Origin of the sequence: uncultured Pseudacidovorax sp. (assembly GCF_913773995.1) — a bacterium.
GTDB lineage: Bacteria > Pseudomonadota > Gammaproteobacteria > Burkholderiales > Burkholderiaceae_C > Xenophilus.
The window spans coordinates 56,186-144,983 of record NZ_CAJYES010000245.1 but is presented as its reverse complement, the minus strand read 5'-3'; the positions used below and the strand labels follow the sequence as shown (position 1 = coordinate 144,983).

Genomic DNA, 88,798 nt, shown 5'->3' with positions numbered 1-88,798 from the left:
GGGCCTGTGCCCCGTCGACACCTTCGACGACACGCCGCTCTATGTCGACCCGGCCGACCTGCCGCAGGAGGCCGAGATCGCCGCCCGCCGCGAGGCGATCTGGGTGCCCTACCACGCGAAGCTGGCCGAAGAGCTCGAACGCATCCGCGCCGCCCATGGCATCGCCATGCTGTGGGACGCGCATTCCATCCGCTCGGTGCTGCCGCGCTTCTTCGAAGGCACCCTGCCCGACCTCAACCTGGGCACCGCCCAGGGCGCGGCCTGCGACCCGCAACTGGCCGCGCAACTGCTGGCCATCGCCCGCACCGACACGGCACACACGAGCGTGCTCAACGGCCGTTTCACGGGTGGGTACATCACCCGCCACCACGGCCAGCCGGCACACGGCGTGCATGCGGTGCAGCTCGAGATGACCCAGAGCCGCTACATGCAGGAACGCCTCCCCTTCGACTACCTTCCCGACGTGGCCGCGCGCGTGCAGCCCACCGTGCGCCGCATGCTGGAGGCCATGCTGGCCTTTGCCGACGGAGCGCGCGCATGAGCGGCCACTCGGCGGCCTCGCAGGGCACGCCCACCGCAGGCGAGGGACCGGCGGGCGTCGGCCGCGCTGCTCCGCTGGCCTTCCTCGCCGCCCTGACCGAGGCCCTTGGCGCCGACGCCGTCACGCCCGGCGAGGCCGTGCCCGACCGCCACCTGGCCGACTGGAGCGGCCTGCCGCCCGTGCGTCCGCTGGCCCTGCTGCGCCCGCGCAGCACCGAGGCCGTTTCGGCCGCGCTGCGCCTGTGTTCCGAATACCGCGTGCCGGTGGTGCCCCAGGGCGGCCTCACCGGCCTGGCCGGCGCCGCCATGCCGGTCGAAGGCGCGGTCGCCCTGTCGCTGGAACGCATGAATGCCATCGAGTCGGTCGATGCCGCCACCCGCACCCTCACGGCCCAGGCCGGCGTGACCATCCAGGCCGTACAGGAGGCCGCCGCCGAAGCCGGCCTGCGCTTCGGCGTGGACTTCGGCGCCCGTGGCTCGGCCCAGGTCGGCGGCGCATTGGCCACCAATGCCGGCGGCAACGGCGTGCTGCAGTTCGGCATGATGCGCGAGCAGCTGCTGGGCCTGGAGGCGGTGCTGCCCGATGGCCGCGTGCTGCCCATGCTGCGGCCCATGCAGAAGAACAACACCGGCTACGACCTCAAGCAGTTCTTCGTCGGCGCCGAAGGCACGCTGGGCGTGGTCACCCGCGCCCTTTTCCGCCTGCACCCGGCCCCGCGCGCCCGGGCCACGCTGCTGGCCGCCCTGCCCGACTACGACGCCGCCCTCGCCCTGCTGGGCCGATTGCAGTCCCGCTTCGCCGGCGGCGTCGCGGCCTTCGAGCTGATGTGGCGCGATTTCGTGGCCGCCTCGCTGGCCTGGCAGCAACTGCGCGAGCCCTTCGACACGGAGCATCCTCTGCTGGCCCTGGTCGATCTGGACGGCGGCAGCGAGGCTGCCCTGCAGGCCGAGGTGGAAGAAGCCCTTGCCGAGACCATGGAGTCCGGCCTGGTGGTCGATGCGGTGCTGGCCCAGTCGCAGGCCCAGGCCGGTGCGCTGTGGAAGATCCGCGAGGCCACCGCCGAACTGCCGGCCAACCTGCATCCGCCGGTCAACTTCGACGTCAGCCTGCCCATGGCGCAGATCGGCCGCTTCGTGGAGGAATGCCGCGCCGCGCTGGAAGCCCGCTGGCCGGGCCACACCAGCGTCTTCTTCGGCCACATCGGCGACAGCAACCTGCACCTCTCGATCGACGGCGCCAGCATCGGCGGCGATGCCGAGGCGGCAGAGCGGCTGGTCTACGACATGGTCGGCCGCTTTGCCGGCAGCGTCTCGGCCGAGCACGGCATCGGTCTCCACAAAAAGCCTTACCTGGGTGCCAGCCGCACGCCCGAAGAACTCGACGCCATGCGCGCCATCAAGGCCGCGCTGGATCCGCTGGGGTTGATGAATCCGGGGAAGGTGTTCGGCTGACCTTCGCTGAGCTGGTCGGGTCAGCCCGCAGCTTCGGCATGCAGCCGCCGTACACCCGTCACGAAGGCGCGCAGGCTGTGCGAGCGATTGCGCTGGGCGTCCAGATGGGTGGCCATCGCGCGGGCCCCGCCGATCTTCTGGAAGGTCGGGATCAGTCGCTTGACCTCGACCGAGGGCTTCTGCCAGCCGTCCGGCGCATCGAAGCGCTTGCGGTTGGCGGGCGAGTCGATCCGCGGCGTATCGAAGGCCGCAGCGAGCGCCGCGAGGTCGCCGAGATACCAGCTTTCCAGTTCCTGGCAGACCAGCCGGATGAGACTGTCGGGGCGTCCAGCTTGTTCGCACAGTCTGCGCAGCCGAGCCTTCACTTCGATGCAGTCCGCGTTGTCGTTGTCGCGGACGATGACGAAGCGGTCGCCGGGGTGGCGCCATGCGGCGAGCTTGCGCGGGATGCTGCGGTCCAGGTCCGACTTTCCCTCGTGCGGCACGCACAGGAAATGCTCACCACTCACCCAACCGGGGACCAGACGAGGCAGCCAGCCTTCCAGCAGTGCCCGCATGGAAGGTTCCTCCAACAGGAACACCAGCCGGCCGGCCATCAGCGCACGTCCCGGTTGAGGCCTTCGAACAGTCCCTGCTTCCACAGATAGCCGGGCAGGTCGCCGGCTTCGAACAGCGCGCGCAGGTTCTCGGAGTCGCCAGCCCGGGACACCTGCGTGAAGCCGCCCTGTTTGCGCAGGCAGTAGATCTCGTCCAGCGACAAGGCGTTGAGGAAATCGGGTGAATGGGTGGAGATGAAGACCTGGCCTCCGCGTTCCGCGTAGCTGCGGAACTCCTCGGCAAGTTCGGGCAGCAGTTCGGGATATAGCTGGTTCTCAGGCTCTTCCACGGCCAGCATCGGATAGGGCTTGGGATCGTTCAAAAGCACCAGGTACGCGAACATCTTGATCGTGCCGTCGGACACATGTCGCGCGATGAACGGGTCCTTGAAGCTGCCGTCCTGAAAGCGCAGGACAAGGCGGCCATCCTCGGTCTGCCGCGGCTCCACCACCGAGATGCCAGGCACCCTGCGGCGCATCGCGTCCAGCACATGGGCAAAGCGGTCGGGATGATGCTCGTACAGGTAGTTGGCCACCAGGGGCAGGTTGTCGCCCCGCGTCGAGAGGTGCTCTGCGAAGCCCTCTTCCTGGCTGGGCCGCGCTTCGGACACATGGAAGTCGGAGATGTGCCAGTTTTCGATCATCAGCCGGAAGGCGCTGGCGGCCTTGAAGCGCTCGAACTGGCCCAGGCCCTTGATGGCGAGGATGTCTGGCGAATCCAGTTCCTGTTCCTCCCGGGTGAGGTCCTCGTCCGCCTTGGAAAAGTCCTCTTCGTTGGTGATCGCGTAGCCGCGCCCGGACGAAAAGTCCAGGAAGCGGAAGGGTGCGCCGTAGGCCCCCCGCTTGTAGCGCAGGACCTCGCGCTCCACGAAGGGCCGGCCCTCCGCGCCGGGCGAGATGCGCAGCAGGTATGTCACCAGGCGCTCCTTGCCCGTGATCTCCATGCGGAACTGCAGGGTGATCTCGATGGCCTCATGCGCGAAGCCGCGACTCGCGACTTCGCGGTAGCCGCCGCGCTTGGCGATGGCCTTGCCGACGTTCATCGACAGGGCGTCCTTGAGGAAGGACAGGACATCGAACAGGGTCGACTTGCCCGTTCCGTTGGCACCCACCAGCACGCAAAGACGGGGAATGTGGGTCAGCTTGGCGTCCCGGAACAGCCGGTAGTTCTTGATGGCGATGGATTCGATCTGCATGGCGCGTCCTGAACGCCCCGGCACTGCGCGGCCGGAGCAGTCGCGCATCGTGCCATACGCACGAGGTCGGCGGCTTGCGGCGCGCTTGTCGCGCCGCAGGGAATTCCGTTGTTGGGATTGTGCTGCGCGAGGGCAGCTTCAACGCCGCACCGGCCAGTCCAGACGCACCGTGGTGCCGCGCCCGGGCGTGGACGTCACGGCCAACGTGGCCCCGATGGCGGTCGCTCGGCTGCGCATGCTGGCCAGGCCCTGGCCGCCCGCGGCCAGCCCGTCGGCCGCGAAGCCGTGGCCGTCGTCGGCCAGCACGATCTCCATGCGCTCGGGCGGGCCGGCATGCCAGTGCGCTTCGAGGCGGATGCGCCGCGCCTGCGCATGGCGCAGCACGTTGGTGAAACCCTCCAGCAGGATCCGCTGGATCTGCATGGCCGTCTGCGGCGTGACGTCGGCGCGCGGCGGCAGGCTGTCCACCTCCCATTCCAGCGTCAGGCCGGCGGCTTCCAGGCGCGGCTGCAGCCGGTAGCGCAGGGTGGCCAGCACCACCGTGAGGTCGCCCTCCAGCGGCTGCAGCGAATCGACGGCCACGCGCAGCTCGTCCAGTGCCAGCTTGACCTGCGCCTCCATCAGCGCCGGGTCGGCGCCCGGGCGGCCCACCAGGTTGAGCAGGCCCACCAGCTGCGAGCCCACGCCGTCGTGGATCTCGCGCATCAGGCGCTGGCGCTCCAGCAGCACCGCCTGCTGCTCGCGCTCGGCCTGCAGCGCGTCCATGGCGGCGGTGAGCTGGCGCTCGCGCTCGGCAACGCGCGCGTCGAGCGAGCGGGCCAGGTCGCGGTACTCGCGCACCGAGCGGCTGTAGCGCTCGACCACCATGCCGGCCAGGATCAGCACGAACCCGAACATGGCGTGCGGCGTGAGGGGCACCCAGCTGGCGCTGCCAAGCCCGATGCGAACGCGCAGCAGGTCGTGCAGTCCAGCGGCGATGGCCAGGACGCCGGCCACGAGCAGCGCGTAGGCCGTGGGGCGCCGGCCCGCCACGACCTCGCGCACCACGCCCGGCAGGCTGACGATGCCGCCGGCGCACAGCAGCGCCAGCGCGGCCGTCCACATCAGCGGCTGGCGCAGCGCGAAGGAGGCGCCCGCCAGCAGCACCGAGGCCCAGAGGATCGTGGTCAGCCACTGCAGCACCCGCGGCGAGGGCCGTTGCAACGCGAGCGTCACGAAGCGCGCGAGCAGCGCGATGTGGACCGCGTAGCTCATGGCCACCAGTGCGCCCCACCAGGGCCAGGGCAGCGGCATCTGCAGGCCGCTCTGATCGAAGTTGCGCAGGGCGCCGGCGACCGCCGCCAGGCCGAAGCAGCCATAGAGCGGATCGCGCTGGCGCCACCACAGGCCCGCCGCCAGGCCGCCCATCAGCAGCAGGCCCGTGGCATACACCAGCGACAGCGTGTTGCGCCACAGCCGCTCCTGGGCCTCCAGCGCTTCCACCCGTGCCAGTGGTCCCCAGCGCACCGCCGAGACGCCGCCGCCGCGCTGCGGCTGGAAGCTCAGCTCGATGCGCAGGCGCAGTGGCGCGGCGGTGTCTTCGAGGAGGTCGGCGGGCAGCCGCACCAGCCTCGGGCCGCGGCCGGCATCGAAGCCGGCGTCGCCCAGCTGGCCCCAACGCGCCACCAGCCGGTCGTCCACATAGACGGCGGCCTGGTTGCCCAGCGCCTCGAAGAGCATGCCGTAGAAGTGGTCGTCGCCGCCTGGAGGCGGCACCGGCAGGTCGAACGTGACGGTGGCGCCGCCGGGCTGGCGCGGCGCCTGGTCGGCCCAGCGAAAGGGCAGCGAGACCGGGGCCACCGGCCGGGGCGCCTCGCCGGCCACGCGCACCACCGCTTCGGCGCTTCGCAGCGTCTGCAAGCCGGCCTCGGGCACCGCGCCGACGGCCCGCGCGGCGCACAGCAGGCTGCACAGCAGCATGAGGCCAAAGAACCCGGCCATCAGGCGCCGATACCAGGGTCCGCCCGCGCGGGCAGCGCCGCCGCAGGGGCGTGCGGCGGGGACCTCAGGGCAGCAGGCCAAGGTTGCGGGCTTCGTAGACGGCCTCGGACTTGTTGTGCACGTCCAGCTTGCCGTAGATGTTGCGCACATGGGTCTGAACCGTGCTCACCGACACGCCGATGCGTGCGGCGGTCTCGGCATAGGTGAAGCCGCGCGAGACGAGGTCCAGCACCTCGAACTCGCGCGGCGACAGCCGCTCGGCCGCGGGCGCCGTGCCGGCCTGTGCCGTACTGGCCGGTGCGGCGCCGCGCTCATCCGGGCCGGTGGTGCCGCCGGCCTGCTGCCAGCGCCGCAGCAGCTGCCGGGCAATGATGGGCGACATCGGCGAGCCGCCGGCGCGCAGCGAGCGGATGTGCAGGCCCAGGTCGCGCTCTGTGCCGTCCTTGAGCAGGTAGCCGCTGGCGCCGGCCTCGAAGGCCTGCACCATGTTGGCCTCGTCGCCGAAGATGGTGATGACCATCACCGCGCAGTCGGGCTGCAGCCGGCGCGCGGCGCGGATCACCTCCAGGCCCGAGCGATCGGGCAGGCCCAGGTCCACCAGCAGCACGTCGAGCGGATGCCCGGGCAACCAGTCGAGGATCTGCTGCGCGGTGGCGGCCTCGAACACCAGTGCCAGGCCGGCGTCGCCCCCCACGGCATGGGCGATGCGCCGGCGCATGCCTGCGTCGTCTTCGACCAGGGCGACGCGCGCGGGCTGGTCGTCGGTTTTCGGCGGTGGGGTGCTCATTGCCAATCGTCGCGGGGGAGGGTGTGGCGCTCGGCCAGGCCGTCGGAATGGTAGAGGCCCACCTCGACATGGTCGTCATGGACCGTCGCCAGGCCCCAGTGGTGCAGCGTGGTGGGATTGCGGCTGGTCATCATCCATGCGGGCAGGGCGGCGCCGGAGGCCGTGGCCTCGAACAGGCAGGTCTCGCCCGCATAGCGCTGATAGCGGCGGAAGGTGTTGCGATGGATGTCGCCGCTGAGCAGCAGCAGGCGCCGTTGCGCCGCCAGGGCCAGCAGCTGGTCGTGTTCCTGGCGGCAGTCGGCCCAGGTCTCTCCCCGGTCCGCGCTGTTGGCCAGCCAGGTGTCGCGCTCGAACACCACGCCCGAGGCGACGATGTGGATCGCCTGCGGCTCGGCGCAGCCCGCGATCAGCGCCGCCATCTGCGGCTGCCCCAGCAGCGCCTTGTGGCCGTTGCCGGCCTTGAAGCTGCGTCCGTCGGTGAGGTGCAGCACCACGCCGTCGGCCAGCGGCACGCGCTGGTAGCCGGGCGCGGGCGGCGGCCGGGTGTGGTCGATGGTCTCGAAGAGGGGCATGCGCCCCGGGCCCGGCCTGGCGGCCAGCGCCGCGCGGAAGGCATGGAACAGGCAGCGCGAATAGGCCAGATGGTCGCGCCACTGCGGATCGGCGGCGAGGTCGGCGCCGCAGGCGTTGTTCCAGAGGAAGTCGTGGTCGTCCCAGATTGCGGAGGTGGGCACCTGCGCGACCAGCGCACGGAACCCCGGACAGTCCAGTTGCTGCTGCAGGCGCCGGTGGGCATGGCGGCCGAACTGCTCGGCACTCATGGCCTGGACGCTGGCGGTGTCGGCGCCGTGCACGTCGTAGTAGGCCGCGTCGCCCAGCAGCACCAGGTGGTCGGGCGAAGCGTCGGCGATGCGGGTCCACACCGGCTGACTGGGGAACTGCGTGGCCTCGGCGCACGAGGTGAAGGCGATCTTCAGGCGAGTGGGCATGGGTGCTCCGCGGGCAGGTTGGACCGCGGCGAGTGTCGATTCTGGAGCGCCGGCCGCCGTCACATGAATGGGGGACCTGAGACCCGATCGGCCGGTCAGAGAGCCGCAAGGTGGCTGCTGCGCCAGGGCGCCGGCCCGCCTCGGGGTGGCCGCGCCTTCTCAGCCGCCCGGTGGTGCCATCAGCCCGCTGGCACGCAGCACCTGTCGCCCGATGGCCGCCTCCAGCACCCGTCGCCCGCGGCCGGCCGGCGCCGCCAGCGTGAACCAGCGCCGCGCGCGGGTGATGCCGGTGTAGACCAGCTCGCGCGTGAGCACCGGGCTGGAAGTGGGCGGCAGCAGCAGGGCGGTGTGCTCGAACTCCGAGCCCTGCGACTTGTGCACCGTCATGGCAAAGACGGTCTCCACGGCCTGCAGCCGCGCCGGCAGCGTCCAGCGCACGCCGCCCGAGCCGTCGGCAGCGGCAAAGGCCACGCGCAGGGCGGTGCCGGCCTCGGCCACCGGCCGGCCGGTGATGTCGTCGAAGCGGGCGGGCAGCTGCAGCGTCAGGCCCACGTCGCCGTTCATCAGGCCCAGCGCCGGGTCGTTGCGGGTGACCAGCACCGGCCGGCCGGCGTACCAGCCCTGGGTGGCGGCGATCCAGCCTTCGGCATGCAGCAGCTCGGCGATGGCGGCGTTCAGGCCCGCCACGCCCCAGGGGCCGTCGCGCAGGGCGCACAGCAACTGGAAGCGGCCGCTGGCCTGCAGCAGGCGGGCGGCCCAGGCGTCCCAGTCGGACCGGGGCGCATCGGAGTCGGGGCGCTCCTCATGGATGCGGCGCAGCCAGTGGGCGGGGCCGACGGGCTGGCGGCGGTCACCGGCCGGGGCCGCGGTCTGGGCGTCGTCGTCGATGCCGTCGTCGGCCAGCAGCAGGGCGCGCAGGGCGGCGTCCTGGGCCAGATGGCCGGGTGCAGCGGCCAGGCGGCAGCGGCGCAGATCCGTCAGGCCATCGTCGAACAGCGCCAGCGCGGTGCCGGCATCGCCGTGGTTGACGGCGGTTGCCAGCCGGCCGATGCCGCTGCCGGCATGGAAGCGTCGGCTCACGCGCAGCATGGCGATGGCCTGGTCCAGGGGATTGCCGCGCGCGTCCTGCAGCGCGGCGGGCGGCGCCTGGCCGGTGGCGGCCTGCAGCCATGCGAAGGTGGCGGCGTCGTAGTGGCCGTGGTCCGCGCGGCTGCACAGCTCGCCGAGCACGGCGCCGGCCTCCACCGAGGCGAGCTGGTCCTTGTCGCCCAGCAGCACCAGCCGCGCCTGCGGGGGCAGGGCGTCGAGCAGGGCGGCCATCATCTCCAGGTCGACCATGGAGGCCTCGTCCACGACCAGCACGTCCAGCGGGAGGGGATGGCCGGCGTGGTGGCGCAGGCGGCGGGTGTCGGGGCGGCTGCCCAGCAGGCGGTGCAGGGTGCGGGCCTCGGCCGGAACCTGGCTTCTAAGGTCGGCGCCGCCGGGCAACTGCTCCCACGGCAACTGGTCGAGCGCGCCGCGGATGGACTCGGTGAGCCGGGCCGCGGCCTTGCCGGTGGGCGCGGCCAGCTGGATGCGCAGCGGCCGTCCCGGGGTGCCGCCATGCATCGCCATCGACTGCAGCAGCGCCAGCAGCCGCACCACGGTGGTGGTCTTGCCCGTACCCGGGCCGCCGGTGATGACGGCGAAGCGCTGGCGCAGGGCCAGGGCGCAGGCCATCTTCTGCCAGTCGGGCGTGCCGTCGCCGGGGCCGAAGAGCCGGTCGAGCACCGGGCGGATGCGTTCGGCCGGCGCGACGGGCGCGGGCGGCAGCCGGTCTTCGATGCGGGCGCGCACCTGCTGCTCGTACTGCCAGTAGCGCCGCAGGTACAGGCGTGGGCCCTGCAGCACCAGCGGCGTCGCGCCCTCTGCTGGATCGCCGCGGCCGCACAGGCGGCTGGCGGCCAGGGCCTCGCGCCAGGCGGCCAGGCGCAGGGGCTGCAGCCAGCGCTGCGGGCCGTCGCCCACCGCGGCGGTGCCGGCCGTGTCGGGCGGCAGCGAGAGGCTGTGGCGGCCATCGGCCAGCGTGGCCTGCAGGTCCAGGCAGACATGGCCGCGGCCGAGCTGGTGGCTGGCCAAGGCGGCGGCCAGCAGCAGCTCGGCGCCCGCCTCTGGATCGCGCTGCAGGCAGAAGAGGGCGAAGCTGCGGTCCAGCTCGCGCAGCCAGCCCTGCTGCACCCAGCGGTCCAGGTCGGCGAGCAGGGCGTCGCGCCGCTGCCCGGCGGCGGCTTCGGCGGGCTCGGCGTCGAAGAGGTCGGTGGTGGATGTCACCGGCGTCCTCCCGGCTGTGCCAGGGTGGCGTCGGCGATCGGTGGCGGGCGCATGGCGCGACTTGGCGGGCAGGTTGCGCACGGGCTCATTCGGTCGTGCCTTCCTCGGGGCCGCGCAGCAGGGCGTCGAGTGCCTCAATCAGTTCGCACGGCGGCCGCACGGCCCAGATGCCGTGGCCCGGCGCATCGGCGCCGCGCAGGTAGACGGTGAGGGCACCGCCCAGGTGCGTGTCGGGGTCGTAGCCGGGCAGGCGGCTGCGCAGCAGGCGGTGCAGGGCCAGCGCGTAGAGGGCGGCCTGCACGTCGTAGCGGTGGGCCAGCAGCGAGGCCTGGATCGCCGCGTCGCCATAGGCCGCGTCGTCCGGGCCCAGCCAGTTGGACTTGTAATCGGCCACCCACCAGCGGCCGTCGTGTTCGAAGACCAGGTCCATGAAGCCCTTGAGCATGCCGGCCAGTTGCGTGGGCGGCAGGGGTGGGCGGTTCATCCCCGGCAGGATTTGCGCCTGGACCACCGCGTCGATGCTGCGCGCGTCGGCGCGGTGCACCGGCATCCAGAACTCCATCTCGGACTTCGGCCGCGCCAGGCCGGCCAGCGTGGCGGGCACGGCATCGGGCAGCGGCCAGGGCGTGCGCAGCCAGCGCGGCAGCCAGTCGCACAGCGGCTCGATCCAGGCCTCCCAGCCGCGCACGGTGCAGCGGCGGGCGACCAGGTCGCGCAGGGCCTCGGGGGTTTCGAGGACGCGGGCGAAGCCCTGCTGCGCGCACCAGTCGAGCAGGCCGTGCAGGAAGCTGCCGGCCTCGGCGCCCTGCGGGAAGGCATGCCAGCTGCCGCCACGCGGGGCGGTGGCGGGGCGTTCCTCCGGCGCGATGTCGGCGGGGGCGATGGCTTCTTCCAGGGCCTGGTCCTGGCGGGCATCTTCGGGCTCGGCGCTGGGCGCCGGCGCGTCCTGGGCCAGGGCACCGCTGCCGCCCAACTGCTGCACGAGTGCGGAATAGCTGGCGATCCACCACGGCGCATGGCCGTGGCGCAGCGGCGTGCGGGCGGCGCCGCGCGGGGGCGGGGCGGGCGGGTGCCAGACGCGGGCGTCGGGGGAGGGCGCGGGTTCGATGACGAGGATGGGCGGGCTGGATGCGGCAGGCGCGCCAGCCGCGGCGGATGCCTCGGATGGCGTGGCTGTCCGGGCTGCCCCAGATGCGCCGTCGGCCCCTGACGCGGAGGCCGCTCCGGCTGCCGTCGTCGCGGCGCGCGCCGCTGCGGCGTCGCCCGCATCGTCCGCCAGCGCCTGCAGCGCCGCCCGGTAGCCCGCCAGGCTGTCTATGGCCGCGCCCGCGCCCAGTACCTGGCCGAGCGCCCCCCGGTCGATCGCCACTTTCTTGCCGCTGCCGGCGGCGAGCGGCGCCACGCCCAGCCACAGCGCATGCCGGGCGCGGGTCAGCGCCACGTAGAGCAGCCGCATGTCCTCGGCCAGGCGCTCCTCGTCGGCCAGGGCGGCGGCCTGTTCATGCTTGCCATCCAGCTCGATCACGCGGGCATCGGCCTCGGCGTCGTGGAAGCCGATGGACTTGGCGGCCGAAGCCTTCTCCTCCCGCCATGCGGCGATGAAGGGCAGCAGCACCAGCGGGTATTCCAGGCCCTTGGACTTGTGGATGGTGACCACCTTGAGCAGGGCGGCATCGCTTTCCAGACGCAGGATCTCTTCCTCGCCGCCGGGTTCGGCCAGGCGCTGGGCCAGGGCGCGGATCAGGGCATGCGGGCCGTCCAGGTCGACGGCGCGGCGCTGCAGCCATTCGGCCAGGTGCAGCACGTTGGTGAGCCGGCGTTCGCCGCCGAGGGCGGTCGTGGCGGGTGCGGCGCCGTCGGGCGCATCCGCCTCATCGACGGGCGTTGGGCTGCGCGTGTCAGGCTGGGGGCGCACATCGGGCCCGGACGCCATCCCTGCGGGCGCTTCGGCTGGCAGCGCGCCCGCCCTGCCAGCCGTCGCCGCCAGCCAGCGCGCGGGCAGGTCGTAGGCATGCAGCAGCGCATGCACCATCGGCAGCACGCCGTGGCGCAGCCAGCAGGCGTTGAAGGCCTGCCAGCGCAGGGCGGTCTCTTCCCAGGCGAGTTCGTCTTCTTCCAGCCGGGCCAGCTCGGCCAGCGGCAGGCCCAGGCTGCGGCTGGCCAGGGCGGTGCGCAGCAGCCGGTCGTCGCCCGGCTCGGCAGCAGCGCGCAGCCAGCGCAGCAGGTCCTCGGCCTCGGGCGTGGCGAAGACCGATTCGCGGTCCGACAGGTAGACGCTGCGCAGCCCGCGCGCGGCCAGGGCGCTGCGGATGGCGGCGGCCTCGGTGCCGCTGCGCACCAGCACGGCGATGTCGGCCGGCCGCAGCGGCTGCCAGCGGCCGTCGGCGTGACGCAAGCCGCTGCGACCCTCGCCGGTGTCGGCCAGCCAGCGCACCACGGCGCTGGCGAAGACCTCGGCCATCTGCGCGCGGTAGTCGGCGGTGCCGATGCTGTCGCGGCCGGCGTCGGGCTCGGGCTCCTGCGACCAGAGGGTGAGGGCGGGGGCAGGCGCACCTTCGAGCCATAGCGCCTCGCCCCGGCCGCGGGCGCGCACCGGCACGAAGGGCACGGGGTCGCCGTCTTCCCGCGCGAAGCGGAAGGCGCCGCGCGGATGGCGGCTGGCCTGTTCGAAGACGCGGTTGACGGCCTGCACCACGGCGGCAGTGGAGCGGAAGTTGGTGTCCAGCGCGTAGATGGCGCCGCCGGCCGCGTCGGCCTCCGCGGCCGTGTCGCGGCGGGCGCGCAGGTAGGTGCGGATGTCGGCGCCGCGGAAGGCGTAGATCGCCTGCTTGGGGTCACCGATCAGGATCAGGCCGGTGGCGGAGCGCGCCGGCGCGTCGGGTGGCGCGGTGCCGCCGCCCGCATCGCTGTCGCCCTCGTTGGGGCCGCTGCTTTCCGCTTGGCCATAGATGCGCCGGAAGATGCGGTACTGCACCGGGTCCGTGTCCTGGAACTCGTCGATGAGCGCCAGCGGAAAGCGGGTGCGGATGCGCGCCGCCAGCGCCGCGCCGCCGGGGCCGGCCAGGGCGCGGTCCAGCTGCAGCAGCAGATCGTCGAAGCCCAGCTCGGCGCGGCGCAGCTTCTCGGCCGCCAGGGCTTCGCGCAGGGCGCGGGCCGCATGCACGGCGAGGTGGGCGCGCAGGCCGGCGGGCTGGGCCGCGACCTGCGCATGCTGCCAGGCGTCGATGGCGTCCAGCGCGGGATGGTCGGGCAGGGCCTGGCCCTTCTTGAGCTTCGCGCCTGCGCGGCCGAAGCGGGCGATGTTGTCGGGCGCCTCGGCGTCGGCGCTCCAGTCGGCCAGGGCCTGCAGCCAGCCGTCGAAGGTGGCGTCGTCGTCCTTGCCGCGGTAGCTGTTGCCGTTGAGGTGCGGACGCGCGGCGTGCCACAGCCGCTCCAGCGCGGCGCGGTCGGCGCGCCAGGCGGCGCGGGCCTGTTCCTGCAGGGCATCGGCCTCGGCCATGCTGCGGCCCAGCTGGCGCAGGGCGTCCAGCGCGTCGGCCTCGCCGTCGAAGGCGCTGCCCTGCAGGCGCAGTTGCGCATCCCCCTGGGCCAGCAGCGGGCGCACGGCCTGCCACAGCGCCTCGGGGTTCGCAAAGCAGCCCAGCAGCGCGCGCGAGGCGGCGGCGTCCAGCGGGTAGTAGTGGCGCCGCCAGTGGTCGTGCAGCACCTGTTGCTGCAGCGCCTGCAGGTCGGTCTGCAGGGTCTGGGCGAACAGGCTGCCGCTGCCCATGGCGTGCTCGCGCAGCATGCGCCAGGCCCAGCCGTGGATGGTGGCGATGGCCGATTCGTCCATCCACTGCGCGGCCACGCGCAGGCGGTGGGCGCAGCCGGGGCGGGCCTCGGGCGCGTAGTCGTCCAGCAGGGCGGCCAGCGCGTCGCCGGCCGGTGCTTCGGCCTCGCCGGCGAACACGCGGGCGGCCTCGTCCAGCCGGGCGCGGATGCGCTCGCGCAGCTCCTGCGTGGCGGCCTCGGTGAAGGTCACGACCAGGATCTCGGGCGGCGTGAGCGGCCGGCCGAAGGCGCTGCCGTGCTCGCCATGGCCCAGCACCAGGCGCAGGTAGAGCAGGGCGATGGTGTAGGTCTTGCCGGTGCCGGCGCTGGCCTCGATGAGGCGCAGGCCGTGCAGCGGGAAGCGCAGCGGGTCCAGGGGCTGGATGGACGGGACGGCGGTGTTCATGAAGCCGCCCCTGCGTCTTGAATCGCCGAAGACCGCTCGGTCCTGGCTTCCAACCGTTCGGGCTGAGCATCCAACCGTTCGGGCTGAGCTTGTCGAAGCCCTTGCCCGATTCGGACATGCGCGCCGTTCTGCCCTTCGACAGGCTCAGGGCGAACGGGTTTGGAGGGGCTGGCGGTCATGCTCACAGCTCTCACAGCTCTCGCAGCTCTCACGGCTCTCACGGCTCTCACGGCTCTCACGGCTCTCACGGCTCTCACGGCTCTCACGGCTCTCACGCCTCTCACGCCTCTCACGCCTCGGCCTCGCTCGTGGCGCCGCGGCGGGCGGCGGGCACGCTGCGCCACAAGGGGCCGTACAGCGCCCGGGCCCAGTCGAACAGGTCGCGGCCGTCGTCGGTGCGGGCGGCGGCGAGGGCGGCGAAGTCGGGATAGGCGCGGGCCAGGGCGGGCCGCTCGCATTCCCCCCGGCGCTGCATGCCGCCGTCGTAGGCCATGCGCGCGGCATGGCCGGCCATGTCCTCGGCCAGCGCGGCGAAGCCGGTGCGGCAGGCCAGCGGCAGTGGCTGGCGCAGGCCGGTGAGCCAGGCCTCGACGAGCTGGCCCAGCGCCTCATTCGCATCGGCGCGCGTCAGCGCCGGCAGCACCAGCGTGCCCGACTCACTGACCAGCACGGTGCGCGTGGGCCCGGCGGCCCAGTTGAGCGCCAGGTGGGCAGGCCAGTGGCGGACCACGTGGTGCCAGGCGAGTTCCTTGCCCTTGTGCAGGCGGCCCTGGGCCAGCACGAGGCGGGCGGGCTCGGAAGCCCCCGAGTCCGCCTGAGCATTTGCACGCGCAGCATCCAACGCGGCATCGGCGTAGCCAGTCGATTTGCTGCCACCACCGACTTCGCTGCTGTCATCGCGTCCGCCGCGCGACGCGCTGCCAGCCGGCAGCCGCCGCGGCGGCAGTGCGTCTTCGATCGCTACCCCGCTGTCCGCATGCCGCCAGTGCAGCAGCACCGGCTCGGCCTCGGCCTCGGGCCAGGCCTCGCAGGCCTTGAGGTAATGCTCGAAGGTGCGGGCCACGCGCTGCTGCAGGCCCTGGCCGGCCAGGGTGCCGAAGGCCTGCAGCGGCAACCGGCCTTCGCTCGCCAGCCGGTCGACCTGCTGCGCCAGCGTCGAACCCAGCGCCGCGCGTGCGGCGGCCGGGCTGGGCTGGTCGTCGCACCAGGGCTGCAGGGTCTGGCGCAGCTGCTGCTCCAGCGCCCAGTTGTCCAGGCCGCCCAGGGCGAAGAGCTCGTCGTCCAGTGCATCCTCGCTGCCGTCGGCGCCGGGGCCGAAGCGCACATGCAGGCGCTGGGCGAAGAAGGCCTCGATGGGTTGGGCGAGGAAGTCCTCCAGCGGGCGCAGGGCGATGGGCTCCTCGGGCTGCCAGGGCGGTAGGGACTGATCGTCGCGGTCGGGCGGTTGCGCGGAATGAGCCGCCTGCCATTCGCGGCCATAGGTGTAGAGGCCGTCCACGGCGGGCGCGCGTGGCGCCTCGGGCGCGAAGTAGCGCGGACTGAAGGGCTGCAGCGGATGCTCGGTGGTCAATGCGGCCAGCACCGCGTCGCGGTCGTCCTCGCGGCCGGCCAGGTGCCAGCCGGCGGCGAGGTGGTCGCGCAACTGGCCCACCAGCACGCTGGGTGCGCGGGCGCTGTGGTCGCGCACGTCGCGGCCCACCCAGCTCAGGTAGAGCTGCTCGCGCGCGGAGAGCAGCGCCTCCAGCAACAGGTAGCGGTCGTCGTCGCGGCGCGAACGGTCGCCGGGGCGCCAATCGTCCCGCATCAGGTCGAAGTCGGCCCGCATGACCGGGCGCGGGAAGTCGCCGTCGTTCATGCCCAGCAGGCAGACCACGCGGAAGGGAATGGCCCGCATCGGCATCAGCGTGCAGAAGCTGACGCCGCCCGAGAGGAAGCGCTGGGCCAGCCCGCCGCTGCCCAGCTGGCCGAGCCAGGTCTCGCGCACCACCGACAGCGGCAGCTTCCCGTCGAAGCCGGCGGCGGCGCAGTCGTCCAGCCAGCGGTCCAGACCCTGCAGCAGTTCCTGCACGCGCACCTGCTCGCGCGGCGTGACCGGCGCGAAGAAGCGCTGCAGCAGCGCGCGCAGGCGTTCGGCCCAGACGGTGGGCGTGTCATCCTGCGACAGCGTGTCCAGCGTGACCTCCATCGCGCGCAGCAGCGCCGCGAGCGGGCCGAGGGCTGCAGCGTCCAGCCCGCCCACCTCGTCGAAGGGCGCGATGCCGTCGAAGGCCTCGCCGTCGCCGGCGGCATAGCCCAGCAGCATGCGCTGCAGGCCGAAGCGCCAGCTGTTGGCCTCGCCCGCGGCGCCCAGGCCCTGCTGCGCGCGCTGATCGGCATCCAGGCCCCAGCGCACGCCAGCGCCCTCGATCCAGCGTTTGAGCACGGGCAGGGCGTCTTCCGTCAGGCCGAAGCGCTCGCGCACGGCCTGCACTTCGAGCAGGTCCAGCACGTCGCTGGCGGCGAAGCGGCTGTCGGGCAGGGCCAGCAGCGCTTCGAGGGCCACCAGCAGCGGCTCGCGCCCGCGCTGGCCCTGGTCGGCGACGGTGAAGGGAATGTGCCGTGGGTCGCTGCGCGTCAGCCGGCCGAAGACGGCCTCGATGTGGGGCGCGTAGGCATCCACGTCCGGCAGCATCACGATCACGTCGCGCGGCTGCAGCGTAGGGTCGGCATCGAAGCGGGCCAGCAGCTGGTCGTGCAGCACCTCCACCTCGCGCTGCGGCGAATGGGCGGTGTGGAAGCGCAGCGAAGCGTCGCGTGCGGGGTCGACGGCGGGCCAGCGCTCGCGCGTCTCGGCCAGCGGGCGCAATTCCAGGATGTCGTCCTGCAGCTGGCGCAGCAGGCTGTGCGCGGGCGGCGCGTCGTCGCTGAAGAGGTCGATGCGCCCGCCGCCGATGCCGGCCCAGGCGCCGCGGTAGCGGTCGGGTTCGTCGAAGCCGTCAATCAGGTGCAGGTAGTCCCGGCCCTGCTTGCCCCAGGCGGCCAGCAGCGGATGGGCATGCTGGTGCAGCGCGGCCTCGTCCAGCACGGCCGGCATGCCGGGGCGGCGCGCCTGGCGGCGGTAGGCGCCGCGCAGCAGGTCCTGGTCGGCCACGATGTCGGTCCAGTGGTGGCGGCAGGGGTTGTGCACGAAGAGCATCACCTGCGCATGCCGGGCCAGGGCGGCCAGCGCCTGCAGCGTCTGCGCGGGCAGGGCGGAGATGCCGAAGACGATCACCCGCCGCGGCAGGCCGATGGGCGGCGGGCCCTCGTGCGCGGCCAGGGCGTCGATGAAGCGCTGGTGCACGCCGGCGCGGCTGCCCGCCAGGCCCTGCGTCGCATCAGCCGGTGCGCGGCCGTCCAGATCGTCGAGCAGGGCGCGCCACAGGCGGGCCTGCCAGTGCTGGTCCTCGGGCAGCGGGCGGGTGCCGCCGCGCAGCGTCTGCAGCTGGTCGTGCCCGGCGGCCCAGTCCTGCAGCCAGTCGGCGCGGTAGACCTGGTACTGGTCGAACAGATCGGCAAGCCGCAGCGCGAGCTGGTGGCACTTGCGCAGGTCGGGGTCGTGGGCCAGGAAGCGGGCGAGCGGTGCGAAGCGGGCGTCGGTCTCGGCCGCGCGGGCGGTGAGCGCGGGCAGCAGGCGCATCAGCCGCCAGGCGAGCGGCGCCTCGTCGAGCGGCGAGCGCTCGGGCACGGTGCCCGCGCCCAGCACCGCGCGGTAGGCCCGCCACAGAAACTGCGCGGGCAGCTGCACGTCGAAGGCCGCCGTGATGCCCAGCCCGCCGCGCGCCGGATCGGCCGCCAGCGCCAGCTTGAGCCACTGCGCGATGCCGTTGCTCTGCACCAGCACCACCTCGTCCTCCAGCGGCGCCAGCGGATGCCGCGCCAGCCAGGCCACGAGCAGCTGTCGCAGGTCCTCCGGCCGGTTGCCGTGCAGGACCATCAGGCCGGGCTGCAGGGGGGGCGAGGAGGCGTGAGCGGACATCGGGCGGGCGGACGGGAGGCTCGTGAGTATCACCATCCGCCGCGACCCGGTGGCGGGTGCGCGTTTGTCCGGGTGGGGCGCGCAGCTCGAGGGCGCGCGCCTTTTCAGGCCAATGCGGTCCGGTTGCGGCCGTCGGCCTTGGCGCGGTACAGCGCGGCGTCCGCGGCGCGCAGCAGCCGGCCCATGTCCACCGAGTCATCCATCCGGGCCGTGTGCGCCACGCCAATGCTCAGTGTGGCGTAGAGGCTTTGGCCCTGTGCATCGAACGCCAGCGCCTCGGCTGCGACCTGGGAACGCAGGCGCTCCGCGATGGCCTCAGCCTCCGGGGGCGACACGCTGGGCAGCACCACGGCGAATTCCTCGCCGCCGATGCGGCCCAGACGGTCCTGTGGACGCAGGGCTGCGGCGGTCACGCGGGTGAGGGCACGCAGCACCTCGTCACCCACATGGTGGCCATGGCGGTCGTTGATCTGCTTGAAGTGATCCGCATCGATCATCAACACGGCCATGCCGGCGCCATCGGCCCGGGCGCGCTCCAGGCCGCGCTCGCCGTGCTCCATCAGGGCGTGGCGAGCAAGTGCCCCGGTCAGGCCGTCGTGCCGCACGGCATGGTCGAGGCGGCGCAGCGTCTCGGCCCCCGCCGCGTTGGCGCAGGCCACGGCAAGGGGGCCCAGGGCCAGCAGAGAGACGCCAACGCGCAGCGACAGCACCTCGTCGGCATGGGCGGGCGTGAAGTTGAGGTCGAAGAGGCCCAGCGCCACCGCGGCCAGTGTCCATGTACAGATGGTGGCTGACAGTAGGGAGGTGGTGAATATCCGGTAGTTCATGGCGCACCACAGCAGGCCGGGTACGGCGAATACCAATGCGCCGGGTCCGCCGACCAGTGCGCGGATGCCTTCGCCGGCCAGAAGAGCGGCAAGGGGGGCCGCTCTCAAGGCGCTGGACTGTCTGCGCGCAGGCACTACTGGCGCCGGATCGTCGGCATGCGGGGCGGCCAGGACCAGGGGCAGCAGCAGCAAGTAATTCATCAGCTCGGCGCTGAACCACAGTGCCGCCATTTCGGCCCATGGCGTGGAGAAGTACGCCGGCCCTGCGCCGCAACCGACCAGGGCCCCGGCCGCGCTGGCGGCCGTGGCGGCGAGCAGCAGATACAGCGGCGAGGTCGTGCGCTGCAAGCGGAGGGTCGGCTGGTCCAGCCGCCGCAGCAGGAGCCAGCCTACGGCGACGTCGAACATGTTGGCGCTGTTGAGCCACAGCGCCATAACGGGTGGAGAGCCGGTGCACAGGTCGGCCAGCACGAAGCCGGCGGCGCCCGCGACCCAGGACGACGCCCGCTGGCCGAGCTGCGGGTAGCGCACCAGCAGGCCCAGCAGCAGCGCATTGGCTGGCCAGAAGGCCGAAAGGAAGCCGATCGGCCGGGCAAGGATGCCCACGATGCAGCCCAGGAAGGTCAGCAGTGCGAGGCCGGCCCAGGCGGGGGGATGGGGCAAATGGCGGAGTCGGGACATGGGCCAGAGCATGGTCGGGGGGAAAGGGCAGCGTGGATGAGCCCTCCCTGCAAGCTCCGAGTGTTAGAGCGCTGGAATATCCATGTCACAAAAAGTTAACAAATAGCCACATAAGAATGTGAAGAAGTTGGCGCGCTGATCGGTTCGTCGCCGGGGGCGCCGGATTTTTACAATCATCCCCATGAATCTGCCCCCCTACACCCGCGCCCAGCAGCTGCCCGCCATCCTGGCCCAGCGCATTGCCATCCTCGACGGGGCCATGGGCACCATGATCCAGCGGTTCAAGCTCAATGAAGCGCAGTACCGCGGCGAGGGCTACAGCGGCCCCGGCGCCGTGGGCGACCGCTTCAAGGACTTCCACAAGGACGTGAAGGGCAACAACGAGCTGCTGTCCCTCACCCGCCCCGACGTCATCCGCGACATCCACGAGGGCTACCTGGCGGCCGGCGCCGACCTGATCGAGACCAACACCTTCGGCGCCACCACCATCGCGCAGGAGGACTACGACATGGCCGACCTGGCGCGCGAGATGAACCTGGCCAGCGCCTGGCTGGCGCGCGAGGCCTGCGACAAGTTCAGCACGCCGGACAAGCCGCGTTTTGTGGCCGGCGCCCTGGGCCCGACGCCGCGCACCGCCAGCATCAGCCCCGACGTGAACGACCCGGGCGCACGCAACATCGACTTCGAGACGCTGCGCGCCGCCTACTACGCGCAGACCGCTGCGCTGGTGGAAGCCGGGTCGGACGTGCTGCTGGTCGAGACCATCTTCGACACCCTCAACGCCAAGGCCGCGCTCTTCGCCATCGACGAGTACTTTGCGGCCAGCGGCGAATGCCTGCCGATCATCATCAGCGGCACCGTCACCGACGCCTCGGGCCGCATCCTGAGCGGCCAGACCGTCACCGCCTTCTGGCACAGCGTGCGCCATGCGCGTCCCCTGGCCGTGGGCCTGAACTGCGCCCTGGGCGCCGCGCTGATGCGGCCCTACGTGCAGGAGCTCAACCGCGTGGCGACCGACACCTTCATCAGCTGCTACCCCAACGCGGGCCTGCCCAACCCCATGAGCGAGACCGGCTTCGACGAAACGCCCGACGTCACCTCGCGCCTGGTGCACGAATTCGCGGCCGAGGGCCTAGTCAACATCGTCGGCGGCTGCTGCGGCACCACCCCCGACCACATCGCCGCCATCGGCGCCGCCGTGGGCCCCGTGACCCCGCGCGGCGTGCAGGGCGCGCGCTTCTATCGGGAAGCCGCCTGAGCGCCTGCCCGGACATCCCGACATCGGGCCGCGGAGCAGGCCACGCGGGAGCACCCGCGGAACCGGCTTTGCCAGGCCGCTGCGTGCGCCCCCTTGTGGGGGAGGCACCGCAGGCGCCACGGGGGTGGGCCTACTTCAACCAGCCTCTTTTACGGAAATAGAGCATCGGCCCGACGGCGCTGGCTGCCATCAGCAGCAGCACGTACGGATACCCCAGGCTCCACTCCAGCTCCGGCATGAACTTGAAGTTCATGCCGTAGATGCTGGCGATCAGCGTCGGCGGCAGCAGCGCCACGCTGGCCACCGAGAAGATCTTGATGATCTTGTTCTGGTTGATGTTGATGAAGCCGACCGTGGCGTCCATCAGGAAGTTGATCTTGTCGAACAGGAAGGCGGTGTGGCTGTCCAGCGACTCGATGTCGCGCAGGATCTGCCGGGCCTCCTCGAACTGGTCGGCGTTGAGCATGCGGCTGCGCATCATGAAGCTCACGGCGCGGCGGGTGTCCATCACGTTGCGGCGGATGCGGCCGTTCAGGTCTTCCTGGCGGGCGATCAGGCCCAGCACCTCGCCCGCGATCTCGTCGCTCACGTTGCCCTTGAGCACCAGGTTGCCGGCGGCTTCGAGCTCGTCGTAGATGCCTTCGAGCGTGTCGGCCGAGTACTCGGCGTCGGCGTCGAAGAGCTTGAGCAGCACCTCCTTGGCGTCCTCGATCAGCCCCGGTGCCCGGCGGGCGCGCATGCGCAGCAGGCGGAAGACGGGCACGTCCTCGTCGTGGATCGAGAACAGCACGCCGCGGCTCTTCAGTTCGGCGTTGTGCTGGTTGAGGATGAAGGCCACGCGCACGCTGCGCGGCTCGTCGGCGTCGGCGATCAAGAAGTCGCTGCGCACATGCAGGTCGCCGTTGTCCTCTTCGTAGAAGCGTGCCGATTCCTCGATGTCCTCGTCGGTCACGTCCTCGGGAATGGACAGGCCGTAGTACTGCTTGACCCAGCGCTTCTCGTCCGGGCTGGGCGACTCCAGGTCGACCCAGATCGGCTGGAAGCGGGACAGCTCCTCCAGCGACTCGATTTCCTCCTGGACGAGGCGGCCGTTGGCGAGCGTGAAGATGTTGAGCATGGCGTGCTCCCCTGAAAGCGAAGGCGTTGCGGGACGAGAGGCGGCGGTTGGGGGGTAGGGGGCGCTTTCAGCCCGCCACCCGCGCACCGGCCGGCACGCGCGACGCGAAGGTCAGAAGGGAGCTGAAAGCTGCCGAGACGGGGAGGTGTCCAAGGTCGGTACTCCGGTAAAGCAGCGGGCGCGATTATGCACCGCAGCAGGGCGTGGAATGCCCCGATCTGGATGGGCATCCAGTACATTTGTGGCTTCATGTCCACCCTTGTGAACGAAGCGTCGACGGGCGCCGCCGACACCGTGGCCGGGCGCCTGGAAGCGGCCCTGGCCGGGCTCAACGACGAGCAGCGGGCGGCCGTCCTGCACGGCGTCGGCGAGCGCGCGGCGCCCGGCGGGCCGCTGCTGGTCATCGCGGGAGCCGGCGCCGGCAAGACCAGCACCCTGGCCCACCGCGTCGCTCACCTGCTGGCGGCGGGCGCCGACTCGCAGCGCATCCTGCTGCTGACCTTCTCGCGCCGCGCGGCGCAGGAGCTGACCCGCCGCGCCGGCCTGGTCGCCGCCCGCGTGCTGGGCCTGGCCGAAGGCAGCCTGCCGGCGCTGCCCTGGGCCGGCACCTTCCACGGCGTCGGCGCCCGGCTGCTGCGGGACCATGCGGCCCAGCTTGGGCTGGACCCGGACTTCACCGTCCACGACCGCGGCGATGCCGAGGACCTGATGGGCTGGGTGCGTCACGCCCGCGGCCTGTCGCAGACGGCCCGGCGCTTTCCCCTCAAGGGCACTTGCTTGGCCATCTACTCGCGCGTGGTCAACACCCGGCTGCCGCTGGCAGAGGTGCTGCGCCAGTCCTTCACCTGGTGCGCCGAATGGCAGGAACAGCTCACCGCGCTGTTCGCCGACTATGTGGACGCCAAGGCCCAGCAGAACGCGCTGGACTTCGACGACCTGCTGCTCGCCTGGGCCACGATGATGGAAGAGCCGAGCCTTGCCGCACAGGTGAGCGCCCGCTTCGATCATGTGCTGGTGGACGAGTACCAGGACACCAATCGGCTGCAGGACGAGATCCTGCGCCGCCTCAAGCCCGACGGCCGCGGCGTCACGGCGGTGGGCGACGATGCCCAGGCCATCTACGGCTTCCGCGGCGCGACGGTGCGCAACATCCTCGACTTTCCGGCCGCCTTCGACCCGCCCGCACGCGTGCTCATGCTGGAGCGCAACTACCGCAGCACGCCGCCCATCCTCGACGCTGCCAATGCCGTCATGGACCATGCGCAGGAGCGCCATGCCAAGCGCCTCTGGACCGACCGTCCCAGCGCCGGCCGTCCGCAGCTAGTGCTGGTGCCGGACGATGCCCACCAGGCCACCTGGGTGGCCGACCGCGTGCTGGCCCACCGCGAAGGTGGTTTGGCGCTCAAGCGGCAGGCGGTGCTGTTCCGCACGGCCAGCCACAGCGCCGCGCTGGAGCTGGAACTGGTGCGCCGCAACATCCCTTTCGTGAAGTTCGGCGGCCTCAAATTCCTGGAGGCGGCGCACGTCAAGGACCTGCTGGCGCTGATGCGCTTCGTGCACAACCCGCGCAGCCGGCTGGCGGGCTTCCGCACGGTGCAGCTGATTCCCGGCGTCGGTCCCGCCACCGCCGGCCGGCTGATGGACACCATGCAGGCGGCCGCCGACCCGGCCGCCGCGCTGGCCGCCTTCGTCGCGCCGCCCATGGTGCGCGAGGCCTGGCAGGACTTCGCCCGCGCCTGGCAGGCGCTCAAGGCCGGCAGCGAGGGCTGGCCGCAGGAACTCGCCACTGCCATCGACTGGTACGCGCCGCACCTTGAGCGGCTTTACGAGGCCGCGCCGCTGCGACTGGGCGATCTGCAGCAGCTGGCCGAACTGGCCCGCGGCTACGCGTCGCGCGAGCGCTTCCTGACCGAGCTGACCCTCGACCCGCCGGACGCCACCAGTGACCGGCCCGGTCCGCCGCTGCTGGATGAGGACTACCTCATCCTCTCGACCATCCATTCCGCCAAGGGCCAGGAATGGAATTCGGTGCATGTGCTGAACGTGGTCGACGGCTGCATGCCGGCCGATGTGGCGCAGGGGGCGCACGAGCTGGAGGAGGAGCGGCGCCTGCTCTACGTCGCCATGACCCGCGCCCGCGAGCACCTGCACCTGCTGGTGCCGCAGCGCTTCCATGTGACGCAGCAATCGCGCTTCGGCGACCGGCATCTGTACGCCGGCCGCACCCGCTTCATCCCCGATGCGGACCTGCACCATTTCGACCGCGTGACCTGGCCGCCGCCACCGCCCGTCGTGCCCCATGCCCCTGTCCCGCCCGAGGTCTTGGACCTGCGCCAGCGCCTGCGCGCCGCCTGGCGTCCGGGCTCTTGAATGCGGGCCGCCGCGCTATCGAAGATGCAGCGCCGCGACCATCTTCTGACGCGGCTCAAGCATTCCTCCATTGCAATTCGATGACGCCGCGCGCATAGTGAATTCAACGCACCGACGCGCCTTCCTCCCACACCGCCAGACCGCTCCCGCCGACATTCCGCATTGCCTCGCGCACCCGTTTGAGTTCCGCCGGCCGGCGCCTTCCATCGAAGAACCGGCCATTTCCCCAACCGTCAATTCCAGGAGGTTTTTTCATGAATTTGACGATCAGCGGCCATCACCTCGACGTCACGCCTTCGCTGCGCAACTACGTCACCACCAAGCTCGACCGCATCACGCGGCATTTCGACCGCGTGGTGGATGTCAAGGTGATCCTCACCGTGGAGAAGCAGAAGGAAAAGGAACGCCGGCAACGCGCCGAATGCAACATCCACGTGAAGGGCAACGACATGTTCGCCGAGTCCAGCCATGCCGACCTGTATGCGGCGGTGGACGAACTCATGGACAAGCTCGACCGCCAGGTCGTCCGCCACAAGGACCGTCTCCAGGACCACGGACATCCCTCGCCCAAGCGGCTGATGTGATGTCCCGCAGGCGACATGCCTGCACCTGCCGCCGGGCGTCTGCTCGGGGCAAATCCTCTTGAAAAGCCGCCTGTGGGCGGCTTTTCCATGTCTGGTACAAGGGTTAGCCCGGGTGCATAATCGCGCCCCGATTCGCCCCCCACCATGAACCGACTCGCATCCATCCTGCCGTCCGCTCAAGTGCTCGTGAGCGTGGACGCCACCAGCAAGAAGCGTGCTTTCGAGGAAGCGGGCCTGCTGTTCGAGAACCTGCACGGCCTCGGCCGCGCGCTCATCACCGACAGCCTGTTCGCGCGCGAGCGTCTCGGTTCCACCGGCCTGGGCCACGGCGTGGCCATCCCGCACGGCCGCATCAAGGGCCTGAAGTCGCCGATGGCGGCGGTTTTCCAGCTGGCCCATCCCATCGGCTTCGACGCGCCGGACGAGCAACCGGTGGCATTGCTCATTTTCCTGCTGGTGCCCGAGACGGCGACGCAGAAGCATCTGGAGATCCTCTCCGAGATCGCCGAGATGCTGAGCGACGCGCCCCTGCGCGAGAAGATCAAGACCAGTTCCGACGCGGGCGAGCTGCATGCCCTGATCGCCGGCTGGCGCTCGGCCCAGGTGGTCTGACGGGCGTACGCGCGGGGACTCGCGCCCTTTCCCGCTTTCCCATGACGTCGCACGGGTGCGCCGATGGCGGTGCGCCTCTGTGGACAATGGCCGCATGAAGCCCACCGTCATCAGTGCCGATGCGATGTTCGAGGATTTCCGCGGCTCCCTGCGCTGGGAGTGGCTGGCGGGACTCGGCGCCTCGGAGCGGCAGTTCGACCCCGAAGTCATCAGCAACGCCCGGTCGGCCGCCGACCTGGTCGGCTACCTCAACTACATCCATCCCTACCGCGTGCAGATCATGGGTGCGCGCGAGGTCGCATATCTCACCCGCGGCACGCCCGAGGATTGTGCCCGGCGCGTGGCCCGCATCGTCACGCTGGAGCCGCCCATGCTGGTGCTGGCCGATGGCCAGGCCGCGCCGGACGAACTGCTGTCCATCTGCGAGCGGGCGCAACTGCCGCTCTTCGCCACCCGCGAATCCTCGGCCTTCGTCATCGACGTGCTGCGGGCCTACCTGTCCAAGCACTTCGCCGAGCGCACCTCGATGCACGGCGTGTTCATGGACATCCTGGGTATGGGCGTGATGATCACGGGCGAGTCGGGCTTGGGCAAAAGCGAGCTGGGCCTGGAGCTGATCTCGCGCGGCAACGGCCTGGTGGCCGACGACGCGGTGGACCTCTTCCGCATCAACCAAGCCACCATCGAGGGCCGCTGCCCCGACCTGCTGCAGAACCTGCTGGAGGTGCGCGGCATCGGCCTGCTGGACATCAAGGCCATCTTCGGCGAGACGGCCGTGCGCCGGAAGATGCGGCTCAAGCTCATCGTGCACCTGGTGCGCCGCGACTCCTTCGAGCGCGACTACGAGCGCCTGCCGGCGGAGCCGCTCACCCAGGACGTGCTGGGCGTGCCGATCCGCAAGGTGGTCATCCAGGTGGTCGCCGGCCGCAACATCGCCGTGCTGGTCGAGGCCGCCGTGCGCAACTCCATCCTGCAACTGCGCGGTATCGACACCTATGCCGATTTCGTCGCCCGCCACCACAAGGCGATGGAGAACGGTGGCGCGTGAGTTGCGAAGCAGCCGGGGGCGTTATCGGTTCTTGCAGTCGTTGCAGACACCGTAGAGCGACATGGCATGGTCCTGAAGGACCCAGCCCTTGTCCTTGGCGATCATCTGCTGGCGGCGCTCGATCTCGGCGTCGTAGAACTCCTCGACCTTGCCGCAGACGGTGCACACCAGGTGGTCGTGGTGCGTGCCCTCGTTGAGCTCGTAGACGGCCTTGCCGCTCTCGAAGTGGCTGCGCTCCAGGATGCCAGCCTGCTCGAACTGGGTCAGCACGCGGTACACGGTGGCCAGGCCGATATCGGAGCGCTCGTTCAGCAGCACGCGGAACACGTCTTCGGCCGTCATGTGGCGCTGGCCGCCGGTCTGGAAGATCTCCAGGATCTTCAGGCGCGGAAGGGTGGCTTTGAGGCCGGTGCTCTTGAGTTCTTCGATGTTGCTCATGGTGGAATCCGGCGTTGGCGCGGCGGGTGGCATGCCCGCGCAGCCTGTGGGTCGGAGCCGCCCTGGCAGAGGCCGGCCGCTACAATGCCCGGATCATATCGCCACGCTTTTTCCCTATGCCTGGACAACTTCCCCGCCCAAGCGGCTTTCGTCTGGCGGCCGTCCTGCTGGTCGGCGTCGGCATCGCCGGCTGCAGCAGCACCGGTGAGCGCATGCGCGGCGCCCTCAATGCGATCACGCCCTACAAGGTCGAAGTGGTGCAGGGCAACTTCGTCTCCAAGGAGCAGGTGGACGCCCTCAAGGCCGGCATGTCGCGCCAGCAGGTGCGAGAGATCCTGGGCACACCCTTGCTCACCGACGTCTTCCATGCCAACCGCTGGGACTACGTCTTCACCATCCGCCGCCAGGGCGTCGAGCCGCAGCAACGCCGCCTGACGGTGTTCTTCAACGGAGACACGCTCGCGCGTTTCGAAGGCGACACCATGCCCTCCGAAGAGGAATTCGTCGCCGCCCTGGACACCCGCAAGCGCAGCGGCAAGGTGCCCGAGCTGCAGGCCTCGGAAGACGAACTCAAAAAATTCAAACCGTCCGTGTCCGCGTCGCCTACGCAGGACCTGCCGCGCAGCACCCAGCCGCTGCCGCCGAGCTACCCGCCGCTCGAAACCCGCTGAGCCTTCTCTTAAGGCCGCCGGTCGCCGCCGTCGCAACGCGGCCGGACCGGCGGCCTTTGTTGTTTACGCCCCTCCGCACCGAAAGCGAACGCGCATGACCGCCGCTCCCGCCGCCTCCTCTCCGTCTTCCGTCTCCCACCGCATCGCCGTGGCCGGCGCCTCCGGGCGCATGGGGCACATGCTGATCGAGGCGGTGCGCGCCGCGGACGACTGCCAACTGGCTGGCGCGCTGGACCGTGAAGGCAGCCCCACGCTGGGCAGCGACGCAGGCGCCTTCCTTGGCTTCGCCTCGGGTGTGGCTGTGACGGCCGACCTGCGCGCCGGCCTCGGCGGTGCGCAGGTGCTGATCGACTTCACCCGCCCCGAAGGCACGATGGCCCACCTGGCCGTCTGCCGCGAGCTGGGCGTGCAGGCCGTGATCGGCACCACCGGCTTCAGCGATGCGCAGAAGGCCGAGATCGCCGAGATCGCCAAGGACATCGCCATCGTCATGGCGCCCAACATGAGCGTGGGCGTCAACGTCACCTTCAAGCTGCTGGAGATGGCCGCCAAGGCGCTGTCCACCGGCTACGACATCGAGGTCATCGAGGCCCACCATCGCCACAAGGTGGATGCGCCCTCGGGCACCGCGCTCAAGATGGGCGAGGTCATCGCCGACGCGCTGGGCCGCGACCTGAAGGACTGCGCCGTCTATGCCCGCGAAGGCGTCACCGGCGAGCGCGACCCCTCCACCATCGGCTTCGCCACCATCCGCGGCGGCGACATCGTGGGCGACCACACGGTACTGTTCGCCGGCACCGGCGAGCGCATCGAGATCTCGCACAAGTCCAGCAGCCGCGCCGGTTATGCCCAGGGCAGCCTGCGCGCGGTGCGCTTCCTGGCTGGCCAGAAGGCCGGCCTGTTCGACATGTTCGACGTGCTCGGCCTGCGCTGAGCGCGCCATCCCCTCCGACGCGACCGCGCGAGCAGACGATGGGTGCCCTTTCGCTGCTGGACCAGGCCGACGCCGTCGGCCGCGGTGTGGCCCTGCTGCTGCTGCTGATGTCGGTGGCGAGCTGGGTCACGCTGCTGTGGAAGGCGTGGGTGCTGCGCGGCGGCGCCGGCCGGCTGGCCCGTGCGGTGGCGCTCTTCTGGCAGGCACCGGACGTGGGCGAGGGCATGGCCCGTCTCGCAGGACTCGACCCGCGCCGCCATGTGCTGCCGCTGGCGCAGGCGGTGCAGTCGTTGCCTGCGCGCACCGTGTCCGAGACGCTGCAGGCCCTGGGCAAGCCGCAGGCACCGCTCACCCGGGCGCTGCGCGATGCGCTGCAGGCCGTGCTGCGCCAGCTGCAGGCGGGGCAGATCCTGCTGGCCACCATCGGCGCCACCGCCCCCTTCGTCGGCCTGCTCGGCACGGTGTGGGGCATCCACGGCGCGCTGGTCAGCATCGCCGGCCAGGCGGGTGGCTTCACCATCGACAAGGTGGCCGGGCCGGTGGGCGAGGCGCTGATCATGACCGCCTTCGGCCTGGCCGTGGCCTTGCCGGCGGTGGCGGCCTACAACGTCTTCGGCCGCATCATCGGCCACATGGAGGCCGAGCTAGAAGGCTTCGCGCACGACCTGCTGGCCGTGTTCGCGCCCGAGCCTGCGACGGCGCCGCTTCCCCCGGCGCGGCCGATGCCGGTGACCGCCTGATCGCCACTCTGCCGTTTCCGACCGCTGCGCGACCGCTCACCCCACCCCGCAGGACGAACTGTCACCATGGCCTTCGGCCGCAGCACCGACCGCCTGAACCCGCGCACCGGCCCCGCTGCGCGGCCCATGGCCGACATCAACGTCACGCCGCTGGTGGACGTGATGCTGGTGCTGCTGGTGATCTTCATCGTGACGGCGCCGCTGATGGCCAGTTCGATCCGCCTCGACCTGCCTGCGGCAGGGGCTGCCGCGCCGGTGGAGCAGCCGCGCGCCATCACCGTGGCGCTGGACGCGCAGGGCCACCTGTTCGTGGACGACCAGCCCGTTGCCGATGCCAACGCGCTGACGCAGCGGCTGCGCACCGCCGCCGCGGGCGTGCCGGACATCGAACTGCAACTGCGCGCCGACCGCAGCCGGCCCTATGGCGAGATCGTCACGCTGATGGATGCCGCGCGCGAGGCGGGCATCCAGCGCATCGGCTTCGTGGCCGAGCCGGCGTCCGCCGATCGCTCTGACGCGCCGCCACGCTGAGCAAAGCGTCGGCCGGCGCACCGGCCAGAAGGATGCATGGCCGCCCGGCCGTTAGCCGACCGCCTCTTGTCTCGCAGCGGCACCGGACGATGACCGCGTGCCGCCCTTCAGCCCGCCTTCCCCAGCACCACCGGCTTCGTCCGCCAGATGTCGTGCGCGTACTCGGCGATGGTGCGGTCGGACGAGAACGCGCCCATGCCCGCCACGTTCAGGATGGCCTTGCGCGCCCAGGCGTCGGCGTCGCGGTAGAGCGCGTCCACCTCGGCCTGCTTGGCCACGTAGGCCGCGTAGTCGGCCAGCAGCAGGTAGTGGTCGCCCCAGTTCACCAGCGTGTCGAACAGGCCCTGGTAGCGGCCCGGCTCGCCGGGCGAGAAGGCGCCCGACTGGATCGCGTCCAGCGTGCGCTTGAGCTCGGCATTGCCTTCGTAGAAGTCGCGCGGTCGGTAGCCCTTGGCGCGGATCTCGGCCACCTGCGGCGTGGTGTTGCCGAAGATGAAGATGTTGTCGTCGCCGACGTTCTCCTTCATCTCGACGTTGGCGCCGTCCAGCGTGCCGATGGTCAGCGCGCCGTTGATGCCGAACTTCATGTTGCCGGTGCCCGAGGCCTCGGTGCCGGCGGTGGAGATCTGCTCCGACAGGTCGGCCGCCGGCATGATCATCTCGGCCAGGCTCACCGAATAGTTGGGCAGGAAGACCACCTTCAGCAACTTGCCCACCCGCTCGTCGGCATTGATGACCGCGGCCACGTCGTTGATGAGCCGGATCACCTGCTTGGCGGTGAAATAGGCCGAGGCCGCCTTGCCCGCGAAGATCACGACCCGCGGCACATGGTTGCCGTGCGGATCGTCCAGGATGCGGTGGTAGCGCGTGATGACGTGCAGCACGTTCAGCAGCTGGCGCTTGTATTCGTGGATGCGCTTGACCTGCACGTCGAACATGGCGTCGGTGTCCACCACCACGCCCATGTGCTGCTCGATCCAGTTGGCCAGGCGCAGCTTGTTCTCGCGCTTGGCATGGCGGAAGGCGCGCACGAAGGTGGGCTGCTCGGCCATGGGCTTGAGGGCTTCGAGCTGCGACAGGTCGCGCCGCCAGCCGCGGCCGATGCGCTTGTCCAGCAGGGCGGCCAGCGGCGGGTTGGCCTGGGCCAGCCAGCGGCGCGGCGTGACGCCGTTGGTCTTGTTGTTGAAGCGCTCGGGAAACAGCCGCGCGAAGTCCGCGAAGATGGACTGCTTCATCAGCTCCGAATGCAGCGCCGACACGCCGTTGACCGAATGGCTGGCCAGCACCGCCAGGTAGGCCATGCGCACGCGGCGCTCGCCGGATTCGTCCACCAGCGACAGGCGGCGCATCAGGTCGGTGTCCTGGCCCACCTGGGCCGCCACCTCACCCAGGAAGCGGGCGTTGATGTCGAAGATGATCTGCAGGTGGCGGGGCAGCACCCGGCCCAGCATTTCCACCGGCCAGGTCTCCAGCGCCTCGTGCATCAGCGTGTGGTTGGTGTAGCTGAAGACCTTCTGCGTCTGCGCCCAGGCCTCATCCCAGCCCAGGTCGTATTCGTCCACCAGCAGGCGCATCAGCTCGGGCACGGCCAGCACGGGGTGCGTGTCGTTCAGGTGGATGCTGACCTTCTCGTGCAGTTGGTCGAAGCCGGTGTGGGTGCGCAGGTAGCGGCGCACCAGATCCTGCACGCTGGCGCTGCAGAAGAAGTACTCCTGGTGCAGGCGCAGTTCCTTGCCCGACAGGGTGGAGTCGTCGGGATAGAGCACGCGCGAGACGTTCTCGGAGTGGTTCTTGGTCTCCACCGCCTCGAAGTAGTTGCCGCGGTTGAAGGCCGACAGGTCGATCTCTTCGGTGGCGCGGGCCGACCACAGGCGCAGCGTGTTGGTGGCCTGCGTGCCGTAGCCCGGGATGATGGTGTCGTAGGCGATGGCCAGCACGTCGTGCGTGCCCACCCACTTGGCGGTGCCGTAGGCCTGGCGGCCTTCCACATGGCCGCCGAAGCGCACCCGGTACTTGACCTCCGGCCGCTGGAATTCCCAGGGGTTGCCGCGGGTGAGCCAGTAGTCGGGCGTCTCCACCTGCTGGCCGTCGATGATGCGCTGGCGGAACATGCCGTATTCGTAGCGGATGCCATAGCCCATGCCCGGCACGCCCAGCGTGGCCATGGAATCGAGGAAGCAGGCCGCCAGCCGGCCCAGGCCGCCGTTGCCCAGCGCCGCATCGGGCTCGCGCTCGGCCAGGGCGCTGACGTCGATGTCGAAGTCGGCCAGCGCGGCCTTGACCGTGTCGTACAGGTCCACCGCCAGCAGGGCATTGGTGAAGGTGCGGCCGATGAGGAATTCCATCGACAGGTAGTACACGCGCTTGACGTCCTGCGCATAGCTGGCGCGGGTGGTGGCCATCCAGCGCTCGACCAGCTGGTCGCGCACGGCCAGGGCGGTGGCGGCGAGCCAGTCGTCCTGGCTGGCGGCCACCGGGTCCTTGCCGACGGCGTACATGAGCTTGGTCGCCACGGAGCGCTTGAAGGCGGCAACGTCACGATCGGGATGGTCGTATTCGAAGTCGGCGGGAGTCATGGCGTTCTTGGAGGTTTTCGTGGAATGGAAGGGGCCTGGCGCCGAAGGTTCCCCAGCATTTAATGGGCCAGGGCCTTCTGGTAGACCGTGAGATAGTGCTCGGCGGCGCTGCCCCAGTCGGCCGGGCGGCGCATCGCGGTGGCGCGCACGCGGCGCCAATCGGCGGGTCGCTCGTACAGGGCGAAGGCACGGCGCAGGGCGCGGGCGTAGTCCTCGCCGTCGAATCGGTCGAAGACGAAGCCGGTGGCCGTGCCCTCGGCCATGTTCTCCAGCGCGCAGTCCACCACCGTGTCGGCCAGGCCGCCCACCCGGTGCACCAGCGGCAGGGCGCCGTAGCGCAGGCCGTACATCTGCGTCAGGCCGCAGGGCTCGAAGCGCGAGGGCACCAGCACCACGTCGGCGCCGCCGAAGAGGCGGTGGGCCAGGGGCTCGTCGTAGCCGATGCGCGCAGCGATGCGCTTGGGCTGCGCGGCGGCGCGCTCGCGGAAGGCCTGCTCCATCCAGGCGTCGCCGCTGCCCAGCACGGCCAGCTGGCCGCCACGTTCGAGCAGCGCGTCGATGCCGCCCAGCACCAGGTGCAGGCCCTTCTGCTCGGTCAGCCGGCTGACGACGATGAACAGCGGCGCGCGCTCGTCCACCGCCAGGCCCAGCTCATGCTGCAGGGCCGCCTTGCAGCGGGCCTTGCCTGCCATGCGCCGGCCTTCGGGCATGGAAAAGCGCTGTGCCAGGTGGCTGTCTGTGGCGGGGTTCCACACCGCCTCGTCCACCGCGTTGAGGATGCCGTGCAGCACACCGCTGCGCGCGCGCAGCAGGCCGTCCAGGCCGAATCCCTGCTCGGGCGTCTGGATCTCGCGGGCGTAGGTGGGGCTGACGGTGGTGATGCGGTCGGCATAGAACAGGCCGGCCTTCATGAAGGAGACGTCACCGTGGTATTCCAGCCCCTCGACCTGGAAGGCTTCGGGCGGCAGACCCAGCTCGGCGAAGGCCCAGCCGCCGAACTGGCCCTGGTAGGCCAGGTTGTGGATGGTGAAGACGCTGCGCACGTCCGCGCCCTGGCCGCGTTGGCGCGCGAAGGCCAGGTAGGCCGGCGCCTGGCCGGCATGCCAGTCGTGCGCATGCATCACCTCGGGGCGCCACAGCGGGTCCAGCCCCTGGGCCAGCAGCGCGGCCGCCCAGCCCAGCATGGCGAAACGGCGGTGGTTGTCGCCGTAGGGCTGCTTGCCCGGGCCTTCGTAGGGATTGCCGGGGCGGTCGTACAGGGCGGGCGAATCGACCAGGTAGGTGGGCAGCAGCCGGCCGGCACCGCCGTCGATGTAGCCGAAGCGCAGCAGGGCCGGCTCGCCCCAGGGCGCGTGGAAGGGGGCCACCGGCCGGGCATCGGCCACGCCGGCCGCAATGGCGGGAAAGGCGGGCAGCAGCACGCGGGCGTCGGCGCCCGCGGCCGCCAGGGCCAGGGGCAGGGCGCCGGTCACGTCGGCGAGGCCGCCGGTCTTGAGCAGCGGGAACAGCTCCGCACTCACTTGCAGGATGCGCATCAGGCCGAGCCACCCTTGCCGTAGCTGGCGAGGTTCTCCACCGGCTGCTGCAGACCGAGCCGGCGCAGCATCTCGCGCGTGATCAGCACCACCCCGCCGGCCGTGCGCTCGAAGCGCTCGGCGTCGGCCACCGGGTCCTCGCCCACGATCAGCCCGTCGGGCAGCACGCAGGCGCGGTCGATCACGACCTTGCGCAGCTTGCAGCCGCGGCCGATGGTCACGTCGGGCAGGATCACCGCCTCCTCGATGTCGCAGAAGGAATGCACCCGCACGCCGGAGAACAGCACCGAGTTGCGCACGCCGGAGCCCGAGACGATGCAGCCACCGGAGACGATGATGTTCACCGCCTGCCCCGGGTTGCCGTCGCGGTCGGGCACGAACTTGGCCGGCGGCAGCTGGCGCTGGTAGGTCCAGATCGGCCAGTCGTCGTCGTAGATGTCCAGCTCGGGCGTGATGGAGGCCAGGTCGAGGTTGGCCGACCAGAAGGCGTCGATCGTGCCCACGTCGCGCCAGTACGGCACGACGCCCTGCACCCGGCTCACGCAGGACATGCCGAAGGGATGCGCCAGCGCCCGGCCCTCGGCCACGGCGCGCGGGATGATGTTCTTGCCGAAATCGTGCTCCGACTCGGGGTTGTCGGCGTCCTCCTCCAGCAGGCGGTAGAGGTACTCGGCGTCGAAGATGTAGATGCCCATGCTGGCCAGCGCCACATCGGGCTTGCCGGGCATCGGGGGCGGGTCGGCCGGCTTCTCGATGAAGGCGGTGACGCGGCGGGATTCGTCCACGGCCATCACGCCGAAGGCCGTGGCCTCCGCGCGCGGCACCTCGATGCAGCCGACGGTGCAGCCGCCGCCGTTGGCCACGTGGTCGCGCAGCATGATGGAGTAGTCCATCTTGTAGATGTGGTCGCCGGCCAGCACCACCACATAGTCGTGGCGGTGCGAGCGCGAGCGGATGATGTCCGCGTTCTGGTAGACGGCATCGGCCGTGCCGCGGTACCAGCGGTCTTCGCTCACCCGCTGCTGTGCCGGCAGCACTTCCACCATCTCGCCGAACTCGGCACGCAGGAAGTTCCAGCCGCTCTGCAGGTGGCGCATGAGCGAATGCGACTTGTACTGGGTGACCACCGCCACCCGGCGGATGCCGGAGTTGATGCAGTTGGACAGCGCGAAATCGATGATGCGGAACTTGCCGCCGAAGAAGACGGCCGGCTTGGCGCGGCGGTCGGTCAGCTGCTTGAGCCGCGAGCCCCGGCCGCCGGCCAGGACCAGCGCGATGCTTCGTCGCACCAGCTGATGGGTTTCGAGGGAATGGTCCATCCCGTGAGTCTCCTGTGGGGTCGGTATCGGTCTTGAGGAAAGCAAAGTCAGCCGTCGTCAGGCCGGCCCGGCCAGCCAGAGCGTGCCGGGCGGCAGCGTCTCGTGGGTGGACAGGCGGCGCGGCGCGGTGGGTGTCTCGTCGTCGGTGGCCAGGTGCAGGTGCCAGTCGCCAGGAGGTAGCACGAACGGTGCCGGGCCATCCCCGGCGTTGACCAGCAGCAGCCAGTCGCCCTCGTGCGCCTCGCCCTCGAAGCGTATGGCCATGGCGTGGGCCTGGCCGCGTTCCCAGTCGGCGGGCTCCATGGGGCGGCCCTCGGGCGCCAGCCAGCGCAGGCGGGGCTCGCCCGCGGCCGGCTCGGCGGGCCACCAGCGGGTGCGGCGCAGCGGCGCCGCCCGGCGGCGCAGGGCGGCGAGGCGGGCGGTGAAGTCCACCAGCGCGGCATCGGCGCGGGTCCAGTCGATCCAGGTGGTCTCGTTGTCCTGGCAGTAGGCGTTGTTGTTGCCGCCCTGGCTGTGGCCCAGCTCGTCGCCGGCCAGCAGCATGGGCGTGCCCTGCGCGCACATCAGCGCGGCCAGCAGGGTGCGCGCGAAGTGCCGGCGGCGGGCCAGCACGGCCGGGTCGTCGGTGTCGCCTTCCACGCCCTGGTTGTGGCTGAGATTGTGGGCATGGCCGTCGCGGCCCTGCTCGCCGTTGGCCAGGTTGTGGCGCTCGTTGTAGCTCAGCAGGTCGCGCAGGTTGAAGCCGTCGTGCGCGGTGATGAAGTTGACGCTGGCCGTGGGCGCCCGGCCGTCGTGGTGGAACTCGCCGCTGGAGCCGGCGAGCCGGTGGGCGAACTCGCCGCGGCCGACGGCACGGTGCAGCCAGAAGGCACGCTGCGTGTCGCGGAAGCGGTCGTTCCATTCCAGCCAGCCGGGCGGAAAGGCGCCCAGCTGGTAGCCGCCGGGGCCGATGTCCCAGGGCTCGGCGATCAGCAGCGCCTGCGAGAGCACCGGGTCCTGCAGGCAGGCGGCCAGGAAGGGCGCGCGGGCGTCGAAGCCGCCGCCCACGCCACGACCGAGCATGGGGCCCAGGTCGAAGCGGAAGCCGTCCACGCCCAGTTCGATCACCCAGTGGCGCAGGGCGTCCATGGCCAGCTGCACCACGCGCGGCTCGGAAAAGTCCAGGCAGTTGCCGCAGCCGCTCCAGTTTTCGTAGAAGGCCGCATCGTCGGCGCGCAGGCGGTAGTAGAGGGCGTTGTCGATGCCGCGCAGCGAGAGCGTGGGGCCCAACTCGTCGGTTTCGGCGCTGTGGTTGAACACCACGTCGATCACCAGCTCCATGCCGCGCGCATGCACCGCCTCGGCCAGGGCGCGGAACTCGGCCACGGGACTGCCGCCTTCGCTGGCATAGCGCGCCTCGGGCGCGAACCAGCCGATGGGGCTGTAGCCCCAGTAGTTGGCCAGGCCCAGCTTCTGCAGGCGCTCTTCGTCGGCGCGGTGCTGCACGGGCATCAGGCTCAGCGTGGTCACGCCCAGGCGCTGCAGGTGGTCGAGCACCGCCGGCTCGGCCAGGCCGGCATAGCGGCCACGGTGCTCCGGCGGCACCGCCGGGTGCAGCATGGTGTGGCCCTTGGGATGCAGCTCGTAGAGCACCCGTTCGCCCGCCGCGACGTGCGGCCGCGGCACGGCCAGCGGCGGCAGTGGGGCCGTCACCCGCGCCTTGAGCGCGACGGCGGCGTTGTCCCGCGCGTCGCGCCGGTCGGGCTGGCCGGGGACATGGCCGAGGAAGAGGTCTTCGCCCCGGTACTGGCCGACCACCTCGCGCGCGTACGGGTCCAGCAGCAGCTTGGCCGGATTGAAGCGCTGGCCCTCGTGCGGTGCCCAGGGCCCATGGACCCGGAAGCCGTACACCAGCCCGGCGCGCGCCGCCGGCAGCAGGCCGTGCCAGACGCCGTCGGTGCAGTGCGTGAGCGGCAGGCGCTGCTGCTCGTGCCGGCCCTCAACGTCGAACAGGCACAGCTCCACCACCTCGGCCCGCGGCGCCACCAGGGCGAAACTGACACCGCCGCCGGGCAGGAGCGTGGCGCCCAGGGGATGCGGCCGACCGGCGAGCAGGCTCATGCGAGGGTCCACCACGTCACCGCCAGCGGCGGCACGGTGATCGCCAGGTGCTGGGCCTGGCCGTGCATCGGCTCGGCCACCGTGTTGGCCATGCCGTTGATCACGCCGCTGCCGCCATAGCGTTCGCTGTCGGTGTTGAGCACCTCGCGCCAGGCGCCGGGGCGGGGTACGCCCACCCGGTAGTCGTGCCGCACCACCGGCGTGAAATTGGCCACCGCCAGCAGCAGGGCGCCATCGGGGGCGCGGCGCACGAAGGCGAAGACGGACTGCGCCTCGTCGTCGTGCACCATCCATTCGAAGCCCTGCGGCTCGCAATCCTGCTCGAACAGGGCCGGGAAGTGGCGGTACAGGCGGTTGAGTTCGCGCACCAGACGCTGCACGCCCTGGTGCGGCGTCTGGTCGAGCAGGTGCCAGTCCAGGTCGCGGTCGTGGCTCCATTCGCGGGTCTGCGCAAACTCGCCGCCCATGAAGAGCAGCTTCTTGCCCGGATAGGCCCACTGCCAGCCGTACAGCAGCCGCAGCCCGGCGAAGCGCTGCCATTCGTCGACGCCCGCCATCTTGTCGATGAGCGGCCCCTTGCCGTGCACCACCTCGTCGTGCGTGAGCGGCAGCACGAAGTTCTCGCTGTGGGCGTACATCAGGCCGAAGGTGATCTGCCGATGGTGGTGCCGCCGATGCAGCGGGTCGGTGTGCGAATACGCCAGCGTGTCGTTCATCCAGCCCATGTTCCACTTGTAGTGGAAGCCCAGGCCGCCCGCCTCGGGCGGTTGGGTGACGTGCGGGAAGCTGGTCGATTCCTCGGCGAAGGTGACGGCGCCGGGTCGCTCGGTGCCCACCACCTGGTTCATCCGGCGCAGGAAGTCGATGGCCTCCAGGTTCTCGCGCCCGCCCTGCGCGTTGGGCAGCCATTCGCCGTGCGGGCGGCTGTAGTCGCGATACAGCATGGAGGCCACGGCATCCACCCGCAGGCCATCGATGCCGAAGCGCTCCAGCCAGTACAGCGCGTTGCCGACCAGGTAGTTGCACACCTCGGTGCGCTTCCAGTTGTAGATCAGGGTGTTCCAGTCGCGGTGGAAGCCTTCGCGCCGGTCCTCGTATTCGTACAGCGCCGTGCCGTCGAAGCGCGCCAGGCCGTGCGCGTCGGTGGGAAAGTGCGCCGGCACCCAGTCCAGGATCACGCCCAGCCCGGCGGCATGGGCGGCCTGCACGAAATGGCGGAAGTCCTCCGGCGTGCCGAAGCGCGAGGTCGGCGCATACAGGCCGATGGGCTGGTAGCCCCAGGAGCCGTCGAAGGGGTGCTCAGTGACCGGCAGCAGCTCCAGATGGGTGAAGCCGAGCTCGGCGGCATAGGGCACCAGGGTGTCGGCCAGCTCGCGGTAGCTCAGCCATTCATGGCCGTTCTTGCGGCGCCAGGAGCCGAGGTGCACCTCGTAGATGCTGACGGGCGCATCGCGCCGGTTGGCCGCGGCGCGCTCGGGCGGCAGCGGCACGGGTGGCGGCAGTTCGCGCACCACGCTGGCAGTCTCGGGCCGCAGCCGGGCGCCGAAGGCATAGGGGTCGGCCTTGCGCAGCAGTTCGCCGCTGGCCGAGCGGATCTCGAATTCGTAGGCGTCGCCCGGCTGCACATGCGGGGCGAAGATCTCCCACACGCCGCATTCGGGCCGGCGGCGCATCAGGTGGCGGCGGCCGTCCCAGGTGTTGAAGTCGCCCACCACCGACACGCGCCGCGCATGCGGCGCCCAGACGGCGAAGGCCACGCCGTGCACGCCGCCCTCCACGCGCGGATGGGCGCCCAGCACCTCGAAGGGCCGCAGGTGCGTGCCCTCGGCCAGCAGCCAGACGTCCAGATCGGACAGCACCGGTCCGAAACGGTAGGGGTCGTGCAGCCGGGAGGCATGGCCGTCCTCCCATTGCACCTGCAGCACATAGCCCAGCTGCGCGGGCGCGGCAGGCACGAGCGCGGCGAAGACGTCGGAGCCGCCCTGGCGCTGCAGCACCGCCAGCGGATCGCCCGAAGCCGCGTGCAGCACCGCCACCTGCCGCGCACCCGGCAGCAGCACCGCGATGCGCAGGCCCTCGGGGAGGCGGTGCGGGCCGAGCACGGCAAAAGGATCGCCATGCTCGGCCCGCATCAGGGCCTGGATTTCGCCGTCGGAAAGCATTCAGGAAAGGGGTGTGCCGTAGAAGACGCCGTAGGGCTCCAAATGTAGCGAATACCCTGTGTCGTCCAGCCGGCCGCCGGTGCACGGATGGCCGCCGACGGCGCGCAGCGGCGCGGGCAGGGCCAGCGTCTGCGGTTCGGGCGACAGGTTGAAGAGGGCGTGCAGGTCCGGATCGGCGGCCGGGACGGTCCCGGCACTGCGCACCAGATGCAGCACGGGTTCCGGCGCATCGACGAAACGCTGGGCGCCGGTGCGAAGCAGCGGCTGGCTGCGCCGCCAATGCAGCAGGGCCCGGCTGTAGGCCAGCATGGAGCGCGCGTCGGCGCTCTGGCGGTCCACCGCCAGCGGCAGATGCGCGGCATCCACCGGCAGCCAGGGCGCGCCGGTGGAAAAGCCGCCATGCACGCCGTCGGTGTGCCAGGGCATGGGCGTGCGGCAGCCGTCGCGGCCCTTGAACTCGGGCCAGAAGGCGCGGCCATACGGATCCTGCAGCCGTTCGAAGGGCACGTCGGCCTCGGGCAGGCCCAGCTCCTCGCCCTGATAGAGGCTGGCGCTGCCGCGCAGGCTGACGAGCAGCGCCAGCCAGAGCCGGTCGCGCGCCGCGTCGGGGCCGCGGCCGGCGCTCCAACGGGTGGCGACGCGCGGCACGTCGTGGTTGGAGACGGCCCAGCAGCCCCAGCCGCCGGTGAGGGTCAGCGCGTCCTCCAGCGCCTGCACCTGCGCCCGCAGGTGGCGGGCGCTGTGCTCGCTGGTCAGCAGCGAGAAGCTGTAGGCCATGTGCAGCCGCCGGCCGGCTTCGGTGTAGCGGGCCATGATCGGCGGCGCGTTCTCGTCACCCACCTCGCCCAGGGCGACGGCGCCGTGGGCGTCGAGCAGGGCGCGCACCCGTTCGAGGAAGGCCAGGTTCTCGGGCTGGCTCTTGTCGTGCAGGTGGCGCTGCATGGCGTAGGGGTTCTCGGCCCGCACGGTGCTCACGCCGTCGATGTCGGCCTGCGCCGCCGGCGGGTTGTCGCGCAGCTGCGCATCATGGAACTGGTGGTTGCAGGCGTCGAAGCGGAAGCCGTCCACGCCGCGCTCGCACCAGAAGCGCACTTCGGCCAGCAGGGCGTCCTGCACGGCGGGGCAGTGGAAGTTGAGGTCGGGCTGCTCGGCCAGGAAGCTGTGCAGGTAGTACTGCCGCCGCCGGGCGTCCCACTGCCAGGCGCTGCCGCCGAAGACCGACAGCCAGTTGTTGGGCGGCGTGCCGTCGGGCCGCGGGTCGGCCCACACGTACCAGTCGGCGCGGGCGTTGTCGCGGCTCGACCGGCTCTGCGCGAACCAGGCATGCTGGTCGGAGGTGTGCGAGAGCACCTGGTCGATGATCACCTTCAGCCCCAGCGCATGGGCGCGGGCGAGCAGGGCGTCGAAGTCGGCCAGGGTGCCGAAGATCGGGTCCACGTCGCGGTAGTCGGCCACGTCGTAGCCGAAGTCCTTCATCGGCGAGCGGAAGAAGGGCGAGATCCACACCGCATCCGCGCCCAGCTGCGCCACATGGTCGAGCCGGGCGGTGATGCCGGGCAGGTCGCCGATGCCGTCGCCGTTGCTGTCCATGAAGCTGCGGGGGTAGATCTGGTAGATCACCGCGCCGCGCCACCAATTCGTGTCGTCGTTGCCGTGCATGGCCGGCCTCCTCGCCTTGTCCTCTTGACGGCGCCGCAAGCGAGAAACGGGCCACCCCGTGTGCCGCGCGCCGAGCCCTGATAATCGCCGGTCCCCGGCCCGCCCTGCGCCGGGCGCCTGTGCCAAGCCCATGAATCCCACCTACCAACCGAGTGAAGTCGAGTCCGCCGCCCAGGCCGACTGGACCGCCGCCGATGCCTACCGCGTGACCGAAGTCGCGGGCAAGAAGAAGTACTACGCCTGCTCCATGCTGCCGTACCCCAGCGGCAAGCTGCACATGGGCCATGTGCGCAACTACACCATCAACGACATGCTGGCGCGCTACCTGCGCATGAGCGGCTACAACGTGCTCATGCCCATGGGCTGGGACGCCTTCGGCCTGCCGGCCGAGAACGCGGCGCTCAAGAACGGCGTGCCGCCGGCCAAGTGGACGTACGAGAACATCGCGTACATGAAGGGCCAGCTGCAGGCCATGGGCCTGGCCATCGACTGGAGCCGCGAGGTCGCCACCTGCGACCCCAGCTACTACAAGTGGAACCAGTGGCTGTTCCTCAAGATGCTCGAGAAGGGCATCGCCTACCGCAAGACCCAGGTCGTCAACTGGGACCCGGTGGACCAGACCGTGCTGGCCAACGAGCAGGTGATCGACGGCCGCGGCTGGCGCACCGGCGCGCCGGTCGAGAAGCGCGAGATCCCCGGCTACTACCTCAAGATCACCGACTACGCCGAAGAGCTGCTCGACCACGTCCAGCACAAGCTGCCCGGCTGGCCCGAGCGAGTGCGGCTGATGCAGGAGAACTGGATCGGCAAGAGCAGCGGCGTGCGCTTCGCCTTCACGCACGACATCCGCGGCGCGGACGGCGCGCCGATCCAGGACGGCCGCATGTACGTCTTCACGACGCGCGCCGACACCATCATGGGCGTGACCTTCTGCGCCGTGGCGCCGGAGCATCCGCTGGCCACCCACGCCGCGCAGAGCGACCCGAAGGTCGCCGCCTTCATCGCCGAGTGCAAGGCCGGCGGCGTGACCGAGGCCGAGCTGGCCACGCAGGAGAAGAAGGGCGTGCCCACGGGCCTCACGGTCACGCACCCGATCACCGACGAGCAGGTGCCCGTCTGGGTCGGCAACTACGTGCTGATGAGCTACGGCGACGGCGCCGTGATGGGCGTGCCGGCGCACGATGAGCGTGACTTCGCCTTCGCCAACAAGTACGGCATTCCGATCGTGCAGGTGGTGCTGGTGGACGACGAGCCGCACTTCGACTTCCACAAGTGGCAGGACTGGTACGCCGACAAGGAGCGCGGCGTGACCATCAACTCCGACAACTTCAGCGGCATGCGCTACCAGGAGGCTGTCGACGCCGTGGCGCATGCGCTGGAAGAAAAGGGCCTGGGCGCCAAGAAGACCACCTGGCGCCTGCGCGACTGGGGCATCAGCCGCCAGCGCTACTGGGGCACGCCGATCCCGATCATCCACTGCCCCGACTGCGGCCCGGTGCCGGTGCCCGAGCAGGACCTGCCCGTGGTGCTGCCCACCGACTGCGTGCCCGACGGCAGCGGCAATCCGCTGAACAAGCGCGAGGACTTCCTGGCCTGCACCTGCCCTACCTGCGGCAAGCCGGCGCGCCGGGAGACGGACACGATGGACACCTTCGTGGACAGCTCGTGGTACTTCATGCGCTACTGCGACCCGGCCAACGACCAGGCCATGGTGGCCGACGGCGCCCGCTACTGGATGCGGGGCCAGGGCAATGCCGCCGGCGGCAGCGGCATGGACCAGTACATCGGCGGCATCGAGCACGCCATCCTGCACCTGCTGTACGCGCGCTTCTGGACCAAGGTGATGCGCGACCTGGGCCTCGTGACGATCGACGAGCCCTTCACCCGCCTGCTCACGCAGGGCATGGTGCTCAACCACATCTACTTCAAGCGCAACGCCAAGGGCGGCAAGGACTACTTCCCGCCCGCCGAGGTCACGCCCACGCTGGACGCCCAGGGCCGCATCACCGGCGGCACCACGGCCGACGGCACGGTGGTCGAGTACGGCGGCGTCGGCAAGATGGGCAAGAGCGAGCGCAACGGCGTCGATCCGCAGGAGCTGATCGAGAAGTACGGCGCCGACACCGCGCGCCTGTACACCATGTTCACCGCGCCGCCCGAGGCCACGCTGGAGTGGAACGACGCGGCAGTGGAAGGCAGCTTCCGCTTCCTGCGCCGCGTGTGGAACTTCGGCCAGGCGCTGGCCGCAATGCCCGTGGCCGATGGCGCCGCGCCCGGCAAGGCCGCCAAGGCCCTGCGCCGTGAGGTGCACACCGTGCTGCGCCAGGTCGACTACGACTACCAGCGCATGCAGTACAACACCGTCGTCTCCGGCGCGATGAAGCTGCTCAACGCGCTCGAAGGCTTCAAGGCCGAGGGCGAGGAAGGCGGCGTGGCCGTGCTGCGCGAAGGCTTCGGCATCCTGCTGCGCGTGCTCTACCCGGTCACGCCGCACCTGACGCACCAGCTGTGGAAGCAGCTGGGCTACGCCGATGCGCAGGGCCTGCTGCTCGATGCATCCTGGCCTGTGGTGGACGAGAGCGCGCTTGCGCAGGACGAGGTCGAACTCATGCTGCAGATCAACGGCAAGCTGCGCGGCGCCGTGGTGGTGCCCGCCAGCGCCGACAAGGCCGAGATCGAGGCCCTGGCCGTGGCCAGCGAGGCCTTCACCAAGCATGCGAACGGCCAGGCCGTGAAGCGTGTGATCGTGGTGCCGGGTCGCCTGGTCAACGTGGTGGTGGCATGACGCCGGGCGCGCGCGCTTCCGCGCAGGCGCAGGGCATGGCCACGGGCCATGCGCGTCGCCGACTGCTCGCGGCGGCGGCGACGCTGCCGGTGGCAGCGCTTCTGGCGGGCTGTGGCTTCCGGATGCGCGGCGCGGTGCAGTTTCCCTTCCGCTCCATCGCCGTGACCGGCGTGCCGGGTGTGGCGGCGGAATTGCGCCGAGCGCTGCGCGGACAGGGCGACCTGAAGGTGCTGGCCAACACCGACCCGGTGGGCGAGGCCGAGGCCGTGTGCGATCTCAGCGACGAGGCCCGCACCAGCGCGATCTTGTCGACCACCTCCACGGGCCAGGCGCGTGATCTGTCCATCACGCTGAGAGTCAGCTACCGACTGCGCACCAGGGACGGCCGCGAGCTGATCCCCAAGACGCCCATCACCCTGTCGCGCGACATCAGCTACAACGAGAACACCGTGCTGGCCAAGGAGGCGGAGCAGAACTTCCTGTACCGCGACATGATGCAGGACATGGCCCAGCAACTGGTGCGCCGTCTGGCCGCGGCCAAGCTGCCGGCCGCTTCCTGATCCTTCCGCCCCGATGCAACTGGCCGCCGCCCAGCTCGATGCGCACCTGGCCAAGGGCTTGCGCACCCTCTACACCGTGCACGGCGACGAGCCGCTGCTGGTGCAGGAGGCGGCCGATGCCATCCGCGCCGCGGGCCGCGCGGCCGGCTACACCGAGCGCAGCAGCTTCACCGTGGCCGGCGCGCATTTCGACTGGAGCAGCGTGCTGGCGGCCGGCGGCTCGCTCAGCCTCTTCGCCGACCGGCAGCTGATCGAGATCCGCATCCCCTCCGGCAAGCCCGGCAAGGACGGCAGCACCGCCTTGCAGCAGATCGCCGAGAGCGCGGCGGCCAGCGACGGCACGCTGACCCTGGTCTTCCTGCCGCGTCTGGACAAGATGACCAAGGGCGGCGCCTGGTTCGGCGCGCTGGAGTCGCACGGCGTCACGCTGCAGGTCGACCCGGTCGAGCGTGGCGCGCTGCCGCAGTGGATCGCCCAGCGCCTGGCGCGCCAGGGCCAGCGCGTGAAGGCGGGCGAGGAGGGCCAGCGCACGCTGCAGTTCTTTGCCGACCGGGTGGAAGGCAACCTGCTCGCCGCCCATCAGGAGATCCAGAAGCTCGCCCTGCTGCACCCGCCGGGTGAGCTGGGCTGGGAACAGGTCGAGGCCGCCGTGAACAACGTGGCCCGCTACGACGTGTTCAAGCTGTCGGACGCAGTGCTCTCGGGCAATGCCCCGCGCGTGGCCCGCATGCTCGGCGGCCTGCAGGCCGAGGGCGAGGCCGCGGTGCTGGTGCACTACACGCTGGCCGAGGACATCCGCGCCCTCAAGCGCGTGCGCGACGCCATGGAGGCGGGCCGTCCGCTGCCCATGGCGCTGCGCGAGAACCGCATCTGGGGCCCGCGCGAGCGCGCCTTCGAGCGCGTGCTGCCGCGCCTCACCCCGCGTGCCCTGGCGCGGCTGCTGCGCGCCGCGCATGTCACCGACGGCATCGTCAAGGGCCTCAAGCAACCCGACTGGCCGGCCGACCCGTGGCAGGCGCTGCAGCGGCTGGGGCTGATGACGGCGAAGCTGTGCGCGTGAGCGCTGCAGAAGACGCCCCCATCGCCATCGTCGGCGCCATGCAGGAGGAGCTGGCGGCCGTGCTCGCCGCCATGCCCGACGAACAGCCCGAACGCATCGCCGGGCGCGAGTTCTGGCGTGGTCATCTGGAGGGCCGGCCGGTGGTCGTGGTGCTCTCGCGCATCGGCAAGGTGGCGGCCGCGACCACGGCCACCGTGCTGCTCGCACGCTATGGCGTGCGGGCCGTGCTCTTCACCGGTGTGGCCGGCGGGCTGGGCGACGGCGTGGCGGTGGGCGACGTGGTGGTGGCGCACGAGCTGCTGCAGCACGACATGGACGCTTCGCCGCTCTTTCCGCGCCACGAGGTGCCGCTGACCGGCATGGCCCGCTTTCCGGCCGATGGCCCGCTGGCCGACGCCCTGGCCGATGCGGCGCAGGAGGTGCTGGCCGAGTTGCCCGCGCACCTGCCTGCCGAGGTGCAGGCCGAGTTCGCGATGACGCAAGCCCGGCTGCACCGCGGCCTGATCGTGAGCGGCGACCGCTTCGTCGCCACGGCGGCGGAAAGTGCGGCGCTGCGTGCCCTGCTGCCCGATGCGCTCGCAGTGGAGATGGAAGGCGCCGCCGTGGCCCAGGTCTGCCACGACTGGGGTGTGCCCTTTGCGGCGGTGCGCACCATCTCCGACCGGGCCGACGACGCGGCCCATGCCGATTTCGGTCGCTTCGTGGCCCGCGTGGCCAGCCCCTTCAGCGCGGCGATCGTGCGGCGGACGCTCGCGCGGCTCTGACCCTCACGGCAGCCCTGGGCGTTGCGGGCCTCCGGGCACCGCCACCGTCCTACATCCGCGGGCGACACCTTCCGCTTGGGCGCGGCATTCCCGCCGATAGGCTTCTGCCACTGGACGGTCGGCACGCCGCCTGGTTCTGCTGGCACCTGGAGAACCACCGACCGCCGCTCCGTCCGCTTTCACGCACCTCCGCGCACGTCACTCATTCCGTCGAAGGAATCGGCACCATGCCCCGCTTCTCGTCCTCTTCTTCCTCGCCCCGATCGCTGCGCCGCGCCAGCGTGCCCCTGGCCCTGGCGGCCGGCTCGGTGTTCCTGCCCCTGTCCGCCCTGGCCCAGCAGCAGACGACGATGGCCACCGACCCGGCCCTGCGCTCGACGGTCTCGCCGGCGCTGGACCGCATCAGCCTGTCGGTCGGCGCCTTCTACGCCGAGCCCAAGGTCAGTGCCACCGTAGGCAATGCCCTCGGCTCCCTGAACACCGGCGATGTGACCGCCGACCGCAAGGCGCTGCCGCGCATCGCCGGCGAGGTCCTGCTGGGCGACAACCACGGCATCTCCTTCGAGGCCTTCCGCTACAGCCAGAACTACTCCAACTTCGGCACCACGGGCTACACCAGCGGCCCGTTCGGCGTCACCGGCACCGCCGGCCTCAACCTGAACTTCGACCTGGACGTGGCGCGCCTGGGCTACCGCTACTGGTTCGGCTCGGGCAACACGGTGTTCGGCATCGGCGCCGGCATCGGCTACTACAAGGTCAAGCTGGAAACCAATGCCTTCGCCGCCGCGACCGCCAATCTGCCGGGTCTGGGCTTCTACGGCAGCAATGGCCGCTACAGCCGCCAGGACAGCGACGACGCCGTGGCGCCGATGCTGGAAGTGGGTGTGCGCCACGCCATCACGCCCGACCTGCGGCTGTTCTTCGATGCCTCGGGCATCCGCAAGGGCGGCAGCAGCGGCGTGCACGGCAGCATCTACAACGCGCAGCTGGGTGCGGAGTGGTTCCCGTGGCGCAACGTGGGCGTGTCGCTGGCCTATGCCGTCACCGACGTGGACCTCAAGCGCGACGACCCGGGCCTGCAAGGCCTGCGGATCAAGTTCCAGGGGCCGGTGGCCGCGGTCAAGGCCCGGTTCTGATCGCCAGCGCGGCGCACTCGCCTTCGCGAAAGGTGAGTGCTGCCGCAGCAGCCGGGTGCAGTGCTCAGGCCGGCATGCGCAGATCGCGGGCGGCTTCGGCCGCGATCTCGTACGAGCGCAGCCGCGCGGCATGGTCGTAGACGCCGCTGGCGACGATCACCTCCTGCACGCCCGTGCGGTCCACGAAGTCCTGCAGGCCGGCGCGCACCGTCTCCCTGGTGCCGATGGCCGCGCACGAAAGCACGCTGTCCAGCAGCATGTTCTCTGACGGGCCGATGCGCTCGCGGTAGCCTGCCACCGGCGGCGGCAGCCGTCCCGGCCGGCCGCTGCGCAGGTTGACGAAGGACTGCTGCCACGAGCTGGCCAGCAGGTGCGCCTGTGCCTCGTCGTCGGCCGCGAAGATGTTGAAGCCGGCCATCGCATAGGGCTTGGCCAGCTGCGCGGAGGGCTTGAAGGTTTCGCGGTAGATGCGCAGGGCCGGCATCAACTGCTGCGGCGCGAAGTGCGAGGCGAAGGCATAGGGCAGGCCCAGGTGCGCCGCCAGCTGCGCGCCGAAAGTGCTGCTGCCCAGGATCCACACCGGCACCTGCAGGCCGCGGCCTGGCACCGCCAGCACGGGCTGGCGGGGCTCGGGGCTCATGAAATCCATCAACTCCAACACGTCCTGCGGAAACTGGTCCGGGTCGCTGCCCAGGTCGCGTCGCAGCGCGCGCGAGGTGCGCTGGTCCGAGCCGGGGGCGCGGCCCAGGCCCAGGTCGATGCGGCCGGGGTAAAGCGACTCCAGCGTGCCGAACTGCTCGGCGATGACCAGCGGCGAATGGTTGGGCAGCATGACGCCGCCGGCCCCGATGCGGATCGACCGGGTGCCAGCGCCGATGTAGGCCAGCAGCGTCGAGGTGGCCGCGCTGGCGATGCCCGGCATGCCATGGTGCTCGGCCAGCCAGTAGCGACGAAAGCCCAGCGCCTCGCCATGCTGGGCGAGCGCGAGCGAATGGCGGAAGGACTGTCCTGCGTCACCGTCGTCGCGGATGGGGGACAGGTCGAGGATGGACAGGGGCAGCTGCTGCGAATCGGACATGCCACCGATCATGAACCGATCGGATTGATCCTGCCGGCGTGGGCCCTTGCGCGCTGGAGGCCGATGCGCCGCCCCATTCGTAGGGGCTTGGCACGGCTTCTTACAATCTGCCGTTTTTCGCCACAGCAAGCTGTGCTCCCCGCCGGGGAAAGCGCTGCCAGCCAGCCCTTTCATCCCCTGCTCCAGGAGCATCTGCATGCCTGCTTGCCACCGGTCGCGTTCGGCCGTCCCTTCCTCTTCCTCCTCCCCGCGTCTCCCGCTGCGTCCGCTGGCCCTGGCCGTGTTCGCGCTGGGTGCGTTGCCCGCCTGGTCGCAGACGACCGAGGAACCGGCCGCCCAAGCCGCCGAGGCGCCTGCCGCGCGGCGGTCGCCCCAGAAGTCCCTTGATGCGGTCACGGTGCAGGGTGCGCGCGAAAGCGCCACCACCCGCCTGCCGCTCACGGCCCGCGAGACGCCCCAGTCCGTCACCAGCATCACCCGCGAGCAGATCGAGCGCCAGTCACTCACCAGCATCGACGCCGTGCTGCGCAACGTGAACGGCGTGGCCGTGAGCTTCTACGACACGCAGCGCCCGCTGTACTTTGCGCGCGGCTTTCAGATCACCGACTTCCAGATCGATGGCCTGCCCAGCTACAGCAGCAGCACCAACCAGGAGTTCGACACCGCGCTGTACGAGCGCATCGACGTCGTGCGCGGCGCCAATGGCATCCTGACCGGCGTGGGCACGCCTTCGGCCACGGTGAGCCTGACGCGCAAGCGCCCGCAGCGGCAGTTTGCAGGCTCGGTGTCGCTGTCGGCCGGCTCGTGGGACTTCAAGCGCGCCGAGCTGGACCTGAACGTGCCGCTCAATGCCGACGGCAGCGTGCGCAGCCGCTTCGTCATCGCGCCGCAGAAGCGGGATTCCTTCCGCGACCGCTATTCGGAAGACAAGACCGCCATGCTGGCCGTGGTCGAGGCCGACCTGGGCAGCAGCACCGTGGCTTCCATCGGCTACCAGCGGCAGAAGAACGATCCCACCGCGCCCATCTGGGGAACGATCCCGCGCTTTGCCACGGACGGCGGCAAGATCGACCTGCCGGTCTCCACCAGCTTCTCACCCTCGTGGACGCGCTGGAGCCGCGAGTCCGAAACGCTGTATGCCAACCTGGAGCACCAGTTCAACGACGACTGGAGCCTGCGCGCGAGCGTTGCCCGCACCGAAGGCGAGACCTTCAGCCTGCGCACCTATGGCTATGGACGCACCGTGTCGTCGGCGCCCTTCATCAACCGCCTGACCGGTGCCGGCATCACGCTGTATGGCGCGGTGGGCGGTGGCACCGAGACGCAGAACGCCATCGACACCTACCTCTCGGGCAAGCTGCACATCGGCGGCCGCACGCACGACGTGGTGCTGGGCATTGCCGACTACCACACGGTGACGCGCACCGACGGCTACACCTCGCTGTCCAGCTGGCGCTACGACATCCCCAACATCTACGCCTGGAACGGCTACGCGCCGCAGCCCTACTACCGCAAGACGGGCGCCTGGAGCGAGCAGACGACCGACCAGACCGGCCTGTATGCCTCGGGCCGTTGGCGGCTGACCGATGCGCTGTCGTTGATGACGGGCGTGCGGCTGACCAACTGGGAGCGTGCGACGAGCAGCTTCAACACCGCGGGCCAGTACGTCAGCACCACCGGCGTGCAGAAGGTGGATCGCAAGAGCACGCCTTTCGTGGGCCTGATGTACGACGTGACGCCCGATGCGTCGATCTATGCCAGCTACGGCCGCATCTTCAACCCGCAGAACTACCGCGACGCCAACAACAACCCGCTGGCGCCGGTGACGGGCAGCAATGCGGAGATCGGCATCAAAGGCAACCTGCTGGATGGGCGCCTGACGGGCAACTTCGCCATCTACGAGACCAAGCAGGACAACTTCGGTGTGCGCGACAGCAGCGTGCCGGCCGGTACGTTGCCCGATGGCAGCTCGGCCTATCGGGCGGTGGATGGCACGCGCTCGTACGGCTTCGAGGCCGAGCTGTCCGGCTTCGTGACGCCGCGCTGGCGCGTGAGTGCGGGCCTGACGCGCACGAAGGTGGAGCGCAACGCGAGCGACCTGATCTACGCGAACTTCCCCGAGTACCTGCTGCAGTTGTCGACCGACTACCAGCTGAGCGGTGCATTGGCGCCGCTGTCGGTGGGCGGTGGTCTGCAGTGGCAGACCAAGATCGAGGGCTTCAACATTCCTCACCCGATCCTGGGTACGGTGACGGTGACCGATCCGCCGGTGGCCGTGCTGAATCTGCGGGCGACGTGGAAGTTCAACGAGCGCTTGAGCGCGACGCTGAACATCAACAACGCGACGAACAAGAAGTACTGGGCCAACCTGGACTACGCCAACTACGCGGATCCGCGCAACATCATGCTGACCTTGCGGGCGAAGTTCTGAGGGCTGGATGGGGCCATGCTCTTGAGCTCTTGAGCCCTGGTCTCTGGTGCTATCTGTGCTGTGCAAGTGCAAGTGCAAGTGCCCGGTGGTCCGGCCCTGGTGCCGGTGAGGGCGTGTCGGCGCTTCAAGTGGGGCGGTCGGCGCTGCGCGCCGACTCCCCTCCGGTGCTCGGACGAACGGGCCGCGGCAGAACTCGCTACGCGCTTCGCGCTGCGCTCAAACAACTGCCGCGAGTCAGTTCACGAAGCGGGCCTGTCCTTCGGCAGGCCCGCAGCCCGCCCGCCCTGCGCTCCTCGGCGCCCCACAGGCGCGCCGCCACGCCCTCACCGGCACCAGGGCCTGCGTTGCGGTTGATCGGCCGGCATGCGTGCTGTGCGCGGTCCCCCCTTCGCGCAATGCCGGTCAATGGAACCGCTCGCTCATAGCTTGGCCTGTCCTGAGCTTGGCGAAGGGTCGAAGGGTTTGTCCCAGCGCGTGCCCTGGCTTCGACAGGCTCAGCCCGAACGGTGGGAGGCGGGCCGAGAGGATGGGGCGCAGGCAAGCGGACGGGAAGCCGGCAGAGCGCATGGGAACGGGCGAAGAGAGCAGAAAGCAGGCGCAGCGCGTGGGAACGGGCAGGGAGTACGGGAAGCGGGCGGAGAGCGCGATACCGCGATATAGCGCGGACGGTCATACCCCTGGATGCACAACGCCACGCCCCACGCGCCGGTGACGGGCCCAGGGCGCGCGGGCGATTTCGGGGTCGGCGAGGAGCGCAGGATGGACGGGCTGCGGGCCTGCCGAAGGACAGGCCCGCTTCGTGAACTGACTCGCGGCAGTTGTTTGAGCGCAGCGCGAAGCGCGTAGCGAGTTCTGCCGCGGCCCGTTCATCCGAGCACCGCAGCGGAGTCGGCCCGCAGGGCCGACCGACCCCGTATGAGCCCGCGCGCCCTGGGCTCGGCGCCGGCGCGCACCCCGACAGGCAATGCGCCTCAGTGACCGAAAGCGCGAAGGCCTCAGCCCGCCACCATCACGATCATCGACCGCGCCGTCACCGTGTACGTCTGCCCTGCCTCGAACGCAGCGCCGACCTGATCCACCGGCGCCTGCGGATCGACGTCATGCGCCGTGTCCACCGCCAGCGTCCACTGCGTGCCCTCGCCATGCTCGGGCAGCTTGAAGTCCAGCGCATCTTCCCAGGCGTTGAAGACCAACAGCACACTGCGGTCCAGGCTGCGGCGGGCAATGGCGGTGGCCCGCGCATGGCCTTCCAGCAGCATGCCGAAGCAGCGCGTGCGCGAATCGTCCCAGTGGCTCGCCTCCATCTCCGTGCCATCGCACGACAGCCAGGTCACGTCCTTGACCTGCAGTTCCTCGTCGAAGGCCCCCGTCAGGAAGCGGTTGCGCCGCAGCACCGGCAGTGTCTGGCGCAGGTGCGTGAGCCGCTTGAAGAAGGCGATGAGCGAACGGCCCCGGTCGTCGATGCCCTCCCAGTCGAACCAGGAGATCTCGTTGTCCTGGCAGTAGGCGTTGTTGTTGCCCTGCTGCGTGCGGCCGAATTCGTCGCCGGCCAGAACCATCGGCGTGCCCTGCGACAGCAACAGCGTGGCCAGCATGTTGCGCTGCTGGCGGGCGCGCAGCGCCAGGACGGCTTCGTCGTCGGTCGGCCCCTCGGCACCGCAGTTCCAGCTGCGGTTGTCCGAATGACCATCGCGGTTGCCCTCGCCGTTGGCGTCGTTGTGCTTGTCGTTGTAGCTGGCCCAGTCGGCCAGCGTGAAGCCGTCGTGCGCCGTCAGGAAGTTGACGCTCGCCCAGGGCCGGCGACCACGGCGGTTGAAGCGGTCGGCACTGGCTGTCACGCAGCTGGCCAGGGCCGGGGCCATCGCCTCGTCGCCCTTCCAGAAGGCGCGCACCGTGTCGCGGAAGCGGTCGTTCCACTCGGCCCAGCCCGGCGGGAAGCCACCCACCTGGTAGCCGCCCGGACCGCAGTCCCAGGGCTCGGCGATCAGCTTCACGCTGCTGAGCACCGGGTCCTGCCGGCAGCTGTCGAGGAAGCCGTGGCCCTCGTCGAAGCCATAGGGTTCGCGCGCCAGGATCGTCGCCAGGTCGAAGCGGAAGCCGTCGACATGCATCTCGGTCACCCAGTAGCGCAAGCTGTCCGTCACCATCTGCAGCACGCGCGGATGGCTCAGGTTGAGCGTGTTGCCGGTGCCGGTGTCGTTGATGTAGTAGCGGGCGCCCGGTCCATCGTCGCCGCCCGGCATCAGGCGGTAGTAGCTGGCGTTGTCGATGCCCTTGAAGCTCAGCGTCGGGCCCAGCTCGTTGCCCTCGGGCGTGTGGTTGTAGACCACGTCCATGATCACTTCAAGCCCCTGGCCATGCAGCAGGTCGACCATGCCCTTGAACTCGTCGATGGACGGCTCGCTCAGGTAGCGCGGTTCCAACGCGAAGAAGCCGATGGTGTCGTAGCCCCAGTAGTTGCGCAGGTCCTTCTCTTCGAGGAAGGACTGGGTGATGAAGCGCTGCACCGGCAGCAGCTCCACGCTGGTCACGCCCAGCTCGCGCATGTGGCGCATCACCTCGTCGTTGGCCAGGCCGGCGAAGGTGCCGCGCAGGTGCTCCGGTACCGCAGGGTGGCGCATGGTGTGGCCGCGAACATGGGTCTCGTAGACGATGGTGCGCTCCCATGGCACGCGCGGGGCGCGGGGCTGCTTCCATTCGAAGCGTGAGTCCACCACCACGCACTTGGGCACGAAGGGCGCGCTGTCGCGCTCGTCGAAGCTCAGGTCGCCGTCCTCGTGGCCGACGGTGTAGCCGAAGATCTCGGGTGCCCACTTGAGCTCGCCCATGTGCGCCTTGGCATAGGGGTCGAGCAGCAGCTTGTTGGGGTTGAAGCGGTGGCCGTTCTCGGGCTCGTAGGGGCCGTGCACGCGCAGGCCGTACCGGGCGCCGGGTACCAGTCCGGGTACGAAGCCGTGCCAGACCTCGTCGGTGTATTCGGGGAGGGTGACGCGGCCGGTCTCGTTCTGCCCGGCTTCGTCGTAGATGCAGACCTCCACGCGCGTGGCATGGGCGGAGAAGACGGCGAAGTTGACGCCGTCGCCGGTGAACGTGGCGCCCAGGGGATGGGGCAGGCCTTCCCGGACTTCGAGAGACATGGTGGGGGCTCCTTCAAGCATGACGACATGGCCCGAGCGTTGTGCCCCCACAGGGGAAGGCTGGCGACCGCCAGCCGGTGCGCTTCGAGGCGAGGCGGTCAGCCTAGCTGCGGTGCAGCATGTCGCCTGTAGGACGCCACAAGCAGCCCCGGCCGGCACAATGGCTGCTGCCGCTCCGCCGACGGGGCGTGTTCAGGAACCCCCGATGACGCCGCCCTCCACGCCGCCTGTCCTTCCCATCGAAGCCGCCGCCAGCGTGCTGCTGCTGCGTGACGGACCGGGCGGCCTGGAGGTGTTCATGGTGCGGCGGCACGACCGCTCGTCGGTGCTGGGCGGCGCGTGGGTCTTTCCCGGCGGCAAGGTGGACCTGGCCGACGCCCATCCCGAGATCGCCCCCGACGCCGACCCGCAGGCCCTGCCGCTGCGCCTGTCCGAGCCCGACCTGCCGGCCTCGGTCGCGCTGGCGCTGCACATGGCGGCCCTGCGCGAGGTCTTCGAGGAATGCGGCGTGCTCTTCGCCCATGGCGCGAGCGGTGCCACGCCGGCGGCCTGGGTGGCGCGGGTGCATGCGCTGTGCGACGACGGTCTGCGCCTGGACGCCGCCATGGCCGAGGCCGGCCTGCAGCCGCAGCTCTTATCGCTGCATCCCTTCTCGCGCTGGATCACGCCGGAGCGCTCGGTGTCCTTCCAGGGCCGGCGCTTCGACACCCGCTTCTTCATCGCCGCGCTGCCGCTGGGTCAGACCGCCGAGCACGACGACCACGAGGCCGTCGCCAGCGCCTGGCTGTCGCCGCGCGAGGCGCTGCAGCAGTACTGGGACGGCCGCATGGCCCTGGCGCCGCCGCAGATCATGAGCCTGGTGCACCTGGCCCACGCCAGCACCCAGGGCGACCTGGCGGATCTGATGGAGGCCACGCGCGAGCGTGGCCCCTACTGCGTGCGGCCGCATGTGATGGACCTGCCCGACGGCAGCAAGGCCATGGCCTATCCGGGCGACCCGGCGCATGAGGTGCCCGAGCGCGCCATGCCCGGGCCGCTGCGGCTGTTCGTCAGGGGGCCGGGGCGCTTCGAGCCCGAGGGCGGCATCGACGGCTTCTGGGCCTGAGAGCCTGAGCAGCACGCCCCGACGCCGCGATGGCGGCTCGGCATCCGGCTCTCCGGGCGCCCCGAAATGCGACAAGGCCCGCGCCTCCGATGAAGGAGCCGCGGGCCTTGTCATGCGTGGGCTTCGACGCGCCAGCCTGTGCTGGCCGGCGCCGTCCCCGCGCGATCAGAAGGGGATGTCGTCGTCCATGTCGTCGAAGCCCGTGGGCGCGCGCGAGGGCGCGGGCGCCGGGGCCGGACGGGGTGCGGGTGCGCGGGGTGCTGCAGCGGCACGCGGGGCATAGCCGCCACCGCCACCCCCGCCATTGCCGCCGCCGTAGCCGCCACCACCGCCACCGCCCATGCCGTACTCGTCGTCGCCACCGCCGCCCGGGGCGCCCTGGCCCTGGCGGCTGCCCAGCATTTGCATCTGATCGACGCGGATGTCGGTGGCGTACTTCTCGACGCCGTCCTTGTCGGTGTACTTGCGGGTGCGGATGGCGCCTTCGACGTAGATCTGCGAGCCCTTGCGCAGGTACTGCGCGGCGATCTCGGCCAGGCGGCCGTTGAACACCAGGCGGTGCCACTCGGTGGCTTCGCGCATCTCGCCGGACTGCTTGTCCTTCCAGCGGTCGGTGGTGGCCAGCGTCACGTTGCAGACCTGGTCGCCACTGGGGAAGGTGCGGGTTTCGGGATCGCGGCCGAGGTTGCCGACGAGGATGACTTTGTTGACCGATGCCATGGTGTGTTCGCTGCCCCTGATGAGTGGAAAAAGAGGAAGGTTGCGGAAAAAAACGAGCCGGCCATTGTGCCCGATGTGCCTTGCCCGGACGCCGGCGCGGGCCGGCACGAGCCCCGGTGGCCGTGAACTTCTGTGCGCAGCCGGCCAGTCGCGACCAAGCAGTGAGAATGGGCCGCTTCATGAATGGCGAACCCGACTTCCTCCAGAACCTGCGCGCCGAGTTCTCCAGCTTCCGCGTGTGGTTCGACCGCGCCATCGTGCTGGGCTATGCGGTGCTGGCCGGCCTCTTCGTGGTGGGCTTCACGCTGGCGGCCGAATGGGCCTTCGGCGTGTTCGAGCGCCTTTACCACGCGCAGCCCTGGGCGGTGCTGATCTGGACGCCGCTGGCCACGGCCGGCATCGTGGCTGTCACCCGCCGCTGGTTCCCGGCGGCGTCGGGCTCGGGCATTCCGCAGGTCAAGGCCGCGCTCGACGACGAGCTGCCGCCGCCCGAGCGCAGCCGCTTTGCCTCGCTGCGCCTGACGCTCGCCAAGATCGTGCTGGGCACGGCCAGCTTCGCGGCCGGGCTGTCGGTCGGCCGCGAGGGGCCGTCGGTGCAGGTGGCGGCCGGCGTCATGCAGCACGCGCGGCGCTGGTTGTCGCCCCGCACCACCATCGACGCGCGGGCGCTGCTGGTGGCGGGCGGCGCGGCCGGCATCGCCGCGGCGTTCAATGCGCCACTGGCCGGCGTGGTCTTCGCCATCGAGGAGCTGGCCGGCCGGCTGGAGGCGCGTGCAAGCGGCGTGGTGATCGCCGCCATCGTGCTGGCCGGTCTGGTGGCGGTGTCGGCCTTCGGCAACCTCAGCTACTTCGGCCGCATCCAGGTGCCGCGGCTGGGCTGGGACATCGCCGGTCCCGGGCTGGGCGTGGCCCTGGCCTGCGGCGTGGCGGGCGGCGTGTTCTCTAGGCTGATGATCGCCTCGCTGACCAATGCGCCGCAGCGCCTCACGCGGCTCCGCGCGCGGGCGCCGGTGCGTTTCGCGGCGGCTTGCGGTCTGCTGGTGGCGGCGATGGGCCTCGCCTCGGGCGGTGCCACCTTCGGCGCCGGCTCCGAGGCGGTCAAGCTGATGCTGGAAGGCCACGACCAACTGACGCCGGTCTACACCCTGCTCAAGTTCATCGCCACCTGGATCACGGCCTGGAGCGGCGTGCCCGGCGGCATCTTTGCGCCCTCGTTGTCCATCGGTGCCGGCATTGGCGACGCGGTGGCCTCGGTCACGAGCCATGGCCTGGGGCCGGCGCTCATCGCCATGGGCATGGCCGGCTTCCTGGCCGCGGTGACGCAGGCGCCGCTGACGGCCTTCATCATCGTCATGGAGATGGTGGACGGCCACGCCATGGTGCTGAGCCTGATGGCCAGCGCCATGCTGGCCAGCCTGGTCTCGCGCATGATCAGCCGGCCGCTGTACGAGGCCCTGGCCGAGCACATGGTGGCGGCGGTGGTGCGGCCCCAGCCGGTGCCGCCGCCGGTGGAGCCGGTCGCCACCGAGCCTCCTGCCGCAGTCGACGCCGAGCCGCCGGTCGCTGCCGCCGCACCGGCGTCTGCGTCGGAGCCCACGCCGGAGCCCCCGCCGCCAGCCGGGCCGCAATCCGCGCCGGAGCGCTGAAAACCCCGCGCGGTCTATCATGCCCGGTTGCCCTGCACGAACCGCCCGCCTGTGACCGCCCCCCACGACGACGCCTTCGACGACTCCGCCCCGGCCGCGGCCGACCGCGCCTACCTGGGCCGCCTGCTGGCCCAGCAGCGCATCAGCATCCGCGGTGCGCGCACCCACAACCTCAAGAACGTCGACCTCGACATCCCGCGCAACCAGCTGGTGGTGATCACCGGGCTGTCGGGCTCGGGCAAGTCCAGCCTGGCCTTCGACACGCTGTATGCCGAGGGCCAGCGGCGCTATGTGGAGAGCCTGTCGGCCTATGCCCGGCAGTTCCTGCAGCTGATGGACAAGCCCGATGTCGACCTGATCGAGGGCCTGTCCCCCGCCATCAGCATCGAGCAGAAGGCCACCAGCCACAACCCGCGCTCCACAGTGGGCACGGTGACCGAGATCCACGACTACCTGCGACTCTTGTTCGCCCGCGCCGGCACGCCCTACTGCCCCGACCATCACCTGCCACTGCAGGCGCAGACCGTGTCGCAGATGGTGGATGCGGTGCTGGCAATCCCGGACGAGCCGCGGCTGATGATCCTGGCGCCGGTCGCGCGCGAGAAGAAGGGCGAGTTCCTCGAACTCTTCGCCGAGATGCAGGCCCAGGGCTACGTGCGCTTCCGCGTCGATGGCCAGGTGTATGAATACAGCGACCTGCCCGCGCTCAAGAAGACCGAGAAGCACGACATCGACGTGGTGATCGACCGCCTGCGCGCGCGGCCCGACATGCAGCAGCGCCTGGCCGAGAGCTTCGAGGCCGCGCTGCGCCTGGCCGAGGGCCGGGCCATCGCGCTCGAGATGGGGGGCGAGGGCACCGAAGAGAAGGAGCACCTCTTCAACGCCAAGTTCGCCTGCCCGCTGTGCCACTACTCGATCACCGAGCTGGAGCCGCGCCTCTTCTCCTTCAACTCGCCGGTGGGCGCCTGTCCGAGCTGCGACGGCCTGGGCCACCGCGAGTTCTTCGATCCGGCGCGGGTGGTGGCCTTCCCGTCGCTCAGCCTGGCCAGCGGTGCCATCAAGGGCTGGGACCGCCGCAACGGCTACTACTTCAGCATGCTGGAGAGCGTGGCCAAGCACTACAAGTTCGACCTGGACACGGCCTTCGAGTCGCTGCCCTCCTCGATCCAGCAGGTGCTGCTCAATGGCTCGGCCGGCGAGGAGATCAAGTTCAGCTACACCATGGAGTCGGGCAACTTCGCCGGCAAGAAGGTCACGAAGAAGCATCCCTTCGAGGGGATCATCCCGAACATGGCGCGGCGCTACCGCGAGACCGATTCGGCCATGGTGCGCGACGACCTCGCCCGCTACCGCAGCCTGCAGCCTTGCCCCGATTGCGGCGGCTCGCGCCTGCGGGTGGAGGCGCGCAACGTCTTCCTGGTCGACCATGCCGCCGAGCCGCCCACCGAGCGCTCCATCCATGCGCTGAGCCACCTCACGCTGCGCGACAGCCTGGCCTACTTCGAACAGCTGAAGCTGCAGGGCAGCAAGGCCGAGATCGCCGACAAGGTGGTGCGCGAAATCGGCCTGCGGCTCAAGTTCCTCAACGACGTGGGCCTCAACTACCTGAGCCTGGACCGCAGCGCCGAGACGTTGTCGGGCGGCGAGGCGCAGCGCATCCGCCTGGCCAGCCAGATCGGCTCGGGCCTGACGGGCGTGATGTACGTGCTGGACGAGCCCAGCATCGGCCTGCATCAGCGCGACAACGACCGGCTGATCGGCACGCTGCAGCACCTGCGCGACATCGGCAACAGCGTGATCGTGGTCGAGCACGACGAGGACATGATCCGCGCCGCCGACCATGTGATCGACATGGGCCCCGGTGCCGGCATCCATGGCGGCGAGGTGATGGCGCAGGGCACGCACCAGCAGGTGGCGGACAACCCCAGGTCGCTCACCGGCCAGTACCTGAGCGGCACGCGCCGCATCGAGGTGCCGGCCCGCCGCACGCCGCGCCTGCCGGTGGTGGCCGCTGCGCCCACGCCCGCCGAGACCAAGAAGAAGCCTTCGCGCTTCCCGATGAGCCCCGCCGCCGAACGCCGTGCCGAGCGTGAAGCACAGCACCTGCTCACCCAGGGTGCGCTGCAGGAAATCCGCGTGCTGAACGCGACCGGCAACAGCCTCAAGAACGTCAGCGCCGCCTTCCCCGTGGGCCTGCTCACCTGCGTGACGGGCGTGTCGGGATCGGGCAAGTCCACGCTGGTCAACGACACGCTCTATGCGGCCGTGGCGCGCACGCTGTACCGCTCGCACGACGAGCCCGCGCCGCACGAGGCCATCGAGGGCATCGAGTACTTCGACAAGGTCATCAACGTCGACCAGTCGCCCATCGGCCGCACGCCGCGCAGCAACCCGGCCACCTACACGGGCCTGTTCACGCCCATCCGCGAGCTGATGGCCGAGACCAACACCGCCAAGGAGCGCGGCTATGGCCCGGGGCGCTTCAGCTTCAACGTGGCGGGCGGCCGCTGCGAAGCCTGCCAGGGCGACGGCGTCGTGAAGGTGGAGATGCACTTCCTGCCCGACGTCTACGTGCCCTGCGAGGTCTGCCACGGCCAGCGCTACAACCGCGAGACGCTGGAGGTGCAGTACAAGGGCCGCAACATCGCGCAGATCCTTGAGATGACGGTGGAGGACGCGCACGCGTTCCTCCAGGCCGTGCCCACCATCGAGCGCAAGCTGCGCACGCTGCTGGACGTGGGCCTCAGCTACATCAAGCTGGGCCAGAGCGCGACCACGCTCTCGGGCGGGGAGGCCCAGCGCGTCAAGCTGGCGCTGGAGCTCTCCAAGCGCGACACCGGCCGCACGCTCTACATCCTGGACGAGCCCACCACCGGCCTGCACTTCGCCGACATCGAGCTGCTGCTCAAGGTGCTGCACCAGCTGCGCGACGCGGGCAACACCATCGTCGTGATCGAGCACAACCTCGACGTCATCAAGACCGCCGACTGGGTGATCGACATGGGCCCCGAAGGCGGGGCCGGTGGCGGGCAGGTGGTGGTGGCCGGCACGCCGGAGGATGTGGCGGCGTGCGAGGCGAGCCACACGGGGCGGTATTTGAAGCGGTTGTTGTAGGGCGAGGCAGTCGGCCTCGAGCAAGTGCTCGCAGGCTGGCGATCCCCTGCAAACGGGTCTACGTACTCAGGACCTCTCAGCCGTGCGCGGCCGGAGGGCTCTGACCCGCGGGGCTTGCGTCATACCGGCTCCGCCTCAGCCAGCACGGCGGCGCGGAATTTGTCCGGAAGTGCGTCCGGCGTGAGCACGTCGACCTTGATCCCGAGCAGTTCTTCCAGATCGCCTCTCAGCCCGCCGATGTCGAACATGGTGGTGTCCGGAAGCGGATCGACAAGCAGGTCGAGATCGCTGCCCTCTTGATCATCGCCATGCAGCACGGAGCCGAAGACGCGAGGATCGGCGACGCGGTGCCTGCCCGTCAGGGCGCGGATGGCTGATCGCTTCTATTGAAACAGCGTCGACGGTTTCATGGCGGGCGAAGGGACTCCTGATCTGGCCGCTTATTGTGCCCACGACTGAGGTGCGCGCCCTTTTCGGTATGGCATTCAATTGACAAATGGAGGTAGCTCAGCCGCATCGGCCGCCCCAGAATGGCCGCCACCCCCACCTGCGCTGGCCCCCATGGATGACTTCAGCCCCTCCGACCTCAAGGCGATCCTGCACTCCAAGCGGGCCAACCTGTACTACCTGGAGCATTGCCGGGTCCTGGTCAACGGCGGCCGCGTCGAGTATGTGACCGAAGAGGGCAAGCGCCAGCTCTACTGGAACATCCCCATCGCCAACACCACAACGCTACTGCTGGGGACGGGTACGTCCATCACGCAGGCCGCGATGCGGGAGCTGGCGAAGGCGGGGGTGCTGGTGGGCTTTTGCGGTGGCGGCGGCACGCCCCTGTTCAGCGCCAACGAGGTCGACGTGGAGGTCGCCTGGCTCACGCCGCAGAGCGAATACCGGCCCACCGAATACCTGCAGCATTGGGTGCGCTTCTGGTTCGACGACGCGTTGCGGCTTGCCGCCGCCAAGGCCTTCCAGCGCGCCCGGCTCGAACGCATCCATGCGCAGTGGCTCAAGAGCCGACTCCTGAGGGACGCCGGGTTTGCCATCGAGGCCCCTGTGCTGGAGGCAGCGCTGAACGCCTCGCTGCGCGGCATCGACGCCGCGCCGGACAACGTGCATCTGCTGACCGAAGAGGCGCGCCTGAGCAAGCACCTGTTCAAGCTCGCCGCACAGGCCACCCGTTACGGTGAGTTCACTCGCGCCAAGCGCGGCGAAAGCACCGATGCGGCCAACCGCTTTCTCGACCATGGCAACTACCTCGCCTATGGCCTCGGCGCGACCGCCACGTGGGTGCTGGGCCTGCCGCATGGCCTGGCCGTGCTCCATGGCAAGACGCGTCGCGGCGGGCTCGTGTTCGATGTGGCCGATCTGGTCAAGGACGCCACCATCCTGCCCCTGGCCTTCATTGCGGCGGTGCGTGGCGACGGGGAGCAGGACTTCCGCCGCGCCTGCATCGAGAGCCTCACGCGCAGCGAGGCGCTGGACTTCATGATCGACACCGTCAAGGCCGTCGCCGAGCGGACGGGCCGACTCGCGCAGGCGCGCCCTGCTGACGAAGGCAGCGCGGCATGAACGTGCTGCTGATCGCGCAGTGCGACAAGCGTGCGCTGACCGAGACCCGCCGCATCCTCGACCAGTTTGCCGAGCGCCGCGGCGACCGCACCTGGCAGACGCCCATCACGCAGGACGGCCTAGACACCCTGCGCCGCCTGCTGCGCAAGACGGCCCGCAAGAACACCGCGGTGGCCTGCCACTGGATCCGTGGCCTGGACCACAGCGAACTGCTCTGGATCGTCGGTGACCGTGGCCGCTTCAACGCCGAGGGCGCGGTGCCCACCAACACCACCGCGCGCAACGTGCTGCGCCTGCGCGACGAAAACGCCTGGCACCACCTGCCGCTGATGACGGCACTGGCAGCCCTGGCCGCGCTGATGCACGACCTGGGCAAGGCGACGCAGGCCTTTCAGGCGCGGCTGCGCAATCCGGGGCTGCGCGAGCGCAACCACTATCGCCATGAATGGGTGTCGGTGCGGTTGTTCCAGGCCTTCGTGGGGCGCGACGATGACGCGGCCTGGCTTCAGCGGCTGGCGGCCTGTGCCGAGGCTGGCGCGGACGCTGACGCCTTCGAAGCGCAGTGGCTGGACCACCCAAGCGGCCGCCTCTTGCGCGATGGTCTGGATGAGCCCGCCGCCGCGGAGAGCCTGCCCTTCTCGGCCCTGGCCCACGCGCCCTTGGCCCAGGCCGTCGCCTGGTTGGTGTTCACGCACCACCGGTTGCCTTGCCTGCCGGTGAAGTCTTCCGATGCAGGTGGCGATGAGGACGAAGGCGAGGTGCCTAGCGCGCAGTGGCGACGCTTTGGCGCGCGTCCGGCTTTCCTCAACGCGGGCGACTTGGAGGATGTGCTGGCGCGCGTCAGCGCTGACTGGAACGAGCCCCGCGAGCAGACCGACGCCTCGACCGTCCAGAGCCATTGGCACTTTCCGCACGGTCTGCCGGTGATCACCACGGCATGGCGCGCACAGGCCGCCCGCTACGCACGCAAGCTGGCCGCGCTGTCGGTCGGGGCGTCGAAGGCACCCGTGCTGCACGACCCGTTTGCCATGCACGTCTCGCGGCTGTGCCTCATGCTGGCCGACCACCATTACTCCAGCATCAGCGACGAGGCCCGGCGGCGGTCCTATCGCAACGCGGACTATCCGCTGTACGCCAACACGCTGGGTGCAGCGCGGCCGACTGACGGCCGGACAGCCGCGCCGAAATCCGGCATGGACTCCGTGTTCAATCAGACGCTGGACGAACACCTGCTGGGTGTACAGGCCCATGCCACGCTGATCGCCCGCGCCCTGCCCAGCCTGGCCGACAACCTGCCCGCGCTCAAGAACCACAAGCCGCTGCGAAAGCGCAATGCCGATCCGCGCTTTGCCTGGCAGGACAAGGCCACGGAGCTGGCGCTTGCCGTGCGCCTGCGGGCGGCCCAGCAGGGTGCCTTCATCGTCAACATGGCGTCCACCGGCAGCGGCAAAACGCTGGGCAATGCCCGCGTGATGAATGCGCTGGCAGACCCGGGGACGGGCATGCGCTGCGCCTTCGCCATCGGCCTGCGCACCCTCACGCTGCAGACGGGGCGCAGCTTCCAGAAGGATCTGGGCCTGGGCGAAGAGCAACTGGCCATCCAGGTCGGCGGGGCGGCCAGCCGCGCCCTCTTCGAATACTGGGAGCAGCAGGCCGAGGCCACCGGCTCCGCATCGCGCCAGGAACTGCTGGACGAAACCGGCATCGTGCTCTACGAGGGCAACGACCAGCATCCCCTGCTGCAGCGCCTGACCGACGATGCCAAGGCCCGCGCCCTGATCGCTGCGCCGGTGCTGGTGTGCACCGTCGACCATCTCACGCCCGCGACGGAGAGCCTGCGCGGCGGGCGGCAGATAGCGCCCATGCTGCGCCTGCTCACGGGCGACCTGGTGCTGGACGAGCCCGACGACTTCGACATGGCCGACCTGCCCGCGCTCACCCGGCTGGTGCACTGGGCCGGCTTGCTGGGCAGCCGGGTGCTGCTGTCGTCGGCCACCTTGCCGCCGGCGCTGGTGGAAGGGCTGTTTCTTGCCTACCGCGCAGGGCGTGAAGTGTTTCAGCGGCATCGCAGCGAACGCCCGGCCGAGCCCGTCAACCCTTGCTGCCTGTGGATCGACGAGTTCAATCAGGCCACGCAGGACTGCGCCGATGGCGCGGCCTTTCGCCAGGCCCACAACCAGTACACGGCCCGACGCGTGAGCAAGCTGAAGGAGGCGCAGGTGCGGCGCCTGGCGCGTATCGCTGCCGTGCCCGATACCTGGTCCGGCATGAAGGAACCCGAGCGACGCGAGGACTTCGCCCGTCTGGTGCTCGCGCAGGCCTGGCAGCTGCACCAGCAGCCCGGCAACCACAGCCTCGACGCGGCCAGCGGCAAGCGCATCAGCCTGGGCCTGATCCGCATGGCCAACATCGCCCCGCTGTACGACGTGGCGTTGGCCATGTATGCGCTGGGCGCGCCCGCCCCTGGCGTGCGCATCCACCTGTGCGTCTACCACTCGCAGTTTCCTTTGCTGCTGCGCTCGGCCATCGAGCAGCAGCTCGACACCCTGCTCGACCGCCGGGGCGGGCTGGGCGACCGAGATCCGGCCCTACAGCGTCCGGCGCTGCGCGCCGCCATCGACCCTCACCTCGAGCCCGATCACCTCTTCATCGTGCTGGGCAGCCCGGTGACGGAGGTCGGACGCGACCATGACTACGACTGGGCCGTAGTCGAGCCCTCGTCCATGCGCTCGCTGATTCAGCTGGCCGGGCGCGTGCGACGGCATCGGCCAGGCGCTGTGGAGGGCGTCAACATGGTGGTGCTGGACAGCAACCTGCGGCGCTACGAAGCAGGCGAAGGCAGGGCGGTGTTCTGCAAGCCGGGTTTCGAGATGGACTTTCAGCCAGCTGGCTCAAGCGATGCTGCACAGAATTTCTACCTTCAAAGTCACAGCCTTCGCCAGTTGATGTCGCGCATCGCCCAAGGCGACGTGCCATGGCCGGTGGATGCGCAGCCACGCATTGCGATGTCTGCCACGCACTATCACCCGCGTTTCCATTGGGCAGACTTGGAGCACGAGCGAATGCGCGACGCCATGCTGCCACGCTCTGCTGCCAGCAAATACACCACTACGCCTGTGCGGGCAGCCAGTCTGCAGTGGGCGCATCCTGGCCAGTTGTGGCGTACCGGGGTGCTGCCGCAGTGCCAGCGCTTCCGCTACGACCCCCAGCGCCGCGACGACGTGGTGCTGCTGCCGGACGAGGAAGAGGAGGCGCTGCGGCTGCACCGCGTGCAGGACGGCGACGGCCGCGGCGACACGATCTATGTGGCCGTGCATGAGAGCCTGTGCCACCCGGTGCCGCCGGCACGGCTGGCATCGGCCAGCGTGTCGTCCTGGCCGCGGGTGGACTTGATGGAGGAACTGGTTGCCTTGGCGCAGGCGCAAGGACTCTCACTGGATCAGTGCGCGAAGCGCTACGCGACGGCCAGCCTGCCGCGCTCCCGCAACGGCTGGCTGTTCCATGAGGCGCTGGGCTTCGCGGTGAAGCGATGAAGAACTCAGGCCGGATTCGACTGCAGTCGGGTGGCGGCCCTGACCGCTGTCTGGATGGACCCGTCCAGTTCGGCAACGTGCGTAGGTGACTAACTCATGAGGAGAAGCTTCGTATGTGGAAGGACCGAATCGGCGCGTTCGTTTCCGAGCGCCTGAGTGTCAAGCTGGACAAGCTGGCGGACGACGATCCAAGGCGGGCCGAGTTGCTCGCGCAACATGAACCGACTGTTTGGCTTGCCGACGCGGCACGGCGCGTCGCGCAGATCCAGGCCGTCACTCACTCCCTCAAACCCATCCACCCCGACGCGCGCGGCACCAATCTCTACGTGGCGCCCTCGGCCTTGCCCAGCTTGGCGGAACTGGGCAGCCACGCGCTGGGCCAACAGTTCGTCGGCGACGTGGTCGGCAACGCGGCGGCGCTGGACGTCTACAAGCTGCTCAAGCTGGAGGCGAACGGGCCCACCTTGCTCGCCGCACTCCTGGCACAGGATGCCGACGCCCTGGCGGCATTGCACACTGACCCGGCGCAAGCCCAGGCCCTGCGCGATGCCTTCGTGTCGCTGACACAGCCGCGCGCCGAAGGTCCCAGCAGCCATACCCTGGCCAAGCAGCTGTACTGGTTGACGGGCAGCGATGCCTGCGCCGACGCCGACTACATCCTGTTGGCGCCGCTGTTCGCCACCTCGCTGGCGCATGCAGTTCACACCCAGGTCCAGGAAGACCGTTTCGGCGACACCAACAAGGCAGCCCGCCAGGCCCGGCGGGACCGCAAGGCACATGACGGCGTCTTTCACGACTACCCCGGACTGGCCGTGCAGAACATGGGCGGTACCAAGCCGCAGAACATCAGCCAGCTCAACAGCGAACGGCGGGGCATGAACTACCTGCTCTCGTCCCTGCCCCCGCGGTGGGAGGCCAGCGCGGTGCGCATGCCCGTCCACGCGGAATCGGTGTTCGACCGGCTCTTCATCGCCCGGCCGGAAGTGCGCCGCACCCTGCGGGCGCTGCGACAGTTCCTGGAATCCGAGCCCGAAGCCAACCTGGCCACTCGTCAACGCCGTGAAGCCCTGCTGGACACGCTTCTGGACGAACTGGTCGCACTGGCCGCCGAGCTTCAGCAACTGCTCCCGCCGGGGTGGACCTGCGATGACGAGCGCTTCGCAAAGCTGGATTACCCCCAGCAGCTATGGCTGGACCCCTTGCGGGCGGAGCGCCCCGAAGAAGCGCAGTTCGCGCGGGATTGGCTCTGGATGGATTGGCCCTCCGCCATCGGCAAGGCCTTCGCGACCTGGCTCAACGATCAACTCCGCGGCAAGCTGCCCGTGGGCGATGCCGAAGCGCGCGAGTGGAAGAAGGTGCTGCTGACCGACGAAGACGGCTTCAAGCAGCAACTGCGCGAGTTGCGAGAGAAGCTGGACGCGCTGCGGGAGGAAAACCCATGAGCCTCCCCCAACCCCAAGCCATCCTCGTCCTGCCGCACCTGCGAATCCAGAACGCCAACGCCATCGCCAGTCCGCTGACGCACGGCTTTCCCTCCATCACCGCCTTCACTGGCCTGATGTGGGCGCTGGAGCGCAAGCTGGCGCAAGCCGGTGTTCCGCTGCGGCTGCACGGCGTGGGCGTGGTCTGCCATGCCCATCAGGAGCAGGTCACCCAGGGCTATGTGCGCAGCTTCAACCTCACGCGCAACCCGGTGGACAAGGACGGTAGCACCGCCGCCATCGTGGAAGAAGGCCGCATGCACCTGCAGCTCACGCTGGTGCTGTCTGTCTCGCAGAAGGCTGCGCCCGGCGTGCCCCATGCCCTCGTCCAGGGCAACGACACGCAACTGGCGGAGTGGGCGCGCATGGCCGGCGACACACTGGCCGGCATGCGGGTGGCGGGCGGCAGTGTGCTGCCCTCGCGCCCCGTGCCCGGCAAGCGCGTGCGGCCGTGGATGGCCCTCGTTCCCGAAGATCCGGAGCAAGCCGAAAAGGCCTTCCGCGAGTGGCGCCGGCAATGGCTGCCCGGCTTTGCTCTGGTGGGGCGCGACGACCTGCTGGCCGAGCGCCTGGAGCATCTGCGTGCCACGAAGCCCGACGCCACCTTGCTCGACGCCTGGCTTCACGCCGCCCGGTTCAACCATGAGCCTTTGCCGGCCGCAGACGGCACGCCAGTGCCCGACGGCAAAGTGCGCTGGGGCGATCCGCTGCGCATGAAAGGCAGCGGCTGGGTGGTTCCGATCCCCGTCGGCTACGCCGCACTCGCGTCGCAGGCTCACGCCGCCGGCACCGTGCGCCATGCGCGGGACGCTGCCGTGCCCTTGCGCTTCGTGGAGTCGGTCTACGCGCTGGGCGAATGGATCGGTCCGCACCGGCTGACGCACCTGAACCAACTGCTGTGGCATGCCGAGGCCAACGAGGCCTTGGGGCTGTACCGCTGCCGAAGCGGTTACCAGCCCACGCCGTCGCCAGACCCATCGGCGCAGACCGACCGCAGCGACGGCCCGCCGGACGGCACCCAACCCGAGTGGGACGACGCCGAAGCCTACGAATACACCTGAGCGGGCAGCCCCGCATTCGCGTTCAACACCCGATGAACTTCTGAAGGATCGACACCATGACCGACAAACTCACCACTGCTTCCGTCCTGGCCTTCGAGCGCAAGCTGGACCCCTCCGACGCCGTGTTCCACGCCGGCCGCTGGGAAGACCGCGCCGGGTCGCATGCCTGGCCGGCCGTCACCATCCAGCCCAAGTCCGTGCGCGGCACCATCAGCAACCGCCTCAAGGCCAAGGACCAGGACCCGGCCAAGCTCGACGCTGCCATCGAGAACCCCAACCTGCAAACCGTGGACGTGGCTGCGCTGCCTCCTGAGGCAGACACCCTGAGGGTGCAGTTCACGCTGCGCGTGCTCGGCGGCGCGGGCACCCCGTCAGCCTGCAACAGCGCGGCTTATCAGGCCAAGCTGCGGGCCACCGTGCAGGGCTATGTGCAGCAATACGGCTTTGGCGAGCTGGCCCGGCGCTATGCGGCCAACCTGGCCAACGGTCGCTTCCTGTGGCGCAACCGTGTCGGGGCCGAACAGGTGGACGTGCTCGTGGAGCAGATGCAGGACGGCCAAGCCGCGCACACATGGTCTTTCAATGCGCTGGCGCTCAGCACGCGAGCCCTCGACGCTGGCGACGGCACGAGCGCTCTCGACGAACTGGGGCAGGTCGTCGCTTCCGGCCTGGTGGGCTCGGCCCATGTGCTGCTGCGGGTGACGGCCTTCGTTCGCCAGGGCGAGGGGCAGGAGGTGTTCCCCTCGCAGGAGCTGATCCTCGACAAGGAAAAGACCGGCAAGAGCAAGACGCTTTACGACGTGAACAAGGTCGCCGCCATTCACTCGCAAAAGATCGGCAATGCCATCCGCACCATCGACACCTGGTACGAAGGCGCCGACGAACTGGGCCCCATCGCGGTGGAGCCTTACGGCTCCGTCACCACCCAGGGCAAGGCCTACCGCCAGCCCAAGCAGAAGCTGGACTTCTACACGCTGCTGGACAACTGGCTGCTGAAGGACCAAGTGCCCCCCGTCGAGCAGCAGCACTTCGTCATGGCCGTGCTCGTCCGGGGCGGCGTGTTCGGCGATGCGAGCTGACGCGCGAGGCGCCATGACCACGCACTACATCGACATCACCCTGCGACCCGATCCGGAGTTCAGCCAGGCGCATCTTATGGGTGCTCTTGTGGCGAAGCTCCACCGGGCATTGGTGCGAGTGAAGGCCAGCGACATCGGCGTGAGCTACCCGCAGCACGTGAGCCAGCCGGCAGGCCGCCGCACGTTGGGTGACGTGCTGCGCCTGCACGCCACGCCCGAAGCATTGGAGCGCTTGATGATGCAAGACTGGCTCACCGGCATGCGCGATCACATTCTCTGCACCGAATTGCGGCCGGCTCCAGCCGATGCCCCGCATCGAACGGTGCGGCGGCGCCAGTTCAAGACCAACGTCGACCGACTGCGCCGCCGGCGCATGCAACGCCATGGCGAGACGGCGGAGCAGGCCGCAGCGGCGATCCCCGACAGTGTGGAGCGGCGCCCAGACCTGCCTTTCGTGCAGCTGCGCAGCAGCACCACTGGCCAGCCGTTCTGCCTGTGCATCGAGCACGGCCCCACGCAGGAGCAGCCTGTGACCGGTGCTTTCAACGCCTACGGCTTGAGTCTCGGCGCCACCGTGCCGTGGTTCTGACCCTTTTTTCCGGGGTGCCATCAGGCCCCTGACGGATCAAGCACTTACCGAACACCCCCGCGCGAGGGGTGTTCGTGCTTGGAGGGCAAAAGTTCGTTAACAATCAAGTGCTTGCAGACCTTTGGGTCTAGTTCGCTGCCGAATAGGCAGCTCAGAAATCGAATTGATAGAAGCCCCGGGCCGGCCCGTTGTTCGCTGCCGAATAGGCAGCTCAGAAATGTAGCATGCCGCCGCCAATGCGGGCCTCAATGTTCGCTGCCGAATAGGCAGCTCAGAAACTCACATCGCCAGAGGCAATCCAGGCCATCTCGTTCGCTGCCGAATAGGCAGCTCAGAAAAAACCGGGACAGGATCGTCACATGTGTGCGACGTTCGCTGCCGAATAGGCAGCTCAGAAAACGTGGGCGACCAGCATGTTAAGCAACACCGAGTTCGCTGCCGAATAGGCAGCTCAGAAATCGCAGCTGCGCAGGAACTCGGCTGTGTCCATGTTCGCTGCCGAATAGGCAGCTCAGAAAGTTCGGGCAGGGCTCGGTTTTCGAGTCGCCAGGTTCGCTGCCGAATAGGCAGCTCAGAAATTCAGGCGCTCTTCAATGTCCAAGGCCATCAGGTTCGCTGCCGAATAGGCAGCTCAGAAACAGCGTGATCGCCCAAAAGGAGTGGTGCTGCTGTTCGCTGCCGAATAGGCAGCTCAGAAATTGTCGAATTGGGCGCGCCAAGCGGATTCCCGGTTCGCTGCCGAATAGGCAGCTCAGAAAAAACTCGCGCACCACCTCGATTGCGGACAGGGGTTCGCTGCCGAATAGGCAGCTCAGAAATTGGCCTCGGCACGAGCACCGCGGCCAAACTCGTTCGCTGCCGAATAGGCAGCTCAGAAAATGTAGACCGCGCACCATTCAAGCCACGTCATGTTCGCTGCCGAATAGGCAGCTCAGAAATATCGCGCGTTCTGGATCGAGTTCCAGTGGTGGTTCGCTGCCGAATAGGCAGCTCAGAAAGGCAGGCCGCGCTCGGCCAGGTAAACGTCGGTGTTCGCTGCCGAATAGGCAGCTCAGAAATGCTGTGGTCCGGCGTGCCCGACTCGCTGCTGGTTCGCTGCCGAATAGGCAGCTCAGAAAGAAGACGGGGCAGAAGTTTTTGATCTGGGCATGTTCGCTGCCGAATAGGCAGCTCAGAAAAGAAGAGGTAGGCATTGAGCGCCCCAGCACGTGTTCGCTGCCGAATAGGCAGCTCAGAAAACGGGGGCACCCCCAGGTATTTAGGCGGAAAAGTTCGCTGCCGAATAGGCAGCTCAGAAACTGCAGCTCAGTTCGTACGAAGGTGTTCCACTGTTCGCTGCCGAATAGGCAGCTCAGAAATCCTTGAAGGCCGTGGAGTCGAAGCGGCGGCTGTTCGCTGCCGAATAGGCAGCTCAGAAAGAGGTGCGCCGGCGCGGCCGTGGGGTGGAAGAGTTCGCTGCCGAATAGGCAGCTCAGAAAAGCCGGCGGTGGCCGCTTTCGGCGCGGCCAACGTTCGCTGCCGAATAGGCAGCTCAGAAATCATCGACGAAGCCGTCCGGTCGGATCACCAATGTTCGCTGCCGAATAGGCAGCTCAGAAATTGCTGGAGCCGATGCCGCGCCCAGAAATCGCGTTCGCTGCCGAATAGGCAGCTCAGAAAACCGCATTCGCGCCGTCTCCGAGGGCGGTGTCGTTCGCTGCCGAATAGGCAGCTCAGAAAACCACATCATGCGCCCGGACAGCGACCAGCACCGTTCGCTGCCGAATAGGCAGCTCAGAAACTGGTGCGGTCGCAACGGGCGATCGCGCGCTACGTTCGCTGCCGAATAGGCAGCTCAGAAATCTGGCAATTCGTGGCTTCCCTGGTCCAACAAGTTCGCTGCCGAATAGGCAGCTCAGAAATCCAGGCGCACGCCCTCGAAGGCGGTGATGGCGTTCGCTGCCGAATAGGCAGCTCAGAAACCGAAGATGCGGCAGTGCCGCCATTCCCAGATGTTCGCTGCCGAATAGGCAGCTCAGAAAAGCGACCGCCGTCGCCAACGCACCAGCGGCAAGTTCGCTGCCGAATAGGCAGCTCAGAAATCGCTGGCCCGCCAGCGGTGCGGGATGCAGCCGTTCGCTGCCGAATAGGCAGCTCAGAAATGCGTGGGCTCCTGTGGCTTCACGCGCTTGAAGTTCGCTGCCGAATAGGCAGCTCAGAAATGTTCGTGCTGGAGCGCAGCAACTCGCGCGCCGTTCGCTGCCGAATAGGCAGCTCAGAAAAGGTCGCCGAGAAGAAGGGCCGCGAGGTCCATGTTCGCTGCCGAATAGGCAGCTCAGAAAGCCGCCAGGGTGAATGGATTCAGTCTGCCGCACGTTCGCTGCCGAATAGGCAGCTCAGAAAGGATTCAGCCGCGGATGGTGGTCCAACGCCCTGTTCGCTGCCGAATAGGCAGCTCAGAAATGGAACGCGCCGGCAGCATTGAAGAACGCGACGTTCGCTGCCGAATAGGCAGCTCAGAAATTTCCGCCGGCGGCGGCGTCGACCGCGACGAGGTTCGCTGCCGAATAGGCAGCTCAGAAATCGGGCGCGGTGTCGTTCAGGTGCTGCACCACGTTCGCTGCCGAATAGGCAGCTCAGAAAAACTCCGGGAGAGAAGACGTGAGCGACTTTGCGTTCGCTGCCGAATAGGCAGCTCAGAAATTGCGGCGCCCTACGGCGCGGCGCTGGTGGGCGTTCGCTGCCGAATAGGCAGCTCAGAAACGCGTTCCCCGCATCGACCCACGCAAGGAGCCGTTCGCTGCCGAATAGGCAGCTCAGAAAGTCGCGGGGCCGCAAGGCACATAACGGATGACGTTCGCTGCCGAATAGGCAGCTCAGAAATGGATGAGCACGTCGGCGCCATCGCCGATCCCGTTCGCTGCCGAATAGGCAGCTCAGAAATTCATCGTTGGCCAGCACGGGGACCAGGCGGAGTTCGCTGCCGAATAGGCAGCTCAGAAAGCCTGGACGAGCACCAAGTCAGCGAGGCAAAGGTTCGCTGCCGAATAGGCAGCTCAGAAAAGCAGAAGCCAGCGCGGCACCAGGTCGAGCAGGTTCGCTGCCGAATAGGCAGCTCAGAAACTACCCGCCGCCCGCTCGGCGATCAGCGCGGCGTTCGCTGCCGAATAGGCAGCTCAGAAAAGCAACGCAGTTCGTCCATCTCTCGCTCCTATGTTCGCTGCCGAATAGGCAGCTCAGAAAATCTTCGCCGCCAGCAGTCAGCCGGCCCCGGAGTTCGCTGCCGAATAGGCAGCTCAGAAACGTGGGGGTGAATCGGACGCGGGGAACTGCAGGTTCGCTGCCGAATAGGCAGCTCAGAAAAAAGGCGGTTTGCTGGTCGGCTTGTACTCCCGGTTCGCTGCCGAATAGGCAGCTCAGAAAGTGGCCGGCACCGAGATCCTGCTGCGGGCCTACGTTCGCTGCCGAATAGGCAGCTCAGAAAATGCTGGGTGGTGCACTGCGAACGGTGTTCTCGTTCGCTGCCGAATAGGCAGCTCAGAAAACAGTCCAGCCCGAGTGCATCGGCTTAGCCGGGTTCGCTGCCGAATAGGCAGCTCAGAAATCAGAGAGGTGCTGAATCCCAGCGTTATAGTTGTTCGCTGCCGAATAGGCAGCTCAGAAATCGGTCTGTACCCCATACGGGTTAGAAGGGGTTGTTCGCTGCCGAATAGGCAGCTCAGAAATGGCGCGAGTTGGTCGAGACGTCGTGCAAGCGGTTCGCTGCCGAATAGGCAGCTCAGAAATGACCGGCACGCTGACAGCCAGCCGCACCATCGTTCGCTGCCGAATAGGCAGCTCAGAAATCTCGCAGCTGGCGATCCTTCTCGCGGCTCTTGTTCGCTGCCGAATAGGCAGCTCAGAAATTTCGGTGGCTCGTCGCCGAAGAAGCGGCGCAGTTCGCTGCCGAATAGGCAGCTCAGAAACTGCAGCTCCTTGGCGAAGTAGCGGCACAGCGGTTCGCTGCCGAATAGGCAGCTCAGAAATTGGCTCGACCTTGTACAAGATGACGTGGAAGGTTCGCTGCCGAATAGGCAGCTCAGAAAATGTCGGGCGGTGAGCTGTGGAGAGATGGCCTGTTCGCTGCCGAATAGGCAGCTCAGAAAAGCATCCCACCCGAGGAAGCCGGCGAGTTGATGTTCGCTGCCGAATAGGCAGCTCAGAAAGTTCAGATTCAAGAACCCGGTCAGCCCATCGGGTTCGCTGCCGAATAGGCAGCTCAGAAAGTGGTCGTGGACGCCGACGGCAACAGCAACACGTTCGCTGCCGAATAGGCAGCTCAGAAAAGTCACGGGGCCGAGGTCGTGGCGGTCCATCCGTTCGCTGCCGAATAGGCAGCTCAGAAAGTCGGGGGCAACAACGATCTTGGCAAAGTCGCGTTCGCTGCCGAATAGGCAGCTCAGAAAATCGAAGAGGCCAAGCACAACATGACCCACGATGTTCGCTGCCGAATAGGCAGCTCAGAAAAGACACGGCCGACCCATGGGTGGGCCAGGCCGGTTCGCTGCCGAATAGGCAGCTCAGAAAAACCGAAAAAGCAATGTCTACCTGGATCGACAGTTCGCTGCCGAATAGGCAGCTCAGAAACTTGGGGGGTAGTGGTGGCATGGGGGACTGGACGTTCGCTGCCGAATAGGCAGCTCAGAAAAACCCGCTGCCACACGGCATAGGGATAGACAGGGTTCGCTGCCGAATAGGCAGCTCAGAAATGGCCAGGGGTGATCAGCCCCGGCTTGTAGTGGTTCGCTGCCGAATAGGCAGCTCAGAAATTCTGGCTGCAGATGGTCGCGCCCAGCCAAACGTTCGCTGCCGAATAGGCAGCTCAGAAATTGCTCTCGAATGCGTGCAGCACGCTCTCGACGTTCGCTGCCGAATAGGCAGCTCAGAAATGCACGCTCGCCAGCTTCCAGCTGGCCTTCCAGTTCGCTGCCGAATAGGCAGCTCAGAAACTGCAGATGTTGGATCGACGCCCGGCGCCTGCGTTCGCTGCCGAATAGGCAGCTCAGAAATGTTGCGCTCTCCGCGTCAAAGGCAAAGCGCAGTTCGCTGCCGAATAGGCAGCTCAGAAATACACGAAGTTCATCAACAACATCGAGGTCGAGTTCGCTGCCGAATAGGCAGCTCAGAAAAATCCACGACCGAGGCGACGATGCGGCGGACGGTTCGCTGCCGAATAGGCAGCTCAGAAAAGGAGCACGCCCAGCTCGCCGACGATGGCAATGTTCGCTGCCGAATAGGCAGCTCAGAAAGCTACCGGCTCAACCTCAGCCGCACCCGTTATGTTCGCTGCCGAATAGGCAGCTCAGAAACGAGTACCTGCACGCACTCACGCTGGACCCGAGTTCGCTGCCGAATAGGCAGCTCAGAAAAACAGCTTTATCAAGCGCCCGGGCGGCTGCGCGTTCGCTGCCGAATAGGCAGCTCAGAAAAATGAAGCTAGGAATGCCGCCCCTCGCACCTCGTTCGCTGCCGAATAGGCAGCTCAGAAAACTGGGCACCCACAGCGTGCACGGCAACAACTGTTCGCTGCCGAATAGGCAGCTCAGAAATCGTCGTTCTCGCCCTTTCCGTAGGGATTGAAGTTCGCTGCCGAATAGTCAGCTCAGAAATCGATGCGCTGGAGCAGGCGCACCTGGTTCTCGTTCGCTGCCGAATAGGCAGCTCAGAAATCTTCCGGCCGGCCCAGGATGACGCCCCAGCACGTTCGCTCCCGAATAGGCAGCTCAGAAACGATGCCCGAAGGGTGGAAGGACGGCGACGGCGTTCGCTGCCGAATAGGCAGCTCAGAAATGGTCGGAACCGTGACCACGTGCTGCCTCGGGGTTCGCTGCCGAATAGGCAGCTCAGAAAATGAACGCGGCGCCGTAGTGCTGGACGGCCCGGTTCGCTGCCGAATAGGCAGCTCAGAAATCCCCTGCACCACAGGAAGAATCCAAATGAACGTTCGCTGCCGAATAGGCAGCTCAGAAAGAGAAGGAGGCAGCCAAACTGCAAGGCGCGAAGTTCGCTGCCGAATAGGCAGCTCAGAAAGGACGCAGCGCCTCGGGGTGGTTGATGAAGGCGTTCGCTGCCGAATAGGTAGCTCAGAAATTGTCCTCGCGGGTCTTCGGGGTGGTGGCGACGTTCGCTGCCGAATAGGCAGCTCAGAAACAAGAAGCCCACCGTCCACTGAGAGAGGAAGCCGTTCGCTGCCGAATAGGCAGCTCAGAAAAACGTGCACCAGGCCACGATCCTGAAGCAGCTGTTCGCTGCCGAATAGGCAGCTCAGAAAAGCGTTTCGTCAGGCGCCATGGCCAGCACGATGTTCGCTGCCGAATAGGCAGCTCAGAAATGTGGTGCAGGGGAGGTGGGAGGGGCGGGGAGGTTCGCTGCCGAATAGGCAGCTCAGAAACTGCGAGCATGCCGGCTGGGCTTGCAGCTTGCGTTCGCTGCCGAATAGGCAGCTCAGAAATTGGTGAGCCCGAAGTGCATCACGGGCTTGCCGTTCGCTGCCGAATAGGCAGCTCAGAAAGTTTCGATGACGCCCGGGCGCGCGCCGGCGTGGTTCGCTGCCGAATAGGCAGCTCAGAAATCGTGCAGGTAGTCGGTGACGTGCTGGGGGTAGTTCGCTGCCGAATAGGCAGCTCAGAAATTCTTCGCCAAGAGTGCCCTGCAGGCGCATGCGTTCGCTGCCGAATAGGCAGCTCAGAAAGTCAGGCGCGGCGCACGCGGGCCCGCGAGGCCGTTCGCTGCCGAATAGGCAGCCCAGAAATTGATGATGCGGACTTCCTCGACACAAGCCAGGTTCGCTGCCGAATAGGCAGCTCAGAAAGATATCGGCGCTCGAATCTGCCGCGCGGTCGCGTTCGCTGCCGAATAGGCAGCTCAGAAACGGGAGAGAAGACGTGACCACCGAAGCCTATCGTTCGCTGCCGAATAGGCAGCTCAGAAATTCGTCGTGGCGCCCATCCCTGACGCCATCGTGTTCGCTGCCGAATAGGCAGCTCAGAAAAAGCGCACGAGACCAATGCCTCGCGGGCGTGGGTTCGCTGCCGAATAGGCAGCTCAGAAATTGGCACAGTAGAAAAATCTGGCGGCACTTCCTGTTCGCTGCCGAAGAGGCAGCTCAGAAACTCAGCTTCTACACGTTGCGCCCTGGCCAGTCGTTCGCTGCCGAAAGGCAGCTCAGAAACACGGAATTCGCTGGCGTTGCCCAGGCCGTGGGTTCGCTGCCGAATAGGCAGCTCAGAAAGCTCGCGCTGGCACCATCGACGCGAAAGCCGCGTTCGCTGCCGAATAGGCAGCTGAGATAAACATGAACACCAGCGCGCCCTGCCGGACTGGGCCTATTGCCTCAGATCGCCATCGCTGGCTGAAGGGGCTGGGGCAGTGCGCGTGTAAGGCAGACATCCCACGCGCCGCGCTGAGCAGGCCACCGCCCGACACCCGCCGACGAGCGGCGAGCACCCCGTTCGATGGTCACCGCCAGCCCCTGCTCGGCTACATCCGCCCCTTCCAAGGCACCGCCCACGCCTCGATCCTGCGCATCAGCAGGTCGAACAGCAGCGCCACGACGCCGATCACCAGGATGCCCATGACCACCACGTCGGTGCGCAAAAAGTTGGACGCGTTGAGCACCAACTGGCCAAGGCCGGCGGTGGCGGCCACCATCTCGGCGGCGACCAGGGTGGTCCAGCCGAAGCCGATGGCGATGCGCATGCCGGTCAGGATGTCGGGCAGGGCCGCAGGCAACACGACGTAGCGGATCACCTGCCAACGGTTGGCGCCCAGCGAGAGGATGGCGTCGATCTGTTCGCTGCCCACCGAGCGCACGCCGGCACGCGCGGCGACGGCCAGTGGCGCGAAGCAGGCCAGGTAGATCAGCACCACCTTCGAGGTCTCCTCGATGCCGAACCAGATGATCACCAGCGGCAGGTAGGCCAGCGGCGGCAGCGGGCGGTAGAACTCGATGATGGGGTCGAAGATGCCCCGCAGCGTGCGCGAGACGCCCATCAGGATGCCCACCGGCACGGCCGTGACGCAGGCCAGCGCGAAGGCGCCGAACACGCGGCCCAGGCTCCACAGGAAGTGCTCCAGCAGCGGCTTGCCGCCCTGGCCCTTGCCCTGGACGGCGGCGACGAAGGCGTCCCACACCGAGGCGGGCGAGGGCAGCACCAGCGGCGGCAGCCAGGCCAGTGCGGCGGCGGCCCACCACAGCAGGAAGAGCACGGCCACGGTGGCGATGCTGATGGCGGTGGTGCGGCCTTCGCCGGGGCGGCGGTGGCCCTGGGTGGGGCGGCTGCGGGCGCTGGTGGGTGCACGGCGCGCGGGCACGAGGGGCGCGGCCTCGTGAGCGGCGCGCCCGGAGGCCGGGGTGGCGGCCATCTTCATCGGTGCAGCAGTGGGCGTCATCGTGGGGTCCTCAAGAAAAGGCCGGGGCGGCGCTTCGACAGGCTCAGCGCGAACGGGATGGGGTTGGCGCGGCGCGAACGGAGAAGGCTTGGCGCGACGCGAACGGGCAAGGCTTGGCGCGAATGGAAAGGGACTCGGCGAAAACCGGTGCGGCTCAATGCACCGCCGCCCCCGCATGGATCGCGTCGATGACCTCTTCGCGCAGGCGGATGAACTCGGGCTGCGACTTGATGGCGCGTGCGCTGCCGCCGGCGATGTACTGGCGGCCGAAGTCCAGCTGGTAGCGGCGCGACACGCGGCCGGGCGAGGGCGTCATCACGATCAGCTCGGTGGCCAGGAACAGCGCCTCTTCCACGTCGTGCGTGATGAAGAAGCACAGCTTGCCCTCGCGCGCCCAGATCTGCAGCACCAGCTCCTGCACCTGCTCGCGCGTCAGCGAATCCAGCGCGCCGAAGGGCTCGTCCATCAGCAGCATGGCCGGATTGGCAGCCAGTGCCCGGGCGATGCCCACGCGCTGCTGCTGGCCGCCCGACAGCTGATAGACCGGGTGCGTCGCGTAGCGCTCCAGCCCCACGGCGCGGATCTGCTTCATGGCGGCCTCGTGCCGCTCCGCGCGGCCCAGGCCGCGCAGGCGCAGGCCCAGCGCCACGTTGTCGATCACGTTGAGCCAGGGCATCAACGCATGCTTCTGAAAGACCACGCCGCGGTCGGCGCCCGGGCCTTCCACATGGCGGCCGTTGACGAAGATGTGGCCTTCGCTCGGCGCCATGAAGCCAGCGATGCACGACAGCAGCGTGGTCTTGCCGCAGCCCGAGGCGCCGACGGCGACCACGAATTCGCCGCGGGCGAAGCCCAGGTCCACCTGCGACAGGGCCGTCACTTCGGCGCCGCCGCGGCCGGCGTAGGTCACGCCCACGTTCTCGATGCGCAATCCGTCCATGGTGCTCGTCTCCGATGCGGCGCGGCGCTCAGGGCTTCGCCTTGGCGGCGTAGCTGGCGTTCACGCCCACGCTGTAGTCGGGCAGCACATTGCCGATGGTGCCCTGTGCCTTCAGGAAGGCCGCGGTGGCCGCCAGCGACTGGGCCGCGCCGCCCTTGGCGCCTCCGCCCAGCCAGGTGGCCGAGGCCTGCTCGGCCGGCGGCACGAAGCGGTACAGGGCCATCGCCGCAGGCACGTCGGCCTCGGTGGCACCCGTCACCTGGGCCACCGCCTTCACCTGCGGCGAGCCGACCGTCCACTGCGCCTTGTTGGCGGCATAGGCGGCATCGGCCTTGGCGATGGCCGACAAAAACTTGACCATGAAGTCCGCATTGGCCGCGGCCCAGGGCTTGTTGGCGATGATGCCGTCAAAGGTGGCCTTGCCGGTCTGCTTGGAGATCTGGCCGCTGCTGGTGATCTGCTTGCCGCTGGCCTTGACCTTGGAGAGCACCGGGTCCCACACGAAGGTGGCGTCGATGTCGCCGCGCTCCCAGGCGGCGGCGATCTCGGGCGGGCGCATGTTGAGGATCTTGACCTGCGACGGATCGACCTTGGCCGCCTCCAGCGCCACCAGCGTGTGGAAGTGCGTGGTGGAGGTGAAGGGCACGCCGATCTTCTTGCCCTTGAGGTCGGCCACGCTGTTCACGCCCGAGCCGTTGCGCGCCACCAGGGCCTCTGCATCGGCGATGTCGTCGAGGATCCACACCAGCTCCACCGGCAGGCCCTGCGACAGGGCCGAGGCCACGGGCGCCGAGCCCGCCTCGCCGATCTGCACCTGGCCCGAGGCCATGGCGCGGATCACGTCGCCGCCGCCCGCGAACTTGCGGAAGTTGATCTTGTAGCCGGTGGCCTTCTCGATCTCACCCGTGACCTGCGCATAGCGCCAGGGCACCACCATGTCCTGGTGGGCGATGGTGACTTCCTTGGCGGCCTGGGCCTGCGCGCCTGCGGCGAAGGCCGAGAGGGCGAGCAGCGCCAGGTGGCGGCGGGTGAAGCGGATCGGGGTGGTCATTGGATGGGTCCTCCGGGTGTGGGATGTATGGGATGAACTGTGCGGCGCGCGGGCCGGCCACCCAAGTGCCAGAGGCCGGCGACCGAAAGAGCCAGAGCCCCAAAGCGGGCACCCGGCTGGTGCCTGCCACGGCAGGCGCTGCACTGCTTCGGCGCAGAGCCGGCGATTCTGGGAAGCGGCCTGCCCGGGCGGCAACGAAGAAAAGCGCGCAAGCTCATGCGCCGGGCGTGCGTGGCGCCGGGCGTTGGAGGCCATGTGGGTCAGTCAATCAAGAGCCGTTCGGGCTGAGCCTGTCGAAGCCAGGGCAAGGCGTGTCCAGCCCTTCGACTAGCTCAGGGCGAACGGCCCTTGACTGGCACCCGGCGTCAATGCAGCGGCGCGTCCCGCCGCACGCCTCGCGCCGCGGCCAGTTCGTGCACCGCCAGCGCCAGCGCGCGCACACCCGCCTCGATCTGCGCGCCCGAGATGGACGACAGCCGCAGCCGGAACTGCGGGCACGGATAGGGCGGCTGGTCGTAGAACACGCGGCCCGCCTCGATCAACACGCCATGGCCGCGCGCCACATCGGCCAGCTCGGCCGAATCCAGCCAGTCCGGCCCTTCCACCCACACCGAGGCGCCACCCTGCGGCGGCGTGAAACGGAAGTCCGGCAGGTACTGCCGCAGCGCCTGCGCCACCCGCGCCAGGCGCTCCTGCATGATCTGGTTGACCCGCCGCGCATGCGACTCGTGGTGCCCCAGCGAGAGGAAGAGCGCATAGGCATGCTGCAGGAAGGCGCTGGGGTGGCGCACCATGGCATGGCGCAGCACCCGCAGCTCGGCGATCAGCTCGCGCGAGGCCACGATGTAGCCCAGCCGCAGCGCCGGGGACAGGCTCTTGGAGAGCGAGCCGATGTAGATCACCCGCCCGCCCGTGTCCAGGCTCTTGAGCGCGGGCATGGGCATGCCGGCGTACAGGTTCTCGGCCTCGTAGTCGTCCTCGACGATGACGAAGTCCTGCAGCTCGGCCTTGCGCAGCAGCCACTGGCGCCGCTCCAGGCTCAGCGTGCGCGTGGTCGGGCTCTGGTGGCTGGGCGTGACGAACACGTAGTCCACCTGCGGCATCGCATCCACCACCAGGCCGTCGTCGTCCACCGCGATGTTGACGAAGCGCGGGTCGCGCACGCGGAAGGAGTTGCGCGCATGCGGATGGCCCGGCTCCTCGCAGCCCACGCGGGTGCGGGCATCGAACAGGGCCTCGGCCAGCAGGTAGAAGGCATGCTGCGAGCCCACGGTGATCAGGATCTCGTCGGCCAGCGCATAGACGCCACGCTTGGGCAGCAGGCGCTGGCGGATCTGCGTGACCAGGTCGTCCACGTCCACCTGCTCGAAGTCGGGCGTCCAGTGCGGCAGCTGCACCCGCGCCAGGCTGCGCAGGCAGCATTCGCGGAAGTCGTCGGTGGGAAAGAGCTCCGGGTCGTAGGTGCCGTAGACGAACTGGTAGGGATAGTCGTGCCAGCGCTCGGGCTTGGCCAGCGTGGGCCGGTCGCGCTGCGAGCGCAGCACGCGGGCGCGCCAGTCGGGGGGGCGTGGCGTGCTGTCGCCCGCCGTCTCGGGCGCGAAGGGATTGGCCTCGGCCGGCGCGGCCTGCAGCGGCGAGGCATCGGCCGCCACGAACACGCCGCGCCGCGGGCGGGCCTCCAGGAAGCCTTCTTCCACCAGTTGCTCGTAGGCGGCGGTCACCGTGTTGCGGCTGAGCGAAAGCGCCTGCGCCAGGTCGCGCGAAGAGGGCAGGGGCGTGCCAGGGCCCAGCCGGCCATCGAGGATGGCCTGCACGATCACCGCGCGCAGCCGCACCTGGATCGGCAGGCCGGGCTGCTCCGGCAGGCGGAAGAGGCGGGCCCACAAGGGGCGGTTCGGATCGTCGGTGGCGGGCATGGCGGATGGGTCGAGGAAATGCGTGCGCATGCACACAAGCGGGGCGCGATCACGCTGTTGGTGCGTCGCTGGCGCCCCGTGGCTTGGCCGATGGGCCGGCTCTGGCTCTATGGCGCGGCGTGCTCGCTTCCTAGACTGGATTGCATCTTTCGCGCCACGCCCTGCCCTGCTGCCCCTGTCATGACTTCTGCCTCTTCGTCCCCCGTCACCGTGGAGATGCTCGCCGCCTTCTCCGACGCCTGGAACCGCCACGACCTGCCCGCGCTGATGTCCTTCATGCATGCCGACTGCGTGTTCGAGACCGCCGCCGGTCCCGAGGCCTGCGGCGCACGCCACAGCGGCACCGAGGCCGTGGCCGCGGCCTTCGAGGCGGCGTGGAAGAACTTCCCCGATGCGCAGTGGCGCAATGGCCGGCACTTCGTGGCCGGCGAGCGCGGCGTCTCGGAATGGACCTTCACCGGCACCGCCGCCGACGGCTCGCGTGTCGAGGCCGATGGCGTGGACGTGTTCACCTTCCAGGACGGAAAGATCCTGGTGAAGAACGCCTTCCGCAAGATGCGCCCCGCGCTGCCCAAGGCCTGACCTCCGCAGAAGGCGACCCACCATGGCCATCACCACCCCGCGCGAAGTCTTCGCGCCCTACGACCCGGCCTACGACCCGCTGGTCTCGGCCGGTCCCGGCCACAACCGCGACTACGCGCCCACCTACTGGGCCGCCACCGCCGGCACGCCGCCGGATGACGACGGTCCCATCACGGCGGACGTCGATGCCGACGTGGTCATCATCGGCTCGGGCTTCACCGGCCTGGCCGCGGCCCTGTTCCTCGCCCGGGAGCACGGCATCAAGGCCACGGTGCTCGAAGCCAATCGCGTGGCCTGGGGCTGCACCAGCCGCAACGGCGGCCAGGGGCAGAACGCCAGCGGCCGGCTCTACCGCTCGCAGTGGATCGAGCGCTGGGGCCTGGACGTGGCGAAGAAGCTCGATGCCGAGATCCGCTTCGGCTTCCAGACCTTCGCCGACCTGGTGGCGCAGATCGACTGCGACGCGCAGCCGGGCGGTCACCTGTTCGTGGCGCACCGCGAAAAGAAGATGGACTTCCTGCGCCGCGAGACCGAGGTGATGCGCCAGCACTTCGGCTACGACGCCCGCATGCTGTCGGCCGAGGAAGTGCGCCGCGACTGGTGCGGCGACCAGGACGCCAAGGGCGCGCAGTACGAGTCCGAGGGTATCTCGGTGCATCCGCTCAAGCTGGCCCACGGCTATCTGAAGATGGCGCGCGAGCTGGGCGCCCGCGTGCACCCGGCCAGCCCGGTCATCGGCTGGGAGACGAAGGACGGCGTGCATCACCTGCGCACGCCGGGCGGCACGGTGCGTGCGCGGGCCGTGGGCATCGCCACCGGGGCGTACACCGCGCCGGGGCTCTTTCCGGGGCTGAAGAACCGCTACTTTCCGGTGCTGTCCAACTCCATCGTCACGCGCCCGCTCACGCCGGCCGAGCTGGAGGCCACGGGCTTCAAGACGCGCATCGCCATCACCGACACGCGCACGCTGCGCTTCTATTACCGCCTGCTGCCGGACAACCGCGTGCAGATCGGCAGCCGCAGCGCCATCACCGGCGCCGACGCGCACCGCGAAGCGCACTACCGCCTGCTCACCGAAGGGCTGGCGCGCAAGTTCCCGGCGCTCAAGGACATCGAAATTGCCCACTCCTGGTGGGGCTGGGTGGACGTGAGCCACGACATGATGCCGCGCATCGTGCAGCCCGATGCCGCACAGCAGGTCTTCTATGCGCTGGGCTACGGCGGCAACGGCGTCTCCTTCTCCGCCCATGCGGGCCGGCGGCTGGCGCAGCGCATCGCCGGCCAGGCCGATGCCGCCTTCGGCCTGCCCATCTACCAGGGCGCGCTGCCCTTTCCGGCGCAGGGCGAATGGGCCGCGCCCTTCCGCCGCCTGGGCCAGAGCTTGCTCTACCGCTGGTACTGGCTGCGCGACGAAGTGCTCTGAGCCGCGGTGTCCCCTTTCCTTCCATTCGATCCAGGAGTGCATTCCATGACCACCCCGTTCCTCACCCGCCGTGCCCTGTCGCTGGCCGCGGCCGCGCTGCTGGCTGGCAGCAGCCTGCTCGGCACCGCTGCCCAGGCGCAGGAGATCAAGAAGGGCGGCACGCTGGTGATCGGCACCACGCAGGCGCCGCGGCACCTCAACGGCGCCGTGCAGTCGGGCATCGCCACGGCGGTGCCGTCGACCCAGCTCTTCGCCAGTCCGCTGCGCTTCGACGACAAGTGGAACCCACAGCCCTACCTCGCCGAAAGCTGGAAGCTGGCGGAGGATGGCAAGTCGCTCACGCTCAACCTGCGCAAGGACGCCGTCTTCCACGACGGCAAGCCCATCACCTCGGAGGACGTGGCCTTCTCCATCATGGCCATCAAGGCCAACCATCCCTTCTCGACCATGCTCGCGCCGGTGGAGAAGGTGGAGACGCCCAACCCCACCACCGCCATCATCCGCATGAGCACGCCGCACCCGGCCATCGTTCTGGCGATGTCGCCCGCGCTGTGCCCGATCATGCCCAAGCACATCTACGGCGACGGCACCGACCTCAAGAACAACCCGCGCAACAGCCAGAACCTGGTGGGCTCGGGGCCCTTCAAGCTGACGGAGTTCAAGGCCGGGCAGCGCGTGGTGATGGAGAAGTTCGACAAGTTCTTCCTGCCCGGCAAGCCCTACCTCGACAAGATCATCCTGAACATCGTGCCCGACACGCAGAGCCTGGTGCTGGGCCTGGAGCGCGGCGACCTGCAGATGCTGCCCTACGCCGCCGGCGCGGTGGACCTCAAGCGCCTGAAGGCCAATCCCAACCTGGTGATGACCGACAAGGGCTTCGAGGGCATCGGCCCCATCAACTGGCTGGCCTTCAACACCGCCAAGAAGCCGCTGAACGACGTCAACGTGCGCAAGGCCATCGCCTATGCCATCGACAAGAACTTCATCACCAAGGCGCTGATGGGCGGCTTCGCCACCGTGGACGACGGCCCCATCGTGCCGGGCAGCCCCTTCGCCGTGCCCGACCTGGTGAAGTACCCGCTGGACCTGAAGAAGTCCGCCGAGCTGCTGGACGCCGCGGACCTCAAGCCCGGCGCGGGTGGCGAGCGCTTCAAGCTCACCATCGACTACATCCCTGGCAACGACGAGCAGCAGAAGAACGTGGCCGAGTACCTGCGCTCGCAGCTCAAGAAGGTGGGCATCGGCGTGGAGGTGCGCGCCTCGGCCGACTTCCCGGCCTGGGCCAAGCGCATCGCCAGCCGCGACTTCGACATGACCATGGACACGGTCTTCAACTGGGGCGACCCGGTGATCGGCGTGCACCGCACCTACCTGTCGACCAACATCAAGCCCATCGTCTGGACCAACACGCAGGACTATGCCAACCCCAAGGTGGACGAGCTGCTGAATGCGGCGGGCGGCATCATGGACCCGGTCAAGCGAAAGGCCTACTACGCCACCTTCCAGAAGATCGTGACGGACGAGGTGCCCATCGTCTACATCAACCTGGCGCCCTACCACACGGTGGCCAGCAAGCGCGTGGGCAACCTGCCGACGACCATCTGGGGCCCCGCATCCCCGATGGACGACGTGTACTTGAAGTGAGCCCGCGATGAAGCTGCTGAAGCCCCTGGCCTCGCGGCTGCTCCAGGCCCTGGGCCTGGTGCTGGCCGTGGTGGTGCTCAACTTCGCGCTGGTGCATGCCGCGCCCGGCGATCCGGTGGAGACCATCGCCGGCATGAGCGGTGGCATGTCCGAGGAGCTGAAGACCGAGCTGCGCCAGTCCTACGGCCTGGACCGGCCGCTGCCGGTGCAGCTGGGCATCTACCTCGGGCGCGTGGCCCGGCTGGACCTGGGCCAGTCCTACATCTTCAACCTGCCGGTGGCCGAGCTGATCGCCGAGCGCATCCCGGCGACGCTGCTGCTGGTGCTGAGTTCGGTGGTGTGCGCCTTCCTCATCGGCACTGCGCTAGGCGTGCTGGCTGCGCGCAAGCCCAACGGCTGGCTGTCGCAGGCGATCACGGTGTTCTCGCTGGTGGGCTTCGCGGCGCCGGTGTTCTGGAGCGGGATGATGCTGATGATCCTGTTCGCCTCGGTGTGGCCGATCCTGCCGGTGTCGGACATGCGCTCGGTGGACAGCGACGGCCGCGGCCTGGCCGGCGTGGTGGATGTGTTGTGGCATCTGGTGCTGCCCATGTTCACGCTGTCGATGGTGTACCTGGCGCAATACAGCCGGCTGGCCCGCGCCAGCATGCTGGAGGTGCTGGGCGCCGACTTCATCCGTACAGCCCGCGCCAAGGGCCTGGCCGAGGGCGTGGTGCTCTACAAGCATGCGCTGCGCAACGCGGTGCTGCCGGTGGTCACCGTGCTGGGCCTGCAGTTCGGCAACGTGCTGGCGGGCGCCATCCTGGTCGAGACGGTCTTCAACTGGCCCGGCCTGGGCCGCCTGGCCTACGAGTCGGTGCTGAGGCGCGACTACCCGACCATCCTGGGCGTGCTGCTGCTGTCGGCGGTGGTGGTGCTGGTGATGAACCTGCTCACGGACCTCTGCTACCGCCTGATCGACCCTCGCATCAAAAACAAGTAAGCGATGTCCGCCCTTCCCATCTCTCCTGGCGAGCCCACGCCGGCCGCCATGCCGCTGCTGGCCGCGCCCTCGCCCGCGCGCGAGGCGCTGGCCATGTTCATGCGCAACCCGGCCGCGGTGGCCGGGCTGGTGCTGCTCTCGCTCATCGTGCTGGTCGCGGTGGTCGGGCCGTGGCTGGTGCAGGCCGACCCCTTCGAGATCCGCGGCGCGCCGCTCAGCCCGCCGGGCACCGAAGACGTGTGGCTGGGCACCGACCAGCTGGGCCGCGACGTCGGCATCGCGCTGCTCCATGGTGGGCGCGCCACGCTGCTGGTGGGAGCCGTGGCGGCACTGCTGTCGGTGACCATCGGCGTCACGCTGGGCGCGTTGGCCGGCTTCTACGGTGGCCGGGTCGACGCGCTGCTGATGCGCGTGACCGAGTTCTTCCAGGTGCTGCCGGCGCTGCTCTTCGCCATGGTGGTGGTCACCCTGTTCTCGCCCAGCCTGCTGACGGTGGTGCTGTCCATCGGGCTGGTGAGCTGGCCGGGTACCGCGCGGCTGACGCGGGCCGAGTTCATGAAGGTGCGCGACCTGGAGTTCGTGCGGGCCGAGCGTGCCATCGGCGCCGGCAACGCGCGGCTGATCTGGAAGGTGATCCTGCCCAACACCATCGCGCCGCTGGTGGTCTCGGCCACGCTGGCGGTGGGCGCGGCCATCCTGTTCGAGGCCGGCCTGTCCTTCCTGGGCTTGGGCGACCCCAACCTGATGAGCTGGGGAATGATGATCGGCAGCAGCCGGCAGTACGTGCTTTCGGCCTGGTGGGCGGTGGCGATCCCCGGCGTGGCGATCTTCCTCACCGTGCTGGCCGTGAGCCTGATCGGCGATGGGCTCAACGATGCCCTCAACCCCAAGCTCAGAGAACGCTGACATGACCGAAGCCCTTCTCCAGGTTGACGACCTGCGTGTCGAGTTCGCCACCCGCCGCGGCAAGGCCATGGTGCTCAACGGCGTGAGCTTCGAGGTGCATGCGGGCGAGACGCTGTGCGTGGTCGGCGAGTCCGGCTGCGGCAAGAGCATGACGGCCCTGGCCATCCTGGGCCTGGTGCCGCAGCCGCCCGGCCGCGTGGCCGGCGGGGCGGTGCGCTTCCAGGGCGAGGACCTGGTGAGCGCCACGCCCGAACGGATGCGCGCGGTGCGGGGCAACCGCATCTCGATGATCTTCCAGGAGCCCATGACCTCGCTCAACCCGGTCTACACCGTGGGCGAGCAGATCGCCGAGTCGCTGCGCCTGCATGCGCAAGTCGACCGCAAGGCTGCCCATGCCCGCGCCATCGAGATGCTGCGCCAGGTGGGCATTCCCGCGCCCGAGCGGCGCGTGGACGAGTACCCGCATCAGCTGTCCGGTGGCATGCGCCAGCGCGTGATGATCGCCATGGCCCTGGCCTGCCGGCCCGACATCCTGATCGCCGACGAGCCCACCACCGCGCTGGACGTGACGGTGCAGGCCCAGATCTTCGACCTGCTGCGCGAGCTGCAGCGAGAGCGCGGCACGGCCATCGTGCTCATCACCCACGACATGGGCGCCGTGGCCGAGATGGCCGACCGCGTGATGGTGATGTACGCCGGCCGCGTGATCGAGCAGGGCCAGGCCGACGACGTGCTGGGCGCGCCGCAGCACCCGTACACGCAGGGCCTGATCGCCTGCCTGCCCGAGCTGGGCAGCAGCCAGGCCGAGGGGCGCACCGAGCTGGCCGAGATCCCCGGCGTGGTGCCCTCGTTGTGGGAGCTGGGCCAGGGCT

General features: G+C 69.4%; 57 protein-coding genes and 1 CRISPR repeat array (1 of these 58 only partly in view). Of the genes, 32 read left to right on the top strand and 25 right to left on the bottom strand.

The window, feature by feature from the left end:
* Positions 1–541 (top strand): N-formylglutamate amidohydrolase (locus QZ772_RS23560; RefSeq protein WP_295531902.1); only part of this gene is annotated, 541 nt, incomplete at its 5' end.
* The gene (locus QZ772_RS23555) at positions 538–1,992 is read left to right on the top strand and encodes an FAD-binding oxidoreductase (protein ID WP_295531899.1); all 1,455 of its coding nucleotides are present in this window, start codon (positions 538–540) and stop codon (positions 1,990–1,992) included. The genes QZ772_RS23560 and QZ772_RS23555, both read left to right, overlap by 4 nt.
* Before the next feature lie 20 nt (positions 1,993–2,012).
* On the opposite strand, the gene QZ772_RS23550 is transcribed toward QZ772_RS23555, so the two are convergent.
* The 9 genes from QZ772_RS23550 to QZ772_RS23510 form a co-directional block, all read right to left on the bottom strand.
* Entirely contained in the window at positions 2,013–2,549 is a 537-nt protein-coding gene (locus QZ772_RS23550; protein WP_295531896.1) for a DUF4276 family protein, read from the bottom strand.
* A 38-nt stretch (positions 2,550–2,587) separates the two neighbouring features.
* Entirely contained in the window at positions 2,588–3,784 is a 1,197-nt protein-coding gene (locus tag QZ772_RS23545) for an AAA family ATPase (protein WP_295531893.1), read from the bottom strand.
* 138 nt (positions 3,785–3,922) lie between these two features.
* A complete protein-coding gene (locus QZ772_RS23540) occupies positions 3,923–5,764 on the bottom strand; it encodes an ATP-binding protein (protein ID WP_295531890.1) in 1,842 nt (613 codons plus the stop codon).
* A gap of 64 nt (positions 5,765–5,828) precedes the next feature.
* Positions 5,829–6,551 (bottom strand): response regulator transcription factor, encoded by a 723-nt coding sequence (locus tag QZ772_RS23535; protein WP_295531886.1) that lies wholly within the window; start codon positions 6,549–6,551, stop codon positions 5,829–5,831.
* On the bottom strand, positions 6,548–7,540 hold the full coding sequence (locus QZ772_RS23530) for an alkaline phosphatase D family protein (RefSeq protein WP_295531883.1): 993 nt from the start codon (positions 7,538–7,540) through the stop codon (positions 6,548–6,550). Before QZ772_RS23530 ends, QZ772_RS23535 begins: the two co-directional genes overlap by 4 nt.
* Before the next feature lie 159 nt (positions 7,541–7,699).
* Positions 7,700–9,850: an exodeoxyribonuclease V subunit alpha gene (recD, locus tag QZ772_RS23525; RefSeq protein WP_295531879.1), complete on the bottom strand. Its 2,151-nt coding sequence runs from the start codon at positions 9,848–9,850 to the stop codon at positions 7,700–7,702.
* A gap of 85 nt (positions 9,851–9,935) precedes the next feature.
* Complete coding sequence (locus QZ772_RS23520) at positions 9,936–14,066, bottom strand: UvrD-helicase domain-containing protein (protein WP_295531876.1); 4,131 nt, start codon at positions 14,064–14,066, stop codon at positions 9,936–9,938.
* 289 nt (positions 14,067–14,355) lie between these two features.
* Positions 14,356–18,063: an exodeoxyribonuclease V subunit gamma gene (gene recC, locus QZ772_RS23515; protein ID WP_295531872.1), complete on the bottom strand. Its 3,708-nt coding sequence runs from the start codon at positions 18,061–18,063 to the stop codon at positions 14,356–14,358.
* A 104-nt stretch (positions 18,064–18,167) separates the two neighbouring features.
* Complete coding sequence (locus QZ772_RS23510) at positions 18,168–19,571, bottom strand: diguanylate cyclase (protein WP_295531869.1); 1,404 nt, start codon at positions 19,569–19,571, stop codon at positions 18,168–18,170.
* A 181-nt stretch (positions 19,572–19,752) separates the two neighbouring features.
* Between QZ772_RS23510 and QZ772_RS23505 the strand changes: the two genes are divergently transcribed.
* Entirely contained in the window at positions 19,753–20,829 is a 1,077-nt protein-coding gene (locus tag QZ772_RS23505) for a homocysteine S-methyltransferase family protein (RefSeq protein ID WP_295531864.1), read from the top strand.
* A gap of 130 nt (positions 20,830–20,959) precedes the next feature.
* Here QZ772_RS23505 and corA read toward each other — a convergent pair whose 3' ends face one another.
* Entirely contained in the window at positions 20,960–21,946 is a 987-nt protein-coding gene (gene corA, locus QZ772_RS23500; RefSeq protein WP_294366359.1) for a magnesium/cobalt transporter CorA, read from the bottom strand.
* A gap of 249 nt (positions 21,947–22,195) precedes the next feature.
* Between corA and QZ772_RS23495 the strand changes: the two genes are divergently transcribed.
* The 4 genes from QZ772_RS23495 to hprK all read left to right on the top strand — a co-directional run bounded on the left by QZ772_RS23495 (position 22,196) and on the right by hprK (position 26,560).
* Entirely contained in the window at positions 22,196–24,316 is a 2,121-nt protein-coding gene (locus QZ772_RS23495; protein WP_295531860.1) for an ATP-dependent helicase, read from the top strand.
* A gap of 254 nt (positions 24,317–24,570) precedes the next feature.
* Positions 24,571–24,900: a ribosome-associated translation inhibitor RaiA gene (gene raiA, locus QZ772_RS23490; RefSeq protein WP_295531857.1), complete on the top strand. Its 330-nt coding sequence runs from the start codon at positions 24,571–24,573 to the stop codon at positions 24,898–24,900.
* A gap of 144 nt (positions 24,901–25,044) precedes the next feature.
* Positions 25,045–25,512: a PTS sugar transporter subunit IIA gene (locus tag QZ772_RS23485; RefSeq protein WP_295531855.1), complete on the top strand. Its 468-nt coding sequence runs from the start codon at positions 25,045–25,047 to the stop codon at positions 25,510–25,512.
* 94 nt (positions 25,513–25,606) lie between these two features.
* The gene (gene hprK / locus QZ772_RS23480) at positions 25,607–26,560 is read left to right on the top strand and encodes an HPr(Ser) kinase/phosphatase (RefSeq protein ID WP_295531853.1); all 954 of its coding nucleotides are present in this window, start codon (positions 25,607–25,609) and stop codon (positions 26,558–26,560) included.
* Positions 26,561–26,581: 21 nt separating this feature from the next.
* Here hprK and fur read toward each other — a convergent pair whose 3' ends face one another.
* Positions 26,582–26,998: a ferric iron uptake transcriptional regulator gene (fur, locus tag QZ772_RS23475; protein ID WP_295531850.1), complete on the bottom strand. Its 417-nt coding sequence runs from the start codon at positions 26,996–26,998 to the stop codon at positions 26,582–26,584.
* A gap of 116 nt (positions 26,999–27,114) precedes the next feature.
* Between fur and bamE the strand changes: the two genes are divergently transcribed.
* The 4 genes from bamE to QZ772_RS23455 all read left to right on the top strand — a co-directional run bounded on the left by bamE (position 27,115) and on the right by QZ772_RS23455 (position 29,874).
* Positions 27,115–27,669 (top strand): outer membrane protein assembly factor BamE, encoded by a 555-nt coding sequence (gene bamE / locus QZ772_RS23470; RefSeq protein WP_295531847.1) that lies wholly within the window; start codon positions 27,115–27,117, stop codon positions 27,667–27,669.
* Between the two features lie 94 nt (positions 27,670–27,763).
* On the top strand, positions 27,764–28,603 hold the full coding sequence (gene dapB, locus QZ772_RS23465) for a 4-hydroxy-tetrahydrodipicolinate reductase (RefSeq protein WP_295531844.1): 840 nt from the start codon (positions 27,764–27,766) through the stop codon (positions 28,601–28,603).
* Positions 28,604–28,641: 38 nt separating this feature from the next.
* Positions 28,642–29,343, top strand: coding sequence for a MotA/TolQ/ExbB proton channel family protein (locus QZ772_RS23460; protein ID WP_295531841.1), 702 nt, complete (start codon positions 28,642–28,644; stop codon positions 29,341–29,343).
* Positions 29,344–29,409: 66 nt separating this feature from the next.
* Positions 29,410–29,874: a biopolymer transporter ExbD gene (locus tag QZ772_RS23455; protein ID WP_295531838.1), complete on the top strand. Its 465-nt coding sequence runs from the start codon at positions 29,410–29,412 to the stop codon at positions 29,872–29,874.
* 107 nt (positions 29,875–29,981) lie between these two features.
* Here the strand turns inward: QZ772_RS23455 and QZ772_RS23450 are convergent, their stop codons facing one another.
* The 6 genes from QZ772_RS23450 to QZ772_RS23425 are packed head-to-tail and all read right to left on the bottom strand — an operon-like array spanning position 29,982 to position 41,225.
* Complete coding sequence (locus QZ772_RS23450; protein ID WP_295531836.1) at positions 29,982–32,450, bottom strand: glycogen/starch/alpha-glucan phosphorylase; 2,469 nt, start codon at positions 32,448–32,450, stop codon at positions 29,982–29,984.
* Positions 32,451–32,509: 59 nt separating this feature from the next.
* Positions 32,510–33,985, bottom strand: a complete 1,476-nt coding sequence (gene glgA, locus QZ772_RS23445) for a glycogen synthase GlgA (protein WP_295531833.1) — start codon at positions 33,983–33,985, stop codon at positions 32,510–32,512.
* Positions 33,985–35,304 (bottom strand): glucose-1-phosphate adenylyltransferase, encoded by a 1,320-nt coding sequence (gene glgC, locus QZ772_RS23440; RefSeq protein WP_295531830.1) that lies wholly within the window; start codon positions 35,302–35,304, stop codon positions 33,985–33,987. The genes glgA and glgC overlap by 1 nt, the downstream gene beginning before the upstream one ends.
* Before the next feature lie 57 nt (positions 35,305–35,361).
* Positions 35,362–37,404 carry a glycogen debranching protein GlgX gene (gene glgX / locus QZ772_RS23435; RefSeq protein WP_295531826.1) on the bottom strand — a complete coding sequence of 681 codons (2,043 nt, stop codon included), beginning with the start codon at positions 37,402–37,404 and terminating at the stop codon, positions 35,362–35,364.
* Positions 37,401–39,566, bottom strand: a complete 2,166-nt coding sequence (gene glgB, locus QZ772_RS23430) for a 1,4-alpha-glucan branching protein GlgB (RefSeq protein ID WP_295531824.1) — start codon at positions 39,564–39,566, stop codon at positions 37,401–37,403. Before glgB ends, glgX (QZ772_RS23435) begins: the two co-directional genes overlap by 4 nt.
* The gene (locus tag QZ772_RS23425) at positions 39,567–41,225 is read right to left on the bottom strand and encodes an alpha-amylase family glycosyl hydrolase (RefSeq protein ID WP_295531821.1); all 1,659 of its coding nucleotides are present in this window, start codon (positions 41,223–41,225) and stop codon (positions 39,567–39,569) included.
* A gap of 130 nt (positions 41,226–41,355) precedes the next feature.
* On the opposite strand from QZ772_RS23425, the gene leuS reads away from it, so the two are divergent.
* From leuS to QZ772_RS23400, 5 genes are all read left to right on the top strand, one after another.
* Positions 41,356–44,010, top strand: a complete 2,655-nt coding sequence (leuS, locus tag QZ772_RS23420; protein WP_295531818.1) for a leucine--tRNA ligase — start codon at positions 41,356–41,358, stop codon at positions 44,008–44,010.
* A complete protein-coding gene (gene lptE, locus QZ772_RS23415) occupies positions 44,007–44,570 on the top strand; it encodes an LPS assembly lipoprotein LptE (protein WP_295531815.1) in 564 nt (187 codons plus the stop codon). Before leuS ends, lptE begins: the two co-directional genes overlap by 4 nt.
* 13 nt (positions 44,571–44,583) lie before the next feature.
* Positions 44,584–45,630 carry a DNA polymerase III subunit delta gene (gene holA / locus QZ772_RS23410; RefSeq protein WP_295531812.1) on the top strand — a complete coding sequence of 349 codons (1,047 nt, stop codon included), beginning with the start codon at positions 44,584–44,586 and terminating at the stop codon, positions 45,628–45,630.
* Positions 45,621–46,394, top strand: a complete 774-nt coding sequence (locus tag QZ772_RS23405) for a 5'-methylthioadenosine/adenosylhomocysteine nucleosidase (protein WP_295531809.1) — start codon at positions 45,621–45,623, stop codon at positions 46,392–46,394. The genes holA and QZ772_RS23405 overlap by 10 nt, the downstream gene beginning before the upstream one ends.
* Positions 46,395–46,621: 227 nt before the next feature.
* The gene (locus tag QZ772_RS23400) at positions 46,622–47,530 is read left to right on the top strand and encodes a hypothetical protein (RefSeq protein ID WP_295531807.1); all 909 of its coding nucleotides are present in this window, start codon (positions 46,622–46,624) and stop codon (positions 47,528–47,530) included.
* Positions 47,531–47,594: 64 nt separating this feature from the next.
* Here QZ772_RS23400 and QZ772_RS23395 read toward each other — a convergent pair whose 3' ends face one another.
* Entirely contained in the window at positions 47,595–48,608 is a 1,014-nt protein-coding gene (locus QZ772_RS23395; protein WP_295531804.1) for an LLM class flavin-dependent oxidoreductase, read from the bottom strand.
* A 196-nt stretch (positions 48,609–48,804) separates the two neighbouring features.
* Between QZ772_RS23395 and QZ772_RS23390 the strand changes: the two genes are divergently transcribed.
* Positions 48,805–51,039 carry a TonB-dependent siderophore receptor gene (locus QZ772_RS23390; RefSeq protein WP_295531801.1) on the top strand — a complete coding sequence of 745 codons (2,235 nt, stop codon included), beginning with the start codon at positions 48,805–48,807 and terminating at the stop codon, positions 51,037–51,039.
* A 995-nt stretch (positions 51,040–52,034) separates the two neighbouring features.
* Here the strand turns inward: QZ772_RS23390 and glgX (QZ772_RS23385) are convergent.
* Entirely contained in the window at positions 52,035–54,176 is a 2,142-nt protein-coding gene (gene glgX, locus QZ772_RS23385) for a glycogen debranching protein GlgX (RefSeq protein ID WP_295531798.1), read from the bottom strand.
* Between the two features lie 205 nt (positions 54,177–54,381).
* On the opposite strand from glgX (QZ772_RS23385), the gene QZ772_RS23380 reads away from it, so the two are divergent.
* Positions 54,382–55,281 carry an NUDIX hydrolase gene (locus QZ772_RS23380; protein WP_295531795.1) on the top strand — a complete coding sequence of 300 codons (900 nt, stop codon included), beginning with the start codon at positions 54,382–54,384 and terminating at the stop codon, positions 55,279–55,281.
* 165 nt (positions 55,282–55,446) lie between these two features.
* Here the strand turns inward: QZ772_RS23380 and ssb are convergent, their stop codons facing one another.
* Positions 55,447–56,001, bottom strand: a complete 555-nt coding sequence (gene ssb, locus QZ772_RS23375; protein ID WP_295531792.1) for a single-stranded DNA-binding protein — start codon at positions 55,999–56,001, stop codon at positions 55,447–55,449.
* A gap of 179 nt (positions 56,002–56,180) precedes the next feature.
* Here ssb and QZ772_RS23370 point away from each other — a divergent pair, with 179 nt between their 5' ends.
* Entirely contained in the window at positions 56,181–57,647 is a 1,467-nt protein-coding gene (locus QZ772_RS23370; RefSeq protein WP_295531789.1) for a chloride channel protein, read from the top strand.
* 114 nt (positions 57,648–57,761) lie between these two features.
* A complete protein-coding gene (uvrA, locus tag QZ772_RS23365; protein WP_295531918.1) occupies positions 57,762–60,761 on the top strand; it encodes an excinuclease ABC subunit UvrA in 3,000 nt (999 codons plus the stop codon).
* A 119-nt stretch (positions 60,762–60,880) separates the two neighbouring features.
* On the opposite strand, the gene QZ772_RS23360 is transcribed toward uvrA, so the two are convergent.
* Positions 60,881–61,132, bottom strand: a complete 252-nt coding sequence (locus QZ772_RS23360) for a nucleotidyltransferase family protein (RefSeq protein WP_295531915.1) — start codon at positions 61,130–61,132, stop codon at positions 60,881–60,883.
* 190 nt (positions 61,133–61,322) lie between these two features.
* On the opposite strand from QZ772_RS23360, the gene cas1f reads away from it, so the two are divergent.
* From cas1f to cas6f, 6 genes are all read left to right on the top strand, one after another.
* The gene (gene cas1f, locus QZ772_RS23355) at positions 61,323–62,330 is read left to right on the top strand and encodes a type I-F CRISPR-associated endonuclease Cas1f (RefSeq protein WP_295531786.1); all 1,008 of its coding nucleotides are present in this window, start codon (positions 61,323–61,325) and stop codon (positions 62,328–62,330) included.
* Positions 62,327–65,863: a type I-F CRISPR-associated helicase Cas3f gene (gene cas3f / locus QZ772_RS23350; protein WP_295531783.1), complete on the top strand. Its 3,537-nt coding sequence runs from the start codon at positions 62,327–62,329 to the stop codon at positions 65,861–65,863. The genes cas1f and cas3f overlap by 4 nt, the downstream gene beginning before the upstream one ends.
* Before the next feature lie 113 nt (positions 65,864–65,976).
* Positions 65,977–67,305, top strand: a complete 1,329-nt coding sequence (csy1, locus tag QZ772_RS23345) for a type I-F CRISPR-associated protein Csy1 (protein ID WP_295531780.1) — start codon at positions 65,977–65,979, stop codon at positions 67,303–67,305.
* Positions 67,302–68,405, top strand: coding sequence for a type I-F CRISPR-associated protein Csy2 (gene csy2, locus QZ772_RS23340; RefSeq protein WP_295531777.1), 1,104 nt, complete (start codon positions 67,302–67,304; stop codon positions 68,403–68,405). The genes csy1 and csy2 overlap by 4 nt, the downstream gene beginning before the upstream one ends.
* A gap of 56 nt (positions 68,406–68,461) precedes the next feature.
* Positions 68,462–69,484, top strand: coding sequence for a type I-F CRISPR-associated protein Csy3 (gene csy3 / locus QZ772_RS23335; protein ID WP_295531774.1), 1,023 nt, complete (start codon positions 68,462–68,464; stop codon positions 69,482–69,484).
* Positions 69,485–69,497: 13 nt separating this feature from the next.
* A complete protein-coding gene (gene cas6f, locus QZ772_RS23330; protein ID WP_295531771.1) occupies positions 69,498–70,073 on the top strand; it encodes a type I-F CRISPR-associated endoribonuclease Cas6/Csy4 in 576 nt (191 codons plus the stop codon).
* A 130-nt stretch (positions 70,074–70,203) separates the two neighbouring features.
* A CRISPR array of direct repeats spans positions 70,204–77,382; the repeat unit is 28 nt; unit sequence GTTCGCTGCCGAATAGGCAGCTCAGAAA.
* Between the two features lie 188 nt (positions 77,383–77,570).
* On the opposite strand, the gene QZ772_RS23325 is transcribed toward cas6f, so the two are convergent.
* The 4 genes from QZ772_RS23325 to QZ772_RS23310 form a co-directional block, all read right to left on the bottom strand.
* Positions 77,571–78,455, bottom strand: coding sequence for an ABC transporter permease subunit (locus QZ772_RS23325; RefSeq protein ID WP_295531912.1), 885 nt, complete (start codon positions 78,453–78,455; stop codon positions 77,571–77,573).
* 181 nt (positions 78,456–78,636) lie between these two features.
* Entirely contained in the window at positions 78,637–79,422 is a 786-nt protein-coding gene (locus QZ772_RS23320) for an ATP-binding cassette domain-containing protein (RefSeq protein ID WP_295531768.1), read from the bottom strand.
* Between the two features lie 28 nt (positions 79,423–79,450).
* Positions 79,451–80,473, bottom strand: coding sequence for a taurine ABC transporter substrate-binding protein (gene tauA, locus QZ772_RS23315; RefSeq protein WP_295531765.1), 1,023 nt, complete (start codon positions 80,471–80,473; stop codon positions 79,451–79,453).
* Between the two features lie 365 nt (positions 80,474–80,838).
* Entirely contained in the window at positions 80,839–82,389 is a 1,551-nt protein-coding gene (locus QZ772_RS23310; RefSeq protein ID WP_295531762.1) for a PLP-dependent aminotransferase family protein, read from the bottom strand.
* Between the two features lie 180 nt (positions 82,390–82,569).
* Here QZ772_RS23310 and QZ772_RS23305 point away from each other — a divergent pair, with 180 nt between their 5' ends.
* The 6 genes in view from QZ772_RS23305 to QZ772_RS23280 are tightly spaced (at most 45 nt apart) and all read left to right on the top strand, a layout consistent with a single transcriptional unit that may run on beyond the window.
* Positions 82,570–82,971, top strand: a complete 402-nt coding sequence (locus QZ772_RS23305) for a nuclear transport factor 2 family protein (RefSeq protein WP_295531759.1) — start codon at positions 82,570–82,572, stop codon at positions 82,969–82,971.
* Between the two features lie 22 nt (positions 82,972–82,993).
* Positions 82,994–84,394 (top strand): FAD-dependent oxidoreductase, encoded by a 1,401-nt coding sequence (locus tag QZ772_RS23300; protein WP_295531756.1) that lies wholly within the window; start codon positions 82,994–82,996, stop codon positions 84,392–84,394.
* A gap of 45 nt (positions 84,395–84,439) precedes the next feature.
* A complete protein-coding gene (locus QZ772_RS23295) occupies positions 84,440–86,038 on the top strand; it encodes an ABC transporter substrate-binding protein (RefSeq protein ID WP_295531753.1) in 1,599 nt (532 codons plus the stop codon).
* A 7-nt stretch (positions 86,039–86,045) separates the two neighbouring features.
* Positions 86,046–87,020 (top strand): ABC transporter permease, encoded by a 975-nt coding sequence (locus QZ772_RS23290; protein ID WP_295531750.1) that lies wholly within the window; start codon positions 86,046–86,048, stop codon positions 87,018–87,020.
* A gap of 3 nt (positions 87,021–87,023) precedes the next feature.
* On the top strand, positions 87,024–87,926 hold the full coding sequence (locus QZ772_RS23285) for an ABC transporter permease (RefSeq protein ID WP_295531748.1): 903 nt from the start codon (positions 87,024–87,026) through the stop codon (positions 87,924–87,926).
* A gap of 1 nt (position 87,927) precedes the next feature.
* On the top strand, positions 87,928–88,798 hold the 5' portion of the coding sequence (locus QZ772_RS23280) for an ABC transporter ATP-binding protein (RefSeq protein ID WP_295531745.1). 176 nt of this gene lie beyond the right edge of the window; 871 of the gene's 1,047 nt are visible here — the first part of the coding sequence; the start codon lies at positions 87,928–87,930; its stop codon lies beyond the right edge, outside the window.

Excerpts from the sequence above, each read along its gene's own strand:
- QZ772_RS23555 (WP_295531899.1), top strand. The coding sequence starts at position 538 with ATGAGCGGCCACTCGGCGGCCTCGCAGGGCACGCCCACCGCAGGCGAG.
- QZ772_RS23550 (WP_295531896.1), bottom strand. The coding sequence starts at position 2,549 with ATGCGGGCACTGCTGGAAGGCTGGCTGCCTCGTCTGGTCCCCGGTTGG.
- QZ772_RS23545 (WP_295531893.1), bottom strand. The coding sequence starts at position 3,784 with ATGCAGATCGAATCCATCGCCATCAAGAACTACCGGCTGTTCCGGGAC.
- QZ772_RS23540 (WP_295531890.1), bottom strand. The coding sequence starts at position 5,764 with ATGGCCGGGTTCTTTGGCCTCATGCTGCTGTGCAGCCTGCTGTGCGCC.
- QZ772_RS23535 (WP_295531886.1), bottom strand. The coding sequence starts at position 6,551 with ATGAGCACCCCACCGCCGAAAACCGACGACCAGCCCGCGCGCGTCGCC.
- QZ772_RS23530 (WP_295531883.1), bottom strand. The coding sequence starts at position 7,540 with ATGCCCACTCGCCTGAAGATCGCCTTCACCTCGTGCGCCGAGGCCACG.
- QZ772_RS23520 (WP_295531876.1), bottom strand. The coding sequence starts at position 14,066 with ATGAACACCGCCGTCCCGTCCATCCAGCCCCTGGACCCGCTGCGCTTC.
- recC (WP_295531872.1), bottom strand. The coding sequence starts at position 18,063 with ATGTCCGCTCACGCCTCCTCGCCCCCCCTGCAGCCCGGCCTGATGGTC.
- QZ772_RS23510 (WP_295531869.1), bottom strand. The coding sequence starts at position 19,571 with ATGTCCCGACTCCGCCATTTGCCCCATCCCCCCGCCTGGGCCGGCCTC.
- QZ772_RS23505 (WP_295531864.1), top strand. The coding sequence starts at position 19,753 with ATGAATCTGCCCCCCTACACCCGCGCCCAGCAGCTGCCCGCCATCCTG.
- corA (WP_294366359.1), bottom strand. The coding sequence starts at position 21,946 with ATGCTCAACATCTTCACGCTCGCCAACGGCCGCCTCGTCCAGGAGGAA.
- QZ772_RS23495 (WP_295531860.1), top strand. The coding sequence starts at position 22,196 with ATGTCCACCCTTGTGAACGAAGCGTCGACGGGCGCCGCCGACACCGTG.
- raiA (WP_295531857.1), top strand. The coding sequence starts at position 24,571 with ATGAATTTGACGATCAGCGGCCATCACCTCGACGTCACGCCTTCGCTG.
- QZ772_RS23485 (WP_295531855.1), top strand. The coding sequence starts at position 25,045 with ATGAACCGACTCGCATCCATCCTGCCGTCCGCTCAAGTGCTCGTGAGC.
- hprK (WP_295531853.1), top strand. The coding sequence starts at position 25,607 with ATGAAGCCCACCGTCATCAGTGCCGATGCGATGTTCGAGGATTTCCGC.
- fur (WP_295531850.1), bottom strand. The coding sequence starts at position 26,998 with ATGAGCAACATCGAAGAACTCAAGAGCACCGGCCTCAAAGCCACCCTT.
- bamE (WP_295531847.1), top strand. The coding sequence starts at position 27,115 with ATGCCTGGACAACTTCCCCGCCCAAGCGGCTTTCGTCTGGCGGCCGTC.
- dapB (WP_295531844.1), top strand. The coding sequence starts at position 27,764 with ATGACCGCCGCTCCCGCCGCCTCCTCTCCGTCTTCCGTCTCCCACCGC.
- QZ772_RS23460 (WP_295531841.1), top strand. The coding sequence starts at position 28,642 with ATGGGTGCCCTTTCGCTGCTGGACCAGGCCGACGCCGTCGGCCGCGGT.
- QZ772_RS23455 (WP_295531838.1), top strand. The coding sequence starts at position 29,410 with ATGGCCTTCGGCCGCAGCACCGACCGCCTGAACCCGCGCACCGGCCCC.
- QZ772_RS23450 (WP_295531836.1), bottom strand. The coding sequence starts at position 32,450 with ATGACTCCCGCCGACTTCGAATACGACCATCCCGATCGTGACGTTGCC.
- glgA (WP_295531833.1), bottom strand. The coding sequence starts at position 33,985 with ATGCGCATCCTGCAAGTGAGTGCGGAGCTGTTCCCGCTGCTCAAGACC.
- glgC (WP_295531830.1), bottom strand. The coding sequence starts at position 35,304 with ATGGACCATTCCCTCGAAACCCATCAGCTGGTGCGACGAAGCATCGCG.
- glgX (WP_295531826.1), bottom strand. The coding sequence starts at position 37,404 with ATGAGCCTGCTCGCCGGTCGGCCGCATCCCCTGGGCGCCACGCTCCTG.
- glgB (WP_295531824.1), bottom strand. The coding sequence starts at position 39,566 with ATGCTTTCCGACGGCGAAATCCAGGCCCTGATGCGGGCCGAGCATGGC.
- QZ772_RS23425 (WP_295531821.1), bottom strand. The coding sequence starts at position 41,225 with ATGCACGGCAACGACGACACGAATTGGTGGCGCGGCGCGGTGATCTAC.
- leuS (WP_295531818.1), top strand. The coding sequence starts at position 41,356 with ATGAATCCCACCTACCAACCGAGTGAAGTCGAGTCCGCCGCCCAGGCC.
- lptE (WP_295531815.1), top strand. The coding sequence starts at position 44,007 with ATGACGCCGGGCGCGCGCGCTTCCGCGCAGGCGCAGGGCATGGCCACG.
- holA (WP_295531812.1), top strand. The coding sequence starts at position 44,584 with ATGCAACTGGCCGCCGCCCAGCTCGATGCGCACCTGGCCAAGGGCTTG.
- QZ772_RS23400 (WP_295531807.1), top strand. The coding sequence starts at position 46,622 with ATGCCCCGCTTCTCGTCCTCTTCTTCCTCGCCCCGATCGCTGCGCCGC.
- QZ772_RS23395 (WP_295531804.1), bottom strand. The coding sequence starts at position 48,608 with ATGTCCGATTCGCAGCAGCTGCCCCTGTCCATCCTCGACCTGTCCCCC.
- QZ772_RS23390 (WP_295531801.1), top strand. The coding sequence starts at position 48,805 with ATGCCTGCTTGCCACCGGTCGCGTTCGGCCGTCCCTTCCTCTTCCTCC.
- glgX (WP_295531798.1), bottom strand. The coding sequence starts at position 54,176 with ATGTCTCTCGAAGTCCGGGAAGGCCTGCCCCATCCCCTGGGCGCCACG.
- QZ772_RS23380 (WP_295531795.1), top strand. The coding sequence starts at position 54,382 with ATGACGCCGCCCTCCACGCCGCCTGTCCTTCCCATCGAAGCCGCCGCC.
- ssb (WP_295531792.1), bottom strand. The coding sequence starts at position 56,001 with ATGGCATCGGTCAACAAAGTCATCCTCGTCGGCAACCTCGGCCGCGAT.
- QZ772_RS23370 (WP_295531789.1), top strand. The coding sequence starts at position 56,181 with ATGAATGGCGAACCCGACTTCCTCCAGAACCTGCGCGCCGAGTTCTCC.
- cas1f (WP_295531786.1), top strand. The coding sequence starts at position 61,323 with ATGGATGACTTCAGCCCCTCCGACCTCAAGGCGATCCTGCACTCCAAG.
- cas3f (WP_295531783.1), top strand. The coding sequence starts at position 62,327 with ATGAACGTGCTGCTGATCGCGCAGTGCGACAAGCGTGCGCTGACCGAG.
- csy1 (WP_295531780.1), top strand. The coding sequence starts at position 65,977 with ATGTGGAAGGACCGAATCGGCGCGTTCGTTTCCGAGCGCCTGAGTGTC.
- csy2 (WP_295531777.1), top strand. The coding sequence starts at position 67,302 with ATGAGCCTCCCCCAACCCCAAGCCATCCTCGTCCTGCCGCACCTGCGA.
- csy3 (WP_295531774.1), top strand. The coding sequence starts at position 68,462 with ATGACCGACAAACTCACCACTGCTTCCGTCCTGGCCTTCGAGCGCAAG.
- cas6f (WP_295531771.1), top strand. The coding sequence starts at position 69,498 with ATGACCACGCACTACATCGACATCACCCTGCGACCCGATCCGGAGTTC.
- QZ772_RS23325 (WP_295531912.1), bottom strand. The coding sequence starts at position 78,455 with ATGGCCGCCACCCCGGCCTCCGGGCGCGCCGCTCACGAGGCCGCGCCC.
- QZ772_RS23320 (WP_295531768.1), bottom strand. The coding sequence starts at position 79,422 with ATGGACGGATTGCGCATCGAGAACGTGGGCGTGACCTACGCCGGCCGC.
- tauA (WP_295531765.1), bottom strand. The coding sequence starts at position 80,473 with ATGACCACCCCGATCCGCTTCACCCGCCGCCACCTGGCGCTGCTCGCC.
- QZ772_RS23310 (WP_295531762.1), bottom strand. The coding sequence starts at position 82,389 with ATGCCCGCCACCGACGATCCGAACCGCCCCTTGTGGGCCCGCCTCTTC.
- QZ772_RS23305 (WP_295531759.1), top strand. The coding sequence starts at position 82,570 with ATGACTTCTGCCTCTTCGTCCCCCGTCACCGTGGAGATGCTCGCCGCC.
- QZ772_RS23300 (WP_295531756.1), top strand. The coding sequence starts at position 82,994 with ATGGCCATCACCACCCCGCGCGAAGTCTTCGCGCCCTACGACCCGGCC.
- QZ772_RS23295 (WP_295531753.1), top strand. The coding sequence starts at position 84,440 with ATGACCACCCCGTTCCTCACCCGCCGTGCCCTGTCGCTGGCCGCGGCC.
- QZ772_RS23290 (WP_295531750.1), top strand. The coding sequence starts at position 86,046 with ATGAAGCTGCTGAAGCCCCTGGCCTCGCGGCTGCTCCAGGCCCTGGGC.
- QZ772_RS23285 (WP_295531748.1), top strand. The coding sequence starts at position 87,024 with ATGTCCGCCCTTCCCATCTCTCCTGGCGAGCCCACGCCGGCCGCCATG.